99 protein-coding genes are annotated in these 104,554 nt (G+C 65.2%); 59 read left to right on the forward strand and 40 right to left on the reverse strand.

Annotated elements, in window-relative coordinates; all coding sequences use genetic code 11:
* Nucleotides 1-144: 144 nt before the first annotated feature.
* Nucleotides 145-417: a DUF2277 domain-containing protein gene (locus V9L18_RS18550; protein WP_337348627.1), complete on the forward strand. Its 273-nt coding sequence runs from the start codon at nucleotides 145-147 to the stop codon at nucleotides 415-417.
* Nucleotides 418-432: 15 nt separating this feature from the next.
* Here V9L18_RS18550 and V9L18_RS18555 read toward each other — a convergent pair whose 3' ends face one another.
* The 6 genes from V9L18_RS18555 to V9L18_RS18580 form a co-directional block, all read right to left on the reverse strand.
* On the reverse strand, nucleotides 433-2,784 hold the full coding sequence (locus V9L18_RS18555; RefSeq protein WP_443197974.1) for a heavy metal translocating P-type ATPase: 2,352 nt from the start codon (nucleotides 2,782-2,784) through the stop codon (nucleotides 433-435).
* A gap of 86 nt (nucleotides 2,785-2,870) precedes the next feature.
* Nucleotides 2,871-3,101: a heavy-metal-associated domain-containing protein gene (locus V9L18_RS18560; protein WP_337348629.1), complete on the reverse strand. Its 231-nt coding sequence runs from the start codon at nucleotides 3,099-3,101 to the stop codon at nucleotides 2,871-2,873.
* Between the two features lie 45 nt (nucleotides 3,102-3,146).
* The gene (locus V9L18_RS18565) at nucleotides 3,147-3,497 is read right to left on the reverse strand and encodes a metal-sensitive transcriptional regulator (RefSeq protein WP_337348630.1); all 351 of its coding nucleotides are present in this window, start codon (nucleotides 3,495-3,497) and stop codon (nucleotides 3,147-3,149) included.
* A gap of 309 nt (nucleotides 3,498-3,806) precedes the next feature.
* Complete coding sequence (locus V9L18_RS18570) at nucleotides 3,807-4,319, reverse strand: universal stress protein (protein WP_337348631.1); 513 nt, start codon at nucleotides 4,317-4,319, stop codon at nucleotides 3,807-3,809.
* A gap of 53 nt (nucleotides 4,320-4,372) precedes the next feature.
* On the reverse strand, nucleotides 4,373-5,095 hold the full coding sequence (locus V9L18_RS18575) for a class F sortase (protein ID WP_337348632.1): 723 nt from the start codon (nucleotides 5,093-5,095) through the stop codon (nucleotides 4,373-4,375).
* A gap of 101 nt (nucleotides 5,096-5,196) precedes the next feature.
* Nucleotides 5,197-5,994: a hypothetical protein gene (locus V9L18_RS18580; RefSeq protein ID WP_337348633.1), complete on the reverse strand. Its 798-nt coding sequence runs from the start codon at nucleotides 5,992-5,994 to the stop codon at nucleotides 5,197-5,199.
* A 301-nt stretch (nucleotides 5,995-6,295) separates the two neighbouring features.
* On the opposite strand from V9L18_RS18580, the gene V9L18_RS18585 reads away from it, so the two are divergent.
* The 3 genes from V9L18_RS18585 to V9L18_RS18595 all read left to right on the forward strand — a co-directional run bounded on the left by V9L18_RS18585 (nucleotide 6,296) and on the right by V9L18_RS18595 (nucleotide 7,994).
* Nucleotides 6,296-6,496 carry a hypothetical protein gene (locus V9L18_RS18585; protein ID WP_337348634.1) on the forward strand — a complete coding sequence of 67 codons (201 nt, stop codon included), beginning with the start codon at nucleotides 6,296-6,298 and terminating at the stop codon, nucleotides 6,494-6,496.
* A gap of 63 nt (nucleotides 6,497-6,559) precedes the next feature.
* Nucleotides 6,560-7,714 (forward strand): WD40/YVTN/BNR-like repeat-containing protein, encoded by a 1,155-nt coding sequence (locus V9L18_RS18590; protein ID WP_337348635.1) that lies wholly within the window; start codon nucleotides 6,560-6,562, stop codon nucleotides 7,712-7,714.
* Nucleotides 7,707-7,994 carry a MoaD/ThiS family protein gene (locus tag V9L18_RS18595; protein ID WP_337348636.1) on the forward strand — a complete coding sequence of 96 codons (288 nt, stop codon included), beginning with the start codon at nucleotides 7,707-7,709 and terminating at the stop codon, nucleotides 7,992-7,994. Before V9L18_RS18590 ends, V9L18_RS18595 begins: the two co-directional genes overlap by 8 nt.
* Before the next feature lie 85 nt (nucleotides 7,995-8,079).
* Here V9L18_RS18595 and V9L18_RS18600 read toward each other — a convergent pair whose 3' ends face one another.
* Nucleotides 8,080-8,316, reverse strand: coding sequence for a hypothetical protein (locus V9L18_RS18600; protein ID WP_131131975.1), 237 nt, complete (start codon nucleotides 8,314-8,316; stop codon nucleotides 8,080-8,082).
* A 172-nt stretch (nucleotides 8,317-8,488) separates the two neighbouring features.
* On the opposite strand from V9L18_RS18600, the gene V9L18_RS18605 reads away from it, so the two are divergent.
* Nucleotides 8,489-8,977 (forward strand): hypothetical protein, encoded by a 489-nt coding sequence (locus V9L18_RS18605; protein WP_337348637.1) that lies wholly within the window; start codon nucleotides 8,489-8,491, stop codon nucleotides 8,975-8,977.
* A 9-nt stretch (nucleotides 8,978-8,986) separates the two neighbouring features.
* On the opposite strand, the gene V9L18_RS18610 is transcribed toward V9L18_RS18605, so the two are convergent.
* On the reverse strand, nucleotides 8,987-10,213 hold the full coding sequence (locus tag V9L18_RS18610; RefSeq protein ID WP_337348638.1) for a pyridoxal phosphate-dependent aminotransferase: 1,227 nt from the start codon (nucleotides 10,211-10,213) through the stop codon (nucleotides 8,987-8,989).
* Nucleotides 10,214-10,313: 100 nt separating this feature from the next.
* On the opposite strand from V9L18_RS18610, the gene V9L18_RS18615 reads away from it, so the two are divergent.
* Entirely contained in the window at nucleotides 10,314-12,047 is a 1,734-nt protein-coding gene (locus tag V9L18_RS18615) for a glycoside hydrolase family 13 protein (protein WP_337348639.1), read from the forward strand.
* Nucleotides 12,048-12,101: 54 nt separating this feature from the next.
* Here V9L18_RS18615 and V9L18_RS18620 read toward each other — a convergent pair whose 3' ends face one another.
* On the reverse strand, nucleotides 12,102-13,796 hold the full coding sequence (locus V9L18_RS18620; RefSeq protein WP_337348640.1) for an alpha-amylase family protein: 1,695 nt from the start codon (nucleotides 13,794-13,796) through the stop codon (nucleotides 12,102-12,104).
* Nucleotides 13,793-14,785 (reverse strand): TIGR03885 family FMN-dependent LLM class oxidoreductase, encoded by a 993-nt coding sequence (locus V9L18_RS18625; RefSeq protein ID WP_337348641.1) that lies wholly within the window; start codon nucleotides 14,783-14,785, stop codon nucleotides 13,793-13,795. The genes V9L18_RS18620 and V9L18_RS18625 overlap by 4 nt, the downstream gene beginning before the upstream one ends.
* A gap of 104 nt (nucleotides 14,786-14,889) precedes the next feature.
* Here V9L18_RS18625 and V9L18_RS18630 point away from each other — a divergent pair, with 104 nt between their 5' ends.
* Entirely contained in the window at nucleotides 14,890-15,978 is a 1,089-nt protein-coding gene (locus V9L18_RS18630) for an ATP-dependent DNA ligase (RefSeq protein ID WP_337348642.1), read from the forward strand.
* 115 nt (nucleotides 15,979-16,093) lie between these two features.
* Here V9L18_RS18630 and V9L18_RS18635 read toward each other — a convergent pair whose 3' ends face one another.
* Complete coding sequence (locus V9L18_RS18635; RefSeq protein WP_337348643.1) at nucleotides 16,094-17,413, reverse strand: MFS transporter; 1,320 nt, start codon at nucleotides 17,411-17,413, stop codon at nucleotides 16,094-16,096.
* 232 nt (nucleotides 17,414-17,645) lie between these two features.
* On the opposite strand from V9L18_RS18635, the gene V9L18_RS18640 reads away from it, so the two are divergent.
* The 17 genes from V9L18_RS18640 (at nucleotide 17,646) to V9L18_RS18720 (ending at nucleotide 33,786) form a co-directional block, all read left to right on the forward strand.
* On the forward strand, nucleotides 17,646-18,473 hold the full coding sequence (locus tag V9L18_RS18640; RefSeq protein ID WP_443197973.1) for an IclR family transcriptional regulator: 828 nt from the start codon (nucleotides 17,646-17,648) through the stop codon (nucleotides 18,471-18,473).
* Nucleotides 18,474-18,603: 130 nt separating this feature from the next.
* A complete protein-coding gene (locus V9L18_RS18645) occupies nucleotides 18,604-19,485 on the forward strand; it encodes a shikimate dehydrogenase (RefSeq protein WP_337348644.1) in 882 nt (293 codons plus the stop codon).
* The gene (locus tag V9L18_RS18650; RefSeq protein WP_337348645.1) at nucleotides 19,485-21,422 is read left to right on the forward strand and encodes a bifunctional sugar phosphate isomerase/epimerase/4-hydroxyphenylpyruvate dioxygenase family protein; all 1,938 of its coding nucleotides are present in this window, start codon (nucleotides 19,485-19,487) and stop codon (nucleotides 21,420-21,422) included. Before V9L18_RS18645 ends, V9L18_RS18650 begins: the two co-directional genes overlap by 1 nt.
* A 55-nt stretch (nucleotides 21,423-21,477) precedes the next feature.
* Nucleotides 21,478-22,359 carry a protocatechuate 3,4-dioxygenase subunit beta gene (gene pcaH / locus V9L18_RS18655; protein WP_337348646.1) on the forward strand — a complete coding sequence of 294 codons (882 nt, stop codon included), beginning with the start codon at nucleotides 21,478-21,480 and terminating at the stop codon, nucleotides 22,357-22,359.
* 3 nt (nucleotides 22,360-22,362) lie between these two features.
* Nucleotides 22,363-22,929: a protocatechuate 3,4-dioxygenase subunit alpha gene (gene pcaG / locus V9L18_RS18660; RefSeq protein WP_337348647.1), complete on the forward strand. Its 567-nt coding sequence runs from the start codon at nucleotides 22,363-22,365 to the stop codon at nucleotides 22,927-22,929.
* Nucleotides 22,926-24,422, forward strand: a complete 1,497-nt coding sequence (locus tag V9L18_RS18665; RefSeq protein WP_337348648.1) for a lyase family protein — start codon at nucleotides 22,926-22,928, stop codon at nucleotides 24,420-24,422. Before pcaG ends, V9L18_RS18665 begins: the two co-directional genes overlap by 4 nt.
* Entirely contained in the window at nucleotides 24,415-25,233 is an 819-nt protein-coding gene (locus tag V9L18_RS18670) for an alpha/beta fold hydrolase (RefSeq protein WP_337348649.1), read from the forward strand. Before V9L18_RS18665 ends, V9L18_RS18670 begins: the two co-directional genes overlap by 8 nt.
* Nucleotides 25,230-25,676 (forward strand): 4-carboxymuconolactone decarboxylase, encoded by a 447-nt coding sequence (gene pcaC / locus V9L18_RS18675; protein WP_337348650.1) that lies wholly within the window; start codon nucleotides 25,230-25,232, stop codon nucleotides 25,674-25,676. Before V9L18_RS18670 ends, pcaC begins: the two co-directional genes overlap by 4 nt.
* 98 nt (nucleotides 25,677-25,774) lie before the next feature.
* Nucleotides 25,775-26,974, forward strand: a complete 1,200-nt coding sequence (locus V9L18_RS18680) for a thiolase family protein (RefSeq protein WP_337348651.1) — start codon at nucleotides 25,775-25,777, stop codon at nucleotides 26,972-26,974.
* A 16-nt stretch (nucleotides 26,975-26,990) separates the two neighbouring features.
* Nucleotides 26,991-27,680, forward strand: a complete 690-nt coding sequence (locus V9L18_RS18685; RefSeq protein WP_337348652.1) for a 3-oxoacid CoA-transferase subunit A — start codon at nucleotides 26,991-26,993, stop codon at nucleotides 27,678-27,680.
* A 2-nt stretch (nucleotides 27,681-27,682) separates the two neighbouring features.
* A complete protein-coding gene (locus V9L18_RS18690; RefSeq protein WP_337348653.1) occupies nucleotides 27,683-28,375 on the forward strand; it encodes a 3-oxoacid CoA-transferase subunit B in 693 nt (230 codons plus the stop codon).
* A 90-nt stretch (nucleotides 28,376-28,465) separates the two neighbouring features.
* A complete protein-coding gene (locus V9L18_RS18695) occupies nucleotides 28,466-29,275 on the forward strand; it encodes an IclR family transcriptional regulator domain-containing protein (protein WP_337348654.1) in 810 nt (269 codons plus the stop codon).
* 268 nt (nucleotides 29,276-29,543) lie between these two features.
* On the forward strand, nucleotides 29,544-30,782 hold the full coding sequence (locus V9L18_RS18700) for a Re/Si-specific NAD(P)(+) transhydrogenase subunit alpha (protein ID WP_337348655.1): 1,239 nt from the start codon (nucleotides 29,544-29,546) through the stop codon (nucleotides 30,780-30,782).
* A complete protein-coding gene (locus V9L18_RS18705) occupies nucleotides 30,782-31,117 on the forward strand; it encodes an NAD(P) transhydrogenase subunit alpha (protein WP_337348656.1) in 336 nt (111 codons plus the stop codon). The genes V9L18_RS18700 and V9L18_RS18705 overlap by 1 nt, the downstream gene beginning before the upstream one ends.
* On the forward strand, nucleotides 31,114-32,487 hold the full coding sequence (locus V9L18_RS18710) for an NAD(P)(+) transhydrogenase (Re/Si-specific) subunit beta (RefSeq protein WP_337348657.1): 1,374 nt from the start codon (nucleotides 31,114-31,116) through the stop codon (nucleotides 32,485-32,487). The genes V9L18_RS18705 and V9L18_RS18710 overlap by 4 nt, the downstream gene beginning before the upstream one ends.
* A 91-nt stretch (nucleotides 32,488-32,578) precedes the next feature.
* Nucleotides 32,579-32,821 (forward strand): hypothetical protein, encoded by a 243-nt coding sequence (locus V9L18_RS18715; RefSeq protein ID WP_337348658.1) that lies wholly within the window; start codon nucleotides 32,579-32,581, stop codon nucleotides 32,819-32,821.
* 47 nt (nucleotides 32,822-32,868) lie between these two features.
* Entirely contained in the window at nucleotides 32,869-33,786 is a 918-nt protein-coding gene (locus tag V9L18_RS18720) for a diacylglycerol/lipid kinase family protein (protein WP_337348659.1), read from the forward strand.
* 53 nt (nucleotides 33,787-33,839) lie between these two features.
* On the opposite strand, the gene V9L18_RS18725 is transcribed toward V9L18_RS18720, so the two are convergent.
* Nucleotides 33,840-34,685 (reverse strand): ACT domain-containing protein, encoded by an 846-nt coding sequence (locus tag V9L18_RS18725; protein ID WP_337348660.1) that lies wholly within the window; start codon nucleotides 34,683-34,685, stop codon nucleotides 33,840-33,842.
* Nucleotides 34,686-34,901: 216 nt separating this feature from the next.
* On the opposite strand from V9L18_RS18725, the gene V9L18_RS18730 reads away from it, so the two are divergent.
* Both V9L18_RS18730 and V9L18_RS18735 read left to right on the forward strand, forming a co-directional pair.
* Nucleotides 34,902-35,651: an IclR family transcriptional regulator gene (locus V9L18_RS18730; RefSeq protein WP_337348661.1), complete on the forward strand. Its 750-nt coding sequence runs from the start codon at nucleotides 34,902-34,904 to the stop codon at nucleotides 35,649-35,651.
* 122 nt (nucleotides 35,652-35,773) lie between these two features.
* The gene (locus V9L18_RS18735) at nucleotides 35,774-36,967 is read left to right on the forward strand and encodes a 4-hydroxybenzoate 3-monooxygenase (protein WP_337348662.1); all 1,194 of its coding nucleotides are present in this window, start codon (nucleotides 35,774-35,776) and stop codon (nucleotides 36,965-36,967) included.
* A gap of 106 nt (nucleotides 36,968-37,073) precedes the next feature.
* On the opposite strand, the gene V9L18_RS18740 is transcribed toward V9L18_RS18735, so the two are convergent.
* Nucleotides 37,074-37,613 (reverse strand): TetR/AcrR family transcriptional regulator, encoded by a 540-nt coding sequence (locus V9L18_RS18740; RefSeq protein WP_337348663.1) that lies wholly within the window; start codon nucleotides 37,611-37,613, stop codon nucleotides 37,074-37,076.
* Between the two features lie 56 nt (nucleotides 37,614-37,669).
* On the opposite strand from V9L18_RS18740, the gene V9L18_RS18745 reads away from it, so the two are divergent.
* A complete protein-coding gene (locus V9L18_RS18745; protein WP_337348664.1) occupies nucleotides 37,670-38,725 on the forward strand; it encodes an FAD-dependent monooxygenase in 1,056 nt (351 codons plus the stop codon).
* On the opposite strand, the gene V9L18_RS18750 is transcribed toward V9L18_RS18745, so the two are convergent.
* The 5 genes from V9L18_RS18750 to V9L18_RS18770 all read right to left on the reverse strand — a co-directional run bounded on the left by V9L18_RS18750 (nucleotide 38,726) and on the right by V9L18_RS18770 (nucleotide 48,552).
* The gene (locus tag V9L18_RS18750; protein ID WP_337348665.1) at nucleotides 38,726-40,567 is read right to left on the reverse strand and encodes an ABC transporter permease; all 1,842 of its coding nucleotides are present in this window, start codon (nucleotides 40,565-40,567) and stop codon (nucleotides 38,726-38,728) included. It lies immediately after the preceding gene.
* Nucleotides 40,564-41,631 carry an ABC transporter ATP-binding protein gene (locus V9L18_RS18755; RefSeq protein WP_337348666.1) on the reverse strand — a complete coding sequence of 356 codons (1,068 nt, stop codon included), beginning with the start codon at nucleotides 41,629-41,631 and terminating at the stop codon, nucleotides 40,564-40,566. Before V9L18_RS18755 ends, V9L18_RS18750 begins: the two co-directional genes overlap by 4 nt.
* A 43-nt stretch (nucleotides 41,632-41,674) precedes the next feature.
* Nucleotides 41,675-42,760, reverse strand: a complete 1,086-nt coding sequence (locus V9L18_RS18760; protein ID WP_337348667.1) for an extracellular solute-binding protein — start codon at nucleotides 42,758-42,760, stop codon at nucleotides 41,675-41,677.
* 282 nt (nucleotides 42,761-43,042) lie between these two features.
* The gene (locus V9L18_RS18765) at nucleotides 43,043-43,546 is read right to left on the reverse strand and encodes a GNAT family N-acetyltransferase (protein ID WP_337348668.1); all 504 of its coding nucleotides are present in this window, start codon (nucleotides 43,544-43,546) and stop codon (nucleotides 43,043-43,045) included.
* A 140-nt stretch (nucleotides 43,547-43,686) separates the two neighbouring features.
* Entirely contained in the window at nucleotides 43,687-48,552 is a 4,866-nt protein-coding gene (locus V9L18_RS18770; RefSeq protein ID WP_337348669.1) for an NAD-glutamate dehydrogenase, read from the reverse strand.
* A 213-nt stretch (nucleotides 48,553-48,765) separates the two neighbouring features.
* Here V9L18_RS18770 and V9L18_RS18775 point away from each other — a divergent pair, with 213 nt between their 5' ends.
* Together V9L18_RS18775 and V9L18_RS18780 are read left to right on the forward strand one after the other, a co-directional pair.
* Complete coding sequence (locus V9L18_RS18775) at nucleotides 48,766-49,275, forward strand: MarR family winged helix-turn-helix transcriptional regulator (protein WP_337348670.1); 510 nt, start codon at nucleotides 48,766-48,768, stop codon at nucleotides 49,273-49,275.
* A gap of 347 nt (nucleotides 49,276-49,622) precedes the next feature.
* The gene (locus tag V9L18_RS18780; protein ID WP_337348671.1) at nucleotides 49,623-50,558 is read left to right on the forward strand and encodes a serine/threonine-protein kinase; all 936 of its coding nucleotides are present in this window, start codon (nucleotides 49,623-49,625) and stop codon (nucleotides 50,556-50,558) included.
* A gap of 4 nt (nucleotides 50,559-50,562) precedes the next feature.
* Here the strand turns inward: V9L18_RS18780 and V9L18_RS18785 are convergent, their stop codons facing one another.
* Nucleotides 50,563-51,234: a histidine phosphatase family protein gene (locus tag V9L18_RS18785; protein ID WP_337348672.1), complete on the reverse strand. Its 672-nt coding sequence runs from the start codon at nucleotides 51,232-51,234 to the stop codon at nucleotides 50,563-50,565.
* A 244-nt stretch (nucleotides 51,235-51,478) separates the two neighbouring features.
* Complete coding sequence (purB, locus tag V9L18_RS18790) at nucleotides 51,479-52,921, reverse strand: adenylosuccinate lyase (RefSeq protein ID WP_337348673.1); 1,443 nt, start codon at nucleotides 52,919-52,921, stop codon at nucleotides 51,479-51,481.
* A gap of 169 nt (nucleotides 52,922-53,090) precedes the next feature.
* Between purB and V9L18_RS18795 the strand changes: the two genes are divergently transcribed.
* Both V9L18_RS18795 and V9L18_RS18800 read left to right on the forward strand, forming a co-directional pair.
* On the forward strand, nucleotides 53,091-53,393 hold the full coding sequence (locus tag V9L18_RS18795) for a hypothetical protein (RefSeq protein ID WP_337348674.1): 303 nt from the start codon (nucleotides 53,091-53,093) through the stop codon (nucleotides 53,391-53,393).
* Nucleotides 53,393-54,838, forward strand: coding sequence for a hypothetical protein (locus tag V9L18_RS18800; RefSeq protein ID WP_337348675.1), 1,446 nt, complete (start codon nucleotides 53,393-53,395; stop codon nucleotides 54,836-54,838). The genes V9L18_RS18795 and V9L18_RS18800 overlap by 1 nt, the downstream gene beginning before the upstream one ends.
* Before the next feature lie 8 nt (nucleotides 54,839-54,846).
* On the opposite strand, the gene V9L18_RS18805 is transcribed toward V9L18_RS18800, so the two are convergent.
* Nucleotides 54,847-55,275: a phage holin family protein gene (locus V9L18_RS18805; RefSeq protein ID WP_337348676.1), complete on the reverse strand. Its 429-nt coding sequence runs from the start codon at nucleotides 55,273-55,275 to the stop codon at nucleotides 54,847-54,849.
* A gap of 58 nt (nucleotides 55,276-55,333) precedes the next feature.
* On the opposite strand from V9L18_RS18805, the gene hisC reads away from it, so the two are divergent.
* The 5 genes from hisC to V9L18_RS18830 all read left to right on the forward strand — a co-directional run bounded on the left by hisC (nucleotide 55,334) and on the right by V9L18_RS18830 (nucleotide 61,026).
* Complete coding sequence (gene hisC, locus V9L18_RS18810) at nucleotides 55,334-56,452, forward strand: histidinol-phosphate transaminase (protein WP_337348677.1); 1,119 nt, start codon at nucleotides 55,334-55,336, stop codon at nucleotides 56,450-56,452.
* 149 nt (nucleotides 56,453-56,601) lie between these two features.
* Nucleotides 56,602-57,837 carry a pyruvate dehydrogenase (acetyl-transferring) E1 component subunit alpha gene (gene pdhA / locus V9L18_RS18815; RefSeq protein WP_337348678.1) on the forward strand — a complete coding sequence of 412 codons (1,236 nt, stop codon included), beginning with the start codon at nucleotides 56,602-56,604 and terminating at the stop codon, nucleotides 57,835-57,837.
* A complete protein-coding gene (locus V9L18_RS18820; RefSeq protein WP_337348679.1) occupies nucleotides 57,837-58,817 on the forward strand; it encodes an alpha-ketoacid dehydrogenase subunit beta in 981 nt (326 codons plus the stop codon). Before pdhA ends, V9L18_RS18820 begins: the two co-directional genes overlap by 1 nt.
* Before the next feature lie 85 nt (nucleotides 58,818-58,902).
* Nucleotides 58,903-60,354, forward strand: a complete 1,452-nt coding sequence (locus V9L18_RS18825) for a dihydrolipoamide acetyltransferase family protein (protein ID WP_337348680.1) — start codon at nucleotides 58,903-58,905, stop codon at nucleotides 60,352-60,354.
* 63 nt (nucleotides 60,355-60,417) lie between these two features.
* On the forward strand, nucleotides 60,418-61,026 hold the full coding sequence (locus tag V9L18_RS18830; protein WP_337348681.1) for a phosphatase PAP2 family protein: 609 nt from the start codon (nucleotides 60,418-60,420) through the stop codon (nucleotides 61,024-61,026).
* 46 nt (nucleotides 61,027-61,072) lie between these two features.
* Here V9L18_RS18830 and V9L18_RS18835 read toward each other — a convergent pair whose 3' ends face one another.
* The 3 genes from V9L18_RS18835 to V9L18_RS18845 all read right to left on the reverse strand — a co-directional run bounded on the left by V9L18_RS18835 (nucleotide 61,073) and on the right by V9L18_RS18845 (nucleotide 63,341).
* A complete protein-coding gene (locus V9L18_RS18835; protein WP_337348682.1) occupies nucleotides 61,073-61,411 on the reverse strand; it encodes a hypothetical protein in 339 nt (112 codons plus the stop codon).
* Nucleotides 61,412-61,573: 162 nt separating this feature from the next.
* Nucleotides 61,574-62,002, reverse strand: coding sequence for a universal stress protein (locus tag V9L18_RS18840; RefSeq protein WP_337348683.1), 429 nt, complete (start codon nucleotides 62,000-62,002; stop codon nucleotides 61,574-61,576).
* Between the two features lie 46 nt (nucleotides 62,003-62,048).
* On the reverse strand, nucleotides 62,049-63,341 hold the full coding sequence (locus V9L18_RS18845; protein WP_337348684.1) for an aminotransferase-like domain-containing protein: 1,293 nt from the start codon (nucleotides 63,339-63,341) through the stop codon (nucleotides 62,049-62,051).
* Nucleotides 63,342-63,452: 111 nt separating this feature from the next.
* Between V9L18_RS18845 and V9L18_RS18850 the strand changes: the two genes are divergently transcribed.
* Nucleotides 63,453-64,295, forward strand: a complete 843-nt coding sequence (locus V9L18_RS18850; protein WP_337348685.1) for an isocitrate lyase/PEP mutase family protein — start codon at nucleotides 63,453-63,455, stop codon at nucleotides 64,293-64,295.
* Nucleotides 64,296-64,303: 8 nt separating this feature from the next.
* On the opposite strand, the gene V9L18_RS18855 is transcribed toward V9L18_RS18850, so the two are convergent.
* A complete protein-coding gene (locus V9L18_RS18855) occupies nucleotides 64,304-65,146 on the reverse strand; it encodes a hypothetical protein (protein WP_337348686.1) in 843 nt (280 codons plus the stop codon).
* Nucleotides 65,147-65,344: 198 nt separating this feature from the next.
* Nucleotides 65,345-65,902 carry an NAD(P)H-dependent oxidoreductase gene (locus V9L18_RS18860; protein WP_337348687.1) on the reverse strand — a complete coding sequence of 186 codons (558 nt, stop codon included), beginning with the start codon at nucleotides 65,900-65,902 and terminating at the stop codon, nucleotides 65,345-65,347.
* A gap of 124 nt (nucleotides 65,903-66,026) precedes the next feature.
* Between V9L18_RS18860 and V9L18_RS18865 the strand changes: the two genes are divergently transcribed.
* From V9L18_RS18865 to V9L18_RS18890, 6 genes are all read left to right on the forward strand, one after another.
* The gene (locus tag V9L18_RS18865; protein ID WP_337348688.1) at nucleotides 66,027-66,635 is read left to right on the forward strand and encodes a TetR/AcrR family transcriptional regulator; all 609 of its coding nucleotides are present in this window, start codon (nucleotides 66,027-66,029) and stop codon (nucleotides 66,633-66,635) included.
* 362 nt (nucleotides 66,636-66,997) lie between these two features.
* The gene (locus V9L18_RS18870; RefSeq protein ID WP_337348689.1) at nucleotides 66,998-67,981 is read left to right on the forward strand and encodes an ABC transporter permease; all 984 of its coding nucleotides are present in this window, start codon (nucleotides 66,998-67,000) and stop codon (nucleotides 67,979-67,981) included.
* A gap of 2 nt (nucleotides 67,982-67,983) precedes the next feature.
* A complete protein-coding gene (locus V9L18_RS18875) occupies nucleotides 67,984-68,985 on the forward strand; it encodes an ABC transporter permease (RefSeq protein ID WP_337348690.1) in 1,002 nt (333 codons plus the stop codon).
* Complete coding sequence (locus V9L18_RS18880) at nucleotides 68,982-71,219, forward strand: ABC transporter ATP-binding protein (protein ID WP_337348691.1); 2,238 nt, start codon at nucleotides 68,982-68,984, stop codon at nucleotides 71,217-71,219. The genes V9L18_RS18875 and V9L18_RS18880 overlap by 4 nt, the downstream gene beginning before the upstream one ends.
* A gap of 52 nt (nucleotides 71,220-71,271) precedes the next feature.
* A complete protein-coding gene (locus tag V9L18_RS18885) occupies nucleotides 71,272-72,990 on the forward strand; it encodes an ABC transporter family substrate-binding protein (RefSeq protein ID WP_337348692.1) in 1,719 nt (572 codons plus the stop codon).
* A 108-nt stretch (nucleotides 72,991-73,098) separates the two neighbouring features.
* On the forward strand, nucleotides 73,099-74,157 hold the full coding sequence (locus tag V9L18_RS18890) for a Gfo/Idh/MocA family protein (protein WP_337348693.1): 1,059 nt from the start codon (nucleotides 73,099-73,101) through the stop codon (nucleotides 74,155-74,157).
* 69 nt (nucleotides 74,158-74,226) lie between these two features.
* Here the strand turns inward: V9L18_RS18890 and ald are convergent, their stop codons facing one another.
* Nucleotides 74,227-75,345 (reverse strand): alanine dehydrogenase, encoded by a 1,119-nt coding sequence (gene ald / locus V9L18_RS18895; RefSeq protein ID WP_337348694.1) that lies wholly within the window; start codon nucleotides 75,343-75,345, stop codon nucleotides 74,227-74,229.
* Between the two features lie 233 nt (nucleotides 75,346-75,578).
* Between ald and V9L18_RS18900 the strand changes: the two genes are divergently transcribed.
* Nucleotides 75,579-76,799, forward strand: a complete 1,221-nt coding sequence (locus V9L18_RS18900) for a PucR family transcriptional regulator (protein WP_376047515.1) — start codon at nucleotides 75,579-75,581, stop codon at nucleotides 76,797-76,799.
* Here V9L18_RS18900 and V9L18_RS18905 read toward each other — a convergent pair.
* Complete coding sequence (locus tag V9L18_RS18905) at nucleotides 76,796-77,149, reverse strand: hypothetical protein (RefSeq protein ID WP_337348695.1); 354 nt, start codon at nucleotides 77,147-77,149, stop codon at nucleotides 76,796-76,798. The genes V9L18_RS18900 and V9L18_RS18905 overlap by 4 nt on opposite strands.
* 74 nt (nucleotides 77,150-77,223) lie before the next feature.
* Nucleotides 77,224-77,643 carry a helix-turn-helix domain-containing protein gene (locus V9L18_RS18910; protein ID WP_337348696.1) on the reverse strand — a complete coding sequence of 140 codons (420 nt, stop codon included), beginning with the start codon at nucleotides 77,641-77,643 and terminating at the stop codon, nucleotides 77,224-77,226.
* 51 nt (nucleotides 77,644-77,694) lie between these two features.
* Here V9L18_RS18910 and V9L18_RS18915 point away from each other — a divergent pair, with 51 nt between their 5' ends.
* Complete coding sequence (locus V9L18_RS18915) at nucleotides 77,695-78,501, forward strand: alpha/beta fold hydrolase (protein WP_337348697.1); 807 nt, start codon at nucleotides 77,695-77,697, stop codon at nucleotides 78,499-78,501.
* Between the two features lie 3 nt (nucleotides 78,502-78,504).
* On the opposite strand, the gene V9L18_RS18920 is transcribed toward V9L18_RS18915, so the two are convergent.
* Nucleotides 78,505-78,783 (reverse strand): HPr family phosphocarrier protein, encoded by a 279-nt coding sequence (locus V9L18_RS18920; RefSeq protein WP_131135386.1) that lies wholly within the window; start codon nucleotides 78,781-78,783, stop codon nucleotides 78,505-78,507.
* A gap of 43 nt (nucleotides 78,784-78,826) precedes the next feature.
* Nucleotides 78,827-80,512, reverse strand: coding sequence for a phosphoenolpyruvate--protein phosphotransferase (ptsP, locus tag V9L18_RS18925; RefSeq protein WP_337348698.1), 1,686 nt, complete (start codon nucleotides 80,510-80,512; stop codon nucleotides 78,827-78,829).
* 158 nt (nucleotides 80,513-80,670) lie between these two features.
* Here ptsP and V9L18_RS18930 point away from each other — a divergent pair, with 158 nt between their 5' ends.
* The 4 genes from V9L18_RS18930 (at nucleotide 80,671) to V9L18_RS18945 (ending at nucleotide 85,423) form a co-directional block, all read left to right on the forward strand.
* A complete protein-coding gene (locus V9L18_RS18930; protein WP_337348699.1) occupies nucleotides 80,671-81,393 on the forward strand; it encodes a TetR/AcrR family transcriptional regulator in 723 nt (240 codons plus the stop codon).
* 100 nt (nucleotides 81,394-81,493) lie between these two features.
* Entirely contained in the window at nucleotides 81,494-83,545 is a 2,052-nt protein-coding gene (locus V9L18_RS18935) for a PTS mannitol transporter subunit IICBA (RefSeq protein WP_337348700.1), read from the forward strand.
* Nucleotides 83,545-84,708: a mannitol-1-phosphate 5-dehydrogenase gene (locus V9L18_RS18940; RefSeq protein WP_337348701.1), complete on the forward strand. Its 1,164-nt coding sequence runs from the start codon at nucleotides 83,545-83,547 to the stop codon at nucleotides 84,706-84,708. The genes V9L18_RS18935 and V9L18_RS18940 overlap by 1 nt, the downstream gene beginning before the upstream one ends.
* Nucleotides 84,709-84,901: 193 nt before the next feature.
* On the forward strand, nucleotides 84,902-85,423 hold the full coding sequence (locus V9L18_RS18945) for a GNAT family N-acetyltransferase (RefSeq protein WP_337348702.1): 522 nt from the start codon (nucleotides 84,902-84,904) through the stop codon (nucleotides 85,421-85,423).
* A gap of 84 nt (nucleotides 85,424-85,507) precedes the next feature.
* Here V9L18_RS18945 and V9L18_RS18950 read toward each other — a convergent pair whose 3' ends face one another.
* The 3 genes from V9L18_RS18950 to rraA form a co-directional block, all read right to left on the reverse strand.
* On the reverse strand, nucleotides 85,508-86,944 hold the full coding sequence (locus V9L18_RS18950) for a sugar porter family MFS transporter (protein WP_337348703.1): 1,437 nt from the start codon (nucleotides 86,942-86,944) through the stop codon (nucleotides 85,508-85,510).
* A 208-nt stretch (nucleotides 86,945-87,152) separates the two neighbouring features.
* Nucleotides 87,153-88,814, reverse strand: coding sequence for an MDR family MFS transporter (locus V9L18_RS18955; protein WP_337348704.1), 1,662 nt, complete (start codon nucleotides 88,812-88,814; stop codon nucleotides 87,153-87,155).
* Nucleotides 88,815-88,929: 115 nt separating this feature from the next.
* Complete coding sequence (gene rraA / locus V9L18_RS18960) at nucleotides 88,930-89,427, reverse strand: ribonuclease E activity regulator RraA (protein ID WP_337348705.1); 498 nt, start codon at nucleotides 89,425-89,427, stop codon at nucleotides 88,930-88,932.
* A 120-nt stretch (nucleotides 89,428-89,547) separates the two neighbouring features.
* Here rraA and V9L18_RS18965 point away from each other — a divergent pair, with 120 nt between their 5' ends.
* The 7 genes from V9L18_RS18965 to V9L18_RS18995 all read left to right on the forward strand — a co-directional run bounded on the left by V9L18_RS18965 (nucleotide 89,548) and on the right by V9L18_RS18995 (nucleotide 95,760).
* Nucleotides 89,548-90,834: an MFS transporter gene (locus V9L18_RS18965; protein WP_337348706.1), complete on the forward strand. Its 1,287-nt coding sequence runs from the start codon at nucleotides 89,548-89,550 to the stop codon at nucleotides 90,832-90,834.
* A gap of 103 nt (nucleotides 90,835-90,937) precedes the next feature.
* A complete protein-coding gene (locus tag V9L18_RS18970) occupies nucleotides 90,938-91,543 on the forward strand; it encodes a TetR/AcrR family transcriptional regulator (RefSeq protein ID WP_337348707.1) in 606 nt (201 codons plus the stop codon).
* 290 nt (nucleotides 91,544-91,833) lie between these two features.
* The gene (locus V9L18_RS18975) at nucleotides 91,834-93,033 is read left to right on the forward strand and encodes an NAD(P)-dependent malic enzyme (RefSeq protein ID WP_337348708.1); all 1,200 of its coding nucleotides are present in this window, start codon (nucleotides 91,834-91,836) and stop codon (nucleotides 93,031-93,033) included.
* Between the two features lie 409 nt (nucleotides 93,034-93,442).
* Nucleotides 93,443-93,754, forward strand: a complete 312-nt coding sequence (locus V9L18_RS18980; protein ID WP_337348709.1) for a hypothetical protein — start codon at nucleotides 93,443-93,445, stop codon at nucleotides 93,752-93,754.
* Nucleotides 93,755-93,818: 64 nt separating this feature from the next.
* Complete coding sequence (locus tag V9L18_RS18985) at nucleotides 93,819-94,322, forward strand: DUF456 domain-containing protein (protein WP_337348710.1); 504 nt, start codon at nucleotides 93,819-93,821, stop codon at nucleotides 94,320-94,322.
* Between the two features lie 58 nt (nucleotides 94,323-94,380).
* Nucleotides 94,381-95,346 carry a hypothetical protein gene (locus tag V9L18_RS18990; RefSeq protein WP_337348711.1) on the forward strand — a complete coding sequence of 322 codons (966 nt, stop codon included), beginning with the start codon at nucleotides 94,381-94,383 and terminating at the stop codon, nucleotides 95,344-95,346.
* A 54-nt stretch (nucleotides 95,347-95,400) separates the two neighbouring features.
* The gene (locus V9L18_RS18995) at nucleotides 95,401-95,760 is read left to right on the forward strand and encodes a nuclear transport factor 2 family protein (protein ID WP_337348712.1); all 360 of its coding nucleotides are present in this window, start codon (nucleotides 95,401-95,403) and stop codon (nucleotides 95,758-95,760) included.
* Nucleotides 95,761-95,763: 3 nt separating this feature from the next.
* Here V9L18_RS18995 and V9L18_RS19000 read toward each other — a convergent pair whose 3' ends face one another.
* Nucleotides 95,764-96,405: a LysE family translocator gene (locus V9L18_RS19000; protein ID WP_337348713.1), complete on the reverse strand. Its 642-nt coding sequence runs from the start codon at nucleotides 96,403-96,405 to the stop codon at nucleotides 95,764-95,766.
* Nucleotides 96,406-96,509: 104 nt separating this feature from the next.
* Between V9L18_RS19000 and V9L18_RS19005 the strand changes: the two genes are divergently transcribed.
* Nucleotides 96,510-96,965: an Lrp/AsnC family transcriptional regulator gene (locus V9L18_RS19005; RefSeq protein ID WP_082979127.1), complete on the forward strand. Its 456-nt coding sequence runs from the start codon at nucleotides 96,510-96,512 to the stop codon at nucleotides 96,963-96,965.
* Here the strand turns inward: V9L18_RS19005 and V9L18_RS19010 are convergent.
* From V9L18_RS19010 to V9L18_RS19020, 3 genes are all read right to left on the reverse strand, one after another.
* The gene (locus V9L18_RS19010) at nucleotides 96,962-97,474 is read right to left on the reverse strand and encodes a hypothetical protein (protein WP_337348714.1); all 513 of its coding nucleotides are present in this window, start codon (nucleotides 97,472-97,474) and stop codon (nucleotides 96,962-96,964) included. The two genes, V9L18_RS19005 and V9L18_RS19010, sit on opposite strands and share 4 nt — an antisense overlap.
* 137 nt (nucleotides 97,475-97,611) lie before the next feature.
* Complete coding sequence (locus V9L18_RS19015; RefSeq protein WP_337348715.1) at nucleotides 97,612-99,099, reverse strand: WXG100 family type VII secretion target; 1,488 nt, start codon at nucleotides 99,097-99,099, stop codon at nucleotides 97,612-97,614.
* A gap of 107 nt (nucleotides 99,100-99,206) precedes the next feature.
* On the reverse strand, nucleotides 99,207-99,665 hold the full coding sequence (locus tag V9L18_RS19020; RefSeq protein WP_337348721.1) for an Lrp/AsnC family transcriptional regulator: 459 nt from the start codon (nucleotides 99,663-99,665) through the stop codon (nucleotides 99,207-99,209).
* 326 nt (nucleotides 99,666-99,991) lie between these two features.
* Between V9L18_RS19020 and gluQRS the strand changes: the two genes are divergently transcribed.
* Nucleotides 99,992-100,891 (forward strand): tRNA glutamyl-Q(34) synthetase GluQRS, encoded by a 900-nt coding sequence (gene gluQRS, locus V9L18_RS19025; protein WP_337348716.1) that lies wholly within the window; start codon nucleotides 99,992-99,994, stop codon nucleotides 100,889-100,891.
* A 39-nt stretch (nucleotides 100,892-100,930) separates the two neighbouring features.
* Entirely contained in the window at nucleotides 100,931-101,614 is a 684-nt protein-coding gene (locus V9L18_RS19030; protein ID WP_337348717.1) for an HD domain-containing protein, read from the forward strand.
* Here the strand turns inward: V9L18_RS19030 and V9L18_RS19035 are convergent.
* On the reverse strand, nucleotides 101,611-102,855 hold the full coding sequence (locus V9L18_RS19035) for a low temperature requirement protein A (protein WP_337348718.1): 1,245 nt from the start codon (nucleotides 102,853-102,855) through the stop codon (nucleotides 101,611-101,613). The genes V9L18_RS19030 and V9L18_RS19035 overlap by 4 nt on opposite strands.
* A gap of 67 nt (nucleotides 102,856-102,922) precedes the next feature.
* A complete protein-coding gene (locus V9L18_RS19040) occupies nucleotides 102,923-104,239 on the reverse strand; it encodes an ATP-binding protein (RefSeq protein ID WP_337348719.1) in 1,317 nt (438 codons plus the stop codon).
* Nucleotides 104,240-104,554 lie beyond the last annotated feature (315 nt).

Here is a 104,554-nt window from a genome sequence, read left to right on the forward strand (position 1 = left end):
AAGATCCATTACCTAGAACCTATCCCGGCCCCAAAACACTGTCGATGGGGACCGCTGCCCATGCACCACCGCCCATCGCGGAAGACCGCAACCAGGATGGGGCAGGGGGTCGATCCCAGGCGTTCCAGAGCCTAGCATGGCCTTATGTGCCGGAACATCCGAACCCTCCACAACTACGAACCGCACGCCACGTCCGAGGAGGTGCACGCCGCCGCCCTGCAGTACGTGCGCAAGATCAGCGGCAGCACCAAGCCTTCCAAGGCCAACGAGGCGGCCTTCAACGAGGCAGTGCACGAGATCGCCCATATCACTGCGCACCTTCTCGATGCGCTCGTGAGCCATGCGCCCGCCAAGGACCGGGAAACGGAGGCCGCGAAGGCCAAGGCCCGGGCTGCAGTGCGCTTCGGCGCTGCCTGACCGTAGTCCGCGCGGTTAGCGGCCGAAGCTGCGCAGCCGGAGCGAGTTCGCCACGACCAAGACGGAGCTCGCCGCCATCGCAGCGCCGGCAATCATCGGGTTGAGCAGGCCTAAAGCGGCGACGGGGATACCCACGGCGTTGTAGAAGAACGCCCAGAACAGGTTGGTCCTGATGGTAGCCAGGGTCCTGCGGGACAGCTCAATGGCCTGCGCCACCTGGCCCAGGTCATTGCCCATAACCGTGAGGTCCGCGGCCTCGATGGCCACGTCGGTGCCAGAACCCATGGCGATCCCTAGGTCAGCCTGCGCCAACGCGGCGGCATCGTTCACACCGTCCCCAGCCATGGCAACGATCGCTCCGTTGGCCTGCAGCTTCCGGACAGCGTCCACTTTTCCGGCCGGGAGAATTCCGGCATATACGTCATCGGGCGAAACGCCGACGGCGTCGGCCACCTGGGCGGCGACGGCGGCGTTATCGCCTGTCAGCAGGATGGGCCGGAGCCCCAGGCCCCTCAGCCGGGAGATGGCTGCCGCTGATCCCGGTTTGATGGTGTCCCGGAGGCTGATGACGCCCGCTGCGGTCCCGTCCACGGCCACCCAAATGGCAGTGGCACCGGATGCCTCGGTGGTTTGCAGGACCTCTTGCTGCGCGGGGGAGATCTGGACGCCGTTCTCGTGCAGCCACCCGGTGCGGCCGGCCAGCACCGGACGGCCCTCCACAGTGCCGGCCACTCCGCCGCCGGGCGCCGAACGGAACTGCTCGACGGCGGGAAGCCGCCCGCCGTCGTCGTCGTCCTGGCCCTCAGGGCTCCGGACGGAACCCCCCGTGGCAGGCATCCGGGCCGCGGCGGCCGAGACCTGGCCGAGGGCGGCGGCTGCAATGGCGTGGGCAATCGGGTGCTCGGACGCTGCCTCCACCGCGCCGGCGAGTCGCAGTACCTCGGAACGGGTGAACCCGTCGAAAGCTACGGTGTTGTCCACGGCCAGCCGGCCGGTGGTGACCGTCCCGGTCTTGTCCAGCAGGATAGTGTCCACGGTCCGGGTGTCCTCCAGCACCTGGGGCCCCTTGATCAGGATGCCCAGCTGCGCGCCGCGGCCGGTACCGGTGAGCAGTCCCACGGGCGTTGCCAGTCCCAGCGCACAGGGGCAGGCGATGACCAGGACCGCGACGGCGGCGGTGAAGGCGGCCCGCAGTTCGGCTTCACTGACGGAGGGTCCGGCGAGGAGCAACCATGCCGCGAAAGTGAGCACTGCGATGACCAGCACTACCGGGACGAAGACGGCGCTGATGCGGTCCGCGAGGCGGGCAATCGGTGCCTTGCCTGTCTGGGCCTGGGAAACCAGGCGCGCCATCTGGGCGAGGGTGGTTTCGGATCCTACCCGGGTTGCGCGAACCAGGAGCCGTCCCGAGGTGTTGATGGTGGCTCCGGTGACTTTACTGTCCGGGCCCACTTCCACCGGTACGGATTCACCCGTTACCAGGGACTCGTCCACCGCGGAACTGCCCTCGATGACCAAGCCGTCAGTGGCGATCTTTTCACCCGGCCGGACCACGATGACGTCACCCACCTGGAGCTCGTCGGCAGGGATCTTGGTTTCGCCGCTGTCCCGCAGGACCGTGGCGTCCTTGGCGCCCAGGTTCAGCAGGGCCCTGAGTGCGTCCCCGGCCCTCTGTTTGGCGTTGGCCTCCAGGAAGCGACCCAGGAGCAGGAACGTGGTGACGACGGCGGCCACCTCGAAGTAGAGGCCGCCGGGTTCCATCCCTTCCATCCCGGGGTGTTCGGTCATTCGGGGGTTGCTGAACAGCTGCCACGCTGAGAAGAGGTAGGCGGCAATGACGCCGAGGGACACCAGGGTGTCCATCGTTGACGCTAAGTGCCGGGCGTTGATAGCTGCTGCCCGGTGGAACGGCCACGCTGCCCAAGTGACCACGGGCAACGCCAGGGCTCCCGCCGCCCAGCCCCAGTGCGCGAACTGGAAGGCCGGGACCATGGAAATCAGGAAGACCGGCACCGTGAGGACGGCTGCCAGGATGAGGCGCGGCTTGAGCTGGGAGGCCGTGCCGCCGTGCTGCATGTGGTCGCCACCAGGCGTGGCGCCTTCGGTGCCATGGTCCGCGTGGTCATTTTGGGTGGCGCCACCTGAGACATCCTCGGCATGCTCGTGCGCATGGTGGCTGTGGGAGGGTGACTGGCGGATCCTTGCCTTGTAGCCTGCTGCTTCCACCGTGGCCGTAATCTGTTCGTCTGTGATGCCTGCGGGGACTTTCACGTGGGCGGATTCCAGGGGGAGGTTGACCGAGGCTTCCACGCCGTCGAGCTTGCCAAGCTTCTTCTCTACGCGGTTCACGCAGGAGGCGCAGGTCATGCCCTCGATCTCAAGGTCAACCACCCGGCTCCCGGGCTGGTGGGGATGTTCAGTGCTCACGGAGCGTCCTCTGATCAGTGGTGCACTCAGGCATCGTTGGCTACCACCAGGTATCCGGCCTCGGCCACGGCCTCGCCAATTTCCGATGGTGACAGTTCCTGGCTGGAGGTAATGGTGACCGTGGAAATACCACCGGCATTGAGGTCCACGTCCACGGCTTCGACCCCGGCGAGGGATTCAAGTTCTTCGCTGACCGACGAGACACAGTGGCCGCAGGTCATACCCGAAACACTGACGGTGGTGGAGGTGGTGCTCATGGGGGCTCCTTAGGGTGGACCGGCTGGTGGCCGGTAAATGGTGGTTTAGCGAAGCAGGCGCCCGATGGCGTCGGCGGCTTCCTTGACTTTGATGTCGATCGCTTCGGCGCGGAGTTCGGGATCGGGCTCGGAGGCGGCTCCCACGACGCAGTGGCCGATATGCTCCTCCACAAGCCCGAGGCTGACGGCGTGAAGGGCCTTGGTCACGGCGGAAACCTGAGTCAGGATGTCGATGCAGTACTTGTCCTCGTCAACCATCCGGGCGATGCCGCGCACCTGTCCCTCGATGCGCTTGAGCCGGCGAAGGTAGGCCTCTTTGTTGCCGGTATAGCCATGCTCCGTCGCGGAATCCGTGCCATGGGCCAGCTCTGCGACAACTTCTTCCGGTACGTTCATAAAACCCAAGGTATACCCCATGGGGGTATAGCACAAGTACCCCTGGGGGGTATTGAGAAGGGCGGCTTAGGTGAGTGCCGTTGCCAGATGCCCGGGAAAAGGGCAACAAAAAGCTCCGGAGTGCGTTATTGGGGGATACGCACTCCGGAGCAGCTTTTGGGCAGTTTACCCATCCAGTCCATCGGGCTGGATCGGTCTGCTTGAACCAGCTTACTTGCCGGTAAGGCGGTCCGCCACCACCTCGAATAACTACTTTCACTTTATTATTCCGGGGCGCCGCAGCCATGGCGTTCTGCGGCAGCTGCGGCCTTATCCGGCGTCCTCGTGGGCGGGCATCCGGTATGGAACCACCAGTACGGGCCTGCTCTGGTGATGGCTGAGCCACGAGGCCACGGAGCCGCTGAGCGCCTCAGAAATCCGGTGCGCGAGTCCCCGTTCGGAGGTCCCCACAATGATCATGGGAGCGTTGGTCTCTGCCGCGAGCCGGGCGAGGGCGCGTGCAGGATCGCCGGCCAAGGTGCGGAGGGTCCAAATGATGGGAGGGTCTCCGGCGGTGGAGACGGCGTCGTCAATGACCGCCCTGATTTCCATTGTCACGGCACGGACGTCCTCGTCATCCTTGTCAGGATGGAGGGACAGCCTGTGCGCGGAGCGGGCCGGATCCCATTCGACCAAGTAGCTCGCCTCGTCTACGTACGCGCAGAGCAAAGGGGCAGAGAGCCGCACCGCGAGTTGGGTCGCGGTACGGAGGACCTCGGGGTGCTGATCAGGGATAACACCCACCAGCAGGGGAGGCGGACCGCTGAATCGTTCTGGCGTCATAAGCTCATTCTCTGCCCGGCGGGTGTGCTTGAACAGTGTCCGGGAGTTCGTTCCTAGGCTGGCGAGGCGGAGACCACCACGTTCTTCCCCCACGGATCTTCCGTGTAGCAACTGATCAGCACCAGCCTGCTGGGCACCATGTCCCAGATGGGGCTGTCCTTGAGTGTGGCCTTGAGGTACGTGGTCACAGTGTCCACGCGATACCGGATAGTTCCGGTGGCGGTGACTACCTCGAACTCGTCGCCCACTGCTGCCGCGGAGCTGAGGTGGTTAAACGGGGCATCCTGGCCTTCCCAGCTGTGGCCAATGACGTAAGTGGTGTTGTTCGATCCGTTTCCCGGCACACCGAAGGGTGTTAGCCAGTAACCATCCATGGTGGTGGGCGGCACGATTGTCTGGCTCTCGACGGCGGTGCTGTCCGGCGCCAGTGGATGTACGGCTGTGTCCATCGCAGCTTTCGGATAGACGACCCGCAGCGGCGGCGAAGCAGCCGGGAGGACGGGACCTGCGGCTACGGGCGCGGCAGTTGGTGCGTGGGTGGGAGAGGACGGCAGGCCAGAAACGGCCAGGGGCAATGGCAGTTCGATCGACGACGTTCCCGCCGAGTGCACAGTGCCGGTTGTTCCGGGCGCAGCGGCCCCATGCTGGTCCAGCAGCGGCCCGCCAAACGTGAAGGAAAAGAAACCCAGAACACCGCAGGCAAGGATGGCCAGGTCGGCGCGGTTCCAGCCGCGGCGCCGTTTCGCCAGTTCGTGCCTGCCGGTTTGCTTTGCCACGATGCTCCTTAGGCTTTTCGAAAATCTGCTTACAGGAAGGGCGCCCCGCCTTGGGTTGGCGGGGCGCCCTGCAGGTCAGTTCGGCCCAGTCCGAACTGGTGCTAGCCTGCTTCTGCCGCCAGGGACCTGCGGCGGACAGCAACCACTGCGCCTGCGCCCAGCATCACGGCCAGGCCCGCTAGCCACGTAGGAGCACTTTCAGTTCCGCCCACTGCCGTCTGGGCGTTGAAGCCGCGGTTGGTGCCTTGGCTGACGGCCTGCGCCCCGGTGGTTACCGGCGTCTGTACGGTTGCCGGTGCCACGGGGGTCTGTGCTGTTGGGGTCACGGTGGTTACCGGCGTCTGGACAACACCCGGTGTCTGCACCACGGGCGTCTCCACGACGGCGGGCGGGTCCACCACGACGACCGGCGTCTCCACGACACCGGGCGGGTCGACGACGACGACGGGTGGGTCGACGACGACGACGGGCGGGTCGACGACGACTGGTGGGTCCACCACGACAACCGGTGGGTCGACGACGACTGGTGGGTCCACCACGACGACGGGTGGGTCGACGACGACTGGTGGGTCCACAACGACGACGGGTGGGTCCACCGGCGGATAGACCGGAGGCTCCTCGCCCGGCGGCAACGGCGCGCAGTTGGCGATGTAGATAATCTTTCCGGCGTTCGTCCAGTTCAGGCCGCCCGGTATGGACGCATTCGGCGGGATGATGTCGGTGGCATGTCCGTCGTGGCCGTTGAGACCATTCACGTTGAATTGAATCGCATCCCAGCCGGTCCCGGTTTCTGAACCGTCGTGGCAGACGATGACCATGTTTGGAGCAGCGATTGCTGGTGCTGTCAGGCTGATCAGCCCTAGCCCTATGACCCCCAGTGTTGCAGCGGTACGTTTCATTGTTTTCTCCCCAGTGTGTGTGAAACGGACCATGATGAGGGGGAGTAGCGGTGACTCTGAGTGCCCCAGCAGCACGGTCAGCTTGCTTGTCACTTCAGGCTAGGGTGGCCCCAAGAGGCAGTCGCGAGTAGCGGGTACTCGACTTTAAAGGCCGCTGAACTGCGGCGATACCTGCTACTACGCGGAAGCCGTGGGAATACTACTTGTTCCCTCCGCACGGAACTGGCTTCGTGGACTGGCACCCTTGAACGTGGACATGCCCGCGCCTAACGTATGAGTCATACGAAAGGGCGTGACGGGCATGGAAATTTACATGTGGTGGCTGGACTTGGACCTTGCCTCCAAGGAATGGCTCCGGGAAAACCTGCGTGCGGAGGAGCTGCCCCTCCCAGTGCTGCAGGGCATCGCCGAAGCGGGTGGACCCCACCCTGAGAATCCCGTCTCGGTGCTCACTGAAGCGGACTGGGATTTCATCGAGACCCAGTCCGAGTTCGTGGACTAACGCCGCCGGACTAAGAGCCGGCCCTGTCGAAAACCGTTGCGGCCTTCCGGCCGGAGTGGTTGCATGGGGTGCATGGCATCCACAGAGAGCTTTGTCCTGGCGATCGGAACCAAAAAGGGCCTGTGGCTGGCCACCAGCCAAGACAGGCAACAGTGGTCCTTCTCCGGCCCGCACTTCTTGATGAGCGAAATTCCCAGCATTGGCATCGACACCCGAAACGGCCGCACCCGGATCATGGTGGGGGTCCGGTCCGAGCATTGGGGGCCTACCGTGGCCCACTCCGATGACCTCGGCGCCACCTGGTCCGAGCCCGAACAGGGGGCCATCACCTTCCCCGAAGACACCGGAGCCGCCGTCGAGCGTATCTGGCAGATCTATCCGGACGCAGAGTCGCGGCCCGGAGTGGTCTGGGCAGGCGCCGAACCCATTTCCGTGTGGAAATCCACTGACGGCGGCGAACACTTCGAGCTGAACCGCGGGCTGTGGGACCACCCGCACCGCAGTGAGTGGGGCGCCGGCTACGGGGGCGCCGCCGCCCATTCGATCGTGGTCAACCCCGCGGGTGACAACGTCCATATCGCCATGAGTACCGGCGGCGTATACCGCTCGCTCGACGGCGGAGCGTCCTGGGAGGCCAGGAACAAGGGTATTTCGGCCTACTTCATGCCGGACCCCAACCCGGAATTCGGCCAGTGTGTGCACAAGATCGCTGCGGATGCCGCCGTCGAAGGCCGCCTCTACGCCCAAAATCACCACGGCGTGTACCGTACGGACGATAACGGCGAGCACTGGGAATCCATCGCGGAGGGGCTGCCTGCGGACTTTGGCTTTGTGATGCTCACACACCCCCGGCGGGAGGGGACTGCCTGGGTGGTGCCGCTAAAGGCCGACGGCGAACGTATCCCTCCCGAAGGAAAGCTTGCAATGCACCGCACGGACGACGCCGGAGCCACCTGGAAGCGCCTCTCCACCGGACTGCCCGAGGGGGAATACAACAGCGTGCTCCGGGACGCCGCGTGCGTGGACTCCGCCGAGCCGGTGGGTGTCTACTTCGGGACCCGCGGCGGCGCGGTGTACGCCAGCGCGGATGAGGGGGAGACATTTACGGAAGTTGCCAGCCATCTTCCGGATGTTCTGTGTGTCCGCGCCGCCCTGGTGGCGGGAGCAGGGCTGCCGGAGTCGCGTGTTCCGGAAACGGCGGCGTCCCAGGGTGCCTGATATCCGCCTGGTGCTGCCCAGCATCCTGCAGCCCTTGGCCGGCGGGCAGTCCATCCTGACTGCGCCCGCCGAAGGCTCGATGACGGTGCGGAAGCTTTTGGACTCGGTAGCCGGGGATTACCCCGTGCTTGCGAGGCGCCTGCGGGACGAGACCGGTGCCTTGCGCAGGTACGTGAACGTCTACGTGAACGGCGACGAGGTGCGCAGGCTCCAAGGCCTGGAAACTGAGGTGACGGACGGTCAGGAAGTTCTGATTATCCAGTCGGTGGCCGGCGGCTAAACCGGCTTGGCTCCATGACGGCGGGCAGTCCTGACTGACTGCGCCCGCCGTCGTGGTGCTGTTTGAGTGGCACGAACGTTCCTGGTCAGGCGATGCGCCACACGCTGCATTCGTCGGTATTGATTGCTTTGCGCATTCCTGTGTGGCGGTCCATGATCCAGACGACTCCGATGCCCGGAGCCGTTTCCTGGACGCTTCCACGGCGGATCACAACGTCGTCGTAGCTGGGCCCAACCGAGAGACGGGCTTCGATTTCATCGCCGCGGTGGAGCTGGTCCAGGGCGCGGACCCGGGTGACATGGGCTTTGACTTCCTTCAACATGGCTGGGGCCTCCTGGACTGGAGCTGGACGCCTGCGCTTGCCGGCACTTCCAGTGTGGCGGGGCATTGTTGCGCCCGCGTTTCCTGACGGTTAGGAGCCGGTTAGATCCCCGCGCCGGGCCCGTTTCCGCGTCCACCAGCCGATCCAGTGGCGGCGTGCCTAAGGTGGTGGCATGGAGATCATGGACGGGATCTGGACTGCCGTGCTGGGCGCCGCGGCGGTGGCACCCCTGGCCACGTTCGGGGTGGTCCTGGTGGCCTACCTGACGTACCGGCAGAAGTCGCACGCGGACCGGCGCGACCAATGGTGGAAGCGCGCCCAGTGGGGCATCGACTCGGCCCTGAGCGATGCTGATCCTCAGCGGCGGCTGGCGGGGATTAAAGTCCTGGTGCAACTTATCGGCAGCGACCTCGCCACGGCTGAAGACGCCGAGCTGATGAGTGCGCTGGCCGTTGGCATCCAGGACCAGGAACTGGACCGCCTGGCCTCCCTGGAAGGCGTCCCAGGGGTCCGTCCCGGAGCCGGCCAGCGCCCGGACAGTGACGTGCCGCTGCCCTCCCGGAATATTGCGGTGCCGGTGGGGTCGGCGGCGGCGGCCCACATCCTGCGGGAGGCTGAGAAGCTTATTGCCGCCGCGAAGGAGCGCTCAAACCAGACCTGACTCCCGCGGTCAGTCCGCCACACTGCTGCGGTAGGTCGCCAGGAACGTGGAGATCCTCCGCACGGCTTCCTCGATGTCCAGGACGGAGGGGAGGATCACAAAGCGGAAGTGGTCCGGAGCGGGCCAATTGAAGGCCGAGCCGTGGGACACCAGGATCTTTTGGTCCTGGAGGAGGTCCAGGACGAACTGCTCATCACTCCTGATCGGGTAAAGCTCCGGGTCCAGACGGGGAAACAGGTACATGGCTCCCGCCGCAGGGACGCACGTGACGCCGGGGATGGCCGTGAGGAGCTTGTACGCCAGATCGCGTTGGTCGCGCAGCCTGCCGCCCGGCTTCACCAGCGCCTCGATGCTTTGGTAGCCGCCCAGGCACGTCTGGATTGCATGCTGGGCCGGAACGTTGGGGCACAGGCGCAGCGAGGCAAGGAGCTCAAGTCCCTCGCGGTAGTCGGCAGTGGCGGCGTGCGGTCCAGTGACCGCCACCCAGCCTGCCCGGTACCCCGGCATGCGGTACGCCTTGGACAAACCGCTGAAGGTCAGGACGCACACGTCTTCGGCCACGGAGGCTGTGTGGATGTGGGTAGCGTCCTCGTAAAGCACCTTCTCGTAGATCTCGTCCGAGAACAGGACCAGGTTGTGCTTCCGGGCCAGCGCAGCAAACTGTTCCAGGATGTGCCGCGGGTAGACAGCACCGGTGGGGTTGTTCGGGTTGATGATCACGATCCCCTTGGTGCGGTTGGTGATCTTTGCCTCGACATCGGCCATGTCCGGCCACCAGTGCTCAGCCTCATCGCAGAGATAGTGCACCGGCTTGCCTCCGGTGAGGGTCACCGCGGCCGTCCACAGGGGGTAGTCGGGGGCTGGGACCAGGATCTCATCGCCGTTTTCCATAAACGCCTGCAGGCACATGGAAATGAGCTCACTGACACCGTTCCCGATGAAAATGTCCTCCACGCCGATCTGCATGAGGCCACGGGTCTGGTAGTACTGCGAGATGGCCGTCCGGGCGGAGAAGATCCCCTTGGAATCGCTGTAGCCCTGGGCGTCCCGCAGGTGGTGGATCATGTCCACCACCACTGACTCCGGCGCCTCCATGCCGAACGGTGCGGTGTCCCCGAGATTCATCTTGAGGATCCGGTGCCCCTCGGCCTCCATGACCTTGGCCGCCTGGAGGATGGGCCCGCGGAGTTCATACCGGACGTTCTGGAGTTTGCTGGAGTGTTGCATAGGGCGCATGGTTGATCTTTTCATAATGGGGGCCATTGACCGCAGTACCTGCGGGAACCAGACTTTCACTGAGCCCGTATCCCGCCGCGCCGCGTCCCAGGAGGAAGCCATGACCAGCCAGGAAATCCAGTCGGAAACGGCCCGCCGAGCGGGACGGGAATGGTTCAAAAGCGCCGTGGTCTACCAGATCTACCCGCGCAGCTTCGCCGATTCCGACGGCGACGGCGTGGGCGACCTCCGCGGCATCATCGGGCGGCTTGACTACCTCCAGGACCTTGGCATCGACGTCCTCTGGCTGTCCCCGGTTTACCGCTCGCCGCAGGACGACAACGGCTACGACATCAGCGACTACCGTGACATCGATCCGGTGTTCGGGGACCTCGACACCCTGGACGAACTGCTGGACGGCCTCCACGCCCGCGGCATGAAGCTGGTGATGGACCTGGTGGTCAACCACACTTCCGACGAGCATCCGTGGTTTGCCGAGTCCCGCTCCTCCCGGGACAACCCAAAACGGGACTGGTACTGGTGGCGCGCCCCGCGGGACGGCGCGGAGCCGGGTGTGCCGGGGGCCGAGCCCAACAACTGGGGTTCGGCGTTCTCCGGCCCGGCGTGGGAGTACGACGCCGCCAGCGGCGAGTACTACCTGCACCTTTTTTCGAAGAAGCAGCCGGACCTGAACTGGGAAAACCCCGAGGTCCGGGCCGCCGTCTACGACATGATGAACTGGTGGCTGGACCGCGGTGTGGACGGTTTCCGGATGGACGTCATCAACTTCATCTCCAAGGACCCTTCCCTGCCGGACGGGCCGCGGGCTGACGGCATGCTCTACGGCGACGGCGGCCCGCATTACATCTGCGGTCCGCGGATCCACGAGTTCCTCCAGGAGATGCACCAGGAGGTCTTCGAAGGCCGGGATAAGGACCTGCTGACCGTGGGCGAAATGCCTGGCGTCACCGTGGAGGACGCCGTCCTGTTCACCGACCCCGCCCGGGCGGAGGTTGACATGGTCTTCCAGTTTGAGCACGTGGCCCTGGACCAGGAGGGCGGCAACAAATGGCGGCCCAGGAAGCTCCGGCTCACCGACCTGAAGAAGTCACTGGGCCGCTGGCAGGAGGCGCTGGGGGAGCGCGGGTGGAACAGCCTCTACTGGGGCAACCATGACCAGGCCCGGGCCGTGTCCCGCTTCGGCGACGACGGCCAATACCGTGACGTGTCCGCCAAGATGCTGGCTGCCGTCCTCCACCTGCACCGTGGCACGCCGTATGTCTACCAGGGCGAGGAGTTGGGCATGACCAACATGACCTTCGGCGCCATCAGTGACTACCGTGACATCGAGGTACTCAACCACCACCGCGAGGCCACCACGCACCTCGGCCACACCGATGCCGAGGTGCTGGCCGCCCTGGCACCACTGAACCGGGACAACGCCCGCACCCCCGTCCAATGGGACGCAACCCGCCACGGCGGCTTCACCACCGGGGCGCCGTGGATCGCAGTGAATCCCAACGCCAACACGATTAACGCTGCCGCGCAGGTGGACGACCCGGACTCCGTGTACAGCTTCTACCGCAGGGTGATCGGCCTGCGCCACACGGACCCCGTGGTGGCCTATGGAGATTTCACTATGCTGCTGCCCGACGACGAACACGTCTATGCCTTCACGCGGTCGCTGCCGGACGCCGAACTGCTGGTACTGGGCAACTTCTCCGGTTCAGACCAAATGGCCGACGTCGGCGACCCCACATGGGCGGACGCTGCCCAAGTCCTGGGGAACTACCCACCCGACGGCGGTCCGGAGTTGCGGCCCTGGGAAGTGAGGGTCCTGCGCCGGGAACTTTAGGTCCACACCTGTCAGCTGCCGAGGAGCTGCCACACGGGCAGGGCGCCAGTCTGCTCAGGGCGCCAGCCGGTCGCCCGGCTGCTGCACGCGGAACCACCGGTAGCCGTAACGGCCCAGCTCCACGCTGAAGCCGCCGTCGGGCTCCAGCGGCACGTTGTCGCCGTCGAGCACGTCCAGCAAGGTGGCCCCCCTAAACGCCCGCTTCGGCCCGTCCTCAGGCCCCACCTTGCCGGTGACCTTGACCGTGCTGGTGCCGAAGTTGTGCAGCAGCACCATGGTGGCCCCGTCCGAGACGCATGTGTGGGCGAAGACGCCAGGCTCAGCCTGGTCGATCACTGCGAACTCGCCCCAGCCGAGCTCCGGGGATTCGCGGTAGCGCTGGATCAGCTTGGCCATGAAGTTCCAGAGGGAATCCGGGTCCCGTTTGGCGGCGGAGGCGTTGACGTTCGCCGGACCGTACTCGCCGCGGGCCAGCGGGACCACGAGGTCGGACGCCTTGGCGCTTGAGAATCCGCCGTTCCTGGTGCTGTTCCACTGCATGGGCGTGCGAACCGCGGCGCGGCTCTTCTGCCGCAAGTCCTCCCCCATGCCGATTTCCTCGCCGTAGAACAGGACAGGGGTGCCGGGAAGGGAGAACATCAGCGAGTACACCATCCTGATCCTTTCGGCGTCACCGCCGAGCATGGGTGGCAGCCTGCGGCGGAGCCCGCGCCCGTAGATCTGCATGTTCTTCTCAGGGCCGAAGGCAGCAAAGACCTCCTGGCGCTCGGCGTCATTGAGCTTGTCCAGGGTCAGTTCATCGTGGTTGCGCACGAACATCGCCCACTGATTGTCGGGGTGCAGCGGCGGGCGGCTCTTAAGGTTCTCGGTCAGCGGCCGGGCATCCTGGCGGGCCAGGGACAGGTAAAGGTGCTGCATAGTCATGAAGTCGAACTGCATGTTCAGCTCGTTGCCCTCGGCCCCGCCGAAGTATTCAAGCTGCTCCTTGTAGGGGAGGTTGACCTCGCCGAGCATCACGGCGCTGCCGTTGCGGCGGCCCAGGAAGCTGCGCAGCGCGCTGAGGTATTCGTGCGGATCGCGGTTGGCGGCCTCGTCCTTGGGCTGGCCCCGCGTTTCGAGGAAGAACGGCACGGCGTCCAGCCTGAATCCGTCCAGGCCCAGTTCAAGCCAGAGACCCATGGCTTTGGCGATCTCGTTGCGGACCTTGGGGTTTGTCACGTTCAGGTCCGGCTGGTGTTCGGCGAACATGTGCAGATACCACTCGCCGGTGGGTTCATCCTTGGTCCAGAGGGAGGTCTGCTCACCGGGGAAAACCACCTCGGAGGAGGTGTCCGGCGGAGTGTCGCTCCGCCACACGAAGTAGTCCCGATACGGGTTGTCCTTGGACTTCCGGGCCTCAACGAACCAAGGGTGCTGGTTAGAGGTGTGGTTGACCACGAAGTCAGCGATGACGCGCATTCCCCGGTCCTTGGCGCTGCGGATGAACTCGACGAGGTCGCCCATAGTGCCCAGCCGGGAATCCACCGTGAAGAAATCCGTCACGTCATATCCGTCGTCGCGGTCCGGTGACGGGTAGAACGGCATCAGCCAGATGCACGTCACGCCCAAGGCAGAGAGGTAGTCCACCCGCTGCGTGAGGCCGGCGAAATCACCGGTGCCGTCGCCGTCGTCGTCGAAGAAAGTCTCGACGTCCAGGCAGTAGATCACGGCGTTTTTCCACCAGAGGTCCGAGGTCTCGGCGATCCTCACAGCCTGGCCTCCAGCGGGTCCGTAACGGCCGCCGGGCGCAGCTGCGGCAGCACGTCGGCGCCGAACGTATCGATGAACGGCGCCTGCTCCTGCCCCACAAAGTGCAAGTACAAATCGTCGAAACCCAGGTCAACGTACCCGGCCAGCCACTCCGCGTGCCGGTCCAGGCTGGCGGAGATATTCACCGACTTCCGGACCTGGTCCTCACCGACGTGGCCGCTGACGCCGTCGAAATGGGCCGCAGTGGGGAGGTCCCACGGCACGGGAGGGGCGAAGGTGTTGGTCCTCCACTGGTCCAGCGCTGTGGCCACGGCGTCCTCCTCGCGCGGCGCCCACGACAGGTGCACCTGCAGGACCGCTTTGCCCTGGCCCCCGTTGTCCCGGTACGCGGCCAGCATGTGTTTCAGCTTGTCCGCCGGCTGGTTGACCGTCACCAGACCGTCCGCCCAGGCTGCGGCACGGCGGGCGGTCTCCACGCTGATGGCAGGGGCGATCAGCGGAGGCGGAGGTTCCGGCACGTCCCAGATCCGGGCCTGCTCTACGGTCACCAGCCCGTGGTGGGTGACCTCCTCGCCGCGGTGCAGGCGCCGGATGATGTCCACGCACTCCTCAAGCCGGCGCTGGCGGGTCTCCTTGGGCGGCCAGGCATCGCCCGTGACGTGCTCGTTCATGTTCTCGCCGCTGCCCGGCGCCAGCCAGAACCGGCCCGGGAACATGCCCGCCAGGGTGGCCGAGGCATGCGCGGTGATGGCGGGGTGATAGCGCTGGCCCGGGGCGGTGACGACACCAAAGCGCAGGCTTGTGGTGGCCAGAGCCGCACCCAGCCAGGACCAGGCGAAGCCAGAGTGGCCCTGCCGGGCAGACCATGGCTCAATGTGGTCCGAGCACATGGCGGCGTCGAAACCCGCCTGCTCCGCGTGCTGGACGTCCTCAAGGAGCTGGCGGGGACTGATCTGTTCATGCGAGGCGTGAAAGCCGACGGTGACCATCGTTAAGGTCTACAGGTCCGCGGCGCATGGTGTCGAGGCTTTCAGCTGGGCTGTTCCTGGACCGGGCCTACCGCTGGCGCGGCCGCCGGGCAAGAATGGGGCCTATGAAACTTCCTGTGATGCCGCCCGTCCCGCCGATGCTCGCGAAAGCCGTCAGTGGATTTGGTGGTGTCCCGCAGGGGCGTGCCCTGAGCTATGAACCCAAGTGGGACGGCTTCCGGTCCATCATTTTCCGGGACGGCGACGAGGTGGAGATCGGCAGCAGGAACGAGAAACCCATGACACGGTACTTCCCCGAGGTGGTGGAAGCGCTGAAGGCCAACCTGCCTCCGCGTTGCGTGCTCGATGGTGAGATCGTCCTGGTGGGCCGGTCGGGGGACCGGCTGGACTTCGACGCCCTGCAGCAGCGTATCCATCCGGCGGCAAGCCGGGTGAAACTCCTTTCGGAGCAGACGCCGGCGAAGTTCGTCGCCTTTGACCTGCTGGCACTCGGAGACGAGGACTACACCGGCCGGCCGTTCTCCGAGCGTCGGGCCGCCCTGGAGAAGGCGCTCGCCGGCAGCAGCGCGCCAATCCACGTCACCGCCGCCACCCAGGACAGGGCAGTCGCCGAGCAATGGTTCCAGCAGTTCGAGGGCGCGGGGCTGGACGGCATCGTGGCCAAGCACCTTGACAGCAGCTACCAGCCGGACAAGCGCGTGATGTTCAAGGTCAAGCACGAACGCACGGCGGACTGCGTGGTGGCCGGCTACCGGCTGCACAAGAGTGGACCGGATGCGATCGGCTCGCTCCTGCTCGGGCTGTACAAGGACGACGGCGCACTGGCCAGTGTGGGTGTGATCGGCGCCTTCCCCATGAAGCGCCGCCAGGAACTGTTCGCCGAGCTCCAGCCACTGGTCACCGACTTTGAGGGGCATCCCTGGGCCTGGGCCAAGCAGGAGGAAGGCGAAAGGACGCCGCGGAACGCCGAAGGCAGCCGGTGGAGTGCGGGCAAGGACCTGTCCTTCGTGCCCCTGCGCCCCGAGTTGGTGGTGGAGGTCAGGTACGACCATATGGAAGGTGAAAGGTTCCGGCACACCGCACAGTTCAACCGGTGGCGGCCGGACCGGGATCCCGGGTCATGCACCTTCGAACAGCTCGAAGAGCCGGTTAACTTCGACCTTGCCGAGGTGCTTCAAACCGGGCGGCCCTGACTCTCCGGCCACCCGCCGACGTACTTTTGCTGCCGGAGTGGCCCATTTATCACCAGGGAAAGCCCGCCATTTGGGGGAATGGCGGGCTTTCCGGTATCAAAAGTGGGCTGGTGCGTTACTTAAGGCCGAGCTGCTTGGTGGGAACCCGGAAGGTTTCCTTGGCCGTCAGCGCGGAGACCGCAGCGACGGAGCAGATGATGGCTGTGAAGATGCTGATCTGCACCCAGCCGCCGGGCTTGATGCCGCCCATGGCTGCCACGATCGCCGGGGCAAAGCCAGCCATCAGGAAGCCCAGCTGCGTGCCGATCGCCAGGCCGGAGAAGCGGACCTTTGTGCTGAACATTTCGGCGTAGAAGGACGGCCAGACGGCGTTGGAGGCAGCGTAGCCGCAGGAGAAGAACCCGATGGCTGCGAGGAACATCAGCGGGACGCTGCCGGATTCCAGGCTGAGCAGGAAGACCGGGGTAAGGATGGCGCTGGAGAGTGCGCCGTAGATGAAGACGGGCTTGCGGCCGATCTTGTCGGCGAGCTTGCCGAAAAGGGGCTGCGTGCCCAGGGCCACAAGGTTGGCGCCCACCACGAGCCACAACGTGGTGGTGCCGTCCACGCCGGCGACGGTCTTTGCGTAGCTGATGGCCAGCGTGCCGAACACGGTGGAGACGGCGGCAATGAAAGCGCAGCAGATGACCCGGAGGACGTCGCGCCAGTGTGCTTTGAGGAGGTCGGCGACGGGGAGCTTGGAGATCTGGGCGGTCTTCTGGGCTTCCTCGAAGGCGGGCGGTTCGTGCAGCGTGCGGCGGATAAAGAACGCAACAACAACCACGACGGCGCTGAGCCAGAACGGGACGCGCCAGCCGATGCCGTACTTGATCTCATCCGGGAGGGCCAGGACGGGGATGAAGACGAGGGCGGCGAGGATCTGGCCGCCCTGGGTGCCCGTGAGGGTCCAGGAGGTAAAGAAGGAGCGCTGGTTGTCAGGGGCGTGCTCCAGCGTCATGGAGGAGGCCCCTGCCTGCTCGCCCGCGGCGGAGAGGCCCTGGCACAGCCGGGCAAGGACCAGCAGGGCCGGAGCCCACCAGCCAACAGTGTTGAAGTCCGGCAGGCAGCCGATCAGGAAGGTGGAGGCACCCATCAGCAGGAGGGTGAACATCAGGACCTTCCGCCGGCCCACCCGGTCACCGAAGTGGCCGAGGATGACGGCGCCCACCGGGCGGGCCACGTAGGCGAAGCCGAAGGTGGCGAAGGACATGATGGCCGCGTTCGCGTCAGCATTCGGGAAGAAGACCGTGGGGAAGATCAGGGCGGCGGCGGAACCGAAGATGAAGAAGTCGTAGTATTCGACGGCGCTGCCCAGGAAGCTTGCGAGGGCTGCCTTCTTCGGCGTCCCGGCCGGGGCAGCGATGCCTGGCTCGGCGGACGGAAGTATCTGGCTCATGGAGTTCCTTTGATGTGACGACATTGTCGCGGATGGATCAGGGGCTGGCCGACGGCGCGGCCTGGGATGGAGGCTTCGGTGCGGCACGGCTGGAGTTGCGGGGGAACCCGGACAGTAGCCACATGGTGGGAGCTACTTGTGCGATATAGCAATGATGACTGTGAGGGTGGTCACCTGTCAAGAAAATAATCACCATCTAGAAATAGTTACCACCATGTGGCAATATCAGGTTATGAGTGTGAACCAAACCACAGTGGGCGATGACATGGCCGCCGAATCAAAAGCCGAGTCAAAGGCGGCCAAGGGCGACCGGACGGACATGGTGGGCAAGGCGCTGGGCCTCCTGGTCCTCCTGGGGGATGAACCCCGCGGCGCCAGTGCTGCGGAGATCTCCCGGCGTGCGGACCTTCCCTTCAGCACCACGTACCGCCTTCTGGGTTCGCTCACGCGGGACGGCTTTGTGGACTATGAAGCGGATGGGCGCCGCTACCATCTGGGGCTGCGCATCTTCCAGCTGGGCCAGCGGGTGTCCAACCATCACGGTTTCGCCGGTACGGCCATGCCCGTGCTCCGGCGGGTGACCGCGCAGACGGGTGAGGCCACCATCCTCAGTGTCCGCGACGGCCACCACCACCTGACGGTGAACAAGGTTGACGGTCCGCAGATGTTCCGGGTGACCAGCGATCCCGGCCACCTCGGCTCCCTTCACACCACGGCCGTGGGCAAGGCGCTGGTGGCATTTGCGGAGGACGCGGAGCGTGAACGCCTGCTGGAGGAGCTGGATCTCGAGCCTCTCACCGAGCGCTCCATCACGGACCGTGACGTCTTTCGCGCCGAGATAGACAAAGTCCGGCGCCAGGGGTTCGCGGTGATGGATGAGGAGAACGAGACCGGCATGCGTGCCGTGGCGGTCCCCCTCTTCAACTCCCAGGGCCACGCCTTCGCGTCCCTGGCCACAGCCGTTCCGGTCTTCCGCCTGAGCCTGGAAGCTCTCATAGCCCACGTGCCCCTGCTGCAGGAGGCGGCGGCCGAGCTCTCCGCCCGGCTCCCGCAGCGTTAGTCAATGTTCGCATCTCGAACAAGCGTGCGAGATATGAACAAATGTTGTACTGTAATCCCTAACATCGGACTTGCCGCGCCTGCCTTGGCCTGCGCGCCCGCCCGGTGCCGTTATCAAAGGAGCTGCACGGATGAGTAATCGAACTGAGTCCTACCTGGTGGGACTGGTCGGCGATGGCGTGACGCCGTCACTCACCCCCCACATGCACGAACGCGAAGGCGACGTGCAGGGACTGCGCTATCTGTACCGCCCTATTGACCTGCTGGAACTCGGCCTTCCCGGCGAGTCCGTGGGCCACCTGCTGCAGAGCGCCCGCAGCCTCGGATTCAACGGCCTGAACATTACCCACCCCTGCAAGCAGCTGGTGCTGCAGCACCTCGATGAGGTTTCGCCGGACGCCCTCCGGCTCGGTGCCGTCAACACTGTGGTGATCGAGGACGGCCGGTTCATAGGCCATAACACCGACTTCTCCGGCTTCGGCGCCGCGCTCGCCTCCGGCCTCCCGGGCGCGAAGCTGGACCGGGTGGTCCAGCTCGGTGCCGGCGGTGCGGGTTCCGCCGTCGCTTATGCCCTGCTCGCCGCCGGCGTGAAGGCCCTGGACCTGGTGGACGTGGACACCGCACGCGGCACTGCGAAAGCCGAGGAACTGGCTGGCTTCTTCCCTGACAGCGCCGTCACAGCACGGACGACGGCGGAGCTGCCGCAGCTTTTGCCCCTCGCCGACGGCCTGGTGCACTGCACCCCCGTAGGAATGGCGGCACACCCGGGTGTCCCGCTTGACCTTGACCTGCTCGAAGCCCGGCACTGGGTGGCGGACATCGTTTACCGCCCCATCGACACCGAACTGGTCCGCGGCGCCCGGGCCAGGGGCTGCGACGTCCTGGACGGCGGCCGCATGGCCGTGGGCCAGGCGGCGGATGCCTTCCGGATCTTCACCGGACTGGCAGCGGACGCCGATAGGATGCGGTCGCACTTCCTGGAGCTCGTGGCAGCGGAAGAGGTGGCCGCCTGATGCGCACCGGAATCGCCACCGTCTGCCTCTCCGGGACGCTGATGGAGAAGATGCAGGCCTGTGCCATCGCAGGCTTCGACGGCATCGAAATCTTCGAACAGGACCTGGTCACGTCACCGCTGACGCCTGAGGACGTGCGCAAGATGGCAGCGGACCTGGGCCTGACCTTGGACCTCTACCAGCCGTTCCGCGATTTCGACAGCGTGTCCGAGGACCTCCTGGCAGCCAACCTCCGCCGTGCTGACGCCAAGTTCAGGCTCATGGACCGCCTGGGCATGGACACCGTCCTGGTCTGTTCCAACGTTGCCACCGCCAGCATAGACAGCGACGACCTTCGGACCGAGCAGCTGGGCCTGCTGGCCGACCTCGCGGGCCAGCACGGCGTCAAGGTTGCCTACGAAGCATTGGCGTGGGGCAAGTATGTCAGCGACTACGAACACGCCCACCGGCTCGTGGAGGCCGTGGACCACCCGAACCTGGGTACCTGCCTGGACTCCTTCCATATCCTGTCCCGCGACTGGGACACCGCGCCCATTGAGGCCTTCAACCCGGACAAGATCTTCTTCGTCCAGGTGGCGGACGCCCCCAAGCTTTCCATGGACGTGCTGTCCTGGAGCCGGCACTACCGGGTGTTCCCGGGTGAGGGCCAGTTTGAGCTCGCCAAGTTCATGGGACACGTGGTCCGCGCGGGCTATGCCGGCCCGGTGTCACTGGAAATTTTCAACGATGTCTTCCGCCAGTCGGACGTGGAGCGCACTGCCGTGGACGGCATGCGGTCGCTGATCTGGCTGGAGGAGCAGAGCGCCAAGTGGCTGGACGCCAACGCTCCCGTTCTTTCCAGCACCGCCACCGGTGGCGAGGCCGGCACCCAAGCCCCGATCCGCCGTCGTTATCCCATGGAACTGGCCACCCTCCCCCAGGTGGCAGAACCGGCCGGGTACAACTTTGCCGAGGTCAAAGCTGCCGATACCGCCGGGCTCGAAACCCTCCTGGGCCAGCTGGGCTTCGAGTTCAACGGCCGCCACCGCACCAAGGATGTCCAGCTCTGGACCATGGGCCACGCCCGGGTGATCATCAACGAAGCCGGCCCCGGGTCCGGGGATGATTCGCCGGCGATCGCGGCCCTTGGCTTCGACGTCGATTCGCCCGTGATTGCTTCCGCCCGGGCACAGCAGCTCAAGGCTCCTGCAGTGCCGCGCAAGAGCCAGGCCAACGAGGAAGTGTTCCAGGGCTTCGCCGCCCCGGACTCCACCGAGATCTTCCTGTGCCAGGGCAGCCCGGACGGGACAGCGGCCTGGACCAGCGAATTCGGCGAGGGGCTGGAAGTGCCCACAGCGGCCGCTACCGCCGTGATCGACCACGTGAACCTGGCCCAGCCCTGGCAGCACTTCGACGAAGCAGTCCTCTTTTACACCAGCGCCCTGGCCCTGGCACCGCAGCCGTTCGCCGAGGTGCCCAGCCCCACCGGCCTGGTCCGATCCCAGGTGATGCTCACCGAAAGCCGCGCCGTGCGCCTGGTGCTGAACCTTGCCCCGCTGATGCAGCAGGATGGCGCCTCGGACGCTCTGGACTCCGACAGCGGGAGAACCGGTACGCGCAGGACCTACCAGGAACACATCGCGTTCGCCGTGGACGACCTCGTGGCCACTGCGCGGGATTGCAAAGCCCGCGGTCTGGAGTTCCTGGAGATCCCGGCAAACTATTACGAGGACCTCGACGCGCGGTTCGGCCTGGCGCCGGAGTTCCTGGCCACCCTGCAGGAACTGAACCTCCTCTACGACCGCGACGCCGACGGTGAGTTCCTGCACTTCTACACCGCCACCGTGGGGAGCGTGTTTTTCGAAATGGTGGAACGCCGCGGAAGCTATGACGGCTACGGCGCGCCCAACGCCCCCGTCCGGCATGCGGTGCAGTACGACCACCAGCAGCGGCGCTGACACTGCCCCGGAACCCTTCAACTCAACCAGCAAGCAACCACGAAAGGAGCCAGCCGTGCCGCAGCACACCAATGCCCAACAGCTTGACACCGACGAGCTCGTACCGGCCGCCGAACCACATGCCGGCCACCTGCCCCTGGACCGTGCAATCGAGACCCAGGCCGACCTCAGTGCAGAGATCAACGCCCTGGGAGACGCTTATGCACGGGCACTCAAGGACGGCGCCGCCGTCGCCGTCGAGACCCAGCCCCGCCTGGACTACCCGCCCTACCGCAGCAGTATCCTCCGGCACCCCACCAAGAGCCTGCACCACGCAGACCCGGAGACCATCGAGCTGTACTCGCCGGCGTTCGGACACCAGGACGTGCACGCCCTGGAGTCGGACCTGACCATCCAGCACAACGGCGAACCACAGGGTGAGCGCATCATCGTCGCCGGCAAGGTCCTGGACGGCGACGGCCGCCCGGTGGCCGGACAGCTCGTGGAAATCTGGCAGGCCAACGCCGCCGGCCGGTACATCCACAAGCGCGACCAGCACCCGGCCCCGCTGGACCCCAACTTCACGGGCATCGGCCGCTGCATCACCGGCCCGGACGGCTCCTACCGGTTCACCACCATCAAACCCGGCGCCTACCCGTGGAAGAACCACCTCAACGCCTGGCGCCCGGCCCACATCCACTTTTCGATGTTCGGCACCGAGTTCACCCAGCGCATCATCACGCAGATGTACTTCCCCGGCGACCAGCTTTTCCCGCTGGACCCCATTTACCAGACCATCGTGGACCAGGACGCCCGCGACCGCCTCGTGGCCAAGTATGACCACAACCTCACGGAGCCGGAGTGGGCCCTGGGCTACAACTGGGACATCATCCTGACCGGGCCCAAGCGGACCTGGACCGAAAACGAGGCGCTCGGCGCAGAAGGTGATGAGGACTAGGCAATGAGCAACCAGACCACCCAGCTCGTTCCCACCCCCGGCCAGACGGTGGGCCCGTTCTACGGCTACGCCCTGCCGTTCGAGAAGGACAACGAACTCCTGGCCCCGGGGTCGCCGGGCTCCATCCGCCTCCAGGGCACCGTGTACGACGGCGCCGGGGAGACTGTCCCGGACGCCATCCTGGAAATCTGGCAGCCCGACGCCGACGGCAAGGTTGTCCAAAAGACCGGTTCGCTGGTCCGGGACGGCTACACCTTTACCGGCTGGGGCCGCGGCTCCGTAGGCTACTCCGGCGTGTTCACATTCACCACGGTCAACCCCGGCCCCACCTCTCCCGGGGCTGCGCCGTTCATTTCTGTGGCCCTCTTTGCCCGCGGCCTGACGAACCGCCTGTTCACCCGCATTTACCTGCCGGAGAACGGGGAAGGCCTGGCCAAGGACCCGCTGCTCAGCACCCTGGATCCGGAACGCCGCAAGACCCTGATCGCACGCCGCGATGCGGACGGCGGGCTGACCTGGGACATCCACCTGCAGGGTCCGAACGAAACAGTCTTCCTGGACTTCCAGTGAGCGACCCCGCCCTGGGCAGGTTCGGAAGCGCGGCCGACGGCGACGTCGGCCTGCTGAGTCCCGTCTCGGCGTCGCCACTGGTACTGGCGCTGACCGGGGACCGCGCGGTGCTGGCCGCGATCCTCGCCGTCGAATCCGGCTGGGCCGCCGTGCTGGAGAAGGCGGGCCTGGCGCCTGCCGGTTCCGCCGCCGTCGTGGCCTCCGCCGCTGAACCCGGCCGCTACGACGCCGCAGACATCGCGCTCCGTGCCCTGGGTGGCGGCAATCCCGTGATCCCGCTCCTCGCCGACCTGCGGAAGCAGGTCCAGGCGAGGGACACGTCCAACGTAGGCGCAGTGAAGGCGGTGCATACGTCGCTGACCAGCCAGGACGTGCTGGACACCGCCCTGATGCTGCTAGCCCGCAACACGGTCGAGGCGCTGCTGGCAGACCTGAAAACCACGACGGCGGCACTCGCCGCCCTTGCGGAACAGCACGCGGAAACGCTGTGCGTGGGCAGGAGCCTGACCCAGCACTCGTTGCCGTTCACTTTTGGGCTCCGCGCTGCGCAGTGGTTCCACGGCGTCGCCGCCGCAGGCAGGCAGCTGGAGGACCTGGAGCTGCCGATACAGTTCGGCGGTGCAGCAGGAACACTGGCCGCCGGGACCGTGCTGACCTCCGGGACGGTGTCCACGCCCTTTGGCCTGGCCGATTCACTGGCCGCCCAGCTGGGCCTGGCCGCAGCGTCCGCACCGTGGCACACCAACCGCCTGGCCATCACGTCCCTCGGGCATGCGCTCGCCTCGGTGCTGGGAGCCTACGGCAAGATCGCCGCCGATGTCCTTTTCCTCAGCCGGCCGGAAGTTGCCGAGCTCGCCGAACCGCGGGCCGCGGGCCGGGGTGTGTCCTCGGCCATGCCGCAGAAGCAGAACCCCGTGCTCTCCGTCCTGGTTCGCAGCGCCGCCCTCCAGGCGCCACAGCTCGCGGCGCAGCTCCACCTTGCTGCCGCCAACTTCAACGACGAACGTCCCGATGGGGCCTGGCACACGGAATGGCCTGCCCTGCGCGGGCTGCTCCGGCTCGCCCTGGCCGCCGCGGGGCACGTCAAAGAGCTGACGGAAGGCCTGCAGGTCTTCCCGGACGCCATGCGCCGCAACCTGGACCTTGCCGGGCCGCTGCTGCTGGCCGAAGGGGTGGGGGCCGCCGTCGCGCCTCTTCTGGAGGACAAGGACGGAGCCACCGGAAAGCAGCAACTCCAAGCGGTAGTGGACCGAACCCTCGCGGCACCGGCCGCGGAACAGGCCGCTACCTACCGGCGCCTGCTCCGCGAGGCTGTGCCGGCCGGCCAGCTCACCGATCTCCGGCTGGAACAGCTCCTGGATCCGGCCAGCTACCTGGGCCAGGCCACCGAGATCACCCGGCGTATCCTCGCTGCTTTTCCAGACTTTGCGCAGTCCCCAGCTCCTGGAGAGAACCATTCCGCCAACGACGCGAACGGAGCCAACCATGGCTAAACCCACCCTGAAGGCAGTGCTGCTTTCGCCCCAGCGCCAGCTGGGGGACAGGCCCCTGCTGGTCGCGGGCCCGTCCCTGGGCACATCCACCCTCTTGTGGACCGAGGCGGCAACACTGCTCGGCACCGACTACGACGTCGTGGCGTGGGACCTGCCCGGCCACGGCGTCTCCCCGGCAGCCACCGAAACCTTTGACGTGGCCGACCTCGCGGACGCGGTGGTGGACCTCGTGGACTCCATCGCGCCCGGGGCTGCCTTCCACTACGCGGGTGTTTCGCTCGGTGGCGCCACCGGCCTGCAACTGGGTATCAAGCATGGCGAACGACTCAAGAGCCTTTCTGTCCAGTGCAGCGGCGCCAAGCTGGGCACGCCCGAGGGCTGGCTGGAACGCGCCGAAACCGTACGCAGCCAGGGCACGCCCGTGATGATCCAGGGCTCCGCGGAGCGGTGGTTCGCGCGGGGCTTTATGGACCGCGAACCCGCGCGGAGCAGCCGCCTCCTGCACGCCCTCCGCGACGCCGACCGCTTCAGTTACGCCTTCTGCTGCGAGGCCCTGGCATCCTTTGACGTCCGCGGGGACCTCGGCAGCATCAGCGTCCCTACGCAGGCACTGGCGGGTGCCGAGGATACTGTTGCGCCGCCGTCGTTCGCCGAAGAAGTGGCGGCGGGAATTACCGCCGGCGGAGGCACTGCCAGCGCCGTGACGCTGGGCGGGGTGGCGCACCTGGCGCCGTTTGAGGCACCCGGGCACGTGGCCGATCTTCTCCGGAACCTCATCTCCTGGAGCGAATCCCGGGAGGCAGCCAAGTGAGCGGGCTTCCGGGCAGTGAACGGAACGGCGTCGTCCAGCCGGACGCCACCAGCCAGGAGATCTACGACGGCGGCATGGTGGTCCGCCGCGAGGTGCTGGGCGCCGCCCATGTGGACCGGGCCAACGCCACGAAGGACGAATTCACCGACGACTTCCAGGACATGATCACTCGGATCGCGTGGGGTGGCATCTGGACCCGCCCGGGCCTCAGCCGGCAGATGCGCTCTGCCGTGACCATCACCGCCATGGTGGCCCACGGGCATTGGGAAGAGCTGGCCATGCATATCCGCGCCGCCATCACCAACGGCCTGAGCAGGGACGAAATCAAGGAAATCCTGCTCCAGACCGCCATCTACTGCGGTGTTCCCTCCGCCAACACAGCCTTCAAGACCGCCCAGCAGGTGTTCCGTGACATGGACAACGCTGCGGGCCCACCCAACTAGCACCCCACCCAACTAGGTAGCAGCAGATGTCGTTTTGAGCCCTCATAACGACATCAGCTGCTACCTAGTTGGGCCCGACACAGATTTAGAGGAGCACCATGAATCAGGCTTTTGTGTACGACGCCGTGCGCACCCCGTTCGGCAAGTTCGGCTCCGGCCTCGCGGGGGTCCGCCCGGATGACTTGGCAGCGCACGTGATCACCGAGTCGGTAAAGCGCGCGCCCGGGCTCGATCCGGAGCGGATCGACGAGGTTGTCTTCGGCAACGCCAACGGCGCCGGCGAGGAAAACCGCAACATCGCCCGGATGGGTACGCTTTTGGCCGGAATGCCGGTGTCCATCCCGGGTACCACGGTGAACCGGCTCTGCGGCTCCTCCCTGGATGCCGCGATCATCGCCTCGCGCCAGATCAACGCCGGCGACGCCGAGCTGATGCTGGTGGGCGGCGCCGAGTCGATGTCCCGTGCCCCCTGGGTACTTCCCAAGACGGAGAAGCCCTACCCCGCCGGCGACATGACGCTGGCCTCCACCACGCTGGGCTGGCGCCTGGTGAACAAGGCCATGCCTCAGGAATGGACCATCTCCCTGGGCGAGGCCACTGAGCGGCTGCGCGAGAAGTACGGTGTGACCCGCGAGGCGCAGGACGAATTCGCCGCGAACTCGCACAACCTGTCCGCGGCGGCGTGGGACGAGGGCTTCTACGACAACCTCGTCGCCCCGGTTCCGGGAACGGACCTGGTCCGGGACGAAGGCATCCGCGCGGGTTCTTCCGCCGAGAAGCTCGCCGGGCTGAAGACGGTGTTCCGGGCCGAGAACGGCACGGTCACCGCGGGAAATGCGTCCCCGCTGTCCGACGGCGCCTCCGCGGCTTGGATCGGCTCCGAAGCTGCCGCCGGGATGCTCGGGCTCGAACCGCTGGCCAGGATCGCCGGCCGCGGCGCTCACGGCAACGACCCCCAGTACTTCGGCTACGCCCCGGTGGAGGCCGCCAACAAAGCCCTCGCGAAGGCGGGCATCGGCTGGGACCAGGTGGGCGCCGTCGAACTTAACGAAGCGTTCGCCGCGCAGTCCCTGGCCTGCATCAACGCCTGGGGCATCAGCCGCGAGATCGTGAACCGGCACGGCGGTGCCATCGCGATGGGCCACCCGCTCGGCGCGTCCGGCACCCGGATCCTGGGCACCCTCGCCCGGTCCCTGCAGGCCTCCGGTCAGCGCTGGGGCGTCGCGGCGATCTGCATCGGCGTTGGGCAGGGCCTGGCCGTGGTGCTTGAAAACGTCACCGCCGGTGCTTCGGCGTAAAGGAAAGGGCTAAGCGATGCTGAATTTCGTAGACACTGTGGCCGATGCCGTCGCCGGCATCCGGGACGGTTCCACCGTGATGATCGGCGGGTTCGGCAATGCCGGGCAGCCGTTCGAACTGATCGACGCGCTGATGGACTGCGGCGCCACCGACCTGACCGTGGTGAACAACAACGCCGGCCAAGGCGACCAGGGCCTTGCGCTGCTGATCAAGGAAGGCCGGGTGAAGAAAATGATCTGCTCCTTCCCGCGGCAATCCGACTCCTGGCACTTCGACGCCAAGTACAAGGCCGGGCAGATCGAGCTGGAACTCGTCCCGCAAGGAAACCTGGCCGAGCGCATCCGGGCCGCCGGCGCGGGAATCGGCGGGTTCTTCACCCCCACCGGCTACGGCACCATGCTCGCCGAGGGCAAGGAAACCCGGATCATCGACGGCCGCGGGCAGGTCTTTGAGACCCCCATCCACGCCGACGTCGCACTGATCAAGGCCCTCAAAGCCGACGGCAAGGGCAACCTCGTTTACCGTAAAACCGCCCGGAACTTCGGCCCGATCATGGCCGCCGCTGCCAAGCAGAGCATCGTCCAGGTTTCCGAGATCGTGCCCACCGGGGCACTGGACCCGGAGGCCGTGGTTACCCCGGGAATCTACGTCAACACCGTTGTCCGCGTGGCCGCAGCCGCCGGAACACCAGAACAGGTGGCCTGAAAATGAGCGCACAGACCAACAGCCAGACCAGCATCCAGACATCCGCAACGCCACTGGGCCGCGACGACCTCGCCCGGCTCGTGGCCAAGGACATCAAGCCCGGCTCGTTCGTGAACCTGGGTATCGGCCAGCCCACGCTGGTGTCCAATTACCTCACAGCGGACCAGGACATCACGCTCCACACCGAGAACGGGATGCTGGGCATGGGTCCGGAGGCCAGAGATGAGGAGATCGACGAGGACCTCATCAACGCCGGCAAGATCCCCGTCACGGAACTCCCGGGGGCGTCCTACTTCCACCACGCCGACTCCTTCGCGATCATGCGCGGCGGGCACCTGGACATCTGCGTCCTGGGAGCCTTCCAGGTCTCCGCCACCGGCGACCTCGCCAACTGGCACACCGGCGCCCCGGGCGCGATCCCGGCCGTGGGCGGCGCGATGGACCTCGCCACGGGCGCCAAGGACGTGTTTGTGATGATGACGCTGCTGACCCGCGAGGGTGCCTCCAAGATCGTGGAAGCCTGCACCTACCCCCTCACCGGTGTCGGCTGCGTGACCCGCGTGTACACGGACAAGGCGGTGTTCCTTACCGGGCCTGAGGGCGTCCAGGTCCGCGAAACCTTCGGCTGCACGCTGGAGGAGCTTCAGGAACTGGTGCCGGTCCCGCTCACAGCAGCCCCCGCCGTCGCGCCTTAACACTGGCCCTGGCGCGAACTTGGCAGCAATCCCCTCAAACCCATGAGTTGAGGGGCATCTGCCAGTTCCCGCCGAATAGGATTGGTAACCATGACCAACGCACCAGCAGACACGCAGGCCGCTCCGCAGGCGGGCGACCAGTACGTGCAGTCGCTGGCACGCGGGCTGGCCGTCATCCGTGCGTTCGATACCGATCACCCGCTGATGACCCTCACTGAAGTGGCGGCCCGCACGGACCTCACCCGGGCCACCGCGCGGCGTTTCCTGCACACGCTGGTGGAACTGGGCTATGTCCGCACCGACGGCAAGACGTTCGCGCTGACGGCCAAAGTGCTCCAGCTCGGGTACGCGTATCTGTCCGGATTGTCGCTGCCGCAGCTTGCCCAGCCGCATTTGGAAGAACTGTCGCTGAAACTGGGCGAGTCCACCTCCGCGGCTGTATTGGACGGCACGGACATCGCGTACATCGCCAGGGTGACCACCCGCCGGATCATGAACGTTGGCATCACGGTGGGCACCCGCTTCCCGGCGTACGCCACATCGATGGGCAGGGTGCTCCTCGCCGCGCTGCCGCCGGCCGAGCTGAAGGCCTACTTGGCCGCCGCTGAGATCAAACCGCTGACGCCCCGCGCGCTGGGCACTGTCCCGGAACTGTTGGCCGTCCTGGAAAAGGTCCGCACCCAGGGTTGGTGCCTGCTGGACCAGGAGCTGGAACTTGGACTCATGTCCGTCGCCGCTCCGGTTTATGACGGACCCAAGGTGGTGGCAGCCGTCAACGTGTCCCTGCAGGCCCAGTCCGTCGCGGCCCAGCCGGACCCGGATGCGTATCTCGCCTCGGTGGCGCAGGAAATCGTGGCGACGGCGAAGCTCATTTCGGCCGATCTGACCGCCCGGCGGTAGTCGAGACAAACAGAAGAGGCCGACGGCGGAATGTTCCGCCGTCGCCCTCTTGTCCCTTCTGCCTGCCTGGAGCTGGACCGCGGCCTTTTCTGGGCCCTGTGGGTAACTGTTTCCACATAAGCCTGCTGCGCTACTGCCGCCGGAGCGGTGCTGGCCATAGACTCTAGCCAACTACGTGCAGCAGTGCCGCTCGCGAAGTTCCCGCCGGTCAAACTGACGGACACGGACCCTGAGGCACTGCCGCACACGGCTGTGAGGGGAGTGGCGGGTGAAACTGGGCATACCGCGGGAACGCCATGAGGGTGAACGGCGAGTGGCCGCCACCCCGGAGACGGTCAAGCAATTGGCCGGCCTGGGGCTGGACGTGCTGATCGAGTCGGGGGCAGGGGACCCAGCCGGATACGGCGACCACGAATACATGCATGCCGGCGCCATGACAGTCCCAGCCCTGAATCCCGCCGACCTGGACATCCTGGTCCACGTACGTCCGCTGGAACCGGCAACGGCCCGGTCCTTGAAACCCGGTGCCGTTACCGTGGGGATGGCGTCGCCCTCGTCCGAACTGGCCACCGTCCAGGCGCTCGCGGACGCCGGCGTCACGGCCTTCGCCTTGGAACTGGTGCCCCGCATTTCCCGGGCCCAGTCCATGGACGCGCTCAGCTCCCAGGCCTTGGTAGCCGGCTACCGCTGCGTGTTGGAGGCCGCCATCCGGCTGCCGCGCTTCTTCCCGCTGTACATGACCGCTGCCGGCACTGTGCCGCCGGCCCGGGTGCTGGTGCTTGGCGCCGGTGTGGCCGGGCTCCAGGCTATCGGCACCGCCAAGCGGCTCGGTGCCCGCGTCTCCGCCAACGACATCCGGCCTGCCTCCGCGGATGAAGTCGCATCGATGGGCGGCACCTTCATCAGGCTCGACCTCGAAACGGCCGAGGCCTCCGGCGGCTACGCCCGTGAACTCAGCGCCGACCGCGGCGCCCTCCAGCGTGAGCTGCTCGCGCCGCATGTCGCCCAGGCGGATGTCCTGATTACGACGGCGGCTGTACCCGGCAGGCGGGCACCGCTCCTGGTGAGCCGGCAGATGGTGCAGGCCATGCGGCCCGGTTCCGTCGTCGTCGACCTCGCCGCGGAATCCGGCGGCAACGTGGAGGGCTCGGTTCCCGGCGAAGATATTCCGGTGCCCACAGCAGACGGGCAGGGCCACGTCACCTTGGTGGGACTGAAGGACGCACCGTCCGCGATGGCCTCGGATGCGTCCCGCCTCTACGCCAAGAACGTGGCCAACCTGCTGGCCCTGATGACTCGGGACGGGGTGACCAGCCCTGATTTCGACGACGAAGTGGTGGCCGGCGCCTGCCTCACGCACGACGGCGCGGTGCGGCATTTGCCCACGGCCGAAGCTCTGGCGGCGCTCATCCCCGCCCCTCCGGACCATTCGCCCACGGTCCAAAACGACACGGTCCAAAACGAAACGCTCCACAACGACATCGTCCGCAGCGAGGGAGGAATCTGATGGACGGCATGAGCCTGCTCACCGTCACCGTCCTTGCCGTCTTTGTGGGTTTTGAAGTGGTCTCCAAGGTCTCCAGCACCCTGCACACGCCGCTGATGTCCGGGGCGAATGCCATCCACGGCATCATCCTGGTGGGTGCCATCATCGTGGCCGGGCAGGCTGCCGATCCGGGGATCCTGGCCGTGGCCCTGCTCGCCGTAGTGCTGGCCACCGCCAACCTGGTGGGCGGTTTTGTGGTTACTGACCGGATGCTGCACATGTTCCGGGGCCGCCAGGAAGCCCCAGGCAGGGATGGCACCGTCGGGAAAGCCGTAGGCAAGGGGGAAGGACAATGACCCTCCTCGATCCGGTCTGGACTGCCCTGCTCTACCTTGCAGCGGCCGTGTTCTTCATCCTCGCCCTTCGTGGCCTCAGCTCCCCGCGCACCGCCCGCCGCGGAAACCTGGTGGGTGCCTTCGGTGCGTTGGTCGCCGTCGTCACGGTGTTCCTGTCCTCACGCCTGGACAATATTCCGTGGATCATCGGTGCCATCGCGGTAGGAACCGCCGTGGCCGCCCCGGTGGCCAGGCGGGTGAAAATGACCCAGATGCCCCAGCTGGTGGCCCTCTTCAACGGTGTGGGCGGCGGTGCTGCCGCGCTGGTAGCGCTCCTGGAACTCGGCCATACGCCGGATCCGTGGGTGCGGCTGGCCATTGTCTTCACGCTCCTGGTGGGCGCAGTTTCCTTCGCCGGGTCCGGGGTCACCTTCGCGAAGCTCCAGGAACTGATGACCACCCGCCCCGTCGTCTTCCCCGGACTGCCTGTGGTGATGGCGTTGGTGCTGCTCGCCGCGGTGGGTACCTCTGTCGCCGTCGTCCTGACCGGTTCGCTGCCGCTCGCCGTGCTGCTGATGGTCCTGGGTCTCGCCGCCGGCGTGCTGCTGGTGCTGCCCGTGGGCGGCGCGGATGTGCCGATCGTTATTTCCCTGCTGAACGCGTTCACCGGCCTCGCCGTGGCCGCGTCCGGTGTGGTGCTGGGCAACGTGCTGCTGGTGGTGGCGGGAACCCTGGTGGGTGCCTCCGGTACCATCCTCACCCGCGCCATGGCCGCGGCCATGGGCCGCAGCGTGGCCGGCATCCTGTTCGGCGCCTTCCGGGGAGGTTCGACGGCGGGATCCACCGCCGTGAGCGAACGTCCCGTGAGGTCCTCCAGCGCCGAGGACGTCGCAGTGCTGCTGGGCTACGCGCAGCGGGTCATCATTGTGCCTGGCTACGGCCTGGCCGTGGCGCAGGGACAACATACCGCCGCCGAGCTGGCCCTGGCCCTGGAGGCCCGGGGCATCGAGGTGGACTTCGCCATCCATCCGGTGGCCGGGCGGATGCCGGGGCACATGAACGTGCTTCTCGCCGAGGCCAATGTGCCGTATGAGTCGCTCAAGGAGATGGGCGAGATCAACTCTGAGTTCCGGACCGCGGACGTGGCGCTGGTGGTGGGCGCCAACGATGTGGTGAACCCGGCGGCGAAGACGTCCTCCGGCTCGCCGATCTACGGCATGCCCATCCTGGAAGTCTCCGATGCCCGCCAGGTGATCTTCCTGAAGCGCTCGATGCGGCCCGGTTTCGCGGGAATCGAGAACGAGCTGCTCTATGAACCGCAGACTTCCCTGCTGTTCGGTGACGCCAAGGATTCGCTGGCCAAAGTCCTGGGTGCTGTGAAGGCGCTGTAGTCTTGCTGGCCATAGGACCGACCCTGACGCTTACCAGCCCGGCACGTCATTCGCTGGCGATTCCATCCACGTTTCACGAGGAGACTCATCCATGAGCTACCCGCAGACTACGCCCGAAGAAGCACCCCGAACGGCCCGCCCCGTTTGGCTGCTGCCGGTCATCATGACAGTTGTTACCGGTGTGATCGGCATGGTCCTGGTGGCGGGGCAGGGCCTGTACTGGATGATCGCCGTCATCGCCGTGGTTGATGCTCTCGGCGTCTTCACCATCGTGCGGTCGGCCCGGATCAACGCCCGGAACCACGAAGCCAGGGCTCAGGAAATCCAGACTTAGGAAGTACGCTTTCTATTAACGCCCATCCAACGTCACCGAAGGACACCATGACAGGCAACAGCTCCCCTGCCCTTAAGCGCGCGGCCATCATCGTCAATCCTGCCAAGCCGGTGGATGTTGACGTGCGTGCCCTCGCGGCCAAGCACTGTTCTGAGAACGGCTGGGGCGAACCCATTTGGCTGGAGACCACCAAGGAGGACCCAGGCGTCGGCCAGGCAAAGGAAGCGCTGGAGCAGGGCGCCGCCATCGTTATTGCCGCAGGTGGCGATGGCACCGTGCGATGTGTGGCCGAAGTCCTTGCTGGCGGTGACGTGCCCATGGGACTGCTTCCGTTCGGCACGGGCAACCTCCTGGCCCGCAACCTGGGCATGGACGTCACCGACTTTGACGGCGCCATGGCCGGGGCCCTAGCGGGAACCGAGCGGAAGATCGACGTCGTCCGCGCCCGCCGGAACAACCCCGACAAGGAGCAGCTGTTCCTGGTGATGGCCGGCGTGGGCTACGACGCCACGATCATGGCCGACACCAACGAGGACCTCAAGGACAAGGTGGGCTGGCTGGCCTACGTGGATGCCGGCATCCGGAACCTGCCGGGCAAGCCGGTCAAGGCCACCATCGTTGTCGACGGCAAGGACGTGGTCCACCGCCGGGTCCGCAGCGTCATGGTGGGAAACTGCGGCAAGGTCCAGGGCGGCCTGGAGATCTTCCCCGACGCCAAGGTAGACGACGGCCTCCTCGATGTGGTGGTCCTGGCACCGCGGGGGAAGCTCGGCTGGTTCTCCGTGATCGCGGGCATGATCGGCAAGGGGAAGGGCCGGGACACCTCAGTGGAGTACTTCCAAGGCAAAACCGTGGAGATCACCCTGGAACACAACGACGACTACCAACTCGACGGCGACCACGAGGGTGACGGCAAGCATGTCCTTATGACCCTGGAGCCCTCCGCCCTCACCCTCCGGATGTAACCCAACTAGGTAGCAGCAGATGTCGTTTTGAGGCTCCATAACGACATCTGCTGCTACCTAGATGGGGGGGCGGCAGCGACGGGCCGGTGGGCCAGGATCTCGGCGAGCTCCGCGAGGCGGTGCGCGCGGGCCGACTCAGCGGGCGTGAACGGTTCGCCGGGACGGACGAACGTGAGGGGTCCGTGCCAGGCGGTAGGGATTTTCAGCCGCGTTCCGGCGTCGTGCTTTTCCAGAGCAGCCTCCGACGGCGTGAGGATGCGTGCGCGCAACAGTTCGGCCACGGCCAGCGGCAGTTCGTCCGGGGCGTCTGCGATCCTGGCCGCCAGGCTCAGCGCCCTGGTCTGGCCGTCTGCCATGGCCAGTGCCGTGGTGGGCCACACATGGGACCGGGAGCCGCCGCCGTCGTGCAGTGCATCCAGCAGGTCCCGTTCGCTGAGGTTTCCGGGAGCGGAGAGCACAAATTCGTCCAGGACGCCGCCGGCCACAGGGTGGACGTGGATGCTCAAAATGTTGGTGTCCAGGCGGGCCAGGGCCTTGGTGATTTTCTGGAGCGAACCCGGCTGGTCCTGGAGTACGGTGCGGGCCCGCCATAGCGACGGTGCCTTCCCCAACTGACGGCGGTGGCGCAGGGCTGGTGCATGCAGCCAGCCGCGCAGGACGCGGGCAGCGGACGGCTCGGCCACCCAGATCACCAGGATGGTGGCCGTGAGGGTGAGCACCAGTACCTTGGCCAGGTAAGGGAGATGGGTCCCTACCACCAGGGCGTGGACCAGAAGCTCGATAGGAAGCATGACGGCGACATTCGCTACCGTGAGCCGGGTCTTGGTGGGTTCGGGCATCAGGCCGCAGACTTCGCAGCTCAAATCAGCCGCGGCAGGGCTGCTTGCGGTGGGCTTCATGTTCCAAGGATCACGTGGTGCTGTTTCAGGGGTGTTGCCCCGCCGTTCCGATCGTGGGAACGCTCCGCAACATAGGATTTACGGGCAGTCCCGGCAGCTTTCCATGACTGCCCGACGGCGGCACATGGCTGGGTGCGCACGCGCCGGCTGCGTGGCTGAGTCAGGCGGCGGGGTATTCTTGGACAAAGTCACCCCATTCAATGGAAGCGACGGATCATGGCCAATTCAGTCTCCGGGGACTCTGTGGTGGATCGTGTGGTCAGGGTCATTTCAGCGTTCCCTGAAGGCGCCAGCAGCCTCCAGCTTTCGGACTTGGCCGCCCGGGCGGAGCTTCCCCTCACTACGGCGCATCGGCTGGTCCGGCAGTTGGCAGCGCACGGCCTGCTTGAGACCGGCGCCGGTGGAACCGTTCGGCTGGGGCTGCGTCTGTGGGAACTGGTGAACCGTAATTCGCCCACCCTGGCGCTGCGGCAGGCCGCCATGCCGTTCATGGAGGACATCCAGCAGGTCCTGAACCAGAACGTGAACCTGGCGGTCCTGGACCACTGGGAGGCCCTCTTCGTGGAACGGCTGTCCCACCGCGGTTCCGTGGCCAACCGGGCCAAAGTGGCCGGACGGATGCCCGTCCACGTTTCCTCAGCCGGGCTCGCGCTGATGGCGCACCAGGGGAAGGCGCTGCAGGCTGAGTACCTCGAGCAGTTCGCTGACCCCTCCGGGAAGGTAACGCGGGATGCGGTGCGCGGCCTGCTCAGCGAAACGGCCTTGCAGGGCTTTGCGCAGCTCGCCGGCGTCGTGGATCCGGACACCTGGGGCATTGCCGTTCCTGTCCTGGACGCGAGGCAGCGCGCGGTGGCAGCGCTCGGCGTGGTGGTTCCGCTCCGGGAGATGAGCCTGCAGGCCCTGGTTCCTGCTCTGCAGACTGCCGCGCGGGGAATCGGCCGGCGACTGGGCGAGGCCGGCAGCTGATTTCGGACTTCCGTTGAATGGAATACGCGTTACGCCGGTCAGGCTTCCTGCTGCACACTGAAGCCCAGACGCCCCACGCAGCTCTTCCAGCACGAGCCCCCGCAACGAAGCGAGAAACAGCCATGGCACCACGCAAAATCATCACCACCCAGGTGGCCATCATGGGCGCCGGCCCGGCCGGCCTGATGCTTTCCCACCTCCTGGCCAACGCCGGGATCGACTCCACCGTGGTCGAAGTCCGCAGTCACAAGGTCATCTCCGAAACCGTCCGCGCCGGCATCCTGGAGCACGGAACCGTCAACCTGCTCGTGGACAGCGGAGTCTCGGACCGGGTGCTGCGTGACGGGGACCGGCATGACGGCATCGAACTGCGGTTCAACGGCGAAAGCCACCGCGTCGACTTCAAGGACCTCGTGGGGGAGTCCGTTTGGCTCTACCCGCAGACGGACGTCTTCCTGGACCTCGCAGCACGACGGAAGGCCGACGGCGGCGACGTCCGCTACAGCGTCACGGACACCACCGTGCACGACCTCGAGGGCAAGCCGAAGGTGTGGTTCACCGACGCCGACGGTGTGGAGTACGAGATCCAGGCGGACTTCGTGGTGGGCGCGGACGGTTCCCGCAGCCACTGCCGCTTCCAGATCCCGGAGGCCAACCGGAAGTGGTACTTCCACGAGTACCCTTTCGCCTGGTTCGGCATCCTGGCCGAAGCTCCGCACAGCGCGGACGAGCTGATCTATGCCAACTCCGCCAACGGCTTCGCCCTGATCAGCCAGCGCACCGAAACCGTGCAGCGGATGTACTTCCAGTGCGATCCCCATGAGAACGTGGCTGACTGGGACGAGGACCGGATCTGGGCCGAGTTCCGCAGCCGGGTCAACGGCAATGGCTTTGAACTCAAGGAAGGCCCCGTCATCGACAAGATGGTCCTGCCGTTCCGCAGCTTTGTGCACACCCCCATGCGCCACGGCAACCTGTTCCTGGCCGGCGATGCAGCGCACACTGTCCCGCCCACCGGCGCCAAGGGCCTGAATCTGGCCATCCATGACGTCAAGGTCCTCTTCGAAGGACTGGACAGCTACTACAACTCGGGCTCCACGCACCTGCTGGACACTTTCAGTGACCGGGCACTGGAGCGCGTGTGGAAGGCCCAGCAGTTCTCCTACTGGATGACCACCATGCTCCACACGCCGGTGGACGCGGATGACTTCACCCGCGCCCGCCAGCTCGGCGAACTGAACTCCGTGGTCTCCTCCCGGCACGGCATGGCCTACCTGGCCGAGGCCTACACCGGCTGGCCCGGCGCCGTTTCCTAGAATGCCGTGACATAGAAGGCTGTGAAATTGAAGTACGACGGCGGGGCTGACGCCGGCTGTGCGGGCCGGTCCCCGACGTGCGGAATCAGGCAAGGGCGTCAGAGCGTCAGGGCGCCAGCAGCCGCCGGATTGGGGCGGCAATGGCTGCAACGTCCGGATGCTCGCCTTGCCTGACGGTGAGCATGTGGAGCAGTACGCCGTCGCCGTAATCCGCCACGTCCCGAGCCCGCCCGGCTGCGTCAGCCACCCCTAAGGCGGTCAGCGCCTGCTCCAGCCCGCCCACCAGCCGGAAATGGCCGGCGGTCACCGCCTCGGGTTTGTCCAGGGAAAGCGCCAACCGGGCACGCGTGAGAGCCGCGTGCTGTCCTGCCAGCGCCAAGACCAGGGCGGCCAGTTGACGGGCCAGCTCCTCAATGTTCCCGGGCGGGCCGGCCTGCCCCTGGTCCTGCAGGAGTGCGACGTCCAGCTGCTCCAGGCGGTCCAGAACGGCCTCCACTAAGGCAGCCCGGTTCCGATAGTAATTGGAGGTGGTCCCTTCGGCCAGCTGCGCAGCCGCGTCAACGGCCCGGTGGGTGAGGCCTTTCATTCCTTTGTCCGCCACCACCCTCAAGGCGGCGTCCATAAGTTCCGTGCGGCGGTCAGGCATGGGCCCAGTGTAATTGACCCCTTCCGAATCACTACAAAAGTAGTAGGATCGCACGCATGGAAACAATCTCGATTGTTGGCGGAGGAATTGCCGGGCTGGCACTGGCTGCCTGCCTGGACCAGGACCGTTTCGATGTGACGGTCACAGAGAAGCGGCCGGAGTTGCCCGCGGTTGGGACAGTGCTGGCCATGTGGCCCAACGCGCAACGTGCCCTGGAAAAAGTGGGTGTCCTGGCTGAGGCCCGCACCGTGAGCCCGGTGATTGGAAGCGGATCCATCCGCAATGCCGCGGGCGTGCCCTGGGTTACCGTGAACGGCGGCCAAATGTTCGGCATTTCGAGGGTGGACCTGCTGCGCCTGCTGGACGCTGCCGTGCCGGACACTGTCCGCCGGACCACGGGCCGCTTCCACGCGGTCCCGTCCGGGGCCGGCCTGGTGGTAGGGGCCGACGGCGTACACAGCGCGGTGCGTCGCGGCATCTGGGGGGAGAGGACCGCAGCCCGGCCCACTCCGTACCTTGCCGTCCGGGGTACGCTACCGGTGCCTGTCCACCCGGAACACGTTGGCGAGTACTGGGGGCGCGGAGATCTTTTTGGCATCGCCGCTGCAGCCGCCGGCACCAACTGGTACGCGAGCTATCGCTCCGACCTTGGGGTGGAGGGAATCGACGTCGCCTCAGCCCTTGAGCAGGCACGGATCCGCTACGCCGGGCACGCGGGTGCCATCCGCGACGTCCTTGCCCAAGCCACTCCGGAGCGTTCGCTTGCCCAGGGGATCTGGACCACGCCGCGGTTGCGGTCCTTCGTCCGCGGCCGGGTTGTGCTGATCGGCGATGCAGCCCATGCCATGACGCCCAACCTCGGCAGGGGAGCCTGCGAAGCATTAGTCGATGCAGTCACACTGGCGGAACTTTTGAATGTCCTTCCTGCTGACGAGGCACTGAGGTCATACGATCGCCAGCGGCGGCTCCGCACTCAAGCCTTGGGCCTGGCGTCGTCCGCGCTGATGCGCGTGGCGCTGACGGAAGCCGCCCAGCCCCTGCGCGACCGGCTGCTGACGCTGGCCCGGCGCCCGAAGGAGCACGCCGCCGTCGTTACTGGTTCCCCCACCTGATCAGCGGACGGGGGCGGCTGGTTCTGCGCCGGCCGCCACCAGCCCAGGTGACGTGGCCGCATCTGGAGCAGCCCCCGGGACGTTTTTGCGCCCCGCACCGCGGCGGCTGGAGCGGCCGTAGACGAGGTACATGGTGAGCCCCGTGATGATCATCAGCAGCACGGTGTAGACGAACGTGTTCCCCACACCCTCAACTCCTTCTGCACCGTCGGTATTGGCCTTGATCACCAGCCCCAGCGGCTGGACCAGTGGGTGCGCCAGGAAGATCGCGGTGTCATAGTCATCCAGCATGCTGTTGAAGTTCAAGGCCGCGATGGCTGCAGCAGCCGGGAGGACAATGGGCAGCAGGATCCGGCGGAACACATACAGCGTTTTGGCTCCCATGATGGCTGCGGCTTCCTCCATCGAGGAGTTGACCGACGCGAACGAGGCTTTGAGCATACGGAGGGTGAACGGGATCTTCACAGTCACGAACGCGATCAGGAGGATCACCGTGGTTCCTGTCAGCACGGCCCCGCCCACGAGCGGATTCGGGTGGTCGTAGCTGATGATGAGTCCGAGGGCGAGCAGGGCGGACGGCAGGATCCAGGGAATGTGGAGCAAGTATTCGAAAACGGACGCGACCCAATTCTTGTACTTCTGCAGCAGCCGGGCCACGAACAGCAGGCCGCCCACCGCTATCAGGGTGGCCAGCCCACTGTAAACGACGCTGACGATGAAAGGGCGCAGGCCCGACTCCTGGGTGAGGACCCGTACATAGTTGTCCAGGGTCAGGCTGCCCGGGGAGATCTGGCCGGTCTGGATCGCGGCGCCGTCGGCAAAGGAATACAACACGATAAGCACCACGGGCAAGGTGTACAAGGCAAAAAGCAGGTAGGCGATGGCGTGCACGGCAGCGTTGGCAACAGGGCTGGTGATTCGCTGCTTCTGCAGGGCCGAGGACACCTTGGACAGTGAGTAGTACGTGCCGCGCTTCTCCAGCCGGGACATGACCGCGAGCATCAGGATGGTGGAAACGCCCAGGATGACGGCCAGCAGCGCAGCCAGGTCCCGGGAGGTGGGGCTGTTGGCGAACGTCAGGATCATCGGCGTGATGGTCTGGAACTCCCGGCCGCCCAGCACCTGCGGAGCGCTGAGTGCGCCCAGGCCAGTCAGGAAGGACAGGATGGTGACGGCGAACAGCGTGGGTTTGAGCATGGGCAGCACCACGCGGCGCAGGATGGTCCAAGTGGACGCCCCGAGGTTCCTGGCCGCCTCGATGGTCTGGTAGTCAACGCCCTTGAGTGCATTGCCCACGAACAGCATGTGGTTGGTGGTCGTGGCGAAGGTCATCACCACAAGGACAGCAAAGAAGCCGGAGAACCATGCCGGGTCCATTCCGGGGAAGACCTTGAGCAGCAGGGAAGTGACAATGCCTTTGTCGCCATAGATGAACTTGTAGCCAGCGGCCAGCACGATGCCGCCGTAGATGAACGTGGTGGCGTAGCCGAGGAAAAGGATACGGGAGCCGCGGATCTTGAAGTAGTGCGTGACCAGCACAATGAAGATTCCCACGGCGTTCACCGTGATGGACAGGGCCAGTGCCAGCAGGAAGCTGTTGCCCAGTGACTTCATGGCGCGCTGCGAGGAGAACAGCTTCTCGGCCGCCCGCCCCGAGAAGCTGCCGTCCGGGAAGAACGTTGCAATCAGGACGTTGAGGTTGGGCCAGACCAGGAACGCTGCGATAAACCAGGTGAGCACTGCGCCCACCATCAGGACGAAGGGGGACCGGAGCATGCTCCTGGCAGAGCCGCCGTTCCTGCCGCCCTTCTTACCGCCGATGTTAGCGGGACCGCGGTTCATGGCAGGGCCACTGCCTGGTCCTGCTTGGCCAGGGCGGCTCCGGTGCCCGGATGGTACTGCAGCACGTGGGCCGGCTGGACGTACACTGTGGCTTCGGCGCCGGCTTCGGGGTGGGCACCGCCGTCTTCCTTGACCAACAGCCGGATGTCCGCGCCGCGGCTCCGCACCACATAGCGGCTGTGCAGGCCGTGGTAGGTACGAGATACGACTGTTCCGGACAGCCCGACGGCGGTGCCTCCGTCCGCCGGCGGTGTCAGTGACGCCTTTTCCACCCGCAGGTAGGAATTGGCGTCAGGGTCCAGGCCGGCGCCGGAGAGCCGGTTCAGCTCCGCCACGAACTCCGGGGTCAGCGGGGAGCTATCACCGATGAAGTTGCAGACAAACTCGGTGGCTGACTGGTCGTAGATGTCCTTCGGCGTGCCCACCTGCTCAACCACTCCCTTGTTGAACACGGCCACGCGGTCGCTCATGGCCAGGGCCTCATCCTGGTCGTGGGTGACGTAGACGGTGGTGATGCCGAACTCGCTTTGCAGGTCTTTGAGCTGCTGCCGGAGCTGGTTCCGCAGCTTGGCGTCCAGGTTGGACAGCGGCTCGTCCAACAGCAGGATCTTGGGCCGCAGAACCAGTGCGCGGGCCACGGCCACACGTTGCTGCTGACCTCCCGACAGCTCCGCCACGTTCTTGCCCAGCTGGTCTTCGCTGAGCTCCACCCGGCGGGCGATATCGCGCACCAGGCGGTCAGTGTCGGCGGATTTTTCCTTCCGGACCCGGAGTCCGAATGCGATGTTCTCCCATACGCTCATGCTGGGGAAGAGGGCATAGTTCTGGAAGACCATGCCCACCTGGCGTTTGTCGCTGGCCAGCCGGGTGACGTTTTTCCCATCCACGTGGACGGTTCCCCTGGAGGGCTCGATGAACCCTGCCAAGGTGCGCAACGCCGTCGTTTTTCCGCAGCCGGAGGGGCCCAGGAGTGTGAAGAATTCCCCTGGCCTGACGTGGAGGTTCAGGTCTGGGATGGCTGTGAAGTCGCCGAAGGAAACTTCGATGTTGTCCAAGCGGATCATGGGAAACCTGTCTGGTGGGACTGTGGGTGCGGATAGGGGGCGGCTACGTCATGTACTCGAGCTCGATCTTCTCCACCCAGGCGCCCATGTTCTCCTGCACGAAATCCCAGTCGATATCCTGCTGCTTCACGTCGGCGAAGAACTCCACTACCTCAGGATTGGCTTTCGAGGCGGCGCTGGTGTTCACCGGCATGGCGTTGAACTGCTGGGCAAAGGCGCTTTGGACTTCGGCGCTGCCGAACCAGTCAATGAACTTCTGCGCCTGTTCCTTCTTGTCGGTCCCCTTCACCAGTGCTATCTGTTCCACTGCCAGGGGTACGCCCACGGAGGGCGCCACAGTTTCGACGTTGACCTTGAAGGACTTCTCCCGTTCGGCGATGATCGACGACGGCATCTGTCCCAGGTCCACCTCGCCCGAGGCAATCCGGGCAAACAGGTCGGTCTTGGCCACGGCGGGGCTGCCGTTCTGGAAGTACTGCTCCACCTGCTTCCAACCTTCATCCGAAACGCCGAGGTCTCCGGAGTCGTCCTTGTAGCGGGTGAGGATGCCGGCAAAGACCAGTTGCGCGGTGGCAGTACCGAGTCCGGTCACGCGCTCATAGCGTTCCTTGAGTGCGTCTTTGGTCCAGAGATCTGTCCAGTCCTTCGGAGCATCGTCGGCGCTGATTTTGTCTGAGTTGTAACCGAGCAGGATGGCCTGCTTGACCAGGGGCCAGTAAGCCTTACCGTCCCCGCTGTCGCCCAGGGCCGTGTCAACCTCGCCCGCCCATGAGGGCTCATAGGGCTCAAGCGCGCCTTCGTCCTTGATCTGGGCAAAGTACATGTTGTTCAGGCCGTAGGCTACGTCGGCAATGGGATTGTTCTTTTCCGCGATCAACTTGTTCGTGGCATCGGCGCCACCGGCGCCTACAATCTCGATTTTGAAGCCGGCCTCCGCGGCTTTGGCGGTCACCCACTCGCCGCGGCCTTCGCCGTTTGAGTTGGTGTAGATCACGAGGGTTTCGCCGGAACCGGCTGCCGGGGAGGTAGACGCCGCCCCTGAAGCGGCGGGCGATGCTGTGCCGCCTCCGCATCCGGCGAGAAGGGTGACGGCGACTGCGGCGGCAACCAATGTCTGCAATTTACGCACGATCAGGACTCATTTCTGGACTGTCAGCGGAGCATGTCCGGCCAGCCTATCGCCGGACGCGCCAATTTCAGGCTGTTATAGCTATCGATTCGATAAACAGCTCGGCTGATGAGTCTGGAGGACCCGATAAAACGTTCAGGGCACGGTGCGTAAACGTGCGGTGAACGCTGGGCGGCATGCCCACGGCGGTGCGTGCCGCCGTCGTCAGTCCTGGGCGCGGGTCTCGGTGGGGATGCTGTGGCGCGTGATCAGCGAGTTAGCGGACAGCCCAGTTTCTCCGGTTCAGGCCATGGCCGTGTGGGCGGCGCTGCGCGAGTTGATGGATTTCGCGTAGCAGTAGGAGTGCGCCACTCCGATGTACGGGCCGAAATTGGGAACGCTTTCGAAGCCGGAGTTTTCGTAGAAATTCCGCCCATCCGGCTGTGCCGATCCGGCCTCGGCCTTGATCCGGGTGATCCCCTGCTTGTATGCCTCGGCCTCAAGGGCAGCCAGGATGGAGCTGGCCACTCCCGAACCCCGCGTGTACGGGAGGACGTACAGCCGTTTGATCTCCGCCGTCGTGGAATCCAGCAGCCTCAGGCCACCGCAGCCCACGGGCTGCCCGGAGCCTTTGTCGTAGGCCACCAGGAACACGGCGCAGTCCGCGGACGACGGCGGCGTGCCGGGTTCGTGGTCAGGGGTGCCAAAGCGAGCGTCCAGTTCCGCCTGCTGGGCCCGGCGCAGGTCGGCACCCACGGGGTTCGACCAGGTGACCTGCCTGATGTTGAGTCGGGGATTGGTCTGCATGGCTGCCTCGTTTCGCCGAAGGGTTATGCCTGACAAGCCTAGGAGGCCGCGGTTACCGCGGTGTTTCCTTCGCGTAAGCGCCCAGAGAACAGTCAGTGATGGTGCAGCCCACGCGCCCTGGCGGGACAAACGCGGAGGGCTTACTGCCGCACGAGCGTCCGCAGGAGCTTGAGCGCTACTGAGATTGACGCGATGTCCACCTGGCCCGGGCCGGTCACCTCCGCGAAGGTGTCCTTGATCCGTGCCAGCTGCTCCTGGTGTCCGCGCTCCCAGGCCACGATGCGTTCCACGGCGTCGGGTCCTCCTGCTCCCGGCGTCGAACTGGATTGCATCACCGAGATGGTCATGTCGGCGACGGCCGAGTAGACGTCGTCACGCAGCGCCGCCCGGGCGAGTGTCTCCCACCGGCTTTGGCGCGGCAGGTCCGTGATGCGCAGGAGGAGGCCGGCGGCGTCGATCCTTTGGAAGACCGCGTAGTAGAGATCGGCGATGATGGGGATGGGCTCGTGCACCTGTTCGGATATGAGGGAGATATCCAGCAGGCCGAAGCTCTCCAGGAGATCAGAGGCACGCACGCCCAACTCCCGCGGGAGGCCCAGGCTGTCCCAGTGTGCCAGGCGCCCCTGGACCCGGTCGATATCGGAGCCGCGCAGGTAATCCGACGTCCGCGTTCGCAGCAGCTCCAACGTGGGCATGATCCGGGCCAGGGCTGTGGCGATGCGCTGGTCCCGGTGGTCGTGCGTCACATACCAGCGGGTGGCCCGGTCAAGGACGCGGCGCATATGGATGGCGAGTTCAGCGGCCTGATCACTGGGAAATTCCGGGGGCAGGGCATCAATGTTGTCCATGATCCAAGGCAAGTCGTACGCCTGGCGCGCCACCACGAAGGCTCGCGCCACCGCCGCTGCGGTGGCGGTGGTTTCTTCTTTTGCCCGAAACGCAAAGGTGATGCCGCCCAGGTTGATCATGTCGTTCGCCACCACCGTACAGATGATCTGGCGGCGGAGCGGGTGCGAGTCCAGCTCGGCGTCGAAGCGTTCGGCCAGCTGGTGGGGGAAGTAGCCTCGGAGCGTGCCTTGGAACCACGGGTCATCGGCCAGGTCGCTGGACGTGAGTTCCTTGGCGAGTTCGATTTTCGCGTAACCGGCAAGGACAGACAGCTCCGGGGAGGTCAGCCCCTTGCCGGACCGGAGCCGTTCGCGAAGCTGCTCCGTGCTGGGCAGTGCTTCCTGTCCGCGGTCCAGTTCCGAAGCGTTCTCCAGCCAGTCCATGGCACGTTCGAACCCGGGACTCCACTCAAGCACCAAGTGCCTGTCATTGAGCAGCAGCACGTTCTGGTCGGCATTGTTGGTTAGCACCAGCCGGGACACTTCGTCAGTGAGGGAGTGCAGGAACGGGCCGCGTTCGGTGTCCGGCATGCGCCCCGCGGCGATCATTCGGTCAACGAAGATCTTGATGTTGACCTCGTGGTCCGAACAGTCCACTCCGGCTGAGTTGTCGATCGCGTCCGTGTTCAGCAGCGTGCCGCTGAGGGCCGCCTCGATCCGGCCACGCTGGGTGATGCCCAGGTTGCCGCCCTCCACGATGACACGGGCCCGTACTTGGTCGCCGTCGATCCTGAGGGGGTCGTTGGCTTTGTCGCCTACGTCCTGGTGACGTTCGAAGGAAGCCTTGACGTAGGTTCCGATCCCGCCGTTGTAGAGCAGGTCCACCGGCGCCCGGAGGATGGCCTGGAGCAGGGCATGCGGCGGGAGCGCGGACGTACCGGCCGGCAGGCCGAGGCAAACCCGGACCTGCTCGGTGATGCCGATGGCCTTCGCGCTGCGCGGGTGGACTCCGCCGCCCTCGCTGATGAGTGACGGATCGTAGTCGGCCCAGGATGAGCGCGGCAGGCTGAAGAGCCGCCGGCGTTCACGGAAGGAGGTCTCGGCGTCGGGCGTTGGATCGAGGAAGATGTGGCGGTGGTCAAACGCTGCCACCAGCCTGATGTGCCGTGAGAGCAGCATGCCGTTCCCGAAGACGTCCCCGCTCATGTCTCCGATGCCCGCCACGGTGAAGTCCTGCGCCTGTGGATCCATGCCCAACGCACGGAAGTGCTGCTTGACGGATTCCCAGGCCCCACGGGCAGTGATGCCCATCTTCTTGTGGTCATAGCCCACGGAGCCTCCTGACGCGAAGGCGTCCCCGAGCCAGAAGCCGTATTCGTGCGCCACTGAGTTCGCCGTATCGGAAAAGGCCGCTGTACCCTTGTCCGCCGCCACCACCAGGTAGTAGTCATCACCGTCGTGGCGAACCACCTGAGGCGGCGGCACTATCTTCTCGCCCGCCGGTGACACCACGAGGTTGTCCGTAAGGTCCAGGAGTCCGCGGATGAAAATGCGGTAACACTCGGTTCCTTCCGCCAGCCATCCCGTACGGTCAACGGAGGGATCCGGGAGGCGTTTTGGATAGAAGCCGCCTTTGGCCCCGGTAGGCACAATGACGGAATTCTTCAGGTTTTGGGCTTTGACCAGGCCCAGGACTTCGGTGCGGAAATCTTCGCTCCTTTCGGACCACCGCAGCCCGCCGCGGGCCAGCTCGCCGAAGCGGAGATGGACCCCTTCCACCCGTGGCGAGTAAACCCAGATCTCATATTTCGGCCGCGGAAACGGGGCGTTGACGATGGCAGCCGGCGTCAGCTTGAAGCTCAGGTGCCCTTTGTCCTGGAAGTAGTTGGTGCGCAGCGTGGATTCCACCAGGTTCATGAACGTGCGCAGCAGCCTGTCGGCATCCAGGACGGGTACGGCCTCGATGGCTGCCAGGACCTCCGTGCGCGCCGCGGCCGTTTCACGGAACCGGGCGGCAGGTTCCAGGGTGGGGTCGAACTTTGCCTGGAAGAGCGCCAGGAGGGCGTGGGTTGCCCGGACATTGTTTTTCAGGGTCTCGGCGATGAAGCCGTAGGAATTGGTGGTTCCCAGCTGTTGGAGGTACTTCGCGTAGCTTCGCAGGATTACGGCCTGCCGCCACGCCACGCCCTCCCTGATGACCAAGGCATCGATTGCATCGGACTCGATGTCCCCGCGCATCGCGGCGCGAAAAGCCTGCGCCAGCAGGTCGCTGGTTGCCTCCGGGTCTACGCCGGCCGGATATTTCACGCCCAAGTCGTACAGGAACAGCTCGCGGGCCGTTCCGCGCCGGATCCCGAATGGACGCTGGTCCAGGACCTCCAGGCCCAGGTTGTGCAGGAACGGCAGGATCTGCGTCAGGCTCCGGGGCCGTGTCAGGTAAAGCCGGATCCGTGCCTCTCCCGGGGTGGCTGTTGACCGGGTCACCGTCAGGAGGGGATCGCCGGAGGGGCGGCCACCGTCTCCGTCCAGGTCGAATGCTTCGAAGTTCGCAATGTCCCGGACCGCGGTGTCCAAGCGGTAGTCCGCGCGGTAAGCCGGCGGAAACGCGTGGGACCACAGGCGGGAAATTCCCGCTGCCTCCGCAGCCGGGAAGCGCTCGCGGATGAGTTCGTCGAGGCCTTCCGCCCAGGAGCGTGTGGCAGCGATCAGGTCACGCTCCAGTTGGGCAGGGTCGACGCCGGGCTGGCCTGCTGGTGCCTCGCGGACTGCCGCTGGACGTGTGTCAGCCTGTGGCTCCGCAGTTCCGATCCGAAAGAAGATCCGCGCCATGGGCGATTCGGAGAGCCGCACCTCGAACTCGATGGAAGTGGCCTTGAAGGCGTGAGTAAACTCGCGCTCCATCTGCAGCCGGACAGCGGTGTTGTAACGCTTACGGGGAAAGAAGACGAGAGCCAGCACAAACCTGCCGAGTGTATCGGGGCGGAGGAACAGCCGTGTCTGCCGGAGCTGTTCCGCGCGCATGATTTCACGCGCGAGCCGGCTGAGGTCTGGGATGTCGATCTGGAAAAGCACCTCGCGCGGGATCGCTTCCAGAGCGGCAATCAGATCCTTGCCCTGCGGGGACTCGGGCGCCGATCCAAGAGCGTCGCTGACTGCGTTCAATTTTTCCCGGATCACCGGGATCCGCCGGACGGACTGGTGCTCGGCGCTGGGTGTGAAGAGGCCCAGGAACCGTTGTTCTCCGGTGGTTTTTCCTGACTGGTCGAAGGCCTTCACCCGGATCTCGTCCAGGTACGATCCCCGCAGGACAGTGGAGCGAACATCAGAGGTGGCCAAGGCGAGGACCTGCTGGTCCTTCATGCCGGATTCCCCTGCGCTGTTCCGGGGACCGGGGCCGGTGTCCGGGACGAGTGTGGTGGAGGGACTTCGGTGGCGCAGCAGCCCCAGCTCCGAGCCTGGCCTGAGGGCGAGCGGATCAACGCCTCCCGCCGTCGTCAATCCGTATTCGCTGTAGCCCAGGAAGACGAAGTTGCCCTCGGCCAGCCAGCGGAGCAGATCGCGGAGCTGCTGGGCCGCTGAAACAGCATGAGGCGGCGCCTGCCCCGCTGCGGCGATTGCTGCGGACAGCTTGCCGTGGATAGCGGCCTCGTCATGGGCCACTGCACGCACGTCGGCCACGACGGCCCGCAGCCGTTCCATCAGTGCCCGGGCCGCCTCGGTGTCGGCCAACCGCCCAATTTCCATGCCGATCCAGACCTCGGGCGTTCCATCGGAAGGCACAGCATTGCCCGCCTCCAGTCCCTCCCTGGCCGGACCAGGGCGGACTTCCAGCAGTGCATGGGAAACAGGGTCGCGGTGCACCAGGAAGGTGGGGTGGACCAGTTGGTGGATCGGGGTGTCCTCGCGCGTGAGCTCTGCGGTGACCGACTGGACCAGATAGGGCAGGTCTTCGGCGACCACCGCCACGACGCTGGTGTCCAGTTCGTTCAGGATGCCGACGGCGGTCTCACCGGGACGCCGCCGGGAAGCCAGCTCCAGATGGTGGGCTGCCCTGGCGCGGAGGGTCTCAGGATCGTCATTGTGCAGGTCCTCGGCAGCTACGTGCGCGTAGTATGCGGCGAGGAAATCCGCGTCGGGTTCCAACGAACCTGCGGGGGTCTGCTCCGATGTCCGTGCCATGCCACTGCGCCTCCGTGCGCGGCGGGCTGCCGGGATCACGCCTCCCCGCGCCTACTCTTCATCATGGTCGCCGCAGCCAATGCAGTCCAGTGTTGTTCCCCGGCGTCATGCGACTACTGGTCCTCGGCATCATGCACCCGCAAGCCCGCCGCCTGCCGGGCCACCTGCCGGATCGCAAGCTTGTCTAGATACCAGCCCGTCTAGGATTGTGGAATGGGCGCACATCAAACTGACGGATCCGGCTACTGGTACGGCCCGGACGGCCAACTCGACTCCGGGGCGGCCGTCCTGAAAGCCCTGCGGGATTACCGGGCGGCGGAACAGTCCGTTCGACGGTCAACCAGGAATTCGATGGGCATGGGCGAAACCGACATCCTCGCCCTCCGCTTCCTCCTGCGGGCGCAGGCTTCCGGCGAGACCGTGGTGCCAAAGGATCTGAGCCGGATTCTGGGCATCACCAGTGCTTCCACCACCTCGCTCATCGATCGGTTGGTTGCAAGCGGCCATGTCCGCCGCGAGGCGCACCCGTCGGACCGCCGTTCGGTGATCGTCGTCCCCACCACGGAATCGGATCAGGAGGTGAGGCTCACGCTGGGGGCCATGCATCGCCGAATGATGTCTGTTGCCGAAGGCCTGAGCGCAGAGGAGGCCCGCATTGTGGTGCAGTTCCTCAACAGCATGACCTCCGCTGTTCACGAGGACACGGCCCCTGAGATTAGCTAGCCTGACTAGTTATATGTATGCTTACGATCAGTCCTGGGGTTTGTGAGTGTGAAGGAGGCGTGTGCGTTGGTAAGTATTGCCGGAGTTTGCGAACCGGAATCCATGCTTTGCGAAGACGAATATCCCGTCGAGGGCCCGGACGCTCCGGTCCACTGCGGAAGCCTGATGGAACTGGGGACGCCGACAATGGGGCCGCTGGCGACCGGCTACAGCTTCGAACCTCCTGCCGAGCCTGTGCGCCTGCCGCCCGTATGGCGCTGCAGTTGCGGCTTCCAGCTGGATGCCTGGGGCGCCGGACCGTTCTTTGAAAGTTCACTGGCCAGCCATCCCGTTTCTGCTTCAAGGCCATGACAGCCCTGGCCGTCCCGGTTCAAGCTCCCCGCAATGGGGGACAGGCGGCCGTCGGGGGCCTCCTCCTCGGCCGCTACCAGCTTCGTGAGCGGCTGGGCCGGGGCTCGCTGGCCGAGGTATACCGCGCAGTGGACCTTGCCGGCGGACGCGACGTTGCGGTCAAGATCGCTGCGGATTCCACTACCAAGCAGCTGGCAAGGATCCACAATGAGGCCAGGATATTGGCCGGGTTGGAACACCCTGCCATTATCGGCTTCGTGGCGGAGGGACTCGTGCCAGAGGGCTCCCTGCAGGCGGGGAGGCCATTCATTGTCGAGGAACTTGCTTTTGGCACCAGCCTTTCGGAAAGGCTGAGGGTCGCGGACCACAGCCGGACAGACGTCGCCGCGTGGGCCGTGGACCTCTTCGACGGAGTCAGCCACCTCCATGCGCGGGGCTTGGTCCATCGCGACATCAAACCTGCAAACCTGATGCTGAGCGGGCTACGGCGTAGCCCTGTGAGGATAGTAGATTTTGGCATTGCCGCCCGCGCCGGGACCTTGCCCGAGCCGGGCATTTCCTCCGGAACGGCGCATTACATGAGTCCGGAGCAGGCATCAGGGGAGGCCGCCCAGCCATCCTGGGATGTCTACGCCCTCGGGCTTGTCCTGCTTGAGTTGCTGACCGGTACAAAAGCCTTTCCCGGGACACCCCTGGAATCACTCGTGGCCCGTACCCTGCGCAGCCCCGAGATCCCGCACAGCCTGGGCCGCGGGTGGCACGAGTTGCTGGCCGCCGCCACTGCCATGGACGCGGCCGACAGGCCGACAGCCGCCGAAGCTTCGGCCCTGGCCTCCCGCCTTATTCCCCGCGGCCGCCCGCGGTACGCCAACCTGGTGTCCTTGGGCACGGCGCGCCAGGTCCGCTTCGGGAAGCCCGCGTCAGCGGACTGACACGCTAGGCGGTCCCGCCGGTGGGGTCCTCGGCGGTGGGATCGGCCAGGGCAAGGCCACCCACCGGGCTCCCGTCCCAATGAATGAGCTTCCAGCCTGCGTCCGGATCACCTTCCAACGCCACGATGCCTGTATTGGACAAGACATGGCGGGCCGCGAACTCATGGTCGGCGTCCGCAGCGCGGAGGCCGGCCCAAGTACGGATGGCGGCGCCGTGGCTGACCACGGCAGCAGCGGCAGAATTCCCGTTGCTGGCGGCGCGCTGGGCAATCCGGGTGATGGCGGCGTCGTACCGCTCGAAGAATTCATGACCGTCCGGACCGGCCGGCATACGGCGGCCCAGGTCACCGGCTGCCCACGCGAACACCGTGCTCATGTACCGCATGTGTGATTCGTGGTCGGTCAGTTTTTCAAGTGCACCGGCCTCTATCTCGTGGAGCCCGTCCAGCACCTCAACGTCGAGGCCATGCAGCCGTGCCAGCGGTGCCGCCGTGATCTGCGTGCGGAGCAGTGTTGAGGCGTAGAGGGCCCCGATCGGTTCATCGGCGAGTGACCGTGCCATGGCCTCTGCCTGCCGCTTTCCCAGCTCCGTCAGCCCAGGCCCCGGATGGGCCGTGTCCAGCTGGCCGAGTACGTTACCGGGGGTCTGTCCGTGGCGGATGAGCAGCAACTTCATGCTCCCAGTTTCGCATCTTGCGGCAAGGCCGGGGCGCCTGCGTGACCGTCCGGCGTCGTGCGTTCCTTCCCGGTTCCTGATGCCACAGGGCGGCAAGACACGGCGTGTCACTGCGACACGCGCGAAGCCCGGGCCAGCAACTGGGCGGGAACGAACGAGGAGCGGCCACCGAAGCCCAAAACGAAGGCGCCGGGCCCTCGAGGAGCCCGGCACCGCCGTACTTTTGTTGGACGTACAGGCCGTCCTACTTGAGGTGGTCCACCAGCTGGTCCGCGATGCCGGTGTACTTGCCGGGCGTCAGCGCGAGCAGGCGCGCCTCGGCCTCGGCGGACAGGCCCAGGCTCTGGACGAATTCCTGCATCCGCGCGGCATCCACACGCTGTCCGCGGGTGAGGTCCTTCAGGCGCTCGTACGGGTTTTCCATTCCTTCGACGCCGGCAATCGCCTCGGCCCGCATGACCATTTGGATGGCCTCGCCCAGGACTTCCCAGTTGGTGTCCAGGTCACCGGCGAGGACGTCCTCTGCTACGTCGAGGCGGTCCAGGCCCTTGGCGACGTTGGAGATGGCCAGCAGGGAGTGGCCGAATGCCACGCCGATGTTGCGCTGGCTCGAGGAGTCCGTGAGGTCGCGCTGCCAGCGGGACGTGACCAGCGTGGAGCCCAGCACGTCCAGGAGGCCCGAGGAAATTTCGAGGTTGGCCTCGGCGTTTTCGAACCGGATCGGGTTGACCTTGTGCGGCATCGTCGAGGATCCGGTGGCGCCGGCCACGGGGATCTGGGCAAAGTAGCCGATGGAGATGTAGCTCCAGATGTCCGTGCAGACGTTGTGCAGAATCCGGTTGAAGCGCGCGACGTCGGCGTACAGCTCCGCCTGCCAGTCGTGGCTTTCAATCTGGGTGGTCAGCGGGTTCCAGGTCAGGCCCAACCCCTCCACGAAGGACTTGGAAACCTGCTGCCAGTCGGCTCCGGGAACTGAAGCCACGTGGGCTGCGTAGGTGCCGGTGGCGCCGTTGATCTTGCCGAGGTATTCGGTCTTGGCAATGCGGTCCAACTGGCGCGTCAACCGGTGCGCGATGACAGCAAGCTCCTTGCCCAGCGTGGTGGGCGTGGCCGGCTGGCCGTGCGTGCGGGACAGCATGGGAACTGCGCGGTTGTCCTCGGCCATCTTGCCGATCTGCGTCACAAGGGCGCGGGCGGCCGGCAGCCACACGTCCTCCACAGCACCCTTGACGCCTAGTGCGTAGGAGAGGTTGTTGATGTCCTCTGAGGTGCAGCCGAAGTGGACCATCGCAGTGAGGTGCTCGATGCCGATGGCGGGCAGGCGGCGGCCGATGTAGTACTCCACGGCCTTCACGTCGTGGACGGTGACGGCCTCGATTTCGGCGAGTTCGGAGACCGAGGCGGAATCGAATTCAGTGACGATGCCGCGGAGCTTCTCCTGCTGTTCCGCTGTGAGCGGGCCGGCGCCGGGAAGGACGTTGTTGCTGGTCAGGTGAATGAGCCATTCGACTTCGACGGCCACACGGTCGCGGTTGAGGGCCGCCTCGGACAGGTAGTCAACAAGGGGTGCGACGGCGGACTGGTAGCGGCCGTCCAGCGGGCCCAGGGCGATCTGGTCCGGTGACGCGGCGAGGGCCAGGCGTCCGGAGGGCGTGCGGGTATCAGCTGTGGCGGCAGTTTCAGGCATGTGCTGATTCTTTCACGAACTGCCCACCCACCGCTTAAGCGGCTGCTGGGTGTGACTTGTCCACATAGCCGACGGCGGTGCTTCCGTGGCCGGGCGCCGTTCCGTAGCGTCAGGTCCAGACAGCGGCGGCTAAGGGATCAGGCATCCCGACCTGCAGGGGGATTTGGACATGGGCAGTGACGTGGCGGCAGCCGACATGGCGGCATGCGAGTCCCGCAGTTATGAGGTTCAGCGGTTGGCAGGCCGGGTTGACTTGTGTCTTGGGCGGGTGGAAAAGGTCCTCGCCGGGTTTCGGGAGATCCAGCTCCTGGACTGGCAGTCGCCGGCAGGACGGGCATACCGGAATTCAGTCGCACTCCAGGAGGTGTCGTTGGGCAGGGCGCGTGGGCGGCTGGAGGACGCAGTGGCATCCGTGAGGCGCCACTCGCAGGCGGTGGGAGCCTTGGCCGGCAGCCCGGCGGGGAGCTTCTGATGGCAGAGGTAACCCCGTCGGGCAGCGGCGGACCCATCCACCTGACCGGACCGGCAGTGGACGGTTTCCTGGAGATCCGCGGAGGCTTGGGCGGCATCAGTTTTCAGCTGGAGGAACTTGCCGGGGGCGCTGAGAAGCTTGACGCAGCCGCGGAGGAGTTGGCTGCCGTGGAAGTGGAGGTTCGCCGCATCTGGGAAGACTTCTGCCTTTACGGGAATGAGCCGCACCCCACCGGCACGGCTGCCCTGATGGACATCGGGGAGGCCCAGTGGAGCATCCAGGCAGTCCGGACGGAGCTGCAGCACATCAGCCAGCAGGTACGCGACTGCAAGAGAGACTACGAAGTGGCCGAGGCAGTGATGTCTTTCAGGCGGGAGCACGCTTTGACGGGGCTGGGGACTTGCCTGAAACAGATCCGGGATGCCGAGGTGACAGGTTCCTTCAATAGGGACGCCGCTGAGCTTGCATTGGGAAATATCCCGGCCTTACTCGGCGTCATGTACGGGCCGCAGGCATATCTGGCTGGAAAGATTGCGGCCGATGCCTCGGCCGCCGCGCACGTAGGGGCCGCCACCCCCATGATCAGGAGCTTGGCCGGACTTCATCCCCGGATGTTGGAGCCACGCCCTGTTGCTGCCCGCGAGGTGGAGTCCTATCCCGTGGAGCTGGACGCATCACCGGCAGGCCTGCTGGAACGCGCACGGCTCATTGATGAACGGGGAGACGGCTACATCGAGGTCCTCAAAGTGGATAACGGCGGTCAGAAAGCCTTCGTGGTCATTGTTCCCGGCACGCAGCCCGCAGGCGGGGAGATGGGCGGCGACAATCCTTTCGACGAAGCCGGCATCGCGGAGGGGCTGGGTTACGGCTCTGCCGAGGTCAATGCGGCCGTGTTGAAGGCCCTGCGGGCCGCCGGTGCGGAACAGGGGGCATCCGTGGTCACCGTCGGCTACAGCCAAGGCGGGATCCATGCCATGAACATGGCGGCCGATGCGCAGTTCCATGCCGAGTACAACGTCAAGTACGTGCTGACGGCAGGGTCTCCAGTGGGCAGCATTGAACCGGACCCAGCCATCAGCACCCTGCATCTGGAGCATAGGCAGGACTGGGTGCCTGGATCCGATGGCGCTGCCAGTCCTGATACCCGCAATCGTGTCACCGTGACGCTGACCAACGACGTCCGCACCGCCGATGGCGAGGACCCAGGGTTGGGTCCAGGCCATAAGCTCACTAACTACCAGGAAGGCGCCCGGCTCGTTGCCGTGAGCGATGATCCTTCCCTTGTGGCCTCAACCGCCGTCCTGGGCAGCGTCCTGGGAGTCGGCGGCACGGCAACGGCTACCCGCTTCGCACTGACCCGTTCGAAGCCACCCGAACTGCCGCCCGTGGCTGTACGGAAACCAATGCCCCCTCCGCGTCCGTCTGAGATTGATCGGGCGCGGTGAGCTGTCCTTCAGCGCCGCCGTGCGCCTGGGAGCCGCCCTGCCACCACCGAGATGACACTGATGATGATTGCCGCCAGAACCGCAGTCCAGAAGAAGGAATCGATGGTGAAACGCACCGGCGTATATCCGCTGATCCAGGACGTCAAATACAGCATGGCGGCATTAATGACGATGGTGAAAAGGCCCAGGGTGAGGATGGTGATGGGCAATGAGAGGAAGCTGACCAGCGGCCGGACGAACGCGTTGACAACGCCGAAAATCAGCCCCACGAAAAGATAGGCCAGGGTGACCCCGATGGCATCCGTGCCCTGCGTGACACCGGTTTCGGCAACGGCGTTCGTGGTGGCGGCAGTGGAAATATCCAGGCCTGGCAGGATCCAACTGGCAATCCAGAGAGCCAGACCGTTGATCAGGACCCGCATGATGAAAGAGCGCATGTGCCCATGCTGTCACACCGCCCGAACACCAGGGCAGGGGAGAAGTAGGCTAGTTGGCATGACCTCACCAGAGACCCTTGCAGGGGGAATCATGCCGCGTCCAGTGGTGGGCCGGCTTCCCCGCTACGCAGCCGGCAAGCCACCCGTCGCTGTTGACGGACTGGCCAGCTACAAACTGTCCTCCAACGAGAACCCGCTGCCCCCGCTCCCCGCCGTTGTGGAGGCCATCGCACGCCAGACCGACTTCAACCGCTATCCGGACCCCCTCAGCAGCAAGCTCCGCGCGGCGCTCGCCGAGTTCCTCGACGTCCCGGCGGAGGACATCGTCACCGGGGCGGGAAGCCTCGGCGCCCTCAACCAGTTGCTGACCACCTTCGCCGGCCAGAACGACGACGGCAAGGCAGACGAAGTGATCTATGCCTGGCGCTCTTTCGAGGCGTATCCCATCAGCGTCGGCCTGTCGGGGGCGGAAAGCGTCCGCATTCCCCTGACCGCGGACGGGCGCCACGACCTCGAGGCCATGGCGGCGGCGGTCACCGTCCGGACCAAGGTAATCCTCCTGTGCACCCCCAACAACCCCACCGGTCCCGTTCTGACCACCTCGGAAACAGAGCGCTTCATCCAGGCCATCCCGTCCGACGTCGTGGTGGTCATCGATGAGGCCTACCAGGAGTTCGTGCGGGCCGAGGACGCAGTTGACGGCATCGCCATGTACCGCAAGTACCCCAACGTGGTGGTGCTCCGGACCTTCTCCAAGGCCCATGGCCTCGCAGGGCTGCGGGTGGGTTACAGCGTGTCGAATCCGGAGCTCACGCAGCACCTCCGCGTCGCAGCCACACCCTTTGCGGTGTCCCAAATCGCCGAGCAGGCAGCAATTGTCTCGCTGCAGAACTACCCCCAGGTTGTAGAAAGGGTACAAAGCATCGTGGATGAACGGGACCGGGTTACGGCTAAACTGCGCGAACTGGGCTGGTTCGTCCCCGAGGCGCAGGGCAATTTCGTCTGGCTTGACCTGGGTGCCAACAGTACGGAATTTGCCGAACTGGCGGGGGCCCAGGCCCTCTCGGTGCGGGCTTTCGGCACCGAGGGTGTCCGGGTGAGTATCGGCGAGGTGGAAGCCAACACCCGTTTCCTGCGGTTGTGTGCAGACTATACAAAGCCGCCACGCCGTTCCTAGCGCTTAACATGTAGCCCGCGCGCTACCTACTGAAGATAAAGTTAGGATCAGTAAGCCAATATATATGCCCGCTGCGGAATGCATTCCTCCAGCGGCATATATCCCAGCGACATTGCAACGCATCCGCATGCGGCAAGCAAGGAGACGGTATGGGCGCCACACATTTGCCCTCCACCGAGTTCGACGGAACAGCGGTAGACGACCAGCTTGAGGCTGATGCCGAGGCTGCCATGGGCGAGCCCCCGGCGCCGATGGTCCAGTTGCTGGGACCAGACGGAAAGCTTGGCACTGATCCCGTCTATGGCCCGTACGCCGAGAAGCTCGATCCCGAGAAGCTGCGCGGGCTGTACGCCGACATGGCCGCAATCCGCCGCTTTGACGTGGAGGCCACGGCCCTGCAGCGCCAAGGTCAGCTTGCCCTCTGGGTTCCGTTGACCGGCCAGGAAGCTGCGCAGATTGGCTCCGGCCGTGCCAGCCAGCCCCAGGACTACATCTTCCCCACTTACCGCGAGCACGGCGTTGCCCTCACCCGCGACGTCGACCTCGCCGAACTGCTGCGCCAGTTCCGTGGGGTGTCCAACGGCGGGTGGAACCCCAAGGACACCAACTTCCACCTCTACACTCTGGTCCTGGCCGCCCAGACGCTCCACGCCGTGGGTTACGCCATGGGCATCCAGCGGGACCAGAAGTCCGCTGCGGCTTCGGACCCCGTGGGTACGGAACCGCCGGCAGCGGTCATGGCCTACTTCGGCGACGGCGCCAGCTCCGAAGGCGACGTCCACGAATCCATGGTGTTCGCCGCGTCCTACAACGCTCCGGTGGTCTTCTTCTGCCAAAACAATCACTGGGCCATTTCCGTGCCCAGCACTGTGCAGACCCGCATTCCGCTCTCCCACCGGGCCAAGGGCTACGGGTTCCCCGGCATCCGCGTGGATGGCAACGACGTCATTGCCGTGCACGCGGTCACCGAGTGGGCCCTTGACCATGCGCGCCAAGGCAAGGGGCCGGTGCTGATCGAGGCTTTCACCTACCGCGTCGGCGCCCACACCACTGCTGATGACCCCACCAAGTACCGGCTGTCGGCGGAGGAAGATGCGTGGCGGGCCAAGGATCCCCTGCTCCGGCTGGAGAAGTACCTGCGGGCTGAGGGCATGGCAGACGACGCCTTCTTTGCCAAGGTGAAGGCTGACGGCGACGACCTTGCGGCCTACGTCCGGCGAACTACCCACGACCTTGAGACCCCTGACATCCGTACGGCCTTCGCGAACACCTACGTCGAAGCCCACCCGCTGGTTGCGGAGGAGCTTGCCTGGTTCGAGGAGTACAGCGCAGGGTTTGCCGGCGAGGAACCCGCCGGACAGGCAGAAACAGAGGCAGGCCACTGATGACCACCATGACAATCGCCAAGGCCATCAACGAAGGCCTGCGCTCAGCCCTGACCAACAACCCCAAGTCCCTGCTGATGGGTGAGGACATCGGTCCCCTCGGCGGCGTCTACCGCGTTACCGACGGGCTGATCGCGGAGTTCGGCCCCGACCGCGTGGTGGATACACCGCTGGCAGAATCCGGCATCATCGGTACGGCAATTGGCCTTGCCCTGCGGGGCTACAGCCCCATCTGCGAGATCCAGTTCGACGGGTTTGTGTTCCCAGGCTTTAACCAGATCACCACCCAGCTGGCCAAGATGCATGCCCGCAGCAACGGCAACCTTACGGTGCCCGTAGTCATCCGCATCCCGTACGGCGGCGGTATCGGTTCGGTAGAGCACCACTCCGAGTCCCCCGAGGCCTTGTTCGCGCACACCGCCGGGCTGCGCATCATCACGCCGTCCAACCCGCATGACGCGTACTGGATGATCCAGCAGGCGGTCGAATGCCAGGATCCCGTCATCGTCTTTGAGCCCAAGCGCCGCTACTGGCTCAAGGGCGAGGTGGACACTGAGGCCGCCGGCGAAGCGGAGGATCCCTTCAAGGCACACGTACTCCGGGAGGGCACGGATGCCACCATCGTGGCGTACGGCCCCCTGGTGCCAGTGGCACTGGCCGCTGCGAACGCTGCGGCCGAGGACGGGCGCAGCGTGGAAGTTATCGACCTCCGCTCCATCTCACCGATCGATTTCGACACGGTGGAGGCGTCGGTGAAGAAGACCGGACGCCTGGTGGTTGCCCACGAGGCACCCACCTTCGGCGGCATCGGCGGCGAAATCGCGGCCAGGATCAGCGAACGCGCCTTCCTGTCCCTCGAAGCCCCAGTCATCCGTGTTGGCGGGTTCCACATGCCGTACCCGGTCGCCAAGGTCGAGGAAGACTACCTTCCGGACATCGACAGGATCCTTGAGGCGCTGGACCGGGCCCTGGCCTACTAGCCTGGTCCGCCTATCCCCACTCAGACTTGCCGCCCCGTCTCCTGGCCCGGAGCGCGGACTTGAGCTTTTCGAAACCGAGGACATCATGACTGTGAACAAGTTCAACCTTCCCGACGTGGGCGAAGGCCTCACCGAGGCGGAAATCGTCTCCTGGAAGGTCAAGCCGGGCGACACCGTCGCCATCAATGACGTCCTGTGCGAGATTGAAACGGCTAAGTCCTTGGTGGAGTTGCCGTCACCTTTCGCCGGGACAGTCACCGAGCTGCTGGTCCCTGAGGGGATCACCATCGACGTCGGAACCCCCATCATCAGTGTCACTGACGCTGTATCCGGCGACCCCACTCCGGCCGATGTCCCAGCTCCGGCCACTCCGGTCCAGCCCCTTTACGGTAAGCTCCCAGCGTCCGACGCCGGCACAACGGACAGTGCCCTGGCCGGCGGTCCGCTGGTGGGCTCCGGTCCCAAGGCCGACGCCGTCAAGCGCCGCGCGCGCAAAACCGCGCCTGCCGTGGCTGCCGGGTCAGCCCCGGTCCCGGAGGTTGCGCCTGTTGCTGCCCGGGTCCCGGCGGCCAAGCCTGTCGAGACTCCGGCTGTGGATGACCGGCCCACCCTGGGTGACACGATCACCGGCCTGGTGAACAGGGTCCTGGCCAAGCCTCCCGTGCGCAAGATTGCCCGCGACCTGGGAATCGACCTGGCGGACGTTGTGGCGACGGGCTCCCGCGGCGAGGTCACCCGCGAGGACCTGGTGAGCTACCAGGCCCAGCGCGACGCCGAATTGGACAAGGCCGACGGATTCTGGGGCAAGGCCAATAAGCCGCAGGACCAGCGGATTGAGCGTGTTCCCGTCAAGGGCGTCCGGAAGGCGACGGCGAAGGCCATGGTGGAGTCTGCCTTTGCCGCACCCCACGTCAGCATCTTCGTGGACGTGGATGCCAGCCGCACCATGGAGTTCGTGAAGCGGCTGAAGGCCTCGCGTGACTTCGAAGGAATCAAGGTCTCGCCGCTGCTGATCCTGGCCAAGGCCGTCATCTGGGCGGCAGCCCGGAACCCGAGCGTCAACGCCACGTGGGTGGACAATGCCGATGGCACCGACTCCGCCGAGATCCACGTTAAGCACTACATGAACCTGGGCATTGCAGCAGCCACGCCCCGGGGCCTGATGGTGCCCAACATCAAGGATGCCCAGGATCTCTCACTGAAGGAACTTGCCCTGGCGCTGAACAACCTGGCCACGACGGCCCGGGCTGGCAAGACCCGACCCGCCGAAATGCAGGGCGGCACGCTCACCATCACTAATATCGGCGCGCTGGGAATCGATACCGGGACGCCCATCATTAACCCCGGAGAGGTGGCGATCGTCGCCTTCGGAACCATCAAGCAGAAGCCTTGGGTCCTGGACGGGGAAGTGATCCCGCGCTGGATCACCACCCTGGGCGGTTCGTTCGACCACCGCGTGGTGGACGGTGACCTGTCTGCCCGCTTTATGGCTGACGTCGCAGCCATCCTTGAGGAGCCGGCACTCCTGCTGGACTAGGTTCACCCCACAGACACAGGCCCCGTAGGCGAACAAGCCCGGAAGATCGGAAGACGAGGCACTTTGACTGATTCAGCCCTCCGCGCCCAAAACCGGTCAGCACGATGGCTGACGGAGGTTTTCCAGCCGCCGGTGGTAGTCACGCTTCAGCTGCTGATCAGCCCCCTCACCGAGCCTGGATTCCCGGGAACCATTGGCTACGGGGCCCTTGCCGCGCTGTTCGTCTGCGTCCTGCCAGTGTTGCTGCTGTTGGGCCTCGTGCGGCTGGGCAAGGTCACGGACCACCATGTCAGCAACCGCGAGCAGAGGGCGCCGGTGTTGCTGATGGCCTTGGCGTCGGTGGTGGCAGGGCTGCTGGTGCTCATTGCTGTCGGCGCGCCGCCAAGCGTTGTGGTGATGGTTTTGACCATTGTGGGCGGCATTGTGGTGACTGGAGCGGTGAGTCCCTTCTGGAAGATCAGCGGACACGCCGCGGCCATATCGTCGTCGGCCGTTATCACTGTGATGATGCTGGGTCCGGCCTGGCTGCCGCTGCTGGTGCTGATTCCCGCAGTGGGCTGGTCCCGTGTGGTGCTGCGCGCCCATACAGCGGGCCAGGTTGTGGCCGGATCGCTCGTTGGCGGGCTGGCGATGTCGGGCTTCTGGTGGCTGCTCCAGGGCTGGCTGGCCTAGCCGACGTTCGGCTGGCATCCTGTCGGCCGAACCGGCAGCACGCCGCCTAGAAGGATGCGTACGTGGACATGATCTGGGTGGCCTCAGCGCCCATTGCCGTGCCTCCAAGTGTCCAGGCAGCTGCCATCATGAGGCCTCCGATGCCGATTGCAATGGCTGAGAGTGCTGCGAAGAACTTCCAGTCCTCGCGCAGGACACTTTCAAAGGTGTCCGGCAGCTGCAGTCCTGGGGAGATGAGGTTGGGGGCGCTGTCCACGGAACCGTCGTCCAGCAGGGCCACTACCCGGCCGTTGCCGCGGTCCACCCGCATGGAGCAGATGTGGTTGCCATGCCTGGCGAGGAGGATATCGTGGCCAACGAGCTGACGGCGCTGGAGAGTGATCAAGGGGGCCCCTTATGTGGTGCGGCTGGTTGTTGTCCGCTCCTTCGGGGGCACTCCAATTTTATCGTTGGTCACGTAACGAAAATGGCGTTCTGGGGGTGAGAAGCGACACCACGCACCGCCCCGTGCAGGCGGTGCGCAGTGCCGCGATTCAGTGATTGCAGGTCAGTCGGCGTCGTAGGTGTTGGCGATGTAGACATCGCACGTGGCGTTGTGGGCCACGCTGTTGGCCACGCTGCCCAGAACCCGGCCAATGCCGCGCATCCGCCTGTTGCCCACCACGATCATCCGGGCACTGAGACGTTCGGCTTCCTTGATGAGTGCCTCCGCAGGCTTGCCGCGGGCGGCGGAATATGTCACCTTGACCTCGCCGGTGAGGGAATCCGCCACCGTCTTGGCCACGTGCTCCGCTCCATCAGCATCAGAGACGATCCACTGATCGCTGCCGCTGCCGAATACCTCGGTGCGGTCACTGTCGAACGCTGAGACGACATGGAGTGACGCGCCCACGGCGGCCGCCAGGTCCCTCGCGGCCTCGGCGGCCTTCTTGGCCGTTCCGCTGCCGTCTACCCCAACAACAATAATTCCGCTCATCTTTGCTCCTTCGCTTTGGTAAGTGGCCTGATCCAGTGTGGCAAGGCTACAGCCCGGTGATGGCTTCCCGCAGTACAGGGGCCAAACGCCGGACACCTTCGGTGATGGCCTCGGGAGGCACGGCGCTAAACGCCAGCCGCAGCTTGTTGGACGGTTCGTCTGACGGCGAGAAGGCAGCGCCGGGGATAAAAACCACACCGGCATCGATGGCCTTCTTCAAGAGGGGATAGGTGTCCACCCCTTCAGGTAGGGTCACCCAGACGAAGAAGCCGCCCTCAGGGCTGGTCCAGCTTGCGCCGACGGGCATGTACTCCTCAAGCGCGGCCAGCATCGCGTGGCACCGCTCAGCGTAGAGTCCGCGGTAGATCTCGATCTGGCCCTTCCAGTCGTAGTCGCGGAGGTAGGCGGACACCAGCATCTGGTTGAGCGTCGGCGGGCACAGGGTGACGGCTTCCGACGCGAGGTAGTAGCGGCGCTGCAAGTGCTCCGGAACAAGGGCCCACCCAATGCGAAGGCCCGGCGCGAAGATTTTGGAGAAGGAGCCCATGTAGATGACGTCGGCCGAGTTAGCCGCGCGCAGGGGGGCCAGGGGTTCCCCATCGAACCGCAGGAGGCCGTATGGATTGTCTTCCAACACCAGAATATTCGCGTTACGGCATATATCGACGATCTGTTGCCTGCGGTCCTGCGCGAGCGTGATACCGGAGGGGTTGTTGAAGTTCGGGATGGTGTAGAGGAACTTGACGTTCTTCCCCGCGGTCTGGAGTGCTGCAATCTTGGCCTCCAGCAGTTCGGGGACCAGCCCGTCGTCGTCCATCTCAACGGTTTCCACCTGGACCTGGTAGGCCTCGAAGGTGTTCAGTGCGCCGACGTACGTGGGATTCTCCACCAGCACCACGTCGCCTGGATTGCAGAACACCTTGGTGGCCACGTCCTGGGCAGACTGCGAGCCCGCCGTGATCACCACGTTCTCGGGCACGGCATCGAGAATGCCTTCGGCCGCCATCACCTCACAAATCTGCGCACGCAGCTCTTCCGTTCCTTGGCCGCCGCCATATTGCAGGGCGGTCAGGCCGTCGTCGGCGATGATGGTGGCAGCTGTCTGGGCCAGCCGCTCCAGTGGGAGGGACTGCAGGTAGGGACTTCCTCCGGCGAGCGAGACCAGTCCGGGCCGCATGGAGATGTCAAAAACGTCGCGTACGGCGGATTGCCTGATATTGGCGGCGCGCTCCGAGAACAGGTCCTCGTGGCGGTGTGCGGACGTGGCCGCGCGTTCGATAGCGTCAATGGCTTCTGCTGGCAGCAGCCCTGCTGCGGCATCAAGTGTTTCGTGGCTCACACCCTCAGGATACAACCGACAGTTGCTGATAAGGCAACACTTGTTTATCTGTGAAGCACGTCGGCGTGCCGGCAGCTTTACGGGAAGGGGCGGACGGGCTGGAATAGACCCATGATGACGCCCCCGCAGTCCACGCAGCTAGCCGCAGCATTCAGCTCCCTCCACCGTTCCGGGGCGCCGCTGCTCCTGGTCAATGTCTGGGACGCGGCCTCCGCCCGGCTCGTGGAAGAAGCCGGTGCCACGGCGATTGCCACCTCCAGCTCCGCCATTTCCTGGAGCATGGGTTTCCCGGACGGCAACAGACTTCCGGCCGGGTTGGCCATGTCCGCACTGGCGAGGATCGTTGCGGCCACTTCGCTTCCAGTCACGGCTGACATTGAAACGGGCTATGCCGGCAGTGGCGACGGCTTCGACGATAAGAAGCTGCGCAACACCGTCCTGGCAGTGCTGGAGGCAGGGGCCGTAGGCATCAACTTCGAGGACTCCGGAGACGGCCCCCTCACGGGCACCAGCGAGCAGTGCCGCCGCCTGGACCTGGTCCGGGAGACCGCGTCCGCCGCCGGCGTCGACCTCTTCATCAATGCCCGCACTGACACATACCTGTCCGGGGATTATCCGGAGCTGGCCTTCGAAGAGACCTTGACGAGGGCCGAAGCCTATCTTGCGGCCGGCGCAAGCGGGATTTTTGTGCCGGGGGTAACCGACCTGCACGTGCTCCATGAGCTGTCCCGCCGGATCGACGCGCCGCTGAACGCACTAGCAGGCGTCGGTGCGCCGTCCGTGGGTGAACTGCACGACGCCGGTGTGCAGCGGATCAGCATCGGCGGCAATACCGCCAAGGCTGCGTATGCAACGGTCTCCCGGGTGGCCGAGGAGGTGCTGGGCGACGGCAACTGGTCCGAGCTTGCCGGGGCACGCAGCCACGCCGCCATGGACGCCCTGTTCGGGGGATAAGCGGGGCTCTACTTAACGCTCAGGGCCTCGGCGAGTCCTGCGCCATTGACGTAGATCTCGGCCCGGATGGCGCCCACCGCCGATACCGCGGTCTGGGTCAGCTGGGCCTCAATCCGCGGAATGTCGCATACTCCGCCCGGACGTATGGTGCCTGCCAGGTAAACCGTGACGGTGGTGCCGTCAAAGGTTCCGGACAGGAAGTCCAGGGTAGAGCCGGAGAGCGAGTTATAGACATCGGCTATCGGCGGCTCGGATCCGTCCAGCAGGGCGGTGATGGCCGCCGGCAGGGGTTCGGTGGACTCCGTCTGGGTGCGCTTGACGCCCACCAGGCTGTCGTTGCATCCGAAGCGCACACCGCTGCTTCCGCCGTCGTCCAGGAGGACGTAGTACGCCGTGACGGACTGGGCTCCGGCCGCGTTGCCGATAGGCGGCTCGTCGGGACTGCGGGTCTGGGCGGGCTGCGGTTCCGCAGCAGGTGCCGTTCCCGCTACCCCGGTCTGGGCCTGCCCCGGGTTACCGGCGCTGCCGGCTCCTGTGCCGGAGCCGGGAGCTGCGGCTGCTGGTGGTTCGCCCGTCTGGATCGCAGTCCCATCCGCCGGCGCGCTGTCGGGTGTGTCCCCGGAAGGTACCGGACTCGCCGCCGGGCTGTCAGCCCCCAAGGACCCGGCGGGTGGTGCGGCCTGGGGCTGGGGAATGGGGGTCAGGGGTTCCGCAGGCGGGAGAGCCTGTTCGCTGGCAGCCGTGCCGGCGGGTATTTCGGCCACGGCAGCGCAGGACCCCAGCCAATGCGGAAGCACCAGGGCCACTGCTACTGCCGCCGCCCGTTTCGTGGCACTACGCCTGCTCGCCATCCCCGCACCGCAATTCCGTCCGGTACATTTCCGTGCATTTAACGTTACGGCCGCCACGCAGGCCAGGGAATGCCGCTCCGGTACCGGTTGGGACAAGAGTTGGTCACGCCGGAGGCCCCTTTGGCCCGGCGACTCACGGAGCCATAACGAATGCCCCGGATACCTTGCGGTAGCCGGGGCATTCGGTATCTGTGAGGCTTAGGCGGCGGGGCGTGCAGCGGCGAGGGCATCAAAAACGCCCTTGATCTGCTCGACAACCTCGGCGTCATCCTTCGGGTGCAGTTCTGCGAAGCGGACCATGGAACCGGGGACTGCCAGCTTGACGTCCTCAAGCACCTGTGCGCCGGCGATGCCGACAGCCTTGCGTGCCTCATCCTGGGCCCATACCCCGCCGAACTGGCCAAAGGCGGTACCGACGACGGCGGTGGGCTTGCCTGCCAGGGCGCCGGCACCGAACGGGCGGGACAGCCAGTCGATGGCATTCTTGAGCGACGCCGGCACGGTTCCGTTGTGCTCGGGCGTGACCAGCAGGAGGGTGTCGGCTTCGTTGGCGGCGGCGCGCAGGGCTGCAGCTGCGGCGGGAACCTGGCCTTCGACGTCGATGTCCTCGTTGTAGAACGGAATGTTGCCGAGGCTGTCGTGGATGACCACGTCAACCTGCTCGGGCGCGTTCAGCCGGATGGCCTCGGCGAGCTTCTGGTTGGTGGATTCGGCGCGGAGGCTGCCGACGAGGGTAAGGACGGTGCTCTTTGACATGGGGACTCCTGGGTCGGGGCTGCGGCGGGTCCGCAGGCTGGCTGGAAAACTCAGGCTCTTGGGGCCTTCACGATCTAAACGGACTACGGTCCGGATAATATTCCCGGGGTCTAGAATGTGGGATGTGAGCTTCATCCCATTGCGTCCCGGATCGTTGTCCGGACCGGTCACCGAGCGCAGCGACGCTGCCCGGAACCGTGAGCGCCTGCTGGGAGCCGCCCGCGAACTCATCGACGAATGCGGTGCGGACGGACTCACCATGGACAGGCTGGCCGAGCGCGCCGGCGTGGGCAAGGGAACCGTGTTCCGCCGGTTCGGCAGCAGGGCCGGCCTGATGATGACACTTCTCAGTGACGCCGAAGCTGAATTCCAGGCCCGCTTTATGTTCGGGCCGCCGCCCCTCGGTCCCGGCGCCCCCGGCCTGGAGCGGCTCATAGCCTTCGGTTCGGCCCGCATCGCCTATGTGCTGGAATACGGGGAGCTTGCCCGCGCTGCCGATGAATCAGCCTACAACCGCTTCGACGTCCCTGCCGCCGTCCTCTGGCACAGGCACATCGAACTGCTCCTCCGCGAGGAGGGCATGGACGCGGACCCCCGCCTGATGGCCATGGCCCTCAGTGCCACGCTGGACCCGGAGCGGCTGTTGCACGCGGTCCGGGTGCACGGCATTGAGCCCGAGCGGCTCGCCGAGTCCTGGCGTGAGCTCGTTACCCGTGTAGTGCGTGGGGCGTAACCTGCCCGGCCCGATTGATGCGTCTGTCAAATCAGTTCCACTGGATTATTCATAACGATTCGATACGGCGTGGGGCATTCCCGTCCGTTTGGTCGCTTTTTGACAGGATCTGTGTGGTAATTTCCTGTGGAATGTGACCCGCAACATAGTCCACCAGGACCAAGCCGGCAACGGCTGCGGGAAGCCAGCTACCCGCTGGTGAGGAACCCGGAAGTGGCGGCGCATCCCCTGCCTGGCCGGGGACGACGGAAGGATCAAGCTCGTGATAGCAGTTACGGCCAACGCCCCGGAGCCAGCGCGCCGGAGTTCCTTGACACAACAGGTCGAGCAACCGGTAGCGGCGATACAGAAGTAGCTGGCACATGCTCCGGTACCTCGCCAAGCGCGGAATCACCTATGTTTTTATGATCTTCCTGACCACTTCGGCCGGGTATTTCCTTGCGGTCAGCTCCCTCAAACCCGCGCTGTTGGAGCAGGAAAGAATCCCGCGTCCCACTCCAGAGCAGGTCGCCAACTCCATGCGCCTCAAGGGACTGGACCCGGACCTTAGCCCCTGGGAGCGTTACGTAGAGTGGCTGACGGGTATCGTGACCCGCTGGGACTGGGGCCGCAGTCCCAACGGCGCGTACATCAACGCCGAGTTCGGCGATCGCGTGTGGATCTCCACACGGCTCTTCCTCGCCTCCATCGTCCTGACGCTCGTGATCGGCGTCGCCCTCGGTGTGTACTCGGCGGCCCGCCAATACAAGTTCCAAGATCGCGTCATCACCTCGTACAGCTACCTTGCCTACATCGTGCCGGCGCCCATTGCCTACTTCCTCGTGCAGCTCGGTGCGATCAACATTAACGAAACCGTCGGCGAGCGGATCTTCTTCGTCACCGGCATCTCGACGCCAGGCATGGAACAGGGCTGGGCGCAGTTCGTGGACATGGTGGCCCACTACGCGGTGCCCACCGTCGCCATCACGCTCGTGGGGTGGGGCTCTTACCAGATCGCCCAGCGGCAATACCTGCTGGATAACGTCAACGCCGACTTCGTCCGCACGGCCCGCGCCAAGGGCCTGACCCGCAACCAGGCCATCTCACGGCACGCCCTCCGGGTCTCCTTCATCCCGGTTGCGCAGAGCATTGCCTTCACAATTCCGGCCATCTTCGCGGGCGGCTTCTTCGCCGAGAAAATCTTCGCTTGGCCGGGGGTTGGCTCCTGGAGCATCGACGCCATCTCCCTCCAGGACGTAAACGCCGCCACGGCAACGCTTGCTTATGGCTCAGTCATTTTCGCCCTCGGCGCCATCCTGGCGGACTTCGCCACCACGCTTGTTGACCCGAGAGTGAGGGTGCAGTAGCCGTGACCAACCTCAATGCCGTCGACCCGGCAGCAGTAGCACAGGACGCTCACCTGGAAAGCGCCGACGCGGTCATCGGCAAATCCACCATTATCTTCCGGCGCTTCATGCGGAACCGGACCGCCGTGGCGGGCCTCATCATTTTCCTTGGCCTCACGCTCTTCTCCTTCGTCGGCGGGTACTTCACACCCTGGGACAAGGAGACCATCGACCCCTTCAACATTGGCATGCCACCCTCCGGGGACCACTTCCTGGGCACTTCCCAGGCCGGAATCGACCTCTACGCCATGACTGTGGAGGGCACCCGGATCTCCATCATGATTGGCTTGATTGTTGGGCTGGTGTCCGTCCTGGTCGCCGCCGTCTACGGCTGCACCATGGCCTACTTCGGCGGAAAAGTTGACAAGGTGATGCTCTTTGTCCTTGAGGCGCTCATCATGATGCCTGCCCTGCTGGTGGTGGCTGTGGCCACGAGCGGCGGAGGGGACGGGTTGAAAAAGAACCTGCCCAGCTGGCTCCTCCTGATCATCGTGCTCCTGGTCTTCAGCTGGATGGGCACCGCCCGGCTTATCCGGTCCCTGTCCATGTCGCTGATGCAGCGGGACTTCGTCAAGGCCGCCCAATACATGGGCGTCCCGCCCCGCAGGATCGTGTGGCGCCACCTGGTTCCCAACATCGGATCCTTGCTGGTCCTGGACATCACCCGCGGTGTCACAGGTGCCATCCTGGCCGAAGTTGCGTTTTCCTTCATCGGCATCGGCATCAAGGTCCCCGATGTAAGCCTGGGAGTATTGATCGGTGGCGCCACGTCCCAAGTCCAGACCTTCCCCTGGATGTTCTGGGTCCCGCTGACGGTGATGTTCCTGCTGACAGGCTCCCTTGCCATGATGAACGACGGCCTGCGGGACGCCTTCGACCCCAGCTCCAGTTCCGTCGGCAAGGCCACGAAGAACAGGACCCCCAAGGACAGCGCGAAGAACAGCGTCAAGGAGCCGGCGAAATGAGCAGCGAAACGTACCTCGAACCGGCCGATCCCACACAATCCGCCGCCGAACGCCTCCAAGTCGCCGGCCTGTATTCGCCGTCGGACGCTGTCCTGTCGGTTCGGGACCTGAACGTTCGGTTCAACTCCGAGAACGGGGTGGTGCACGCGGTCCGGGGCGTCGACTTCGACCTGATGCCGGGCAAGACCCTGGGGATCGTGGGCGAATCCGGTTCCGGTAAATCCGTCACGTCGCTGGCCATCATGGGCCTCCTGCCTCCCACGGCTCAAATCGCTGGGTCCGTGCGGCTGATGGGCAAGGAACTGCTGGGCCTCAGCGACAAGGCGATGTGCGCCTACCGCGGCAATGACATCGCCATGGTGTTCCAGGATCCGCTCTCCTCCCTGACTCCGGTCTTTACGGTGGGCACCCAGATCATCGAGGCCCTCACCATCCACAACCCGACGATGAGCAAACAGGCCAAAGAAGCCCGCGCCGTCGAACTTTTGGCCATGGTGGGGATCCCGAGCCCCAAGGACAGGCTCAAAGCCTTCCCGCACGAGTTCTCCGGCGGCATGCGCCAGCGCGTGATGATCGCCATCGCGATCGCCAACAACCCCCGGGTGCTGATCGCGGATGAGCCGACGACGGCGCTGGACGTCACCATCCAGGCCCAGGTGCTGGAGGTGCTTCATACGGCGCAGGAGGAGACGGGTGCCGCCGTCGTGATGATCACCCACGATCTGGGTGTGGTGGCGGGCATCGCCGACGACATCATGGTGATGTATGCCGGCCGGCCCGTCGAGACCGGGCACGTGGATGACATCTACTACGACCCGAGGATGCCTTACACCATGGGCCTCCTCGGGGCCGTGCCGCGCGTGGACGTGGCCGAGAAGACGTCGCTGGTCCCCATCGAGGGCATCCCGCCCAACCTCATCCACACGCCCACCGGCTGCTCGTTCGCCCCGCGGTGTCCGCTGGTCACAGATGCCTGCAGGGCCGGGGAACCGGAACTACTCCCTGCTGCGGGCCACGCCGGACACAAAGCTGCCTGCATCAAGTCCGATGCCTTGGGTGGGGACACCGACGTCCTGGAAATCTTCTCGGCACCACCGGTGCCCGTGTCCCGCTTCGATGCCATTCCCCGTGCGGAACGGGCAACGGTGCTGGAACTCAAGGACGTGCGCAAGCACTTCCCGCTCACCAAGGGTGCCCTGCTGAAGCGGCGCATCGGCACCGTCAAGGCCGTGGATGGCCTGAGCTTTGATATCCGCGAGGGCGAGTGTTTCTCCATCGTCGGGGAGTCCGGCTCCGGAAAAACCACCACGCTCCTGGAAATCATGGAGTTCCACAAGGACCAGGATGGCGAGGTGGTGATCGGCGGCCTCAGCAATAAGGAAGCCACCACCGGCAAGGCCAAGAGCGCCATGCGCCGCGAGCTGCAGATGGTGTTCCAGGATCCAACCGGGGCCCTGGATCCGCGGTTCACGGTCTATGAGGTCCTGGCCGAACCGCTGCAGAACGCGGGCCTGGACAAGCGGGCCATCAAGAAGCGGATCATGGAACTGATGAAGCTGGTGGGGCTGCAGCCCGACCACGTCAACCGGTTCCCCAACCAGTTTTCCGGCGGCCAGCGGCAGCGTGTGGGCATCGCCCGCGCCCTGGCCGTGAACCCGAAACTAGTGGTCCTTGACGAGCCCGTATCCGCTCTGGACGTGTCCGTCCAGGCCGGCGTCATCAACCTGCTGGACCAGCTGCGCGCCGAGTTGGGCCTCAGCTACCTGATGGTTGCCCACGACCTCTCCGTGGTCCGGCACATCTCCAACCGGGTGGCCGTGATGTACCTGGGCAAGATCGTGGAGATCGGCGAGGTGGACCGCGTCTTTGACAACCCCCGCCATCCGTACACGCGGGCGCTGCTGTCCGCCATTCCGGTCCCGGATCCCCAGCTGGAGCGCACCCGGGAGCGCATCATCCTCCAGGGCGACCTCCCCTCGCCCCTCGATGCGCCCAAGGGCTGCAACTTCGCAACCCGTTGTCCCGTCTTCGCGGCGCTTCCTGCGGCGAAGCAGGAGAAATGCCTCACGCTCGAACCGCCGCTTGAAGCTGTTCCGGCTTCGGCCGCGGCACAGGCGCTGGAGGCTGGCTGGCTGCCTCCGGCGGACCAGCAGTTCGCCTGCTTCTTCCCGGACGGTGAGCTGGACGAGGACATGCTGGTGGTCCACGGAACGGCGGAACCCCATGCACCCTAGATTTTTTCGACCCATCACAAGCACCACCACTCGCACCAATGAAGGGAACACCATGAAGAATCTGACCAGGATTGGGGGAGCGGCGGCTGTAGCTGCCGCTCTGGCGCTCACGGCCTGCGGGGGCGGTGGCACACCCACGGGACCGGAAACGGCAAAGGGGCAGGAGGCTGGCAGCGACCTCTCCAAGCTCATCAGCATCAACGAGAAGCCTGCCGCGGATCTTGAGCCCGGCGGTAAGGTGACCTTGCCGCTGGGGAGCATCGGGCCGGACTTCAACGGGTTCTCCAACAACGGCAACAGCTCTGACAATTCCGCCCTGCAGATCCCCATCAACCCGGTGGCCGTGAACAGCGGCGGCATCGGCGGCTGCTGGAAACTGAACTTTGTGGGCAAGGCAACCCCGAACAAGGACTTCTGCGAGTCGGTGGAGAGCGAAGTCGTTGATGGCAAGCAGACTGTCACCATCAAGGTCAACGACAAGGCCACGTACAACGACGGCACGCCGATCGACATCAAGGCCTTCAAGAACACCTGGAACATCCTCAAGAGCCCGGATGCCGGTTACGACATCGTCAGCTCCGGGGCCTACGAATTCATTGAATCCGTCGAAGCCGGCAGCAGCGACAAGGAGATCATCGTCAAGACCAGCCGGCCGGTCTATCCGCTGGACTCGCTGTTCTTCGGCCTGATCCACCCGGCCGTCAACACCCCTGAAATCTTCAACGAAGGCTTCGTGGGCGAAATGCACCCGGAATGGATGGCTGGCCCCTTCAAGCTGGACCAGTACGACGCCGCGGCCAAGACCGTGACTCTCGTTCCGAACGAGAAATGGTGGGGCAACAAGCCGGTCCTGGACAGCGTGGTCTTCCGCCAGCTTGAAACCAGCGCGCAGATCGCCGCCTTCAAGAACGGTGAAATCGACGCCATGTCGGCCAACACGATCGCCCTGTACAAGCAGCTGGAGGGCACCAATAATTCCGAGGTCCGCCGCGGCCAGCGCCTCTTCGCCGGCGGCATGAACATCAACGCCCAGAAGATCACCGACGTCGCCGTCCGCGAAGCCATCTTCGCCGCCGTCGACCGCGAAGCGCTCCGCAAGGTCCGCTTCAACGGCCTGAACTGGGAAGAGCCCAGCTCCGGCTCCATGATGCTCCTGCCGTTCTCCGAGTACTACCAGGACAACTACCCTGTGAAGGAAACCGGCCCGGACGCTGCCAAGAAGGTCCTGACCGACGCCGGCTACGCCCCGAACGCTGCCGGAATCATGGAGAAGGAGGGCAAGCCGGCTGCCTTCAAGATCAGCAACTTCGGTGACGATCCCACCACCCTGGCCTTCACGCAGACCCTGCAGAAGCAGCTCCAGGCCGGCGGCATGGATGTTGGCATCGACCAGCGCGCCTCGGCCGACTTCGGCAAGGTCATTGGTGGCCGAGACTTCGATATGAGCGTCTCCGGCTACACGGTTGGCCCGGACGCCACGGACGCGGTCAAGCAGTACTACGACTCCAAGGTCAACGAGAACGGCCTGGGCGACGCTGAACTGGACAAGAAGATCGCCGACCTCGCCTCCATCGAAGACAACGCCGAGCGCAACAAGGCGGCAATGGAAGTTGAGAAGGAGCACATGGCGAAGTACTTCTCCATGGGTGTCGTGATGAACGGCCCGCAGATCTCCTTCGTCCGTAAGGGCTTGGCCAACTACGGCCCGTCCCTGTTCCAGAGCCTGTCGCAGGTCCCGGACTGGACCACGCTGGGCTGGGAAAAGAAGTAACATCCCCTCCAACGCTCTCTCACTTCCGGTCGGTCGCCCGGCTGGAAGTGAGGGAGCGCTTGGGTTTAACACACGGGAAGTGAGAGAGCGTGCGGGTAGCGTAGCCCTATGACCGGAACTGTTGATGAACGCACCATCCGCACCGCCGTCGTCGGCTTTGGACTGTCAGGGAGCGTCTTCCACGCGCCGCTGATCGCGGCGGACCGCCGCTACTCGCTGGACATCGTTGCAACATCCGACGCCGGGCGGCAGGCTGCCGCAGTCGAGCGGTATCCAGGCGTCAAAACAGTGCCCGACGGCGACGCTGTGCTTGCGCTGGCCGGGAACCTTGACCTGGTGGTGCTGGGGACGCCTCCCGCCACGCACTTTCCGCTGGCGAAGGCCGCCCTGGAAGCCGGACTCGATGTGGTGGTGGACAAGCCTTTCGCTGTCCGATCGTCCGAAGGGCAGGAACTGATCGCCTTGGCGGAGCGGCTGGGACGGGTTCTCACGGTCTTCCAGAACCGGCGCTGGGACGGGGATTTCCTCACAGTCCGCGAGTTGCTGGCCGGCGAAGCGCTGGGAAGTGTGACCCGTTTCGAGTCCAGCTTTGAACGCTGGTCCCCGGACATCTCAAAAGCGTGGAAGGCCAACGCCACGGCAGCCGATGGCGGCGGTGTGCTCTTTGACCTCGGCACGCATCTCATCGACCAGGCCCTCCTGCTGTTCGGCCCGGCCACGGTGGCCCACGCGGAGCTGCATGCGCGGCGGCCGCACGAGAAAGTGGACGATGACGTCTTCCTTGTCCTCAATCACGGATCCGGGGTGACCAGCCACCTGAGGATGAACATGCTTTGCGCGCAGCAGGGCCCACGGTTCCGCATCCTCGGATCCTCGGGAGCATTCACCAAGCACGGGGTCGATCCACAGGAACCGTATATCGTGGCCGGCGGCAGCCCGCTGGACGAGGAGTTCGGGCTGGAGGCGCCGGAATGGGCCGGCGTCCTGGGCCGCGACGGACACCTGGAAGCGCTGCCCACCGAACGCGGCGCCTACCCCGAGTTCTACAGGATCCTCGCGGACAAGATCCTCGACGGCGGCACAGCCTCAGCCCGCCCCCTCCCAGTAGACCCCACCGGCCCGGTAGAGGTCCTCAAACTAATAGAAAAAGCACGCGAACTGGCTTAAGGGCAATCGACTGCTCCGTAACTGCCGTTCTGGGGGTCCAAAAGGGCGGCTACGGAGCAGTCGATGAGGTTACGCGGAGACCAGTTCGTGCCAGTCCGCCACGAGGGGCAGGTTGTGGGCTTCTGACACGGAGTGGTGCGCCACGTGGCCGGCGGCGATGTTGAGGCCGGCGGCGAGGGCGGGGTCGCGGTCGAAGGCGGCCTTGACGCCCAGGTTGGCCAGTGCCACGGCGTACCGGAGGGTGACGTTGGTCAGTGCATACGTGGACGTGTTCGGGACGGCGCCGGGCATGTTGGCCACGCAGTAGAAGATCGTGTTGTGGACCTTGTACGTGGGTTCCTGGTGCGTGGTGGGGTGGGTGTCCTCGAAGCATCCGCCCTGGTCCACGGCGATGTCCACAAGTACGGAGCCGGGCTTCATCCGGGCGACGAGTTCGTTGCTGACCAGCTTGGGTGCCTTGGCACCGGGGATCAGGACGGATCCGATGACGAGGTCGGCGTCGACCACGGACTTTTCGATCTCGTACTTGTTGGACGCCACGGTCTTCAGGCGGCCCTGGTACTGGGCGTCAAGCTCGCGGAGCCGGTTGATGTTGATGTCCAGGATGGTGACGTCAGCGCCCAGGCCCAAGGCCATGGCTGCTGCGTTGGTTCCGGCAACGCCGGCGCCGAGCACAACCACCTTGGCGGGACGGACACCCGGGACACCGCCCAGGAGCACGCCTTTGCCGCCTGCCGGTGCCATCAGCGACGTTGCGCCCACCTGCACGGAGAGCCGGCCGGCGACCTCGGACATCGGGGCCAGCAGCGGCAGGGTCCGGCCTTCCTGGACGGTTTCGTAGGCGATGGCGGTGACGCCGGAGTTGATCAGCTCCCGGGTCAGTTCGGGCTCTGCGGCGAGGTGGAGGTACGTAAAGAGGATCAGGCCCTTGCGGAAGCGGTGGTATTCCGCGGCGATGGGTTCCTTGACCTTCATGACCATGTCGGCGCGGGCCCAGACGTCGTCGGCGGAGGCTACGATTTCGGCCCCGGCGATGGCGTATTCCTCATCGGTGATGCCGGAGCCAACGCCTGCACCGCGCTCCACCAGCACCGTGTGCCCGTGCGTACGGAATTCGTTGACGCCAGCCGCTGTGATGGCCACGCGGAATTCGTTGTTCTTGATCTCTTTGGGGACACCGATGATCATTGTGGGCTCCATTTTCAGGGCCCGAAGGCCCTTGCATTGCGGGGGAAGTTGTTGATTCCAGAATAAATCCGGTTGTGAGGCAGGTGACACGAATACGGCGAGACGGCACTGTGGCAGCCCCGCCACTCCGCGGATTTTTGAAAACACGGCTCGACATTTGTCCAGCGTGCAAGCGTCAGGTGTCGCCTCGTGTCCGTTCGCGGCAACACCCGTCCCGGCAGTACTGTTGGCCCATGCAGCAGCAGGATGTCGAACAGCTCGTGGAGCGCATCGCGCAGAAGCTCGGGCGGGGGCTTTCGTTGGAGGACCTGGACGGGCTGCTGCTCGCGTACAGCTCCAACCAGTCCCACGCCGACCGCGTCCGGGTCAACTTCCTGCTGAGCAAACGCGTCCCCGTGGACGTCAGCGCCTGGCAGCTTTCGCACGGTATTTCGACGGCGGTCCGCCCCGTTGTGATCCCCGCCAACCCAGAGCTGGGCATGCTGGGCCGGGTCTGCGTGCCGTTGATGGTGCGCGGTTTCCGGGTGGGCTACTTATGGGTCCAGCAGGACTCGGAGGATGAAAACCCGACGGCGATCCTCACCCAGCTGCCGGAAGTGAACCACGAAATCGAGATGCTCTCCGGCCTGTTGCTGGATTCGAACACGGCTGAATCCGAGTTCCGCCGCGGCCGCGAACGCGAATTCCTGGCTGCCTGTTCCGGTGAGGCGAACGCTGTGGCGGCTGTTGCGGGATGGAAGGAGATTCAGGGCAAGGGGCCGTGGCAGATGGTCACGGTCCTTGACTCCGACGGCTGGGCCGGAGGGCCGGACCCCATCGCGTCCACCCTGATCCACCGGTCGGCGGCACTTCAGGCAACCATCGGGGTGGACGTGGCCCTGTTCAGCGCGGGCACCGAAACGCATTCCGTGGTGCTGTTCAAGGAGTCCACGGGCCGCGCCAACCATGCCCAGGTACTGGTCCACTATCAGCTGGAACTGGCCAAGCGGTCCGGCCGCCCCGTGCACCGCATCATCCTTGGAATCAGCGAGGGATTCGCCCGGCCGAGGGATTTCGCAGAGGCGTACCGGCAATCCAAGCTGGCCGCGCAGGCAGCAGCGGTGGATCCGCAGCTGGGTGAGCTGGTGGACTGCCGGGCCACCGGGGTCTACCAGCTGCTGGCATCGGCCGGCGGCGGGGCGGGCGCCTGGACGGATTCCGGGTCGGTCTACTTTCGAATGCTGGAGGACCACGACCGAAACGGTGAACTGATCCCTGTCCTGGAGCTGCTGTACGACAACGACGGAGCAGTGCAGGACGTGGCCGATAAACTCCATTTGCACCGCAGCAGCATCTACAACCGGCTGGGCCGTATCCGCGCCCTGCTCGGGGTGGACCCGCTCAAGGGCCTGCCCAGGCTGGAATTGCATGCTGCCCTGAAGATGCGCCGGTGGGCGGCCCGGCCCAGGATTTAGGCGGCGTTACCTTCGTGTTTGGAGGGTTCGTCAGGTGCCATCGATTGGTCCTGGACGGCGCGCTGCGGAATGTCCTGGCGGGTGGCAGGAGCAGCTTCACGGCCGGACTCCAGGGACGTTGCCTGGTCCAGGGAAGCTGCCTGCTGCAGGGTCAGGGTTTCTTGAATTCCCATTGCTGCGCGGCGGCGCTTGGAGATTGCGCTGTCAGCCCACATGGCCACGGCGACGAAAACTACGCAACTGGACATCACCACCGCAGTGTTGTTCAGCCTCATGGCGGATCCCAGCATGGCAGCAACCAGCATGGCGGCAATGCCCGCCACCACGTGCAACCCTCTGAAATTCGCCACAAATCAAGCCTAACCCCGGCAGTCAGCCTCTTTTAAGGGCTCGCCAAGATCGTTGCTTGATCCTTATCACTCCGTCATTCTGGGGCGCGCGGGCCGTCATTTTCGGTGGCCTGCCGCTTCGCCTGGTCCGTCTTCTTCTGTTCTTCCAGCCAGGCTACGATGGCCGCCCGCCGGATCCTGCGGTGCGTGCCCCGGTATTCCACAGGTATTTCGCCGCGATCGGTCATATTGCGCAAATACGTGTGGGAGATGCCGGCCAGTTCCGCCGCCTGGGAGGTGGTAAGCATTTCCTCCACGCTGCTGACGGCCACTGCCTCACCCCGGCTAAAGCGGCTGAGAAGGTCAACGACGGCGTCCCGCGCCTGGGGCGGAAGTCGGTGGACCGTGCCGTCCACAAAGACTGTGATGTCGTGGCTTCCCGCCAGTGCCCGTTGCAGATTCTCAGCGTCCTCGACCGGGAGGCCGGCGGTCATCCGGGGAGCTATCAATGCCATGGGCAACAGCCTAACCCGCTGCTGCGGACCCGGTGGCGGTATGCTCGCCTGATGAAACTAGGTGATGGCCGGGAGGTCACGTCGGGCGGCCTCACCGGACGGCTGTACGCTTCGGCAACGCGACACGCCAGCGGACCCGCCGCCGAAAATGGAAGCGGGAACAGGCCCACCTACGTGCTGCTGCACGGCATCGGTGTTTCCCACCGCTACTTTGCACGTCTACACCATGAGCTGGCCCTGGTGGCTGATGTCTACACCTTGGACCTCCCCGGCTTCGGCGCCGCGCCCAGGCCCGGCCGCCAGGTGCCCGTGGGGGAATATGCTGCGTTTGTCAGCAGTGTGCTGGCTGGCGCCGGGGTCCGGTCCTGCATGCTGGTAGGCCACTCCATGGGCACGCAATACGCGGTGGAGCTTGCCCTCCAGGACCCCGGACTGGTCGCTGGCCTGGTGCTGATGGGCCCGGTGGTGGACAGCACCAGGAAATCGGTGCCGCTCCAGGCGTTGGCCCTCACACGTGATGCGGTGTTCGGCGAATCCGTGTCCTCGAATGTCATTGTCTTTGGGGACTACTTCCGGACCGGCCTGCGCTGGTACCTCACACAGCTGCCTGTGATGATGGACTATCCGCTCGAATCCAGGATCCAGGGTGTCAGCCAGCCTGTGCTGGTGATGCGCGGAGCGAAAGACCCCGTGGCCCGGCGCGGGTGGTGCGAACGGCTCGCCGCCCAGGCGCCACAAGGCAGCCTGGCGGAGATACCCGGGGTGGGGCACGTCCTTCAGCACACGGCGCCGGGAGCCACGGCCGCCGCGATCAGCAGCTGGGTCCGGGCAGTCGACGGATTCGGTGTTACCGCCTGAGCACTACTCGGCGTCGAGATCCGTTTCCAGGAGCTTGACCAAGGAATCGAGTGCGGCATCCGCCCCGTCACCTTCGGCCCGGAGCACCACGACGTCGCCCTTGGCCGCACCGAGCGTCATCAGCGACAGGATGCTGGAAGCGTCCAGCGCCTCATCCGCCGGCTCACCCTGCATGGCGATGGTGACCTCCACTCCGACGTCGCCGGCGGCCTCGGCAAAGAGAGCGGCCGGACGGGCGTGCAGGCCTGAGCGGCTGGCAATGGTGGCGATGCGTTCGGGCATTTTTATTCCTCCTGGTAGTTGAAAGTTCGCGCGGGCACCGGCGCTAGAGCCCAAGTTCGTCGAGGACGGGCAGCTTTTCGCGGACCCAGGCCCGGGCTTCGGTGGCACTGGGTGCGGACAGCGCGAGCTTGGCGAGCTCCTGGGCCTCGGCGAGCGTCACGGTCTTCAGGACCGCTGCGACGGCGGCCAGGGAGCGCGCAGTCATGGACAGCGTGGCCACACCCAGGCCGGTAAGAACGACGGCGAGGGCGGGGTCGGCTGCGGCCTCACCGCAGACACCCACAGGTTTGTTATTGCCTTCGGCGCGGGAGCCTTCCACCGTCAGCCCCACCAGGCGGAGGACTGCGGGCTGCCAGGGCGTATTCAGGTTGGCGAGCGGGCCCAGCTGGCGGTCCGCGGCCATGGCGTACTGGGTGAGGTCGTTCGTGCCCAGGCTCGCGAAGCCCACCTCGCGCAGGATCGCTTCGGCAGTGAGGGCGGCGGAAGGAACTTCCACCATGACCCCGGGCGTCCGGATGCCGGCGTCGGCGCACATTGAAGCGAAGCGGGCCGCTTCTTCCGCCGTCGAAATCATTGGAGCCATGACCCACACGTCCGCTTCGGATTGCTTCTCAGCCAGGGCAATGGCTTCCAGCTGGCGGTCGAGGACACCGGGCGTAGTGAAGTCCGTGCGATAGCCGCGGACCCCCAGGGCCGGGTTGGGTTCCGTGGAGTCGGTCAGGAACGGAAGGGGCTTGTCAGCGCCGGCGTCGAGCGTACGAAGCACCACCTTCTTCCCCGGGAAGGCATCAAAGACGCTCTTGTAGGCTGCGGCCTGTTCCTCGACGGTGGGCTCGGAGTCGCGTTCCAGGAAGCAGAATTCGGTGCGGAACAGGCCCACGCCCTGGGCGCCGAGCTTGGCGGCCGCCTCGGCGTCCTTGCCGCCGCCCACGTTGGCGAGCAGCGGCACCAGGTGGCCATCCGCCGTCGTGCCCGTGCCGCTGAACTCAGCCAGCAGGGAAGCCGTGGCCGCCCACGCATCCGCCGCGGCACGCAGCGAGTCGTCAGGATCTACGGTGATGCTGCCTGCGGCGCCGTCAACATAGACTTCCGTGCCATCCGCGAGCTCGTCTACTCCCACAGCAGCCACCACCGCCGGCAGGCCAAGCGAACGGGCAATGATGGCGGTGTGGGACTGCGGTCCGCCGCCTGCCGTCACGAGGGCCAGGACCTTGTTCGGGTCAAGGGTCGCGGTGTCGGCCGGTGCCAGGTCCTCCGCCACGAGCACAAACGGCGTGCTGGAGCTGGGGATGCCGGGCGCAGGAACGCCGCGAAGTTCGGCAACGATCCGGGCGCGGACGTCCAGGACGTCCGTAGCGCGTTCGGCCATGTACCCGCCCAGGTTGTGCAGCATTTCCGAGACCGAGGAACCGGATTCCCAGATGGCGCGTTCGCTCGAGAGGCCGCGGGCAACAAGCTTGGCCGCGCCCTTGATCAGCATGGTGTCCTTGGCCATCAGTGCCGTGGCCTCCAGGACAGCCTTGCCGTCCCCGGTGGCGTGGGCGGCACGGGCCTTGAGTTCGTCGTGGACGGCCTGCGAGGCTGCCTTGAGTGCTGCGGTTGCATCCTCAGGCGTGACACCGGCGGCCAGCTGTTCGCCTGCAGGCGGTTCGCTGATCGGTTTGGGCATCTGCCGGACGGTGCCGATGATGCGGCCTGGGCTGACGCCAACTCCTGGGAAGTTCTGCACTGAAGGTCCTCATTCTCTGCCGGTAGCCAGGCCCGCCAAGGTTCCCGGCGCCATGCCGGGGCGCCGTGACTGCTACGTCAGGTGGCGCGAAACGTGCCTGAAAAAATTGTATGTGATTCAGTTCATATAGCAATGCTATAGGTGATAGGGTAGCGGTTATGAGTTTGGATGGCCAGCTTCCCCCCAAAATGCGGCTGCTGCGTGCGGCGGCCGAATTGCTGGCAAAATCCGCGGGGGCACCCGTCTCCACCCGCCAGATCACACAGCTGGCAGGGGTTACGGCACCTACTCTGTATCACCACTTCGGTGACAAGGAAGGTCTGTTTGACGCCGTCGTCGCCGCGGGATTTGAGGAATATGTCGCGGGGGAAAGGGATTTCGCCCCGTCCGGACACCCGCTGGAGGACATCCGGCGGATGTGGGACAACCACGTCCAGTTCGGGCTCAACCAGCCGGAACTGTACTTGGTGATGTTCGGCAATATCCGTCCTGAAAGCCGTCCCGCCATCGTTGCCGATGCCGAGGCCCTGATGGAGGAGATGCTGAACAAAGCAGCGGTGGCAGGCCAGCTGAACGTCCAGCCGCGGGAAGCAGCCAGATCCATCCTGGCCGCCAACGTAGGGGTGACCCTCATGCTGATTGCGGAGCCTGCCGCTGAACGGAACCTTGAATTGTCCACCATGACGCGGGACGCCATGATTTTTGCGGTGTCCGCGGACCAGTCTGCCGGTGGCAGCCCGGATGACTCCGGGAAGTCCTCGGTAGTGGTGGCAGCGATTGCCCTGAATGCCGCACTTCAGGCCTCGCACTCAGACCAGCTCTCCAGCTCGGAACTCAAACTCTTCCTAGAGTGGCTTCACCGGATCTCGACCAGCAGCTAGCCGGTCCCAAGCCGCACAACAGCACTTTTGCACAGGCAGTACCGTCGTCGAAATATCGGACCATCCTGCGGAGCAGCAGGAATCACGGTTAGGAAATCACATGGCAACAGAGACAGTTGCAAAACCCCGTACCAGCGTGCGCGTTGGCGTCCAAAAGTTCGGGACGTTCCTGTCCGGAATGATCATGCCCAACATCGGGGCGTTCATCGCCTGGGGCCTCATCACCGCCCTCTTTATCGAAAAGGGCTGGATCCCCGTTCCCCAACTGGGCGGCTTTGGTACCAATGCCGAAGGTGTGGCGAATGTTGGCCTGGTCGGCCCCATGATCACCTACCTCCTGCCGCTCCTGATTGCCTACACCGGCGGCCGCATGGTCTACGACGTCCGCGGCGGCGTGGTGGGTGCTATCGGCACCATGGGCGTCATCGTCGGCGCCGGCATCCCGATGTTCATTGGCGCCATGATCATGGGGCCCCTGGGCGGCTGGACCATGAAGAAGATCGACTCGCTCTGGGACGGCAAGATCCGGCCTGGCTTCGAGATGCTGGTGAACAATTTCTCCGCCGGCATCTGGGGCGGCCTGCTGGCCATGCTGGGCTTCTACGGGATCTCCCCACTGGTCACGGCCTTCAGCACGGCCGCCGGCAATGTGGTCCAGTTCCTGGTCAGCAACGGCCTGCTGCCCCTGACCAGCATCTTCATCGAGCCCGCCAAGGTGCTGTTCCTGAACAACGCCATCAACCACGGCGTACTTACCCCTCTGGGCATCCAGCAGTCCCTGGAGCAGGGCAAGTCCATCCTGTTCCTGCTTGAGGCCAACCCGGGCCCCGGCTTCGGCATCCTGCTCGCCTACATGTTCTTCGGCCGCGGTGCAGCGAAGGCCTCCGCCCCGGGCGCTGCCATCATCCACTTCTTCGGCGGCATCCACGAAATCTACTTCCCGTACGTCCTGATGCGCCCGCTGCTGATCCTGGCCGCGATCGCTGGCGGCATGACGGGCATTGCCACGCTGTCCATCACCAACTCGGGCCTCGTGGCGCCGTCCGCTCCCGGCTCCATCCTCGCGGTGCTGGCCCAGACCGCCCGGGACAGCTACCTGGGCGTGATCCTCGCAGTCCTGCTCGCCACGGCTGTTTCCTTCGTCGTCGCCTCGGTGATCCTGAAGACCACCAAGCACAGCGACGAAACGGACCTGACCGAGGCCACCAGCCGCATGGAAACCATGAAGGGCAAGAAGAGTTCCGTCGCTTCCACGCTGACCGGCGCGGGTGCCGGCGGCGGGGTAGGGACGGCTGTCCTGGCCGGACCGGTCAGGAACATCGTCTTCGCGTGCGACGCCGGCATGGGCTCCAGTGCCATGGGCGCGTCGGTGCTGCGAAACAAGATCAAGGCCGCCGGCTTCCCGGAGGTCAAGGTCACCAACGCGGCCATCGCCAATCTGAGCGACACCTACGATGTGGTGATCACCCACCAGGACCTGACGGAACGGGCCAAGCCTGCAACCTCCAGCGCCGTCCATTACTCCGTGGACAACTTCATGAGCAGCCCGCGCTACGACGAAATTGTTGAGCTGGTCAAGAAGAGCAACGCTCCGGATACGTCCGACGCCGGTGCTGCCGCCGGCCATGGCGCCCACGCTGCGGATACTCCGGTGGACTCAGCCCCGGGTGGCACGGCTCCCGGTGACGCGGGGACAACCGCACCAGCCGCCGTCGTACCTTCCGAGATTTTGGTAGCGGACAGCGTCATCCTGAACGGCACCGCCACTACCCGCGATGCCGCGATCGATGAAGCCGGCCGGCTCCTGCTGGCCCGCGGTGCCGTGGACGAGGGCTACATCGCTGCGATGCACGAGCGTGAAGAGTCAGTGTCCACGTATATGGGCAGCTACCTGGCCATCCCGCACGGCACCAACGCGGCGAAGGACCACATCAGGAAGTCCGCTGTGTCCGTGATCCGGTATCCGGAGGGCATCGACTGGAACGGCAAGGAGGTCAAGTTCGTCGTGGGCGTGGCCGGCATCAATAACGAACACCTCCACATCCTGTCCTCCATCGCGAAGGTCTTCACCAACAAGGCCCAGGTTGCCCAGCTGGAGGCCGCCACATCGGTGGACGAAGTGCTGGAGCTGTTCGGAAAGGTCAACGCATAGTGAAGGCAGTACATTTCGGGGCGGGAAACATCGGCCGTGGCTTTGTCGGGCTGCTGCTGCACCAGGCCGGGTATGAGGTGGTGTTCGCGGACGTCGCCGAGGACCTCATCAACCAGCTGGCGGCAGCTGACAGCTACAACGTCCACGAGGTGGGGGAGAACCCCACCGTCCGGACGGTCGACAACTTCCGGGCGCTGAACTCCGGCACGCACGATGCGGAGCTGGTGCGGGAAATCGCGACGGCGGACATCGTCACCACCGCCGTCGGTCCGCACATCCTGAAGTTCGTGGCCCCCGCCATCACCCGGGGCATCGCGGCGCGGGAGGCCGGACTGGCGCCCCTGCAGGTCATGGCCTGCGAGAACGCCATCAACGCCACGGACATCCTGCGCGGCGAAGTCGCCGGGCTCTGGGACGAAGCCGCCGGTTCACTTGACTCCGCGGCAGTGTTCGCAAACACAGCAGTGGACCGGATCGTGCCCAACCAGGAGCCCGGACAGGGGCTGGATGTCACGGTGGAGACGTTCTACGAATGGGTCATCGACCGGACGCCGTTTGGTGGCGTACCGCCGGTGATTCCTGGGGCCACTTTTGTGGACGAGCTCGCACCGTACATCGAACGGAAGCTCTTCACCGTGAACACGGGGCACACTTCCGCGGCGTACTTCGGTTTTGAGGCCGGGCTGGAGAAGATTTCCGAAGCCATGGCCGACCAGGACGTTGCCGAGGATGTCCGCGCGGTCCTGGAGGAAACCAAGCAGCTCCTGGTTGCCAAGCATGGGTTCAGCAACGACGAGCAGGAGGCCTACGTCCAGAAGATCCTGGTCAGGTTCTCCAACCCGCACCTGCCGGACACCGTGAACCGGGTGGGCCGCGCCCCGCTGCGGAAACTCAGCCGGCACGAGCGGTTCATCGGCCCGGCCGCGGAGCTGGCGGAACGCGGGATCGTGCCCGAAGCGCTCCTGGGTGCGATCGCCGCAGCCCTGCGCTTCAACGACCCCGCCGACGCCGAGGCCACCGAGCTCGCGGAGATATTGGCTTCCGCATCACCGGCCGACGCCACTGCCCGGATCACCGGGCTGGCGCCGGAGCATCCTTTGTTCGAGGCCGTGTCCACCCTGGTGGAGGAACGCCAGGCGGAAGGTGCCAAGGCCCCGGCCTAGACCCTCTCTCAACACACACGACGCCGGCACCCACCTCGAGTGCCGGCGTCGTTCCTTGTTGTCTCCCGGCCCTGACGCTCTGATCAGGCATGGGCAAAATCCTTCGAGTGGTCCGCCGCATGGGTGATGGCGGTTACAAAATCGGTTTTTCGACCGTACACGCACGCCCGCAGGGCTGTGGAATGCTGGTGAGGTGACCCGGAACCCAGCCGCCCTGCCCCCTTTGTTGACTGCCGACGTCGACGGCGGGACCTTCCGCCTCCGCCATGCCTTGCCCGCCGACCTGCCCGCCATTGTGGCGCTGCTTGCCGATGATTCCCTCGGTGCCGGCCGCGAACGGGCCGAGGACATGGCCCCTTACGAGCAGGCCTTTGAAGCGATCGACGCCGACCGGTCCCACCTTCTGGCTGTTGGTGACCTGTTGCCGCCCGGGTCCGAGGAGGGGCCCGTGGTTGCCACCTTCCAGCTGAGCTTCCTCCCTGGTATTTCGCGGCAGGGGTCCTGGCGCTCACAGATCGAGGGTGTGCGCGTTGCGGGCAGCCTCAGGGGGCAGGGCATCGGCAACCTCATGGTGCAGTGGGCGATCGAGGAGTCCCGGCGCCGTGGCTGTTCGATGATGCAGCTAACTACTCACAAGTCCCGTACGGCCGCCCACCGGTTCTACGAGCGGCTGGGGTTCGACGCCAGCCATGAGGGCATGAAGCTGACCCTCTGAATTCCCCAACTAGGTAGCAGCAGATGCTCTTTTGAGGGCTCAAAACGACATGTGCTGCTACTTAGTTGGGCCACGCGAGGGGTGCTAAGCGGCGGCGCCCTTGCGTACAAACAGTGTCTCGGCCTGTTCCAGGGACATGCCGTTGGTCTCCGGCACTTTGAACATCACAAAGAAGAAGGACGCCGCAGCGAAGAGCGCGTACATGGCATACGTCAGCGGCAGCGAGCCGGCGGCCATGACGGGAAAGCTGAGCGTGATGGCGAAGTTGGCCACCCACTGTGCGGCGGCGGCGAGGCCCAGGGCACGGGCGCGGATCCGGGATGGGAAGATCTCGCCGAGGAGCACCCAGACCAGCGGGCCCCAGGACGCGCCAAAGCTGACCACAAAGATGTTGGCGGCCACCAGGGCTACCGGGCCCCAGGCGCCCGGCAGGGAGATGTCCGAACCTGAGCCCACGGCGGTGGAGAATGCCACGGCCATCGTGCCCAGCGAGACCGCCATGCCGATGGATCCGGCCAGCAGGATGGGGCGTCGGCCGATCCGGTCCACCAGGGCGATGGCGATGAGAGTCACCAGGATATTGGTGACCGAGGTGGCAACGGAGATGGTGAGCGAGTCCTTCTCCTGGAATCCGACAGCCTTCCACAGGGTGGTGGAGTAGTAGAAGATCACGTTGATGCCCACGAACTGCTGCAGGACGGAGAGGATGATGCCAATCCAGACGACGGCCTGCAGCCCGAAGGTTTTGCCTCGGAGGGAGCCTTTCTGGCCGGCCAGTTTGTCCTCTTCGATCGCGTCCTGGATCTCGCGGATGTGCCGGTCAGTGTCCTCGTCCGGGGCGATGGAGTCGAACACCTCACGGGCTTCGTCTTCCTTGCCCTGGAACACCAGGAACCGCGGGGATTCCGGCAGGGTGTAAGCGATCCAGCCGTAGACTACCGCCGGAACGGCTGCGGCAAGGAACATCCAGCGCCACGCCTCGATGCCCAGCCAGTACGCCTGGTCCGCGCCTCCGGCGCTGGTGGCGAAGAGGGCATCCGAAAGGAGTGCGGCGAAGATACCGGTGGTGATGGCCAGCTGCTGCAGCGATGCCAGCCGCCCGCGGACCTGCCGTGGCGAAATCTCCGAAATGTAGGCCGGCGCGATGACCGAGGCCAGGCCGATTCCCAGGCCGCCCACGAGGCGCCAGAAGATCAGGTCCCAGACACCGAACGCAAAGCCGGTGCCGACGGCACTGACCAGGAACAGCAGGGCGCCGAGCTTCATGGCCGGAATGCGGCCGTAGCGGTCGGCCACCTTGCCGGCGAGGAAGGCGCCGGCGGCGCAGCCCAGCAGGGCGATGGCCACGGCGAAGCCGGTGACGGCCTCCGAGAGCGCGAACTCGTCCTTGATGGCATCGACTGCGCCGTTCACCACGGAGGAGTCGAAACCAAACAGGAAGCCACCTACCGCGCCCGCGAGTGCCAGCCAGATCACCCGCTGGGGGATTTTGGCGGTTGTCTGCTCCGTGGCGGTGGGCATGGTGCTCCCTGGGTTTGGGGGTTGGATGGATGCGGTGCGGACGTCGTCGGCTGCGGTACCGGCCCAGACGGCCGGCGCACACGCGCTAAACAGTGTGGCACGTCACCGCCCGCGGTTCCACTTGGGACTATCACCCTCCCAGACAGACAGACGACGACGGCGGGCCCGCGGCGCCGTCGTCGTCATCAGTTTTGCGGCCCGGGCCGCCTTAGTGAGCCGCCACCGCAACTGCGTCTTCCCGAGGGGCGGCCTTCGGGTCGGTCAGCTTCTTGTTCGGCAGTGCGAAGCTGATGAGGAACGCGATGCCCGTGAGCACCGCGGCGGTGAGCATCACGGTGTCGATCGCGTAGGCGAAGCCCTCCGTGATGGGCCGGGTGAGCACACTGTTGGCGGAATGCAGCCAGCTGGTGTCGTTGAGGGACTCGTTGGACGCGCCGTTCTGGAAGAACTCGTAGAGCTTGGCGTTAGCCGGATCCGCCGCAACGGCCGGGTCCTTGAGAACGGCCTGGAAGTCGGCGCTTTCCATCGCGGATTTCATGCCGTCCGCGATCCGGCCCGCCGCGACGCTGAACAGCATGGAGATGAACACGGCCGTTCCCACCGCGCCGCCCATGGACCGGAAGAAGGCGGCGGAGGACGTGCCCACACCCATGTCCTTCGGCGGCACGGACACCTGCATGGCCAAGGTGAGCGGCTGCATGCAAAAACCCAGCCCCATGCCGAAGAACACGGCAATCACGCCGGGAACCCAGAGGCCTGTGTCCACACCGAGGGACAGTCCCATGACCAGTGCAGCGGCGGTAAGGATGGCGGTGCCCGTGATGGGGAAGATCCGGTACGTGCCAGAGGCCGAGATGGTGCGGCCGGCGGTGATGGAACCGGTCAGGATGCCAAGGGTGAAGGTGATCATCATCAGGCCGGCTTCAGTGGGGGTGAGGCCCTTCACCAGTTGCAGGTACATCGGCAGCATGGCGATGGCACCGAACATGCCAATGCCGATGATGAAGTTCAGCAGCGAGGACAAGCCGAACGTGGCGTTCCGGAAGAGCCGCAACGGGATCAGTGCGTAGTCGCCGGCCCGTTTTTCGGCGAGCAGGAACCAAGCGATGCCTACAACACCCAGCCCGTAGCAGAGGAAGGAGTTCATGGACGCCCAGCCCCAGCTGCGGCCCTGTTCCGCTACCAGCAGCAGCGGGACGATTGCCAGGGTGATGGCGGCAGCGCCGAAGTAGTCGATCTTCTGTTTCACGTGCTTGGCCGGCAGGTGCAGGAACAGGAACACCACGGTCAGCGCGGCCAGGCCGATGGGCAGGTTGATGAAGAACACCCAGCGCCAGCCGTCAAAGCCCAGGATGTTGGCTGATCCAGCGAACGCGCCGCCCACCACGGGGCCCAGGACCGAGGAGATGCCGAACACCGACATAAAGTAGCCCTGGTATTTGGCCCGGTCCTTCAGGGACACGATATCGCCGATGATGGTCAGCGCGAGGGCCAGCAGGCCGCCCGCACCCAGGCCTTGGACGCCGCGGGCGATGGCCAATTCTGTCATCGAGTGCACTGAGCCGGCATACAACGAGCCAGCCAGGAAGATCACGATGGCGATCAGGTACAGCGGGCGACGGCCAAAGATGTCGCTCAGCTTTCCATAGAGCGGCGTGCTCACGGTGGAGGTGATGAGGTACGCGGTAGTGGCCCACGCCTGCAGGGAGAGCCCGTCCAGGTCGTTGGCGATGGTGTAGATGGAGGTGGACACAATGGTCTGGTCCAGGGATGCCAGGAACATGCCCAGCATGAGTCCCACCATCACGGTGACGATCTGACGCTGCGTCAGGGTTTCGCCGGCGGCGCGCACAGCGGTTGTTTTGGACATAACTGCTCCAGGGAAGAAAAGGGATCACGCTTGATAGTTGCTTTCGGTAACTATGTTACGTCCCGTTTCATTCCCTGAGCCATGGATTTCTTTTGCGGCCCCTTGCCGGGCGGGGTCAGCGCTCCACGAGGATGCCGTCCGGATCGCACCAGATCATGGCCCCGGTCCGGATGCTCACGCCATCGAGCACAACGTCCACATCAACCTCGCCGGCTCCGTCCTTGGCACTCTTGCGCGGGTTGCTGCCCAGCGCCTTGACGCCCAGGTCCAGCCGGGCGATCGCCTCCCGGTCGCGGATGGCACCGTTAATCACGACGCCGGCCCAACCGTTCGCCACGGCGCTTTCGGCGATCATGTCCCCCATCAGGGCGGTGGCCAGCGAGCCGCCGCCGTCTACCACCAATACATGGCCGTGTCCGGGGGTGGCCAGTGTGGCCTTCACCAGGGCGTTGTCCTGGAAGCAGCGGATGGTCCGCGCCTGGCCGCTGAAATGTGACCGGCCCCCGAGCGACTGGAACTGGAGAGACACCGAGGCAAGCTCCTCCCCTCGTTCATCGTAGAGATCGGCCGTGTTGATGGCCTGGGTGGAGGGGTTTCCTGCAGCTGACGTCATGCGTTCTCCTGGGGTTTCCGGCAGTCCCTGAAAGGCAGTTGTGCCGTATGACAAGCGGGACGATGATGCCCACGATAGTCTGATTTTCAGAATCACCAACCGTTCCAGGGGGAACCAGCCATGAGCCTGTCCAACACACCCGCACCGCCGGATCCCGGCGCTGCAGCGGACGGCACGACGGCGGCCCTCGCCGAGCCGACTACGAAAGTCACCGCCCGCTGGGTCACCGGGTTGGTGCTGGTCAACGTTGGTATTAACGCCGCCTTCTTTGGGCCGATCAACGTCTTTATCGGACAGCAGGCCATCGGCATCGACGAGGCCAACAAAGAAGCCATTTTGTCGCTCGTGACCGGTTGTGGTGCTGCCGTATCCCTGGTGGCCAATCCTTTGTTTGGGGCGTTGTCAGACCGCACCACCTCGCGCTTCGGCCGCCGGTCGCCCTGGGTCCTGGCGGGCGCGATTCTAGCCACCGCGGCGCTCCTTGCCCTGTCGGGCGCCGTCACAGTGGCCTTGATGGTGCTGTTCTGGTGCCTGGTGCAGTTGGGAGCCAATGCGGCTTACGCTGCCATCACCGCTGCTGTCCCGGACCGGGTTCCCGTGCTTCAGCGCGGCGGCGTGGGCGGGCTGGCTGCCATGGGCCAGACGGTGGGAATCCTGATCGGCGCGGTTTTTGGCGCCGTCGTCAGCGGCAACTACATGGTGGGGTACGCCCTATGCGCCGCAGCGTTGATCGTGTCCATCCTGCCGTACCTGTTCCACCGCAACGACCCGCCCTTGCCAAAAGCGGAGCGCGTTCCGTTCCGGCTCGGTGAGTTCGTCCGAAGCTTCTGGATCAGCCCTGTCCGCCACCCGGACTTCGCCTGGGCATGGCTCACGCGCTTCCTGGTCAACGTCTGCAACCAGATGACCATTGTGTACCTGCTCTTTTTCCTCCGGGACGTCCTCAAGCATGAGGACCCGGCCCTGGGGGTCCTTACCCTGACTGGCATTTACGCGGTAATGGTGATGATCACTGCGGTGGTGGCAGGCCCGTGGAGCGACCGGCTTGGCCGGCGGAAGCCGTTCGTGATCGGGTCCTCCGCCATCATTGCCGCCGCGGGACTAACAATGGCATTCTTCCCGGTCTGGAACGGCGCCCTCGTTGGGGCCGGCATCCTGGGTGTCGGGTTCGGCGCATACCTTGCCGTCGACTTTGCCCTGCTGACGCAGGTCCTTCCCCTTGCCGCGGATAGGGGCAAGGACATGGGCATCATCAATGTCGCGAACTCACTTCCGCAGGTGTTCGCGCCTGCCCTCGCATTCCTCGCCGTGACCTATTTTGGCGGGTACCTTACGTTGTTCATCACGGCCGCCGTGATCGGCCTGCTCGGTGCTGTTTTCGTGGTCAAAATCAAGAGCGTGGACTGATAGGGCCATAAACACGTGCCGTATAGTTGAACCGGACTGCAGGCGGCACGGAATGGGGACGCTCCCTGCTGCTGCACCATAAGAACACAACCCCGGAATCCTGATGCCCCAGACCATTTCAGACCATCCGCCCATGGCCGCGAGGCCTACTGCCCCACGCCAGAAACTGCGTTACGCCAGGATCCTGGAAGCAGCCGGAGGGTTCGCCCGCAAAGGGCTGGACTCGGTGGAACTGTCCGAGGTTGCGGCAAAGGCAGACGTTCCCCTCGGCACGCTCTACCGGTATTTTCCGTCACCCACCCACCTGATGCTCGCCCTGTACCGCCACCAGCTGGATGAACTGCAAACAGGGACCCGCGGCGCTTCGGCCCGCTTCCGCGGGCGTGCCCTGTCCGGAGTGGTGATGGAGATCTTCCACATGCGGGTGATGCAGCCGGCGGTGGAACAGTGCCTCGCCCGTGGCGTGTACCTCAAGGATCGGGACACCACGGTGCTGCTGCGGGAAATCGACACCCTGAGCCAGGACGCCGTCGCTGCCGCCAGTAACGACATCACAGCCAGGGTTGTGTTGCTAACGGTCACTGGTCTGGTCCAGTCTGTCCGGAACCGGCGTTTGTCCCTCTTTGAGGCGGAGGAAGACCTCAAAAAGGCGTGCTCACTGCTGGTTCCGGCCTCCTCTGAGGACTACCCAGTGCATAAATCGGCGTAACCGGTCTAGACCATTAGGCCCTTAAATCAGCCTTATTCGCGTGATCCGGCTCACAAAACGTTCCGAATAATCGATTTTTCAGCCCAAGACGGGCGCCCGGCGGCCTTTTTCACCCATTAAGCCTGTTTACCATTGCAGAACCGGAGTGGCTGGAAACCCGCACCTGCAAGGACTTCACCCCGGGCCCGCCACCCCTGGGCCCGCGAAGCGCCGAATCCACCATCTTGAGCCTCCATGTGCTTGAGCCTTTCTGCGCCGTGCGCCCACGGCTAGCCCCAGGAGACAAAGACGTGTCCATTGACGCAATCGCACCCACTGACAATTCCGCAGCAACGGCCCTGACCGAAGCGGAGATCTTTGACGCCCACCAGGGCGGCAAGCTCTCGATCACCAGCACCGTTCCGCTGTCCAATAAGCGCGACCTCTCGATCGCCTATACGCCCGGCGTGGCGGAAGTAAGCCGCGCCATCCACAACAATCCGGAACTCGCCAAGACCCTGACATGGGCCCAACGCCTGGTGGTAGTGGTCAGCGACGGCACCGCGGTGCTGGGCCTTGGCAACATCGGCGCCAGCGCTTCCCTGCCGGTCATGGAGGGCAAGTCCGCGCTGTTCAAGACGTTCGGCGACGTCGATTCCATCCCCCTGGTCCTGAACACCACCGACGTGGACGAGATCGTGGAGACCCTGGTCCGGCTGCGCCCCAGCTTCGGCGCCGTCAACCTCGAGGACATCTCCGCACCCCGCTGCTTCGAGCTGGAGGAAAAGCTCATCGAGGCGCTGGACTGCCCGGTGATGCACGATGACCAGCACGGCACCGCGGTGGTGGCCCTCGCCGCGTTGACCAACGCAGCCAAGGTGACCGGCCGCAAACTCGAAAGCCTCCGCGTGGTGGTCTCCGGCGCAGGTGCGGCCGGCATCGCCGTCGCAGAAATCTTCCTCACGGCCGGCATCCAGGACGTGGTCCTGCTCGACTCCAAGGGTGTCCTCAACAAGGACCGCGCAGACATCGCCGCCGATCCTGCCAGCAAGAAGGCCCAGATGGCCCAGCGCAGCAACCCCCGCGCCGTCACCGGCGGCCCAGGCGACGCGCTGCTCAACGCCGACGTGTTCGTTGGTGTCTCATCCTCGAAGCTGGACGAGGAACACCTGAAGCTGATGAACTCCAACTCCATCGTGTTCGCCCTTTCCAACCCGGACCCCGAAGTCCTGCCCGAGGTAGCTGCCAAGTATGCCGCAGTGGTGGCCACCGGTCGCAGCGATTTCCCCAACCAGATCAACAACGTGCTCGCATTCCCGGGGATCTTCCGCGGCGCGCTCGACGCCCGCGCCCGCCGGATCACGCCCGCCATGAAGCTCGCCGCCGCGCGCGCCATCGCGGAACTGGCGGAAGCCGAGCTGTCCGCTGACTACATCGTGCCCAGCCCGCTGGACCCGCGCGTAGCACCGGCAGTGACGGCCGCCGTCGCTGCGGCCGTGGAAGCGGAGTAGTCTCCGCAGCAGGAAGCTGCATCAACGCCCGACGGCGGTACCTCCCATGCCTGGGAGGTACCGCCGTTTCGCGTTAAGTTAAGTGCAAAGACAAGTAAGCGACTCAAGTTGACGCGTATCGGAACAAGTATTCGTGTACTCACAAGTCGAGTACTAATTACTCGGGCGTGCGAGGTGTGATTTTGTCTAGCCTTGGACCAGCAAACAGGCTTTCGCCCACCGCTTTTGGGGGTGCGGTTTGTTGCTGCTGGGCAGTGGACGAAATGGAGTAGAAATTCACAACCCATGATCCGGATCCCTCGGATCGCGACTGTGAAGAGCCCGTAGCCCGGCTTAACCGGACCCTGACTATAGCGCTGGGGCAAGGTACGGGGCCGTTCTCATAGATAACGCGAGAAGGAGAATGGACATGAAGAAACTACTAGCTGCGGGTTCGGTGGCAGCATTGGTGTTGCTGGGCGGGGCCATGCCCGCCCAGGCCGTCCCAAATCTGTGTCCTGCAGGGGACTCCGGCAAGATCGATGTCAATTCGGAGGGCGCGAGCATCACGCTTGAGGCTCCCGAGGGCCAACTGATCACCCAGGTTTGCCTCAAGTCGGGCACCACAGTGGAGTACTTCACGTTTGACCCGGGCCGGGAAACAGTGACCGTGACCACCACATCGGGCAAGGGTGTTTCGCACTACTCTGTCTGGTACGGCGACGGCGGCTACGAAAGCTAGCCTGTAACCAGGAGGGGCACACGCCGGCGGCGTGTGCCCCTTTTGCCGCCCTAAACTGAGGAACATGAATTCCGAAACCGTGGTGACCATCCTGTGCGGCCTGGCGATCCTGGTGGGCGTGGCCGGCACCATCATCCCGGTCCTCCCTGGCAGCATCCTGATCGGACTGAGCCTCCTGGCGTGGGCAATCTGGGGTGGGGCCGGAGCCGCGGGCTGGGTGGTTTTCGGCGTGGGGGTGGTCTTTGTGCTGGCCGGGATGGCGGCAAGCGCCGTGTTGACCGGCCGGAAGCTCAGGGAACACCGGATCCCCAGCAGGAGTGTGGTCATCGGGCTCGTGGCCGGTGTCGCGGGCATGTTTGTCATTCCTGTGGTGGGCTTGTTTGTCGGCTTCGCCGCCGGCCTGTTGCTCAGCGAACTGCTCCGCACCCGGGATCTTGGCACGGCAACAACCACCAGCTGGGCGGCGTTGAAGGCTACCGGGCTGGGGATGCTGGTGGAGTTTGGGCTGGCCTGCCTGGCGGCGAGCACCTGGGTGATTGGGCTTTGGGTGTCCGTGGCCACCTCCTAAGCACTTCCGGCCCCTCCCTGTTTCCCGGCGCGCGGTGCCGCGCGGCTAGCATGGAGAAATGACCGCGGGGGATGCTCTAACACCGATCTACCGGGACACCCGGGACCTCACGCCGTTTGGTCCGGTCCAGTTGCGCACGGCTGTCCGTGAATTGGCCGATGGAGTGGGCGGAATTTTGCACAGCGTTCTCGGCGGCCGGAACCAGGCGTTCCTCTCCGTGGATGGCAATATTCCGAGGCTCAAGATGCTGTCCGGGAAAACGGTCAAGGCCGTCCACGAGGCAATTTTCAGTGCACGGCAACCTGATCGGCTCATCGCTTTGGCCCGCGCCTATCCTGGCTGGGCCGGGCTCTGCTACATCATGGCCGGACTGCTGGCGTATAAGCACGGCGGGTATTTGCGGGCGGCAGAGCTCCTGCAGCGGGGGCTCGCCATCAGGAACCACGACGACGCCAACCAGTATGCCTCCGTCTACCTCACGCGCGTGGTCACCCGGGTAGAGGTGGCCGAACGCGTCGAGGTCCCCGTGTTGTTCAGCGAAGAGGCAGTGTTCCTGGCACTCGCGCACTGCCTGCGGGAAATGGGTCAGCTGGAAGCCGCACTTCACACCGCTGCGCAACTACCGCCCTCGCTGCCTGCGGCCCTGGCGCGCTGTTCGGCGGCCTTTGCGTTGGGCCGGGACAAGCAGGTGGTGATCTGGACGGAGGGACTGCTGAACTCTGATGATCTGTCCGCTGCGTTGCTGCTGCTACGCGCCCGCTCGCTGCGGCGGCTGGGCGCCCGGGCAAAGTCCGAGGAAACCCTTCGGGAGGTCCTTCGCCGCCGGAAGACGGACATGATGCTGCGTAACGACGCCCTGACGGACCGTGCCTTCCTGCTGCTGGACAACGGCCGGAAGTCGCTCAACCCTCGGGATTGGCTGCGCGGCAGGCCTGCGGAGCTCGAAACCTTCGAAGTCATACGCAAGGACGTCGAGGAGCGGCGGCTGTGGGAACAGGAGTGGGAGAAGCTCGACGGCGAGTAAGCCGTTCGCTGTGGCAGCCTTGTGGGGCGGTCCGCTCGGGAGTACAACGGAGAAATGAGTGACGCAGTCCGGTCCTGGATGGAAAAGTACATCAGCGCGTGGACCACCAACGAGCCAGAGGACATCCGTGCGCTGTTCACTGAAGAGGCGGTGTACGCCACCCGCCCGCACGACAAGGATCCTTGGCGCGGGCGTGAGCAGATCGTGGACCGGTGGCTGGCTGCCCGCGATGAACCGGAGGAGTGGACGTTCGAGTGGTCATTATTGGGTACAGACGGCGATCTCGCTTTTGTGCAGGGCTTTACCCACTACCTGGGTGACCGGCCCAGCTATGACAACCTGTGGGTCATCCGGCTGGCTCCCGACGGGCGGGCTTCAGAATTTACGGAGTGGTTCATGGAGCGGCGGCCGTAGCCGTCAGGAGATGAACAGTGGAACCAACTGCTCGGACAGGAGCACCACGCCCAGGGCAACCATGATCACACCGCTGGCCAGGGTCACTTTCCGTGCTGCACCAGGGCGGGACTGCAGGAGTTTCCGGGCCAGGAGCGCCACGCAGGTGTAGACAATGCCGGCGAGCACCACAAACGTCAGGCCCAGCAGCCCGGACTGCACGGGCACCGGCAAGGACGCTTCGGGGCTGACGAACTGCGGCACCAGGGCCACGTAAAAGAGCAGGCCTTTGGGGTTGATGCCGCTGGTACCCATGCCCTGGAGGAACGTTCGCAGCTGGTTGGCAGTGGGAAGCCCGACGGCGTCTGCCGCGCCAAAGGATGCCCCGCGCCAGGACCGGAGCGTGCTGATGCCGAGCCACAGAAGGTAGCCTGCTCCGGCCACTGTGATCCAGGTGAGAACGCCTGGCATTCCGGCCAGCAGGGCTGCCAGGCCAGCCACCATCAGGATGGTGTGCAGGACGTAGCCGCCGCAGAGCCCTGCCACCGCGGGCACAAAGCTCCGCTGCCGCAGGCCCGCGGTGATGGAGTACGCCCAGTCCACGCCAGGGGTACAGGCGAGGGCGGCGGCCACCACAATAAAGGCGAAAAACAGCTGGGCGTTCACGGTTTGCTCCTGTCAGATGGCTACAGGACAAACCCTATGAACTTTGGTGCCATAAGTGCTCCCTGTTTTCTCACAAGGAACCGCTGTTTCGGTAAGATTGTTGCGTGATAGACCACATTGACAGGAATATTTTGCGCCACCTTAAAGAGGACGGCCGCATGACTGCCACAGCCCTCGCCGCAAAGGTAGGCCTGACTGTTGCGCCCTGCCACCGGCGGCTGCGCGATCTGGAGTCCTCGGGAGTCATTCGTGGCTACAAAGCGGACATTGATCCGGCCGCCGTGGGGCTGGGGTTCGAAGCGATTGTGTTTGTGACGCTGCGCCAGGTGGACCGTCCCACCATGGAGATCTTCGAGAACCGGGTGGCGGACAACCCCAACATTGTGGAGGCGCAACGGCTCTTCGGTTCCCCCGACTACCTGCTGAAAGTCATCGCCGAGGACCTGCCGGCGTACCAGCGCTTTTACGACGCCGAGCTCACATCGTTGCCGGGTGTTGAGCGGCTGACGTCCACGCTGGTGATGAAGAACCTGAAGTCCAACGCAGGCCCGCCCGTTTAGGCTGCCGGCCTGACGTGGACGATGATCACCTGCGTGTCCTTCGTTCCGTCATACCGGAGGTCATAGTTGACGTCCAGGCCCGTGGAGGTGCCGGATGTGATGGAAAAATCGCTTTTCCGTTCCGGTTCCCGCTGGGCGCCGGCTATCCAGCGTTCTGCGGAGTCGGCGTCGATCCCGTACCGTTCCACTCCGTCCCGGATGAGCTCAAAGTACTCGTCGGGGGAGTCCGCGGTCAGGAAGTAGGTGAGTTCGCTGAAGTCCGACCGCTTCTCGGTGGTGTTCAAGCGGATCCGGTCTGTTTCCCCGCTGATCTCGCCGCTTGGGGCAACGATGGTGAGCTTGATTTTTCCCGAGTCCCGGGTGTTGATCTCGGGCCCATAGCTGTCTTCGGTGACCCGTACGGCAGCCTTTTCCAGCCGTCCCGAGCTCATGTCCAGCCTCGCTGTCCTGGATTCGCGGATGGCGGCCACTCCAGCCGCATCGAGGGTGGAGAATTCGGAGGTGCTCATGGTGCTCCCTTGAGAGGTCGGTTCGGTGGGGGTGCCGGTCATCTGGCAGCCGGCCAGACCGAGGCAAGCGGAAAGGGCAAGAAGTACGACGGCGGCCTGCCGCCTCAGGGGCGGGCGTACGGATATGCGCGGGAGACTCACTGGTGCACCTCGGCGTCGAAACCATCCACAAAGCGGTCCATGATGCCGGGGATGTTGTTGATTGGCCTGTACTGGTCCACACGGTCGTTGAAGTCGGAGGCGATGATCTGCCCGGCACGTGCGGGGTCACTCGCCAGGAGGTCCTGGTATGCCGGAAGGGTGTCCTGCCGGATGAGTTCCCAGCGCTGGTCGGCGTTGGAAATGTTCCCGTCGGGGAAGCCGGTGGTGAAGTCAGTGCGGAACTGCGTGGGGTTGTCCCAGTTGGTGAAGGGCACGTTTTCCGGGCCGGGGCTCTCCACGCTGAAGGTGTAAGGGAAGACCTCCGGGTAGCTCTTTGCGCCTGGAATGGAGGGCTCACCGGCCAGGGTCACCAGGTAAGTCACGGCCTCTCCGCCGGGGTGGTTGCGCATGTTGTCGTAGTCGTCCGCAATGATCTCGTTCTGTTCGCGGTAAAGGAGGGCGGTGTTGCCCTCCTGGACAAGGTCCGGATCGCCGGAATCGATCTTGGCCCACTCCTCGGCGGTACCGGCGTCAATGGCACCCGAGTCCCGTAGCCTGTTGATTTCCTCGATGCCGCCGTCCATGTAGGCCTGGTGCTGCCGCGCCTGGTCGAGGAAGATCTCCTTGTTCATGTCCAGCATGCTGGTCTCGTAGTAACGGATCTCCTCATCGGTCATCCCGGCGAGCTGTTCGATCTGGTCCAGGATGGGGAGCGGAACGTCCGAGGCCGGATTGTCCGCGATCTGCTGGGCGAGGTCGCGCAGCATCGCCATGTCCTTGAAGCCGCCCGCGAAGGACGGGCCGATCATGTTGGCCATCCCGGCCCACTGCAGGTCCGGGTTGGATAAATAGGCCTGGCCGTAGAAGTCGTAGACCTTCTTGATGGTCTCCCAGTTATGTTCCGTGCCCTTGGACGTGTCCCAGCTGGAGGGGTCTATGCCCATGTCCAGCATGGCCTGGTTGTTCCAGTAGGAGCTGAGGAAATCCGCGTATTCCTCGGAGTTCTTCTCGATCAGGCCCGAGTCGGCGGCGGCGTCCATGGCGGCTTTGGCGCCCTCAGGGTTGTTCAGGGCCCACTGCCTGAATTCGTCACTGCCGAGATATTCGGCGCGTTCCTCGGGAGTCATGCCGGTTAGGCGGTCCGTGAGATCCTGGGCGGCGCCTTCCGCTGAACCGCTGCCCCCTGGGCTGTTGCCGCCGGAACCAGTACCCCCGCTGTTACTGGCCTTCTCCTGCTCGTCGGCGTTGGCGAGCAGGATCTTTGATGCCTGCTCCAGGCCCGCCGTTGCGGACTTCAGCAGCTTCATGTGCGACGACGTCCAGTCGCTCCGGAAGCGTTCGCCGTCGTGCCCTTTCCAGGCGCCGGTGCTGATGACGCTGCTGAGCTGCGAACCGAGCAGGCTTAACCTGTTCGCGCCGCCTGCCAGGTCCTTGGCGAGCTGCCGCAACTGGGCCACGTCACCGCCGTAAAAGTTCCCCGCCATGTTTCCCCCTGAATGGATTCCCGTGCCAGCCTAGCTGCGATGGGGCTGGCGGGGCGATGGGGAGAGGTCCCCGTTTGGGCTGCGCGCAGGCCCCGTGGACTCGGAACTCAGTCCTTGAGCAATCCGGTGGTCCGGTAAGGGATGACCTCACGCAGGAACATGCTCGTGGATGTGCGCACAATCCCGGGGCACAGCCGAATTTCCTCTGAGACCCGGTAGAGATCGTCCGGGCTGGTGGCCACCACACGGATCAGCAGGTCGGTGTCGCCGGCCGGTGCGTGGCACTCCAGGACTTCGGGGATTTCCCGGAGCGCCGCGATGGCTTCATTGAGGTGGCTTTGATCCAGTTCCGCGCTGACTGCTGCTGCCACTCCCCGGCCTAGTGCGGAGGGGAGTACGCGGCTGCTGTTGGGACGGAGCGCGCCCGACGCCGACATCCGCTCCAGGCGCGACTGCACCGTACCGCGCGCCAGCCGAAGCCGTTGGGCCAGCACCATGATGGGAACGCGTGGGTCCTCGTCAAGGGCGCTGAGAATGCGCTTGTCGGTGGCGTCCAATTCCTGCAATCTGATCACTTCCTGTCGGTCCTGGCGGCAGGTATTAGTCAGACTGATCAACAAACACAGTGCCGGTTGTGCCAACTGTATGGCTTCTGTTCAAATTGTGGCAACAAGGACAGAGGCTACCGCCGAACCCCGCAGGCTACAGGCTCCCCGGCACACCACCCGGACACTGGACACGCTTCCCGCAAGGAGGCCGCCGCTGATTGACACTTGTTCACACCACGGTCATTGAAGCAAACACGGCAAGAGCCCCTGAGCTCCCGACGTCGGATCTCCGAAGTCATCGGTAGCTGAGGGGCTCTTGTGTGTGCCCGGACTAGGGTTGAACCATGACCCCTGCCGGCCGCTTTGCCCCCAGTCCTTCGGGTGAATTGCACGTGGGCAACCTCCGAACCGCCATGCTCGCATGGCTGTTTGCCCGATCCACGGGGCGGGATTTCCTGCTCCGGGTGGAGGACCTTGACCGTGCCCGGGCCGGAGCGGAGGCGGAGCAACTCAGGGACCTTGCGGCGATCGGCGTTACCTGGGACGGCGCGGTGGTACACCAGACGGACCGTGGTGAGGTCTACAACGACGCCATACGCCGGCTGACGGAGCTCGGCCGGACCTATGAGTGTTTCTGCACGCGCCGGGAGATCCAAGAGGCGCCGTCCGCTCCCCACGCGCCGCAGGGCGCCTATCCGGGAACGTGCCGCAACCTCGATCCCGCAGAACTGGAGTTCAAGAGGTCCATGCGGCCGGCTGCACTCCGCCTGCGTTCCGCGGTGACGGAGTACACCGTCAACGATGTCCTGCATGGAGAATTCACGGGCGTGGTGGACGATTTTGTCCTGCGCCGCAACGACGGCGTGACGGCGTACAACCTGGCTGTCGTGGTGGATGATGCAGCGCAGGGCGTCGACCAGGTGGTCCGGGGCGATGATCTGCTGCCGTCCACGCCTCGCCAGGCATACCTTGGGTCCCTCTTGCATATTCCGATTCCGGAATATGCCCATGTTCCGTTGGTGGTGAATTCCGACGGCGCGCGGCTGGCCAAGCGCGATGGCGCAGTCACGTTGGGCGACCTCGCACGCGCGGGCGTGTCCGTTGAAGACGTCCGGGACAACCTGCTGCAGTCGCTCGGCCTGCCAGCGGGAACGTTGGACCAGGCGCTGGCAGCGTTCCGGCCGGACAGCCTCCCGCGGGATGCTTGGGTCTGGCCGGACTCAGGACCAGGCAGCTTGTCCTGAGGGGAACCTTCATTTGCAGGCCACGCGTAGGCTTGGGGGATGTCAGACCAGCACTCCACGGAGCACAGCCCCGCGCCTAGATTCACTGTTGAGACCGCCAAAGTCCTGGCCGAGGTGGCCCACAACCGCCAAAAGGACAAGCTGAAGCGGCCGTATCGCGACCACGTGATCGCCGTGGGGGATGCGCTGGAAGACTTCGACGATGACATCCGGATCGCCGGGTACCTGCACGACATTGCAGAGGACACGCCCATCACCAGGCAGGCCCTGCTGGACATGGGCGTCTCCGAACGTGCCGTGGGAATCATTGAACGGGTCACCAACCGGCTCCATGAGAATCCGGACGACTACGCCTCCGGAATCCGGGAAATCGCCGAAGACCACGACGCCGCCTTGGTCAAGATCGCTGACAACGCCCACAACTCATTGCCTGAGCGCGTCAAGGCGCTTGCGGACAAGTGGCCTGACAAGCCGCCTGTCACTAAGTACCGGGATGCCCGTCCGGTACTTTATGCCGCCGTCGAGGTGGAGGAAGTCCGGAAGATCCTTGCGAGGGTAAATCCCTGGCTGCTCGAGGAGCTGGACGAGAGGCTGGACGACGAGGACGAGACCGACTACGAGAACCTGGCCTACGACGACGCCCCGGGGGCCGAGTCTGCGCAGACGGCTTTGCCTGTCCACGCCCCTGAAACGGCGGACAGCCGGACGGACGGTGCCTCTTAGGCTCCTGCTTTCATCCGCTCCAGCGCTGCGTTCATTCGTTCGGTGCCGTGCTTCTCGTCAATGACAATCGACACGCCCAAAGCCAGCACAATCACCAGCAGGCAAACGGGCACCGAGACCCCTGCGGCGGCGAGTCCCACGCTGCCCGCCAGCGCGACCACTACGCCAACCGCCACGGCAATGACGGTGCGGTCTGCGCAGATCATGACGCTGAAGAGCCAAGTCAAGGAGAGTTTGAACAGCGCCACAGGTATGGCGATGCTGGCCACGGCCACCGCAGCGCTGATGTGGGCCTCGTGGTCGACGTAGTACGCCGCCACATGCAGTCCGGCGCCAGTTGCGGCGATGGCCGCGAAAAGGGGCATGTGCCCGTAGCCGAAGAAGAATGAGCGGTGCCGCTGGTGGTGCAGGGCCGGACCAGCGGGCAGGATGAAATAGATCCACCACATGCTGAAGGCCAGGGCCGTTCCGCCGAAGCCCACAAGGGCCGCATCGACGCTCCAGCCGTGGTTGGCAACGATGGCGCGGAGGGTTTCGATCGCACCGATCAGGCATTCGCCAAGGGCAATGATGGCGAGGAGCCCGTAGCGCTCGGCGATGTGGTGTGCGTGCCAGGGGGTACGCATGCTGCGCTCCGCTGCGTAGGGAGCGAGCATTTCCAAGACAAACAGCGGCGCAGCCACGAGGAACGTCGTCAGGATGTCCGCTTCAATGATGAGTACCGCGATCCAGCCCAGCTGCACCACGCCAAGATACGTGGCGTAGCGCTGGCAGGTCTGCCGGCGTGCGGGATCCTGCCGTGCTGCACGTAGCCACTGGAACACCAGGGCCAGGCGCATGATCACGTAGCCGCCCACCATCACTGCGTTGTCCACATGCTTGCCCTCGACGAGCGAATGGAACATGGGCTCGATGCCCATGGCCAGAATCAGCACGCCGAGAAGCTGGACCATGGTGACCACCCGGAACACCCAGTCGTCGGTGTCGTAGGCGCTCGCGAACCATGTGAAGTTGATCCACGCCCAGATCACCGCGAACATCGCAAAGGAGAATCCCAGCAGCCCGGCGCCGAAATGCGCTTCCGCGATCTCATGCGCGAACTGGCTGCCGGCCACTCCGAAGGCAATGACGAACGTCAGGTCGAAGAAGAGTTCCAGCGGGGTGGCCGAACGATGCTTTTCATGGGGATCCCGGCCGCCCATGCGGGAGAAGGCGTGCCGAAGCGGGTTCGAGGAGGACATGGGTCAAAGATTACCGCCAGCGCAGTAGCTGGCTCCACTGGCGGTGCAGCCACGGGCCTTGCGCGGGCTACACCCGGCCCAGGGCGTCGATGTCCTCCAGGAAGTCCTGGTGGACCTCCGCGCTGACGGTGGTCCTCGTCTCGCCGATGGCGTCCAGGTAGTCCTGCGTGGAAGGGCCCTTCCGGACCGCCTCGCGAACGGAACCACTGCCGCCGGAAGCCGCGCCACCGTCGTCGTACACTGCCTTTTCCAGCGCCCGCTGGGAGGCGCTGCGGGCGGCATACTCAATGTCCGCAGGAGAGAAACCCTCGGTCCGCTCCACCAGGAGCTCCACGTCCACGTCGTCAACAACGGTGGCGGGAATGAAACGCTGCCACATCGCTTCGCGGGCCTGGCGGTCCGGCAGGCCGATCGGGATGACGTAGTCGAACCGGCCATGGCGAAGGAATGCCGTGTCCAACGCCCGGATGAAGTTCGTGGCGCACACCAGCAGTCGGCCGGGCTGTTCGCGGAACGCGGGAATGATTTTCAGGAGCTCGTTCGTGACACCCTGGAGCGGCGACGGCGGTTCACCTGAGCGCTGTGAGGCGATCTCTTCCACCTCGTCGATGAACACCACGCAATGCTCCAGCTCGGCGATCTCAAGGAACGTCTCGCGAAGGGCGCCGGCGAGTCCCTTGGGATCGGAGGCCAGCCGGGAGGGGAATACCTCCACGAACGGCCATTCCAGCCGCGACGCGATCGCCTTCGCAAACGTGGTCTTGCCGGTCCCGGGAGGACCAAAGAGCACCACGGCGCGCGGCGGCACCACGCCGTATTCGTCGGCGAGGTCGGCCTCAGCCAGGGGAAGGACAAGGCGCCGTTCGAGGAGTTCCTTCTCGTTCCGCATGCCGGCAACGTTCTCCCAGAGGTCACGGGCGAGGATGCGGCCGCCCAGCTGGCCCAGCGCTCCCAGTTCCTGGCGCTGGACGGGGATGGTCCGCTCAAAGTAGCGGAGGTTCTTCTTCAAGGCGAAGCCCCGGCTGAGGAACGCCTCCACCCGGGTTTCGGATTCCGGCATCAATGCCGACAGTTTGTTGAGGCCGTGTGGGGCCATCCGGTTTTCGACGGCGGCGAGCAGCGAAGTGCCGATCCCGCGGCCCCGATATTCCGGCAGGGTGGCCAGGAAAACGATCCAGCCTTGGTCGTGTGCGGCACGTCCGACGGCGGCGCCCACCACCATGTCTCCCAGGACAGCCACTACCGCGTGGTCCTTTTCGCACGAGGCCAATACCTCAGAGAGCGCGTAGACCGGTTCCACGTTGTTGGCCTTGAGGGTTTCCCAAAGGTGCAGGATCCCGTCCAGGTCCGCCGAGTGGAAATCCCTGATCCGCCAGTTGGTCATGCCGTGTCTCCCGGGTGGTTCGTCGTTGAACTGCTCGTTGAAGCCTTATAGAGCCGCGTTTTGACGCGCTCTGCTGAGCATAGGCGATCCGCCCCTTCGGCGGGGTTGCGGGAGCGTTGCATGACGGGAGTACGACGGCGGCACCCGGGTTCCGTGTGTGTACAGAGCCCAGGTGCCGCCGTCGAACGTTACTGCCAGCTGGCTGGCGGAGCGCTACTTTTTGAAGGTGGCCGCCGGAGGGTTGGCGATGACGGGGGCGGTGCCGGTGAAGCCGTCGCGGGTTTCGGCGATTTCGCGGATGCGGTTGCGGCAGGC

The sequence above is a fragment of the Pseudarthrobacter sp. CCNWLW217 genome, assembly GCF_037203985.1.
Lineage (GTDB): Bacteria > Actinomycetota > Actinomycetes > Actinomycetales > Micrococcaceae > Arthrobacter.

Coding starts and splice junctions, on each gene's coding strand:
- V9L18_RS18780 (WP_337348671.1), top strand. CDS start 49,623: ATGACAGCCCTGGCCGTCCCGGTTCAAGCTCCCCGCAATGGGGGACAG.
- V9L18_RS18825 (WP_337348680.1), top strand. CDS start 58,903: ATGACTGTGAACAAGTTCAACCTTCCCGACGTGGGCGAAGGCCTCACC.
- V9L18_RS18565 (WP_337348630.1), bottom strand. CDS start 3,497: ATGAACGTACCGGAAGAAGTTGTCGCAGAGCTGGCCCATGGCACGGAT.
- V9L18_RS18710 (WP_337348657.1), top strand. CDS start 31,114: ATGACCCTCCTCGATCCGGTCTGGACTGCCCTGCTCTACCTTGCAGCG.
- V9L18_RS18990 (WP_337348711.1), top strand. CDS start 94,381: ATGACCGCGGGGGATGCTCTAACACCGATCTACCGGGACACCCGGGAC.
- V9L18_RS18645 (WP_337348644.1), top strand. CDS start 18,604: ATGAGTAATCGAACTGAGTCCTACCTGGTGGGACTGGTCGGCGATGGC.
- V9L18_RS18625 (WP_337348641.1), bottom strand. CDS start 14,785: ATGGTCACCGTCGGCTTTCACGCCTCGCATGAACAGATCAGTCCCCGC.
- V9L18_RS18785 (WP_337348672.1), bottom strand. CDS start 51,234: ATGAAGTTGCTGCTCATCCGCCACGGACAGACCCCCGGTAACGTACTC.
- V9L18_RS18630 (WP_337348642.1), top strand. CDS start 14,890: ATGAAACTTCCTGTGATGCCGCCCGTCCCGCCGATGCTCGCGAAAGCC.
- V9L18_RS18930 (WP_337348699.1), top strand. CDS start 80,671: ATGAGTTTGGATGGCCAGCTTCCCCCCAAAATGCGGCTGCTGCGTGCG.
- V9L18_RS18995 (WP_337348712.1), top strand. CDS start 95,401: ATGAGTGACGCAGTCCGGTCCTGGATGGAAAAGTACATCAGCGCGTGG.
- V9L18_RS18670 (WP_337348649.1), top strand. CDS start 24,415: ATGGCTAAACCCACCCTGAAGGCAGTGCTGCTTTCGCCCCAGCGCCAG.
- V9L18_RS18705 (WP_337348656.1), top strand. CDS start 30,782: ATGGACGGCATGAGCCTGCTCACCGTCACCGTCCTTGCCGTCTTTGTG.
- V9L18_RS18605 (WP_337348637.1), top strand. CDS start 8,489: ATGGAGATCATGGACGGGATCTGGACTGCCGTGCTGGGCGCCGCGGCG.
- V9L18_RS18950 (WP_337348703.1), bottom strand. CDS start 86,944: ATGCCCACCGCCACGGAGCAGACAACCGCCAAAATCCCCCAGCGGGTG.
- V9L18_RS18750 (WP_337348665.1), bottom strand. CDS start 40,567: ATGAACCGCGGTCCCGCTAACATCGGCGGTAAGAAGGGCGGCAGGAAC.
- V9L18_RS18650 (WP_337348645.1), top strand. CDS start 19,485: ATGCGCACCGGAATCGCCACCGTCTGCCTCTCCGGGACGCTGATGGAG.
- V9L18_RS18550 (WP_337348627.1), top strand. CDS start 145: ATGTGCCGGAACATCCGAACCCTCCACAACTACGAACCGCACGCCACG.
- V9L18_RS18775 (WP_337348670.1), top strand. CDS start 48,766: ATGGGCGCACATCAAACTGACGGATCCGGCTACTGGTACGGCCCGGAC.
- V9L18_RS18985 (WP_337348710.1), top strand. CDS start 93,819: ATGAATTCCGAAACCGTGGTGACCATCCTGTGCGGCCTGGCGATCCTG.
- V9L18_RS18955 (WP_337348704.1), bottom strand. CDS start 88,814: ATGTCCAAAACAACCGCTGTGCGCGCCGCCGGCGAAACCCTGACGCAG.
- V9L18_RS18635 (WP_337348643.1), bottom strand. CDS start 17,413: ATGAGCCAGATACTTCCGTCCGCCGAGCCAGGCATCGCTGCCCCGGCC.
- V9L18_RS18965 (WP_337348706.1), top strand. CDS start 89,548: ATGAGCCTGTCCAACACACCCGCACCGCCGGATCCCGGCGCTGCAGCG.
- V9L18_RS19010 (WP_337348714.1), bottom strand. CDS start 97,474: ATGAGCACCTCCGAATTCTCCACCCTCGATGCGGCTGGAGTGGCCGCC.
- hisC (WP_337348677.1), top strand. CDS start 55,334: ATGACCTCACCAGAGACCCTTGCAGGGGGAATCATGCCGCGTCCAGTG.
- V9L18_RS18725 (WP_337348660.1), bottom strand. CDS start 34,685: ATGAAGCCCACCGCAAGCAGCCCTGCCGCGGCTGATTTGAGCTGCGAA.
- V9L18_RS19035 (WP_337348718.1), bottom strand. CDS start 102,855: ATGTCCTCCTCGAACCCGCTTCGGCACGCCTTCTCCCGCATGGGCGGC.
- V9L18_RS18735 (WP_337348662.1), top strand. CDS start 35,774: ATGGCACCACGCAAAATCATCACCACCCAGGTGGCCATCATGGGCGCC.
- purB (WP_337348673.1), bottom strand. CDS start 52,921: ATGCCTGAAACTGCCGCCACAGCTGATACCCGCACGCCCTCCGGACGC.
- V9L18_RS18855 (WP_337348686.1), bottom strand. CDS start 65,146: ATGGCGAGCAGGCGTAGTGCCACGAAACGGGCGGCGGCAGTAGCAGTG.
- V9L18_RS18770 (WP_337348669.1), bottom strand. CDS start 48,552: ATGGCACGGACATCGGAGCAGACCCCCGCAGGTTCGTTGGAACCCGAC.
- V9L18_RS18580 (WP_337348633.1), bottom strand. CDS start 5,994: ATGAAACGTACCGCTGCAACACTGGGGGTCATAGGGCTAGGGCTGATC.
- V9L18_RS18880 (WP_337348691.1), top strand. CDS start 68,982: ATGAGCAGCGAAACGTACCTCGAACCGGCCGATCCCACACAATCCGCC.
- V9L18_RS18910 (WP_337348696.1), bottom strand. CDS start 77,643: ATGGCATTGATAGCTCCCCGGATGACCGCCGGCCTCCCGGTCGAGGAC.
- V9L18_RS18850 (WP_337348685.1), top strand. CDS start 63,453: ATGATGACGCCCCCGCAGTCCACGCAGCTAGCCGCAGCATTCAGCTCC.
- V9L18_RS18840 (WP_337348683.1), bottom strand. CDS start 62,002: ATGAGCGGAATTATTGTTGTTGGGGTAGACGGCAGCGGAACGGCCAAG.
- V9L18_RS18935 (WP_337348700.1), top strand. CDS start 81,494: ATGGCAACAGAGACAGTTGCAAAACCCCGTACCAGCGTGCGCGTTGGC.
- V9L18_RS18870 (WP_337348689.1), top strand. CDS start 66,998: ATGCTCCGGTACCTCGCCAAGCGCGGAATCACCTATGTTTTTATGATC.
- V9L18_RS18715 (WP_337348658.1), top strand. CDS start 32,579: ATGAGCTACCCGCAGACTACGCCCGAAGAAGCACCCCGAACGGCCCGC.
- V9L18_RS18915 (WP_337348697.1), top strand. CDS start 77,695: ATGAAACTAGGTGATGGCCGGGAGGTCACGTCGGGCGGCCTCACCGGA.
- ald (WP_337348694.1), bottom strand. CDS start 75,345: ATGATCATCGGTGTCCCCAAAGAGATCAAGAACAACGAATTCCGCGTG.
- V9L18_RS18920 (WP_131135386.1), bottom strand. CDS start 78,783: ATGCCCGAACGCATCGCCACCATTGCCAGCCGCTCAGGCCTGCACGCC.
- V9L18_RS18695 (WP_337348654.1), top strand. CDS start 28,466: ATGACCAACGCACCAGCAGACACGCAGGCCGCTCCGCAGGCGGGCGAC.
- V9L18_RS18980 (WP_337348709.1), top strand. CDS start 93,443: ATGAAGAAACTACTAGCTGCGGGTTCGGTGGCAGCATTGGTGTTGCTG.
- V9L18_RS18730 (WP_337348661.1), top strand. CDS start 34,902: ATGGCCAATTCAGTCTCCGGGGACTCTGTGGTGGATCGTGTGGTCAGG.
- V9L18_RS18805 (WP_337348676.1), bottom strand. CDS start 55,275: ATGCGCTCTTTCATCATGCGGGTCCTGATCAACGGTCTGGCTCTCTGG.
- V9L18_RS18600 (WP_131131975.1), bottom strand. CDS start 8,316: ATGTTGAAGGAAGTCAAAGCCCATGTCACCCGGGTCCGCGCCCTGGAC.
- V9L18_RS18820 (WP_337348679.1), top strand. CDS start 57,837: ATGACCACCATGACAATCGCCAAGGCCATCAACGAAGGCCTGCGCTCA.
- pcaG (WP_337348647.1), top strand. CDS start 22,363: ATGAGCAACCAGACCACCCAGCTCGTTCCCACCCCCGGCCAGACGGTG.
- V9L18_RS18900 (WP_376047515.1), top strand. CDS start 75,579: ATGCAGCAGCAGGATGTCGAACAGCTCGTGGAGCGCATCGCGCAGAAG.
- V9L18_RS18640 (WP_443197973.1), top strand. CDS start 17,646: ATGAGTGTGAACCAAACCACAGTGGGCGATGACATGGCCGCCGAATCA.
- V9L18_RS18685 (WP_337348652.1), top strand. CDS start 26,991: ATGCTGAATTTCGTAGACACTGTGGCCGATGCCGTCGCCGGCATCCGG.
- V9L18_RS18560 (WP_337348629.1), bottom strand. CDS start 3,101: ATGAGCACCACCTCCACCACCGTCAGTGTTTCGGGTATGACCTGCGGC.
- V9L18_RS18610 (WP_337348638.1), bottom strand. CDS start 10,213: ATGCGCCCTATGCAACACTCCAGCAAACTCCAGAACGTCCGGTATGAA.
- pdhA (WP_337348678.1), top strand. CDS start 56,602: ATGGGCGCCACACATTTGCCCTCCACCGAGTTCGACGGAACAGCGGTA.
- V9L18_RS18800 (WP_337348675.1), top strand. CDS start 53,393: ATGGCAGAGGTAACCCCGTCGGGCAGCGGCGGACCCATCCACCTGACC.
- V9L18_RS18970 (WP_337348707.1), top strand. CDS start 90,938: ATGCCCCAGACCATTTCAGACCATCCGCCCATGGCCGCGAGGCCTACT.
- V9L18_RS19015 (WP_337348715.1), bottom strand. CDS start 99,099: ATGGCGGGGAACTTTTACGGCGGTGACGTGGCCCAGTTGCGGCAGCTC.
- V9L18_RS18740 (WP_337348663.1), bottom strand. CDS start 37,613: ATGCCTGACCGCCGCACGGAACTTATGGACGCCGCCTTGAGGGTGGTG.
- V9L18_RS18755 (WP_337348666.1), bottom strand. CDS start 41,631: ATGATCCGCTTGGACAACATCGAAGTTTCCTTCGGCGACTTCACAGCC.
- V9L18_RS18570 (WP_337348631.1), bottom strand. CDS start 4,319: ATGACGCCAGAACGATTCAGCGGTCCGCCTCCCCTGCTGGTGGGTGTT.
- V9L18_RS18860 (WP_337348687.1), bottom strand. CDS start 65,902: ATGTCAAAGAGCACCGTCCTTACCCTCGTCGGCAGCCTCCGCGCCGAA.
- V9L18_RS18690 (WP_337348653.1), top strand. CDS start 27,683: ATGAGCGCACAGACCAACAGCCAGACCAGCATCCAGACATCCGCAACG.
- V9L18_RS18555 (WP_443197974.1), bottom strand. CDS start 2,784: ATGACCTGCGCCTCCTGCGTGAACCGCGTAGAGAAGAAGCTTGGCAAG.
- V9L18_RS18765 (WP_337348668.1), bottom strand. CDS start 43,546: ATGCAGACCAATCCCCGACTCAACATCAGGCAGGTCACCTGGTCGAAC.
- V9L18_RS18885 (WP_337348692.1), top strand. CDS start 71,272: ATGAAGAATCTGACCAGGATTGGGGGAGCGGCGGCTGTAGCTGCCGCT.
- V9L18_RS18745 (WP_337348664.1), top strand. CDS start 37,670: ATGGAAACAATCTCGATTGTTGGCGGAGGAATTGCCGGGCTGGCACTG.
- V9L18_RS19030 (WP_337348717.1), top strand. CDS start 100,931: ATGTCAGACCAGCACTCCACGGAGCACAGCCCCGCGCCTAGATTCACT.
- V9L18_RS18680 (WP_337348651.1), top strand. CDS start 25,775: ATGAATCAGGCTTTTGTGTACGACGCCGTGCGCACCCCGTTCGGCAAG.
- rraA (WP_337348705.1), bottom strand. CDS start 89,427: ATGACGTCAGCTGCAGGAAACCCCTCCACCCAGGCCATCAACACGGCC.
- gluQRS (WP_337348716.1), top strand. CDS start 99,992: ATGACCCCTGCCGGCCGCTTTGCCCCCAGTCCTTCGGGTGAATTGCAC.
- V9L18_RS18890 (WP_337348693.1), top strand. CDS start 73,099: ATGACCGGAACTGTTGATGAACGCACCATCCGCACCGCCGTCGTCGGC.
- V9L18_RS18585 (WP_337348634.1), top strand. CDS start 6,296: ATGGAAATTTACATGTGGTGGCTGGACTTGGACCTTGCCTCCAAGGAA.
- V9L18_RS18795 (WP_337348674.1), top strand. CDS start 53,091: ATGGGCAGTGACGTGGCGGCAGCCGACATGGCGGCATGCGAGTCCCGC.
- V9L18_RS18720 (WP_337348659.1), top strand. CDS start 32,869: ATGACAGGCAACAGCTCCCCTGCCCTTAAGCGCGCGGCCATCATCGTC.
- V9L18_RS19040 (WP_337348719.1), bottom strand. CDS start 104,239: ATGACCAACTGGCGGATCAGGGATTTCCACTCGGCGGACCTGGACGGG.
- V9L18_RS18615 (WP_337348639.1), top strand. CDS start 10,314: ATGACCAGCCAGGAAATCCAGTCGGAAACGGCCCGCCGAGCGGGACGG.
- V9L18_RS18590 (WP_337348635.1), top strand. CDS start 6,560: ATGGGGTGCATGGCATCCACAGAGAGCTTTGTCCTGGCGATCGGAACC.